Origin of the sequence: Yersinia rohdei ATCC 43380, from assembly GCF_000173775.1 — a bacterium.
In the GTDB taxonomy this organism is placed as follows: Bacteria; Pseudomonadota; Gammaproteobacteria; order Enterobacterales; family Enterobacteriaceae; genus Yersinia; species Yersinia rohdei.
Window position 1 is genome coordinate 1 of record NZ_ACCD01000007.1, and the last position, 115,343, is coordinate 115,343.

Sequence of the window (115,343 nt, forward strand, 5' to 3'; positions counted from 1 at the left end):
TTATGCCTGCTAATTTTAGCAGGCATAATGTTAAGCGTAATTTAGGGGCGTAGCTCAGTTGGTAGAGCACCGGTCTCCAAAACCGGGTGTCGCGAGTTCGAATCTCTCCGCCCCTGCCATATTTAAAACCCTTCGCGAAAGTGAGGGGTTTTTTTATGTCAAAAAAATGAGTTGTATATTTTCTATGCTATTTGCATTCTGCTAATTAAATTTTTTCCTGCCATTTCTCTCCTCAATTCTAGCTCTTATCCCTATTTTCAAATCCAGTTATTGCCATTTACTTTATCGATTCACTCAAAATTTCTTGCTCTATTAATCCCTATCAGCCTGAGTATTTCTTTCAAAAGACTCATAAAACGCAAATGGTAACGTTCCCATTTCATGCTTATTTAGCTGAATTTATGTACAAAATGATTGTTATTCTGTGGTGTGATATTGCTCATTATTACTTTCATAGAATGTACTAAAACTAATGAATATTTTGGCTATCAGGAAGCTCACCTTAAAAAGATCATATTCTTTTGAAATAACATTATCTGCAAATTAGCCGAAATTCAGGGCGGTAAATGACCTGAATGACCATTTGAACTGTTCTCTGGAATGGTAATGAGTCAGCGGCTCGACGATGGCAAGTGAGGAGAGAAATATGTACAGGCGTTTACTGTTAGCAGCAGCTGTAACAGCAGCAATGTGTAGTGCAGTCCAGGCGGCCCCACTAGTCGTGGGTTTTTCTCAAATTGGTTCAGAATCCGGTTGGCGCTCTGCAGAAACCAAGGTAGCTAAACAAGAGGCTGAAAAACGCGGAATAACACTAAAAATCGCGGATGCTCAACAAAAACAAGAAAACCAAATTAAAGCAGTGAGATCGTTTATTGCTCAAGGGGTTGATGCCATTTTTATTGCTCCTGTGGTTGCTACTGGTTGGACGCCAGTTTTACAGGAAGCGAAAGAAGCTAAGATCCCAGTATTCCTGCTAGACCGTATGATTGAGGTTAATGACCCTTCTTTATATACAGCAGCAGTGGCTTCGGACAGCGTATATGAAGGTAAAGTTGCAGGTGAGTGGCTGCTGAAAGATGTGGCAGGCAAGCCTTGTAACGTTGTTGAACTACAAGGTACCGTCGGCTCCAGTGTGGCGATTAACCGTAAAAAAGGTTTCGCTGATGGGATAGCCTCAGCTCCTAATGTAAAAATAATTCGTTCACAATCAGGAGACTTCACACGCAGTAAAGGTAAAGAAGTCATGGAGAGCTTCATTAAAGCGGAGCAGAATGGCAAAAATATCTGTGCGGTATATGCACATAATGATGATATGGCGATCGGCGCAATCCAAGCTATTAAAGAAGCGGGTTTGAAGCCGGGTTCAGAAATCAAAATCGTATCTATCGATGGTGTTCCTGATATTTTCAAAGCAATGAGCAGTGGTGAAGCAAATGCTACTGTTGAATTGACGCCAAATATGGCTGGCCCTGCTTTTGATGCATTAATTGCACTCAAGAAAGATGGCACTCAACCACCTAAATTTATCCAGACAGAATCCCGCTTGCTACAACCGGATACTGCTAAACAGGAATATGAATCCAAGAAGAGTCTTGGTTACTGATTTAACTGGCGGGGCTTGCCCCGCCTGCTTTCGTCACCTGTATTTGGACAATATCTGAGCCGTTTTTGAACATGGGTACATTTGATGGAAACACTGCTAGAAGTCCGTGGTTTGTCAGTAGAATTTCCTGGTGTTAAGGCACTGGATTCTGTGGATTTTTCTCTGCATCGCGGCGAGGTTGTAGCTTTGCTGGGGGAAAATGGCGCAGGAAAATCGACCTTAATCAAAGCATTAACCGGGGTGTATAAGCGGGCCGCCGGTGACGTTTATTTAGATGGGGTGGCGATTTGCCCCATAGATACAGCTGATGCTCAAAAGATGGGTATTGGCACTGTTTATCAAGAAGTGAATTTACTCCCAAATATTTCCATTGCGGCCAATCTCTTTATTGGTCGTGAGCCATTACGTTGGGGATTAATTGATCATCGCACGATGAACCAGCAGGCAGAAAAATTACTTAAAGGTTACGGCTTAGTATTGGATGTTCAGCAGCCTTTGTCTGACGTTTCCATTGCAATACAACAGATTGTTGCGATTGCTCGGGCGGTTGATTTATCTGCGAAAGTATTGATTCTGGATGAGCCGACGGCGAGTTTAGATGCTAAAGAAGTCAGTATGTTGTTGGAAATCCTGCGCCAGTTGCGCGACCAGGGTATTGGTATGATTTTCGTCACCCATTTCCTCGAGCAGGTCTATCAGATTAGTGATCGCATCACAGTTTTACGTAACGGTAAGCTTGTTGGTACGAAAAATACAGTAGATCTCCCGCGTATTGAATTGGTTCAGATGATGCTGGGCCATAGCTTTGATGAACAATTACTAAAACGTGGCAAACATGATATTGCCGCAAGTCATCCACTGGTTGAATTTAAAAACTATGGTCGGCGCGGTGTGATAGATAACTTTGATTTATCTGTGTCTCCTGGCGAAATTGTCGGGCTTGCTGGGCTCTTGGGCTCCGGTCGCACCGAAACCGCACAGTTAATTTTTGGTGTTACTACGCCAGACACGGGTGAAGCCAAAATACAGGGTAAGCCGGTTAAAATCAGCACACCACGTAAAGCATCAAAATACGGGTTTGGCTATTGCCCGGAGGATCGCAAAACTGATGGTATTGTCGGTGCCGCTACAGTCCGAGAAAATATAATTTTGGCTTTACAGGCCCAGCGTGGTTGGCTAAGGCCTATTTCTATGCGCGAGCAGACGCTAATTGCTGAAGATTTCATCCAACAATTAGGTATTCGCACCCCTGGTCCTGAGCAGCAAATTCAGTATCTTTCCGGTGGAAACCAACAAAAAGTGTTATTAGCCCGCTGGTTGGCCACAAAACCTCGATTTTTGATTTTAGATGAGCCGACTCGCGGTATTGATGTAGGGGCTCATGCTGAAATTATTCGGTTAATTGAGAAACTGTGTGACGAAGGGTTAGCGCTATTAATTATCTCTTCCGAATTAGAGGAATTGGCAGGCTATGCCGATCGCGTCATTGTCCTGCGCGATCGTCGGCATATTGCCCAACTCGGCCACGATGAGATTTCTGTTCCTGCCATTATGCAGGCGATCGCGGTGCAATAAGGAGTTACCTATGGGAAACAGGAGCCTGTCAATGACGCAACGGCCGCGCAAAGTTAAATGGGTCTTTCCGAAAGGTGCCACGCAGTTTGGTGCTTTGGCGGTCATTTTATTGATTGATAGTTTGGTCGCCCCGCACTTTTTTTCAATTCATATTCAGGATGGAAGGCTGTTTGGCAGTGTGATTGATATCTTAAACCGAGGCGCACCTGTTGCGTTATTGGCGCTGGGAATGACATTAGTGATAGCGACTGGCGGGATTGATTTATCTGTCGGAGCAGTGATGGCCATTGCTGGCGCTACGGCGGCGACACTGACCAGTGCGGGATATCCTTTGCCGATGGTATTAGCTATTGCGCTTGCTGTTGGAGCATTGTGCGGATTATGGAATGGCTTTTTGGTGGCGGTATTACAAATTCAACCTATTGTGGCCACTTTAATGTTAATGGTCGCCGGGCGAGGAATCGCCCAACTTATTACCGAGGGGCAAATAGTCACATTTGATAGTGGCGGCCTGGCGGAGTTAGGCAGCAGTACGTTGTTGTACATGCCAATGTCAGTGATTATTGCATTGAGCATGCTGATTATTGTGTGGTTGCTGACTCGCAAAACAGCACTAGGGCTATTTATTGAGTCGGTGGGTATCAACTTACGTTCAGCACGTAATGCGGGGGTGAGCACACGTTTGGTGCTGATTTCTGTGTATGTGATTTGTGGTATCTGTGCGGCGGTCGCGGGCATTATCGTGACTGCTGATATACGTGGCGCTGATGCGAATAATGCCGGTTTATGGCTGGAGTTAGATGCAATTCTGGCGGTGGTAATTGGTGGCGCATCCTTAATGGGCGGGCGTTTTAATCTTTTACTTTCGGTCATTGGTGCTTTGATTATTCAGGGAATGAATACTGGGATTTTACTCTCAGGCTATCAGCCAGAATTTAATCTGGTTCTTAAAGCCATCGTGGTGTTAGCCGTGTTGGTGGTGCAGTCACCAATGATTTCATTAAGCCACATCTTCCGGAGGCGAAAATAATGTTAAAGCGCAATATTCCTTTGCTGATTACTATCGCCGTTTTTATCTTGGGATATGCATTTTGTCTTAGTCAATTCCCCAGTTTTTCATCCACCCGAGTATGGTGTGATTTACTGACAGATAATGCCTTTTTGGGCATTGTTGCGGTGGGTATGACTTTTGTCATCTTGTCTGGGGGCATTGATTTATCTGTCGGCTCAGTCATTGCCTTTACTGGTGTGCTGTTGGCGAAGTTAATCGGAACTTATGGTATTCACCCAATGTATGCTTTTGCCATAGTTTTGGTTATGGGGGCGATGTTTGGTGCATTTATGGGATGGATTATTGACTCTTTGAAGCTTCCGGCCTTTATCATCACTCTTGCAGGGATGTTTTTTGTGCGAGGCATGAGTTTTATCGTTTCTGAAGAATCCATTCCAATTAATCACCCGCTTTATGCCACGCTGGCAAATTATGCCTGGAAAGTCCCCGGTGGTGGGCGATTTACACTATTGGCTCTCATTATGCTTTTGGTCGTGGTATTTGGGATTCTGCTGGCTCACCGCACTCGTTTTGGTCATAACGTCTATGCCATCGGAGGTAACAGTGTTTCAGCAGCACTGATGGGGGTTCCCGTCAGACAAACCACGATTAAGGTTTATATGTTATCTAGTACGTTAGCTGCGCTGTCAGGGATAGTTTTCTCTCTCTATACCTCCGCAGGTTATGCGTTGGCAGCCAGCGGTGTCGAGCTAGATGCTATCGCCGCTGTGGTTATTGGCGGCACATTGCTCACCGGCGGTATAGGCACAGTTTTTGGAACCCTGTTTGGCGTGTTGATTCAGGGCTTGATACAGAGTTACATCACTTTTGATGGCTCTCTCAGCTCATGGTGGACCAAGATTGTCATCGGGATCCTGTTGTTTAGCTTTATTGCTATTCAGAAGGCGATGAGTGCTTTTTATTTGAATCGCCGGGCTCGCCCTCAATCACCCCCGCTTAGTCCTGTATAGCGCTTTGGGCGGCGTTATTCATAGGTGTTTTTAATAGTTGTCGAATTAATGTTTGCTGGTCACTGTTATGCAACCAAACTGCATACAGTGGCCGCACGATAGGTGGTATCTCAGCATTAATGACAAGCTGTGGGTATTCTTTTTGCCAATGCTCAGGCAGAAAAGCGCAACCGCCAGTGGTTTCCAGCAATTGCCGGGTTAAATGGGCTGAAGTCGTGGTCAATATCGGCATTTGTTCAGTGTCGAGTAATCTATTTTCTTGCTGATGAGAGTCTGCCCCCCATTCAAGTTTGATATATGGGGCAGCATTTGCATTGTTATGCTTGGTTTCATCTCCAGTTTCTCTCACTTGCTCAAAGGGCACTGCTGAGAATAACCGCAGCGAAAAATGCCCCAGCAGCAGACTGGCTAATTCGTCCATTTTAGGGGCTTCGGTTGTTATCAATAAATCCAGTTGCCGTTCGTGCAACTGCTTCACCAATGATTGCCGTAATGCAATACGCGCCTCAAGGCGCAATGCTGCATGTTGTTTATATAATTGTTGCAACCAAGGGGTGAGATAGGCCTCCCAAAGTGATGCGGTTGCACCAATAGACAATTCGGTGTGTTGTTGCGCATGGACAACTTCTTTTTTGGCGAGCAGCCAGGTACTCATCAGCGTTTCGGCATAAGGTAGCAGTCTTTCACCTGCGGGGGTCAGACGAATATTATTGCGATGACGAGTGAATAAATTTACACCTAATTGATTTTCCAACTGACGGATACGAAAACTTACCGCCGACTGTGTTAAGTACAAAGATTCAGCTGCGCGACCAAAGTGGCGAGTTCTACTGACCTCCAAAAAGGTTTTCAGTAATTCGGTATCCACACCCATCTCCAATTTTTTTTATCGTTAAGATTTAAATGTTTTGTTTTACACGATGTCAAGCCTATCTAATACTCCGCGCCATAAACAGCACGACCATGAGAGAATTAGGAGCGTGTCAGATGGCGGATAGCTTCATCACGACGAATCGTTTTTTTGATAATAAACATTATCCTCGCGGCTTCTCGCGTCACGGCGATTTCACCATTAAAGAGGCGCAATTGCTAGAGCGCCACGGTTATGCTTTCAACGAACTTGACCTCGGAAAGCGCGAACCAGCAACCGAAGAAGAAAAGTTGTTTGTAGCTGCTTGCCGTGGTGAACGTGAGCCAACCAGTATCGAGGAAAAAGTCTGGTCTAAATATGTGACCCGAACTCGTCGACCTAAACGTTTCCACACACTGTCTGGCGGCAAACCGCAGGTGGATGCAGTGGAAGATTATACTGATAACGACGACTAGTCCCCTTTGTCCTCGACGCCGCAGAGAATTTACTGCGACTCTAAAGACTTTAGGTATCAGTATGTTGGTTGAATAAAGGGAGCTTTTGCTCCCTTTATTACATTAGGCTTTTATGCAATTGCAACAGCAGCCTGTCCATACAACGATAGCTCAGTGCCTCTGAAAGATGTTTTTTCTGGATATTCTCTTCTAGTGCGAGGTCGGCAATAGTTCGAGCGACTTTCAAAATATGGTGCCAGGCACGAACTGATAGCCCCAACGTCAACAAAACCTGTTCCAGAAATGCCGCATTTTCTGGTACTAAATAGCAATGTTCGGTTATCTCTTGGCTGTGAAGTTGTGCGTTTATTTTCCCTGCTCTATCCCGCTGCTTTTGCCTTGCCTGTAACACCCGTAGCCTAACAGTTTCACTCGTCTCCCCTTGATGTTTCTGTGTGCTCAGCATGCCTGCGGGTAATAATGGCATTTCTATCGATAAATCAAATCGGTCTAAAAAAGGGCCTGAGAGTTTTGCCAGATAGCGCAGGACTTGCTGTGGCGGCGTGCGGTTATGGATGCCCTGATAATGGCCGCTGGGGCTAGGATTCATTGCGGCGATAAGTTGCACCTTAGCCGGAAAACACACTTTTGCAGTGGCCCGGGAAATAATAATTTCGCCAGATTCTAATGGTTCACGCAATGAATCCAGCACTCGGCGCTCAAACTCTGGTAGCTCATCGAGAAAAAGTACGCCATTGTGCGCCAGGGATATTTCACCAGGACGTGGAATCGACCCTCCGCCGATGAGCGCTGCCATTGATGCGCTGTGATGCGGTGCACGGAAAGCCCGACAGCGCCACTGGTCGGGTAACTTATTACTGTGTAGCAGGCCATTAATCGCCGCCGCCTCAAGGGCTTCTTGGTCAGTGAGTGGCGGGAGTAATCCGGTTAATCGGTTAGCCAGCATTGTTTTACCCGTACCCGGCGGCCCCAGTAATAACAAGTTATGCCCACCGGCTGCGGCTATTTCTAGAGCGCGTTTTGCCTGTGATTGGCCAATAATATCTTGCAGGTCAAGTTTGTTGTCTAAATCTGTATTATATTCAGTGTATTGACCTCTATCGAGCGTGTTTTCACCTTGTAAAAAACCGCAGACGGCCAGCAAGTGATCTGCAACCCAACTATTGCCTTCTGGAATTAATCCAATTTCACTGTTGTTTGCTGTTGGCAAAATTAATTGCCGCTGGGCCTGACTGCTGGCGAGAGCGGCTGGAATTGCGCCGCTAATGCGCCTTAGTGCCCCTGAAAGTGCTAATTCACCCAAGAACTCATAGTGCGCTAATTTATCCGCAGGAATCTGTTCTGACGCGGCCAGTATTGCTAAAGCAATAGGGAGGTCATAACGGCCGCCTTCTTTGGGTAAATCTGCTGGTGCCAGGCTGACAGTGATCCGTTTGGCGGGAAAGGTAAAGCCGCTGTTGATTAATGCGCTGCGGACTCTATCCCGCGCCTCTTTTACCGTGGTTTCCGGTAAACCAACCAAAATAAGCCCCGGTAACCCATTGCTGATATGCACTTCGACGGTCACCGAAGGGGCTTGGATACCTAATGTGGCGCGGGTGTGAATAGTTGCCAGTGACATGATGCTTTCCTTTGCCGTCGTGCGTTCCTGTGTTTGGGCGTCGCAACAGCATGCCTTTAGTTTGATTTTCGTACACAGAAAAAGAGTGAGTTTGCGCAAGCCCGCGAAAAGTATCTCTGTAATGGATGTATGAAAATCTAAAGTTGCGATATGAGGCGCAAAAAAGACCGAAACGGCGATGTGGGTTTTACTGTTTGATAAATAATATATTTATTGTGTTTCGTGTGGGTGCTCACAAAATAATAATTTAAATATATATTGTCAGATAACCAATAACTGTGATAACTCTGTAGGTATTCGTTCGACAGTAACAGATGAACAACCTAATTATGAAAGCGATTGTCCAAGTGATTAACCTAGTCCTAATTAGCGTGGTGGTGATTATTATCCCACCGTGCGGGGCTGCACTTGGACGAATAAAGGCATAAAAATCAAGCCTTAATCTCAAGAAGACCCCCGCACCGAAAGGTTCGGGGGTTTTTTTATTGGTATATAAAAGACGCGAGGAACATAAAATGCACAACAGAATAAAATCCTGTGCGTCCCGCAAAAGGTCGGGGAAATAACTATGAATGGTGCTCAGTGGGTGGTTCAGGCGTTGCGTGCACAGGGGGTTGATACTGTATTCGGCTATCCGGGCGGGGCGATTATGCCAGTCTACGATGCTTTGTATGATGGCGGTGTTGAGCATTTGCTCTGTCGCCATGAGCAAGGCGCCGCGATTGCCGCTATTGGTTATGCACGAGCAACCGGGAAAGTCGGCGTGTGTATTGCTACTTCCGGCCCCGGAGCCACTAATCTGATCACCGGCTTGGCTGATGCGTTGTTAGATTCAGTGCCGGTTATTGCCATCACCGGCCAAGTGGGTTCTGCTTTAATAGGTACCGATGCTTTTCAGGAGATAGACGTGCTGGGCTTGTCATTAGCCTGTACCAAGCACAGTTTCCTGGTGGAGTCATTGGACGCGTTACCGGGCATCATGGCAGAAGCCTTTGCTATTGCCACCAGTGGCCGTCCTGGGCCGGTATTAATTGATATCCCGAAAGATATTCAGTTGGCTGTGGGTGAGTTGACCCCGCACTTGATGCCAGTTGAAGAACATTTGGTTGATTCAGCCGCTGAATTGCAACAAGCCTGGGATATGCTGGCGACGGCGAAGAAACCGATGCTGTATGTCGGTGGTGGTGTTGGCATGGCGCAGGCAGTTCCGGCCTTACGTGAGTTTATCGACGTAACGGGCATCCCGGCGGTTGCTACCTTGAAGGGCTTGGGCGCACCTGATATTGAACACCCTTGTTATCTGGGGATGCTGGGGATGCACGGCACCAAAGCGGCAAATTTTGCCGTGCAGGATTGTGATTTGCTCATCGCCGTGGGGGCGCGTTTTGATGACCGCGTGACCGGGAAACTGAATACATTTGCGGCGAAAGCAAAAGTTATTCATATGGATATCGATCCCGCAGAGCTGGGTAAATTACGCCAGGCGCATGTCGCATTGCAGGGTAATTTGAACGTATTGCTGCCCGCGTTACAGCAGCCGTTAAATATTCAATCGTGGCGTGACGAGGTTATGGCGTTAAAACAACAGCATAGCTGGCGTTATGATCACCCCGGCCAAGCGATTTATGCCCCATTACTGCTTAAGCAAGTTTCTGATCGCAAAGCACCAGAGACCGTGATCACCACGGATGTGGGCCAGCACCAGATGTGGACTGCGCAGCATATGAGCTTCACTCGCCCTGAGAATTTCATCACCTCCAGCGGCTTGGGCACGATGGGTTTTGGTGTCCCTGCGGCTGTGGGCGCACAAATGGCTCGCCCTAATGACATGGTTATCTGTGTGTCTGGCGATGGTTCGTTTATGATGAATGTTCAAGAGTTGGGCACGATAAAGCGCAAACAGTTGCCGCTGAAAATCCTGTTGTTGGATAACCAGCGATTGGGTATGGTGCGACAGTGGCAGCAATTGTTCTTTGATGGACGTTATAGCGAAACCAACCTTTCCGATAACCCCGATTTCATCACTCTGGCCAGTGCTTTTAATATCCCCGGCCAACGTATCACCCGCAAAGATCAAGTCGAAGCCGCTCTGGATGCCATGTTTAACAGCGAAGGCCCTTATCTGCTTCAGGTTTCCATCGACGAACTCGAAAACGTTTGGCCGTTAGTGCCGCCAGGCGCAGGTAATGAAACCATGCTGGAGAAAATCTCATGATGCAACATCAGCTGTCTATCCAAGCCCGCTTCCGCCCTGAGATGTTAGAGCGTGTATTGCGAGTTGTTCGGCACCGCGGCTTCCAAGTTTGTGCTATGAATATGTCGCCAATGATTAATGCCGAGAATATTAATATTGAATTGACCGTTGCCAGCGGGCGACCTGTCGATTTACTGTCTTCTCAGCTAAGTAAGCTTATGGATGTCGCCTGCGTCGAGATCCTACAACCTAATACATTACAGATACGCGCCTGATGCGCCACAAGGAAAGAAAAGAATGACTAAGAAAGCTGATTACATTTGGTTTAACGGCGAAATGGTTCCGTGGGCAGAGGCTAAAGTTCATGTGATGTCTCACGCGTTACACTATGGCACGTCAGTCTTCGAAGGTGTCCGTTGCTACGAATCCCACAAAGGGCCAGTTGTTTTCCGTCACCGCGAACACATGCAGCGCTTGCATGACTCCGCCAAAATTTACCGCATGCCGGTTTCTCAGTCGGTTGACGAGCTGATGGAAGCTTGCCGTGAGACGCTGCGTAAAAACAATCTGACCAGTGCTTATATCCGCCCGTTAGTGTTTATCGGTGATGTTGGCATGGGTGTTAACCCACCAGATGGTTATAAGACCGATGTCATTATTGCGGCCTTCCCGTGGGGCGCTTATCTGGGCGCTGAAGCACTGGAGCAAGGTATTGATGCCATGGTGTCTTCATGGAACCGTGTTGCACCTAACACCATTCCAACCGCCGCGAAAGCGGGAGGTAACTATTTGTCTTCCTTGCTGGTGGGCAGTGAAGCACGCCGCCACGGTTATCAGGAAGGGATTGCTCTGGATGTTCACGGCTATCTATCTGAAGGTGCTGGCGAAAACCTATTTGAAGTGAAAGATGGCATTCTGTTCACTCCGCCTTTCACCTCTTCAGCTCTGCCGGGTATCACCCGTGATGCCATCATTAAACTGGCGAAAGATATGGGTCTGGAAGTTCGTGAGCAAGTCTTGTCACGCGAGTCACTTTATCTGGCGGATGAAGTATTTATGTCCGGTACTGCGGCAGAAATCACCCCGGTGCGCAGTGTGGATGGTATTCAAGTGGGTATTGGTAAACGCGGCCCGATTACTGGAAAAATCCAACAAGCCTTCTTTGGCCTGTTCACCGGCGAAACTGAGGATAAGTGGGGCTGGTTGGATCCAATCAATCAATAATAAATAAAACTGACAGACAGAATCAGCGGGTGGTTCGTTCGCCACCTGCCATACAGAATATATTGGAGTGAAGAAATAATGCCTAAGTACCGTTCCCATACCACCACTCATGGCCGCAATATGGCCGGCGCCCGTGCACTATGGCGCGCTACCGGTATGACCGATGATGACTTCGGCAAACCGATTATTGCGGTAGTTAACTCATTTACCCAGTTTGTACCGGGCCACGTTCATTTGCGCGACTTAGGAAAGCTGGTAGCGGAGCAAATTGAAGCGTCTGGCGGTGTGGCTAAAGAGTTCAACACTATTGCGGTGGATGATGGGATCGCGATGGGCCACGGCGGCATGCTCTATTCATTGCCTTCACGTGAATTGATTGCCGACTCTGTTGAGTACATGGTTAACGCCCACTGCGCGGATGCCATGGTGTGTATTTCTAACTGCGATAAAATTACCCCAGGGATGCTAATGGCGTCTCTGCGCCTGAATATTCCGGTGATTTTTGTGTCTGGCGGCCCGATGGAAGCCGGTAAAACCAAGCTGTCAGATAAAATCATCAAACTGGATCTGGTGGATGCCATGATTCAGGGGGCAAACCCCAATGTCAGTGATGCCGACAGTGAACAAATTGAGCGCTCCGCCTGCCCAACGTGCGGTTCCTGCTCTGGGATGTTTACTGCCAACTCGATGAACTGCTTGAATGAGGCGCTGGGCCTGGCACTGCCGGGTAATGGCTCTCTGCTGGCAACCCATGCGGATCGCAAGCAACTGTTCCTGGATGCCGGTAAGCATATTGTCGAGCTAACCAAACGTTATTATGAACAAGACGATATCAGCGCCTTGCCACGCAACATCGCGAACAAAGCGGCGTTTGAAAATGCCATGACGTTGGATATTGCGATGGGCGGCTCTACCAATACTGTGTTGCATTTGTTGGCCGCGGCGCAGGAAGGGGAAATTGATTTCGATATTAGTGATATCGACCGCTTATCTCGCCAAGTTCCTCATTTGTGTAAAGTTGCGCCGAGCACTCAAAAATACCATATGGAAGATGTGCACCGTGCCGGTGGTGTGGTGGGGATTTTAGGTGAGTTGGATCGCGCCGGTTTACTGAATCGCGAAGTCCGCAACGTATTGGGGCTGGACTTGCCACAAACCTTAGCAGCCTACGACGTGATGCTGACCAGCGACGAAAAGGTCAAAAGCATGTATTCCGCAGGCCCGGCAGGTATCCGTACCACCAAAGCCTTCTCGCAAGATTGTCGTTTCCCATCACTGGATACTGACCGCGAAGAAGGCTGTATCCGCACCCGTGAACATGCTTACAGCCAAGATGGCGGTTTGGCGGTGTTGTACGGCAATATCGCGGCGGACGGATGCATTGTTAAAACTGCCGGTGTAGATAAAGACAACCTTATCTTCCGTGGCCCGGCCAAAGTGTATGAAAGCCAGGATGACGCGGTAGCGGCGATTCTGGGGGGTAAAGTCGTGGCGGGTGATGTGGTTGTTATTCGTTACGAAGGGCCGAAAGGCGGGCCTGGCATGCAAGAAATGCTGTACCCAACCACTTATCTGAAATCTATGGGATTGGGCAAGAGCTGCGCACTGCTGACCGATGGCCGTTTCTCCGGTGGCACATCCGGTTTATCCATTGGCCACGTTTCGCCAGAAGCGGCAAGTGGCGGCCTGATTGGCTTAGTGCAAGATGGTGATTTCATTGATATTGATATTCCAAATCGGGGTATTCAATTGGATGTGAGTGAGTCTGAGCTGGCCGCTCGTCGTGAAACTGAAGAGGCCCGTGGTGATGCCGCATGGTCACCTAAAGCCCGCGAACGTCAGGTTTCTTATGCACTGCGCGCTTATGCCTTGCTGGCAACCAGCGCTGACAAAGGTGCGGTGCGCGACAAAAGTAAGCTGGGAGGCTAATCCCTATGGCGGTATCACAACCCTTATCTGCTGCCCCTTGTGGGGCAGAATATCTGCGGGCGATACTTCGCGCGCCGGTGTATGAAGTGGCGCAAGTCACTCCGCTACAAGTGATGGAAAAAATCTCCTCCCGCTTGGGCAATACCATTTTGGTGAAGCGAGAAGACCGCCAGCCAGTGCACAGTTTTAAACTGCGCGGCGCTTACGCCATGCTGGCTAGCCTGACTGAAGAGCAAAAAGCCTGTGGCGTGATAACCGCTTCGGCGGGTAACCATGCACAAGGTGTGGCGCTCTCAGCCAGCAAGCTTGGGATCAAAGCGCTTATTGTGATGCCAGTGGCAACCGCTGATATCAAAGTGGATGCCGTGCGTGGTTTTGGTGGCGAGGTATTGTTGTTTGGTGCCAATTTCGATGAGGCCAAAACCAAAGCTATCGCGCTTTCCCAGCAGCAGGGTTATACCTTCATTCCGCCGTTTGACCACCCGGCAGTTATCGCCGGGCAAGGGACGCTGGCGATGGAGTTGCTTCAGCAAGATGCCCACCTTGACCGGGTATTTGTGCCGGTTGGCGGTGGCGGGCTGGTGGCGGGAGTGGCTGTGCTTATCAAGCAACTTATGCCGCAGATTAAAGTGATAGGTGTTGAGGCCGAAGATTCCGCCTGCTTACGTGCCGCGCTGGATGCGGGTCAACCGGTTGATCTGGCGCGAGTCGGGCTATTTGCCGAAGGTGTGGCGGTGAAGCGCATTGGTGATGAACCTTTCCGCCTGTGCCAGGAATATCTGGACGAAGTCATTACCGTCGACAGCGATGCCATTTGTGCAGCAGTAAAAGACATTTTTGAAGATGTGCGTGCCATTGCCGAGCCGTCGGGTGCTTTGGCACTGGCGGGCCTGAAAAAATATGTTCAGCAGCATAATATTCAAGGTGAGCGTCTGGCCCATGTGCTCTCCGGCGCTAACGTTAACTTCCACGGCTTGCGTTATGTGTCTGAACGCTGTGAGCTGGGTGAGCAGCGCGAAGCCTTGCTGGCGGTGACCATTCCGGAGCAAAAAGGCAGTTTTCTGCGGTTCTGTGAGCTGCTGGGTGGCCGGTCAGTGACGGAATTTAACTACCGTTATGCTGATGCCGACAACGCCTGCATTTTCGTCGGGGTGCGTTTGACCCGTGGCTATGCTGAGCGGGAAGAGATTTTGTCCGAGTTACGGGCGAAAGATTATCAGGTGGTGGATTTGTCTGATGACGAAATGGCCAAACTGCACGTGCGTTATATGGTCGGAGGGCGGCCTTCCAAGCCATTGCGCGAGCGTTTGTACAGCTTTGAATTCCCGGAATCCCCGGGCGCATTGTTGAAATTCCTGCATACCTTAGGCACGCATTGGAATATTTCGCTCTTCCATTATCGCAGCCACGGCACCGATTTTGGCCGGGTTCTGGCTGGGTTTGAGTTGTCGGCAACTGAACCGCAATTCGAACAGCACCTGACGGCTCTGGGCTATGATTGCCACGATGAAACAGAAAACCCGGCATTTAGATTCTTTTTAGCAGGGTGATTTTGAGGGGCTAGAGCAGCCCCCAAAAGGCTTCAATCAGCGGCTCATTGAGCCGCTTTTTCGGTACACAAACACCCAACTCGAAGGGTTCAACCAGCGAAATATCATCCAACAGTGATATTCGGTTCCGCACCGGTTCCGGGCTGTTATCGACCACCACCGATGGAATCAACGCCACACCACATCCCAGCGCCACCATTGACACAATCGCCTCATGACCAGAAACCGTTGCATATATCAATGGGTTAGAGATGCGCTGGCGGCGGAACCATAAATCAATACGTTTTCGTGATGGGCCGTGCTCCGGCAAAATAAAGGGAATATTGGCCCAATCCGGCAGCTCAACAGAGACTAACTCTCGCACCGCACAGGGGAGCGCCGGGGCAATTAACACCAAGGGGATTTCGCCAATTTGGGTAAAGGCCACACTGGAAGGTAAAACTTCAGGGCGGCCGGCAATGCCCAAATCAGCTTCATTGGATTGCACTTTATCAACCGCATCGGCGGCATCACCGGTGGTGAGCTTGATTTCAACCAGCGGGTGGCGAGCACGGAAGCGATCCAGAATCGGCGGTAAATGGCTGTAAGCGGCGGTGACCGAGCAAAATAGCCGCAGTTCGCCACTCAGTGATGGCCCATGTTGGCCTAGCGCATGACGCAATTGCTGATATTGCAGCAAGGTTTGTTGAGCAAAGGCTTTTAACTGAGTGCCCGCATCGGTCAACTGCACCGTGCGGTTATCCCGTAAAAATAAAGGCTGGCCGATGGTCTCTTCCAGCCGCTGAATCTGGCGCGACAAGGTGGAGGGACTGACATGCATCGCCTTAGCTGTGCGGCCAAAATGGCGGTTTTCAGCCAAATGTAGAAATAACTTCAGGTCGCGTAAATCCATAGCCAATCATCCTCGTCGCTGATGTGAGGTGCACGTTGCAAAAATTGCAATGTCACATTGTTAATATATCAATTTCCGCAATGCATTTCCTGTCATATAGTGAATTCAAGATAATCCTCGGCATCGACCGGGCAGTGAAAATAATCAACACACAGCATTTGTTTGCCGTAACTCGAAAAGTTGCGACACCCACAACACAGAATTAAGCGGAGTAATATCATGGCTAACTATTTCAACACCTTGAACCTGCGTCAGCAGCTGGCACAATTAGGTAAGTGTCGCTTTATGGCACGAGACGAATTCGCCGATGAAGCTGGCTACCTGAAAGGGAAAAAAGTGGTGATTGTCGGCTGTGGCGCACAAGGTCTGAACCAAGGCTTGAATATGCGCGACTCTGGTCTGGACGTGGCTTATGCCCTGCGCAAAGAAGCCATTGCTGAGAAACGTGCTTCATGGCGTAAAGCGACTGAGAACGGTTTTAAAGTTGGCACCTACGAAGAGTTAATCCCACAGGCCGATTTAGTGGTTAACCTGACACCAGACAAACAGCATTCCGCAGTGGTTCAAGCGGTTCAGCCGTTGATGAAAGATGGCGCTGCACTGGGTTATTCTCACGGTTTCAACATTGTTGAAGTTGGCGAGCAAGTGCGTAAAGACATCACCGTGGTGATGGTTGCGCCAAAATGCCCTGGTACTGAAGTTCGCGAAGAATACAAACGTGGTTTTGGTGTGCCGACACTGATCGCGGTTCACCCAGAAAATGACCCTAAAGGCGAAGGCATGGCGATTGCCAAGGCTTGGGCGGCGGCCACGGGCGGCCATCGTGCTGGCGTATTGGAATCTTCGTTTGTTGCTGAAGTAAAATCTGACCTGATGGGCGAGCAAACCATCCTGTGTGGCATGTTGCAGGCCGGTTCACTGTTGTGCTTCGACAAACTGGTTTCTGAAGGCACTGATGCCGCTTATGCAGAAAAACTGGTTCAATTCGGCTGGGAAACCATCACCGAAGCGCTGAAACAAGGCGGGATCACGCTGATGATGGACCGTCTGTCCAACCCAGCTAAACTGCGGGCTTACGCGCTGTCTGAGCAACTGAAAGGCATTATGGCACCCCTGTTCCAAAAGCATATGGACGATATCATTTCCGGTGCGTTCTCTAGTGGGATGATGGCTGACTGGGCTGAAGACGACGTTAAATTGCTGAACTGGCGTGAAGAGACCGGAAAAACAGCATTTGAGAATGCGCCACAATATGAAGGCAAAATCTCTGAGCAAGAATATTTCGACCACGGCGTATTGATGATTGCAATGGTTAAAGCTGGGGTAGAACTGGCATTCGAAACTATGGTTGATTCCGGCATCATTGAAGAATCTGCCTATTACGAATCTCTGCATGAATTACCATTGATTGCCAACACCATTGCCCGTAAGCGCCTGTATGAAATGAACGTGGTTATCTCTGATACTGCGGAATACGGTAACTACCTGTTTGCTAACGCAGCGGTTCCATTGCTGAAAGGTAAGTTTATGGATTCTCTGCAAGCAGGGGATTTGGGCAAGAGCATTGCCGGCACTGCGGTTGATAACGCCCAACTGCGTGATGTAAACGAAGCTATTCGCAATCACCCAATCGAAGCTGTAGGTCATAAATTGCGCGGCTATATGACTGATATGAAACGTATTGCAGTTGCTGGCTAATTCAGCTCGTTAATTCAATATTATGTAATAGGCCTCCCTGCAAAGGGGGGCTTTTTTATTTATAGTTATTGTCGGCATGATTATTCACGCTATTTTATAAAACCGATCTGGAAATGAATCTCGACGGATGATTAACGTAATAAGTAAAATAAAAGTCTGTGGGGGTAAGTAGCCCCAAATAGAATATTGCTCGCTAACATCGGCGGGCTATTTATCCTCCTCAACCAACTTTATTTTAGATTACTATTAAAAGTATTAGCATTTCCTAAATCATCGATTAACACAAAGCTGAGGTTATTGCTGCCCGCAAGTGGTGAGCGATTAAGAGGGAAATCAAGCTTTGAAAAAGGGGCGACCATATTTGGCAGACTTTCTGCTGAACCTAATGTTAGAGAGGCCAATGATGCATAATAAGGTGTCGGATTATCAACCTTAATAACAGCGGAATTACCGCTACGCTCTAAGGTAAAAGTTAATGCCTTACTCAGTGTATTCCCCGGTGCCGGTAAATTCTTCGGTCGGTAAAATACTTTGTATTGCATGCGCAAGCCCAGAGTAACGAAAGATTCGGCCTCGACTTGTGTGGTGGCTTTGGGCGGTATTTCGTACACATTGAGCCAAAATGCCGATTCCCGGTCCACGGGTAATTTACTGGCGCCAGATAAAATCAGCCGCAGGCTGCGTTGTGCCTGTGGTTGTAGCCGAAACAAGGGTGGGAGCACCAAAACCGGGGAAACCGCTTTCTCCGGTGTGGCCATCAAGTCGCCGTCATCTACCCAAACCTGTACTGCCACCGGGTAGCTATTGCTATTGACCAGTTGCAGTGATTCTTCGGTATTGCCGTCACTGAAGATAATTCGGGTCCTTTCCGCGATAACACTTGCCGTAACAGGCCCACTACAGGCCAGCATAAGCAATAAAAGCCCGCTGACAAACCTGCTATTTATCTGTTTTAACAGCATATTATTGGATACGGATAACCACTTGCGCATGCGCATTTACAGCTCCTGCCGTCACAGTTTGCCCGCTGATTTTGCTTAACTCAGCCCGAAAATTCTCAGTGTAGCTGTTTCCCCCGGTCACAGTGCCGGTCATTTGTTGTGCTCCCTGGAAAATGCCATACCAGCCACCGCTATTACCGGTGAGTGTGACGTTTTTTGAGAGTAGGTTAATGGGATTATTATTACGGTAAATACGGATCCCGACGCCGCTTGCTATTCCTGCTGCACCATAATTGTCGGATACCAAATGGCTGATACCACCACTGCCATTCATTAATCCTAATGCTTGGGCTTTTGCTGCATTTGCCGCGGGAACTAAAAAGCCCATCGCCACAGTACCTGAAGTGACGCCAGAATTGATGCCGGTCTGGCACTGGAAATCCACACTAAACTCAGCCGAACTGGAATGACCATTATTAAGTTCTGCTACAGAAATTCTAGGTAATATCACCGTCGGGGTAAAATTGGTTACTGCACATATTGTCGTTCGGCGGAAGGTGACAAAATTATATAACCCAATAGACGCCGGCCAGGAACCATACCAGCCGGGCCAGTTTGTTAGGGAGTCGGAACCTTCTACCGGGCCATTAATACCCGGCCCTTTAAAGGCGATATAGGCGTTCGGTTGGGTATAACCATAGGCATAAGACGCGGCATTGTTAGTGGAAGCACGAGCATAATCAACCCGAAATAGCTCGGTATACAGATTACTGAAATTTTTCGCTTTCACCAGTATCCGCCCGGTGCTGTCAGTATCAAGATCCGTTAAGCGACGGCCTTTCCATTGGCGAGCGTAATACTCGCCAGTAGATAAATTTGTTAGCCTGATGACAACATTGCGGACATAGGTAGCAAAGCCGGAGGGAACATTGCCCGCAATCGCACCATCTTCATTTTTGCCCGCAAAATCATTATCCCCATTCGTGGCATACATTTCGTAGAGCTGATCAACATCGGCAGCGGCGCAGCGAAATAATACCCGCTCAGGGTCATAACCGGTATTTAAGGCAAAAGTGGTAAAGTTCGATGTTGCTGCCGCTAATAAGGTGCCATCCGGTTGAAAATTAGCATTGGTGCTCAGGTCAATAATACCCGGTAAGCCAAGTGAGCCATTATTGTTATCCAGTGAACCTGCCCAAGCACTGGCGGTGCCATCACCGGCACCCAATTGATTTTGGGCCGTAATTTTAGTGCAAGCTGACCAGGCTGAAGAACTGCCGAGCCCGATGACTAACATCATGCCAGTAATAAGACGTAAATGACGGTAACAGGCAGAGGTTGTTGGCCGTGATACTTTGCAAGGTATTATTTGCTCTGTGGGTTTTAACATTATTTTTCTCATAATTGTTAACGGTGGCAACTGCCTGTTATATGGATAATATCTTGCTCAGTATCTTGATTCTCAAAGGTATAAGGTAATTCACATTGCTCACTGCTTTTTTCGCCCCAACGAACATAAAGCGAATCTTTTTTATCTTTCACCCGTGCATAAATTTGATTCCCTTGCCCCACCATACCGACAAGTTCATCTTTACTATTAAAGACATCAGCACCTAGCGGTAATCCCTCACCATCAGGAGTTTGAGTTTGAATTAATACCGCATACCCTGTCAAAGTTTCGAATTTTACTTTTACAGCCGCCCCGGCATAGGGAACTACGCGGCCCTGATTCTCTTTTAACTCAGTATTGCGATTAATTCCTTTGGTATCTAATGCTACGGTATTGTAATTATAAGGTGTTAATGACGGCACCAAAGCAAAGCCGTTATTATCAATTCTTGCCCCTTGAGCATTACGTACTGTCGCGCCTTGTGCGCCATCCGCTTCAATTAAGCCAAAGGTTTCGCCCAAATAAGGCCCAAGTGTGACACCTTTGCTGTGTATTACCGCCGCGCCGCGCATTCCAGCACCATATTGGGTGTAATTACTGCCACGTGAATAACTGCCATTGACGGTGGCGTTAGGGAATTGCTGTTGCACATTCGCTCCCCAACTATTTGAATTGCTGCTTATATTGCTGTCTTCATAACCCGCATTGACGGAATAATTAAAGGAATTCCTTTCACCGGCGGTTCCTGATAAAGATGTCTGATAGCTATTACCACTCTTCGGATTGCGGTTAGCAGACATTGATAAATATTGATTTTTATTGCCAATATTGAGTGGAATAGACAGGGTTATCGTCGCAATATTTTCAGTATTACCATAGCGAGTGGTAGTGGTGGTTTCATTCATATCATCGCTTTCCCAGCCATACAGTGTTGAGGTATAAACACTGCGCTGACGGCTAATCGCCAGGTTATAACTGATATCCCGATAACTATTTGAGTAACCGAGCTGTAACTGTGTATCTCTCTGTGTATCGTTATAATAATCACTGGTTGATGCAGAAGCGAAAAGCTGGCCAAAGTTACCCAGATTCTGATTAATGGTCGTCGTAAATTGGCTGCGTTGCTTATATGTTGATGAATCCCAGGTTCCGCCGTTTTTTTGCATGGAACGCACACCAAATACGTCATTTAAATCGCGATAGCCTTTTGTGGAGTAGCGATATCCGGCCAAGGAGAATGTGGTGCCAGTTTCACTGAAGGTTTGGCTATATGTTGCCTGCATCCGCCAACCATCCTGCGTTTGGTCATCTTCAACTTTCGCATGAGAGTAAGTGGTATTCAGGCCAAAAGCACCTAAAGGCGTACCCACCACGCCCCCGGCAAGTAATGCCGCGTAGTCTTTTGCTAACCGTAGCCCAGTATTACCTGTTAATTGATTGGTTAGGCCGCGCTCGTAGGTAAAATCAGTGAAATAATTATCAATATTGGTGAAATCACGCGACTCACCAGCAACAGCGCTATAACGGCTGACACCCGGGCGCATTGAGTCAGGTACAGCACTGAATGGCACAGTAAATGTCGAGCGGCTACCATTGGCTTCTATAACCTCAACATTGAGGTCACCTTGGCTGGTGGTGCTGTATAAATCGTTAATAACAAATGGGCCGGGCGCGACGTTAGTTTCATAAATCTCACGGCCATTCTGGCTAATAATAACTCGCGCATTAGTGGTGGCAACCCCACGGACTTCAGGTGCAAAGCCGCGCATGGATTCTGGCCACATACGTTGGTCGGTTGCCATTTTCGCGCCACGAAAGGACATAGTGCCAAATAAGGTACTGTCGGTGAAGGTTTCACCCAAGGTTAATTGACTATCCAATTGCGGAATAGGGCGTTGCAGATAACTGCGAATATTATTCCACTGAGTATCACTGCCATTACTGTTACTGGAATAACGCACGTTTGACTGTTGGCGTATTTGCCACAGTCCCAGATTAATGCCACTTTTAAGGCCAAGAAAAGCGTAGTCGGAGGTGCTATTTTGCAACTGAGATGTTGTATCACTGCGATAAAAATTGGAACCGTAATTAATAAACGCGAGCTTTTCACCCTCTTCCCATTCGCTCCGCTCGATATAACCTCTTGGGCGCTTTTGTAATAAGGCTTGTGGAATTGATAATTCTAAACGTAACTTGGCCTGATCAAATTGAAAAGACGCACCTTTTACTCGTTCGGCCAAGGGGGCACATTGCTGCGGGGCTGCCGCCGCAGAGTCTAAGGTGTCGGGTTCTACCTCTGGGGGGTGAGGTTCTTGGGGCGCAGTACTATTTTGATGCGTTAGTTCAATACCTGCCGCCGTTAAAAATTCATCACTCAGGCAGGGATAAACTTCTGATGAGTTAGCATCTTTAATAAATTTTATGGTCGCGCGTTTGAAAGGTTTGTTATTAATTAAGACATCGACAGCATCATAATTACCGGCAGTTATGGCATTCTCTTTATTTAATTGATTCAAGCCCGAAGCGAATTTTGTTCCTAAAAATAGCGACTCATCAAATTCGAGATCTTGCTGTGCCTCTTGGGCAAAAACAGCATCAACATGTAAGATCAAAGTAATACACAGGGTTAATGCTTTTTTGCGGCTAAAAACCTTTTTTTTCAAACAGGCTCGAATCAACACAATAAATATTCCTTTACCGGAAAATTACGACTTAATACGATAACTGCCGGTGTCTTGCCCACCGAAATCATTTACTATCAAGAAATTAACCGTAGCATTGGAAGGAACTGATGAATTTGGGATCACCCACTCAGCCTGAGACATCGGCGGGATCATCTCTGATTTCATTTTAAGTTTTTTACCACTTCCGACAATTTCACCACTGGCAATAGTGGCATAGAAACCCGTAGGATTTTTCCCTGTCACCACCACATCTTTACCTTGTTGGCGAAGACTAAAAGTAAGAGCACTGGGGACTTGGTCAACCCGGCCGGCAATATTATCTGGGCGATAAAATACTTTAACGCGATTGCGCATTAGCACGAGCATTTTATTACTTTTCTCTGCTTTATTGACGGGCGGTACTTGTAAGAAATTTAGATAAAACACAGATTCTTTGTCTGTTGGTAGGCCACTACCGGTATATTTCAGCCGTAATGTTTGACCTGCATGTGCTTCAATACGAAAGAAGGGAGGGGTGACAATAAACGGCGCTTTGCCAGTTTCCGGTGTAGATTGAGCATCACCACTGTCCAGCCAAACTTGAACAGCATTAGCGAAATTATCATTATTGGTTAATTGTACACTATGCTCTTTTTCGCCCGCCGAATATATAATACGGCTGCCGCTCATGACGACACTGGCTTTTGCAAAAGACATACCCATAAGGATTAATAAAGTAATAAACAGATAACGGTAACTATGTATATTAAGCATATGGGAATATCCTCTGAAGGGAGTTAGCCGAATAGTTATATGATGGAAATCACACAAAATTACCCGAATCACTTACCGCTAAGTTCTTCGGGTTCTATTTGCGTGGTATTTACCGGGTGCACGAATTTATTTAAGTAACTATTCTCCGGCAATACTCATATTACAGGTAAGAAACGGCATATTGTACGGAGCCGATCACAGAACCAGGGCCTGCTTGACCAGTTGCATAATACTGAACCGCAAAATCATGCTCGGCTGATGTATCGCCTGCTTTTAATACGATACCATCTTGCGCTACATTGCTATTCAGATTGATACCTGTTGTGGTGGTTGCATCTTTTAATAATTGAAGCTCAACGTTTGTTGCAGTACCGGTATTCCCTAAGTTACCAGAGGTGGTGACTTGGTTAGCAACGAAAACAGTTTTTATATCAATATCAGCAGCACTTGAAGCACAACCGGTTACACCCAGAGTAAAGGTTGTTTTACCTGCTGTTTTACCCGAGGCATCTAAATCGCTGCTTGATACCGTTGGCAATAATACCATTGGGTTGGCATCAACGCCGTTCACAGAAACTGAACAAGTTTGTGCTGTTACTTCCCCTTGGAAAGTAATTGTATTATTACTGGCAGCCATAGCAATTGTTGTGGATGCTGAGAATAATGCGATAGCCAAAGTAATCTTATTCATTTAAAACTCCAATACATTAATTAAATATAGGTTAATGATTCAGCCGTAATAAAATACGAATGAACATTTAACATTAATAAACTTGAAATGGGTTAATGACTATATGTGCGAATGTTATTCGTTTATACTCGTCAGCTTTCCACGGATTGTTTTATTTAAAGTAACTTGATGACTATTATTTCGGTCACGTCCGTTACTTGATGACGAGATAATATAGAAAGCTAATCTAACTGCACATAGGATAAGCAAACCACTTATCGTGGGAAAAATCCTACAACAATTAAAATAGAATGTAATCCATCGTAACCCAATGTATTCAAATGATTTTATTATTAATAAATAAATCGCTATTAAGATCTTTCTTGTTGTTTTTATCGATATGTACATGTTTTAACCTATTTTCATATATTAATATCCTAGAATGCTAATATACTTATCATGAGGATTTATAAGGATAAGTCGGTTTTTTTTGTATGGAAATAACAGGTAAATCAATACGCTTTAATTACCTTAAAGAAGATTATTAAAGGCATATTTATGTTCTGTCCGTTACATGAAGGGATAAATAGAAGGATAGCGGTGGAGTTACTTGCGCCGCCGATAAGGCAGCGCATGACTAACTTAGTTGCGATAGAGCACTTTAATAATATGGTAACCAAATTGGGTTTTGACCGGGCCATAAGGTTGCAGCAGTTCGCAGCTGAATACCGCTTTATCGAAAGCAGGAACCATATCCCCTTTATTGAACTCACCCAGATCGCCGCCGTTACGTTTTGACGGGCAGTTAGAGAATTTTTTCGCTAACTCTTGGAAATTCGCACCGTTATTCAACTGTGCCAGAATATCGTTTGCCTGCTTTTCATCATCAACCAGAATGTGCAGCGCAGAAGCTTTGTTTGCCATAGTAACAATTACCACCAAGTTATTTGGTTTGAACGAAGATTATCTTCAAGAGATTCTTGAAGCGCGCCAGTGTAGCGTATTTTGGTGCTGATGGGGCCTTTATGGCCGGTGTTTTACAAACCAAAAGGCAGCATTTTACAGCTTAAAAGAGGGCGGTATTTTTTTTCGGCGGCTGCTTTCTGCTACAATCCTGTTCCCCTGTTAACCCACAGAGCTGCTGAGTGCCATGCGATTAAATCCCAGCCAACAACAAGCCGTCGAATTTGTCACCGGGCCCTGTCTGGTATTGGCCGGCGCCGGTTCGGGCAAAACCCGGGTCATTACTAACAAGATTGCCCATTTGATCCGCCAATGCGGTTATCAGCCCAAACATATTGCTGCGGTGACCTTCACCAATAAAGCTGCGCGAGAAATGAAAGAACGTGTGGCTCAGACTTTGGGCCGTAAAGAAGCGCGGGGCTTGATGATTGCGACTTTCCATACTTTGGGTCTGGAAATTATCAAAAAAGAATACAAAGCATTGGGGATGAAATCGAATTTCTCACTGTTTGATGCGCAAGACCAGTTGGGTTTATTGAAAGATCTAACTCATAAATGGCTGGAAGATGACAAAACATTACTGCAACAGCTGATCTCGCAGATCTCCAATTGGAAAAATGATCTTCTTGCTCCGGCTGCTGCGGCGGCAATGGCAAGATCCGAGCGAGATAAGTTATTCGTCCATTGCTATGGTTTATATGACGCCCATTTAAAAGCCTGCAATGTGCTGGATTTTGACGACCTTATCTCTTTACCGACACTGTTGCTGCAAAATAACCAGGAAGTGCGCGAGCGCTGGCAAAATCGTCTGCGTTACTTATTAGTAGATGAATATCAGGATACCAATACCAGCCAATATCAAATGGTTAAATTATTGGTGGGCAGTCGGGCGCGTTTTACGGTGGTGGGTGATGATGACCAATCCATCTATTCATGGCGTGGTGCGCGACCACAGAATTTAGTCTTGCTGAATGAAGATTTCCCTCAATTACAGGTGATTAAGTTAGAGCAGAATTACCGCTCTTCTGGCCGGATTCTGAAAGCGGCGAATATTCTTATTGCCAATAATCCCCATGTTTTTGAAAAACGCCTTTTCTCAGAATTGGGATATGGTGATGAGCTAAAAGTCATTACTGCAAATAATGAAGATCATGAGGCAGAGAGAGTTGTCGGTGAGCTTATTGCCCATCACTTTGTGAAAAAGACGCAATACAGCGACTATGCCATTTTATATCGTGGTAACCATCAATCGCGGTTATTTGAAAAGCTGCTGATGCAGAACCGCATCCCTTATCGGATCTCGGGGGGGGATTCGTTTTTCTCTCGTCCAGAGATAAAAGACTTACTGGCTTACCTGCGAGTATTGACCAATCAGGACGATGACAGCGCTTTTTTGCGGATCGTGAATACACCAAAGCGCGAGATAGGGTCGGCCACGATTCAAAAGCTGGGTGAATGGGCGAATGTACGTAATAAAAGTCTGTTTCGTGCCAGTTTTGATTTGGGGCTGGGTGAACATCTCAAAGGCCGTGGTCTGGAGTCATTACAACGTTTTACGCATTGGCTTGATGGTGTTATTCGGCTGGTCGAGCGCGAACCAGTGGCGGCAGTGCGGGATTTGCTCCAGGGTATTGATTATGAGAGCTGGTTATTCGAAACCTCTCCGAGCCCGAAAGCCGCTGAAATGCGGATGAAAAACGTTAATTTATTATTCAGCTGGATGACTGAAATGCTGGAAGGTTCAGAACTGAATGAGCCAATGTCGCTGACGCAAGTTGTCACGCGCTTTACTCTGCGCGACATGATGGAACGTGGAGAAAGTGATGAAGAGCTGGATCAAGTGCAATTGATGACGTTGCATGCTTCCAAAGGGCTGGAATTCCCTTATGTGTTCTTAGTCGGCATGGAAGAAGGTTTACTCCCGCACCAAAGTAGCATTGACGAAGACAATGTGGATGAAGAGCGGCGGCTGGCCTATGTGGGTATTACGCGGGCGCAGCGCGAGTTGTTTTTCACCTTATGCAAAGAGCGTCGGCAATATGGCGAACTGATTCGGCCGGAACCTAGCCGTTTCTTACTGGAGTTGCCGCAGGACGATTTGAAGTGGGAAAATGACCGTAAAGTTGTTAGCCCACAAGAGCGGATGGAAAAGGGGAAAAGTCATCTGGCTAATATTCGTGCCCAATTAGCGAATGCTAAAAAACAGTAGCAAATACCCAAAAACAGTGACGGCGGTTATTTATCATCATAAATTTCCGCCGTTTTTTTATCTATTAATCAGCATCAAGGTGTAACGAGCTTTCCATCAACCTTAACGTTTTTTATGTCACTGAAGTGCCACGGCGTATCCCCGCGCAACTCGGTGAAGATAACTTTATTGAATTCACTGTCACGTAAATCGCTGATAGCAGTTGGTGCGATGTTGTTTAATCGCACATTATTAACATGTACTAAACGGTGCCAGGCCTGATTGGCACTATCCCCTTTGATTTCAATAGCCGCATTTTTCCCCGTGATATTATCCACTGTCACATTTTTTATTGTGAAATCATAGAATTGCGCAGGTATTTTCGCCGGAGGATAATCAATATTGGCATTGCTATCTGCATAATCCAGGGTCATTACCATCATTTGTTTCGCCAGGTCGCGCATCGCATTATTACGGAAGGTCACATTGCGCGCCCCACCGCCAATGGTGCTGGTGCTCTTAGCACGCAAGCCGATGTCGGTCAGATACATGACGTTATTTTCAGCCAGGATATTCTCAATCCAGGCACCGGTATGACTGCCAGTGACCACCGCACCATGCCCCATACGGAAATAGTTGTTAAATAACCATGCGCCTTTCATTGGCTCTTGCTGTTGCGCTTTTTCCCCAGTGCCCGCGGCAAAGTTGATGCAATCATCGCCGGTATCAAAGAAGTTATTAAACACCATCACATTCTGACTATTACCAAATTCAATACCATCGCCGTTGTTTGCATCATAGGTTTGGTGGATGATTCCGTTGGCGACAACATTATGGTTTTCCAGATTCATGATGCCGTGAAAAGCCGGATTACGTACGGTAAAGCCCGCCAGATACAGATTTTCTACTCCACGTAATGTCATCAAGCTGGAGCGGCGTTGACCATAAGCATTTTTTAAGTCCATACCCTCAGAAACAGCCTTCTCAACCTGATTTTTAGCCAGAATGCCATCTTCATGCACTTTGCTATTTTTGCTTGCCACGTACTGCGGTAATGAGCGGCCTAATTCATCTGTAATTTCAGCGCTTTTGGCGCGTAGCCAGCCATTGCCATCAATTATCCCTGAACCGGTAATGCGAATATTACGGAATGTGCCGGGTTGACTGTTTTTGGGGTCGATAGCATTGATAAGTGAGGCTGGGCGCTCAATTGTGGAATAAGGATACAGGCGGTAACCCGCCGGATAATCATCTGGATTTTCCGAACCTAATAATGTTGCGCCGGCTTCCAGGTTGAGGGTCATATCGCTTTTCAGCCAAAGTGCGCCACTTTTGTAGATACCCGCGGGAATATCAACTCGACAGCCAGGTTTACAGCTATCAATGGCCTGCTGTATCGCTTTGGTATTCAATGTCTTACCATCATCTATTGCACCAAAATCACGAATATTCACAAGCTGTGGTTTGGCACTGGTTTTTGCAGTGATGGGTTTACTGGCGGCGGATAAAGTGCCATCAGCATATTGCGCTTTCACCGTGAATTGATAATGAGTGGCGGGTTTAAGGCCTTCGGCCCTAAAGTTTTGCATCACGATTTTATGCTGGAAATTCTCTTTATCATTGGCATAGAAGTGCTCAATATACGGTTTGGCGGGTGAGAATTTATCATTGTTATCACTGGCTTTGCCCAATAATTTTCCAGCCGAAAAAATCTGATAATCAACAATGTTGCGGGTATCTTCTGGTGCTTTCCATACCAGAACAATACTGCTCTCGTCATAGGCGAGTGTGGGAACTTGTAGCTGCTGTGGTGCATCGTGACTGCTTGATTTAGCTGCCATTGCCCAAGGGGCGCAGACCATCAAGCTGGAAATAATCACTAATATACTTGCGGTTTTAGGGCATTGAAGCTGTGCTCGCATTATTGTTCCTCATCAATGAGATTACCCAATTTGGATGCAGCGTTTTTCCCTGGCGGTGGCGTATAGATAAAGCTCAAATAAAGAAACGCTGTTTTATAAAAATACACACATTGTTTCTTTTTTAAGCTAGGCGTGATCACATTATGATAATTTTCTTTATTTTGAAGGGGTAACCGGCGGGGTTAACTGTTTGGGAACAGAGTCGAAAGAAGGTAGGGCGACCATAGCCGCCCGATACTCGGAAAACTTAGTTAAGTTCTTCTAAATACAGTGGCCATTGGACATAACTCTGCCAATGACTTTCTTGTTCTAATGCTTCAGCCCGATAAGGATGCTGTTGCAACCAGCCCTGAGGTAACAGCACATAAAGTTCTTCACCTTTTGCCCGCAGTCTGACCGCAGGTAAAGTGTCATCTCGTCGGCGGCTGGAGAAAATAATGGCCAGACGCAGCAAACGACACAGATGCTGTGCCATATCCACCGGCAAAGCATTTTGCTGATTTAGCAGTGACAGATCGAGAGTATCGCTCTGATTTTGTAATAAAGCAGACAGCAGCAGTTTTTGCGCGGGGGTAAAACCGGGTAGATCCAAATTGCGGATCAGGTAAGCAGCATGTTGGGGAGCACGTTTAAAATCTACACTTAGGCCAATTTCATGAATCAAACAGGCGTTTTGCAGTAACTCGCGACATCGGCTGTCGAGTTGCCACTCTTTTTCTACCTGTAAGAAGAAATTATCAGCCAGTTTGCTGACTCGCTTGGCTTGCTCGGCATCCAGCAAATAACGACGTTGTATATTTCGCACTGTTCGGCTGCGAATATCCTGCTCAACCGGTAAATGCAGCATGCCATAAACCAGCCCTTCGCGCAGTGCGCCGCCCGCCAGAGTCATACTTTCAATTTCTAATTCCTGGAAGATAGCGATTAAAATCGACAGGCCACTGGGGAAAACCAGTGCTCGTTCCAGTGTTAAACCGGGGATTTCCAGCTCTTCCAGCTTGCCGCACTGAATCGCTCTTTGTTTGAGTTGCAGCAATTTAGCTAAGGTGATCAGCTCGTCCATGCCCTGAGCGACCATGATCTCTTGCAGCGCTTGAACAGTGCCTGAGGCACCAACACAAATTTGCCAACCGTGCTCACGAAAACGTTTTGCGACGGGTTTTAGCATCTCATGAGCGGCCATTTCGGCGCGTTCAAAATTGTCTTTTACCAGATTACGGTCACTAAAGTAACGTTCCAGCCAGGTAACGCAACCCATTGATAAACTGACCAGAATATTTGCCTGAGCGCCATTCCCGGTCACGAGTTCTGTGCTGCCGCCGCCAATATCAACCACCAGACGTTGTTCTGGCCCACCGGTGGTGTGTGCCACGCCGTGATAAATCAGGCGAGCTTCCTCTTCACCACTGATGACCTGAATCGGACAGCCCAGGATCTCGGTTGCAGTTTGCAGGAATTCTTCAGCATTGGAGGCCAGACGCAGAGTTGCTGTTGCAACCACACGAATCTGATCCAATGGAATGTCCTGCAAACGCTCTGAAAAAAGCTTCAGACATTGCCAACCACGTTCCATGGCTTCTTGCGATAGATGATTTTGGGCATCCAGACCCGCAGCTAAACGGACTTTCCGCTTGATACGTGCCAGTGTTTGGATACTGCCAGCCACCTCACGCACTACCAACATATGGAAACTGTTGGAGCCAAGATCGATGGCAGCATAAAGTGAGGTGGAACTTAGCATCATTTATCAGCTCGGTCGCTTACGGTTATTCCGTGGAGCACCACTGCGGCGTGGGGCTGAGTTACGGCGTGGGCCATTCCCGGTGCGGGTACGGACCAGACGTTTTGGTGCCGGCAAATCAGTTAATAGCGCATCGCTATTATATTTGCTTACCGGAATGCTATGACCGGTATAGGTCTCAATAGCCGGTAAGTTTAATGCGTATTCTTCACATGCCAGGCTGATGGAATGGCCACTCTCGCCAGCACGGCCTGTACGACCAATGCGGTGAACATAATCTTCACAATCATCGGGTAGGTCATAGTTGAAAACATGGGTTACCAGTGGAATGTGCAAACCACGGGCAGCAACATCGGTAGCAACCAGGATATCTAAATCACCTTTGGTGAAATCTTCCAGGATCCGCAGACGTTTTTTCTGTGCGACATCACCGGTCAGCAGACCAACACGATGACCATCAGCAGCTAAATGGCCCCAGATTTCTTCACAACGATGTTTAGTATTTGCAAAAATGATGCAGCGATCTGGCCATTCTTCTTCAATCAACGTCTGCAGCAGACGCATTTTTTCTTCATTTGACGGATAGAACAGCTCTTCCTGAATGCGGTGGCCGGTTTTTTGTAACGGTTCCACTTCAACATATTCTGCATTGTTCATTTGTTCGAAGGCCAATTCACGTACCCGGTACGAGAGTGTGGCTGAGAACAACATGTTCAAACGCTTCTCAACGGAAGGCATGCGGCGGAATAGCCAGCGGATATCTTTGATAAAGCCTAAATCGTACATCCGATCAGCTTCATCCAATACCACAACCTGAATTGCGCCAAGGTTAATGTAATTTTGTTTTGCGTAGTCGATTAAACGGCCAGTGGTGCCGATCAGAATATCAACGCCACTTTCCAGCACTTTAAGCTGTTTGTCGTAGCCGTCACCACCATAAGCCAAGCCTAATTTCAGCCCGGTTATCTGGGAAAGTGATTCTGCATCGGAATGAATTTGCACTGCTAATTCACGCGTTGGAGCCATAATTAATGCGCGTGGTTGATTAGTCTGGCGACCCTCTTCAGCCGGGTGAGAAAGCAAATAATGGAAAGTAGACGCTAAGAATGCCAGCGTCTTGCCGGTTCCTGTTTGCGCCTGACCCGCTACATCACGCCCGGATAGGGTGAGTGGCAATGCTAACGCCTGAATAGGCGTACAATACTGAAACCCTTTGTTTTCAAGGGCTTCAATAACTAGCGGGTGCAGGGCGAAGTCGGAAAACTTCTGTTCGGTCAAGTGTGTTTTGCTCATAGTGTGGTAGAATATCAGCTAACTATTGCTTTACGAAAGCGTATCCGGTGAAATAAAGTCATCCTATTGTTGGTTAATGCTACACCAACGAGGTAGACACAATCCTTTGGAGTAGAACATGAGCGATAAAATTATTCACCTGAGTGACGACAGCTTCGACACTGACGTGCTGAAAGCCAGCGGCTTGGTTCTGGTAGATTTCTGGGCCGAATGGTGTGGTCCGTGCAAGATGATTGCTCCGATTTTGGATGAAATTGCTGAAGAGTATGAAGGCAGACTTACCATCACTAAATTGAATATTGATGACAACCAGGGCACGGCACCAAAATACGGTATCCGTGGTATCCCTACGCTGTTGTTATTCCGTGACGGTGAAGTAGTGGCCACCAAAGTGGGCGCCTTGTCTAAAGGTCAGCTCAAAGCATTCTTGGATGCAAATCTGTAATTGGCGTTAGCGCCAAAGCTAGGTGTTTAGCGGCTGTTGTGATTTCTCACACTGACCGCTAGACGCCTGCAAAGAAGCGTGTTAAGTTTACTTCACTGCGTATAGAACATTCCTGTGTATTGAGTCCGGGTTTGTAGCATCTAGCTTATTCTTTAGTATCTAAGAAATAGTCTGTAGCATCTAAATAGTTTGAATCTAAAGTTTTACTCTATGTCGAAATAATTTGTGTTGAGAATATGTATGAACTCAATCTCTTTTTGACAGTCTAGTGGTTTTACAAAATCAGTCTAAGGTACCTTCAATCTTTATACCGTTGTGGTGCGCAATCCTAGCGTAAGTCATTGCTTACGTAGTTTGTCCAAGGCCGGTGATTGAATGTCCCATTAAACAGGCACGGATGACGCTGCCATACCATTCACGACCATAGTTCGAGACATACCCCGAGTTTAAGAACCCACCATTATGAATCTTACCGAATTAAAGAACACGCCGGTTTCTGATCTGATAACACTTGGCGAAAATATGGGGCTGGAAAACCTAGCCCGGATGCGTAAACAAGATATTATTTTCTCTATTCTTAAGCAGCATGCGAAAAGTGGAGAAGATATCTTCGGTGACGGTGTGTTGGAGATATTGCAGGATGGATTTGGTTTCCTCCGTTCAGCAGACAGCTCCTACCTCGCCGGCCCCGACGACATCTACGTATCCCCAAGCCAAATTCGCCGTTTCAACCTCCGCACTGGTGATACCGTTGCCGGTAAGATTCGTCCACCTAAAGAAGGTGAGCGTTATTTTGCACTGTTGAAAGTTAACGAAGTTAACTATGACAAGCCGGAAAACGCCCGTAACAAAATCCTGTTCGAAAACTTAACCCCACTACATGCCAACTCCCGTTTGCGCATGGAACGAGGTAATGGTTCGACTGAAGATTTAACCGCTCGCGTACTAGATTTGGCATCGCCAATCGGTCGCGGTCAACGTGGTCTTATTGTGGCTCCGCCAAAAGCGGGTAAAACCATGCTGTTGCAAAATATTGCGACCAGCATTGCTTACAACCACCCTGATTGCGTATTGATGGTATTGCTGATTGACGAGCGCCCGGAAGAAGTGACCGAGATGCAACGTTTGGTTAAAGGCGAAGTTATTGCTTCTACCTTTGACGAACCGGCATCTCGCCACGTTCAAGTTGCTGAAATGGTTATCGAGAAAGCGAAACGTCTGGTTGAACATAAAAAAGACGTTATCATTTTACTTGACTCGATTACTCGTTTGGCCCGCGCCTATAACACCGTGGTACCTGCTTCAGGCAAAGTATTGACCGGTGGTGTAGATGCTAACGCCCTGCATCGTCCTAAACGTTTCTTTGGTGCTGCACGTAATGTTGAAGAGGGCGGTAGCCTGACTATCATTGCCACCGCGTTGGTTGATACCGGTTCTAAAATGGATGAAGTTATCTATGAAGAATTTAAAGGTACCGGCAACATGGAATTGCATCTGTCGCGCAAAATCGCAGAAAAACGTGTGTTCCCAGCGATTGATTTCAATCGTTCTGGGACACGTAAAGAAGAGTTGCTGACGACCACTGAAGAGCTGCAGAAAATGTGGATCTTACGTCGTATCCTTCATCCGATGGGTGAAATCGATGCAATGGAGTTCCTCATCAGCAAGCTGGCAACAGCGAAAACTAACGATCAGTTCTTCGATAATATGAGACGCTCGTAAGTTTCGCCAGCTACGTCAAAACGCCACGCTTAAGTGGCGTTTTTTGCATTTGAAATATAGGATAGCGGGAGTGCTATTCGCCTTGCGAATGAAGAGTTCTGCTCCCATATATTGGGTACTTTTTTTATTAATTCCGCCAGAAAGTTCAAATACGCAGGGAATAACGAGAAAATACCAAAAATAGAGTTGGGAATAACTAGCAAGGCTGTCATCATATTCAGAAATAACTGAAAGCATAGGGAAGGCATGGTATACGCCAAGCCACATGCTAAGCTGTCGTATCTTTTTGCAGAGAGCGGTTAAACGTGAACTTACTCACTATGAGTACTGAAATATTTGTTATTTTCCTATTTTCTCTGGCATTTTTATTTGTTGCTCGCAAAGTTGCCAAGAAAATTGGATTAGTCGATAAACCTAACTACCGTAAACGCCACCAAGGGTTGATCCCATTAGTGGGCGGAATATCCGTGTTTGCGGGTATTTGCTTTACCTTTCTGATTACTAACCAGCAGATCCCCCATGTCAGTTTATATCTCGGCTGCGCCGGTTTATTGGTGTTCGTTGGCGCTTTAGATGATCGCTTCGATATCAGCGTAAAAATCCGTGCTTTTGTTCAGGCGGTGGTTGGTATCGCCATGATGGTCATCGGCGGGCTTTATTTACGCAGCCTGGGGCATATTTTTGGCCCATGGGAAATGATATTAGGGCCGTTCGGTTATGTCGTCACACTGTTTGCAGTGTGGGCGGCAATAAATGCTTTCAATATGGTCGACGGTATTGATGGTTTGCTGGGGGGCTTGTCTTGCGTCACCTTCGGTGCCTTGGGTATTTTATTGCTTCAAAGCGGGCAGACGGCATTAGCATTGTGGTGTTTTGCGATGATCGCCGCCATTTTGCCTTATATCTTGCTGAACCTTGGGTTATTAGGGCGTCGCTATAAAGTCTTTATGGGTGATGCGGGCAGCACCTTGATTGGCTTCACTGCTATTTGGTTGTTGTTGCAAAGCACACAAGGGAATTCCCATCCCATTAATCCGATCACCGCATTATGGATTATTGCCATTCCATTGATGGATATGATTGCCATCATGTATCGGCGTTTACGCAAAGGAATGAGCCCATTCTCCCCTGATCGTCAGCATATCCATCACTTGATTATGCGTGCCGGTTTTACCTCTCGGCAGGCTTTTGTCTTAATTACTCTGGCTGCAGCGCTATTAGCAGCGGTCGGTGTTATCGGCGAGCGGCTGACATTCGTCCCTGAATGGGTCATGTTGGCATTATTCTTGCTTTCATTTCTGTTGTATGACTATTGCATTAAACGGGCATGGCGGGTGGCGCGTTTTATCAAGCGCTTCAAGCGCCGGATGCGCCGCGCATCGCAAAATAAGCATGAATCTTAACCAGAGGCTTTTAGGCAGTGATGAAACCAGAATCGATGTCGACTGATAAAACAAGATCTACCAATAATGAGCCTGCTGTGGATAACGAGTTAGATATTCGCAGCCTGTGTCGCACTCTTTGGCGCGGCAAGGTGTGGATTATCGGGATGGCAATTCTCTTTGCTGCGATAGCGCTGGGCGTTTCCTATATGGTGAAACAACAGTGGAGCGCGACTGCAATTACAGACCGACCAACAGTCAATAATCTGGGCGGTTACTATTCTCAGCAGCAATTTTTGCGCAATCTGGATACTCGCATCAATAGCGGTGTTGCCAGTGAGCAGCCGGGTATCTCCGATGAAGCCTACAGTGAATTTATCACTCAGTTAGCTGCCTACGATACCCGTCGTGATTTTTGGCTACAAAGTGATTATTACAAGCAGCGGCTGGAAGGTGATGCTAAGGCGGATGCCGCATTATTAGATGAGCTGGTGAATAATATTGTTTTCACACCACGTGATGACAAAAAAATTCTGAATGACAGCATTAAATTGACGGCAGAAACGGCCAGTGATTCAAATAAATTACTGCGTGGTTATATTGATTTTGCCAGCCAACGTGCTGTGAGTCATTTAAATGACGAAATCGAAGGGGCCTGGGCTGCTCGGACTCAGTCAATGAAAGCACAGGTTAAACGGCAGGAGGCGGTGGCTCAAGCGGTATACGATCGTGAAGTTACTGCGGTGAAACAAGCATTGAAAGTTGCGAGTCAGCAAGGGATTAATCGTAGCCAAACCGATACCCCGGCTGAGCAACTACCTGATTCTAAAATGTTTATGCTTGGCAAACCTATGCTTGAAGCCCGCTTGGAAACCTTACAGGCTACCGGGCCAAGTTTTGATGTTGATTACGATCAAAATCGCGCAATGTTGGCAACACTGAACGTTGGCCCAACACTGGATAAAGCATTCCAAACCTACCGTTATTTACGTACGCCAGAAGATCCGGTAACCCGTGATAGCCCGCGCCGTGTCTTCCTGCTGATTATGTGGGGTGCCATTGGGGCATTAGTTGGGGCTGGTGTGGTATTGGTTCGTCGCACCGGTGCGCAAGTATAGCTCGCGGTAGAATGGTATTAATCGTTAATGGGCGCATTGTGCGCCCAACTTGCAGGCGTTGTCTGCGGCTAACTGACCTTAAAGAGATTCACTGTGAAAGTGTTGACTGTTTTTGGCACCCGGCCTGAAGCCATTAAAATGGCTCCTCTGGTGCATGCCTTGGCTCAGGATGAAGCCTTTGAGTCAAGAGTCTGTGTAACTGCCCAGCATCGTGAGATGCTGGATCAGGTGCTGCGTTTATTCGAGATTCAACCGGATTATGATTTGAATATCATGAAGCCGGGACAGGGATTAACGGAAATAACCTGCCGCATTTTGGAAGGGTTAAAGCCCGTGCTGGCGGAGTTTAAGCCGGATGTTATTCTGGTGCATGGTGATACGACGACGACGCTGTCGACCAGCCTTGCCGCTTTCTATCATCGTATTCCTGTCGGCCATGTCGAAGCCGGTTTGCGCACTGGGAATCTCTATTCTCCGTGGCCGGAAGAGGCTAACCGCCAACTGACGGGGCACCTGGCTATGTATCATTTTGCGCCGACAGAAAATTCTCGGCAAAATCTGTTACGTGAAATGGTGCCGGATAACCGTATTTTTGTTACGGGCAATACCGTGATTGATGCGCTGTTCTGGGTTCGTGATCGGGTGATGAATAACCCCGAATTGCGTTCAAGTCTGGCGGAACGTTACCCATTCCTCGATACCAATAAGAAGATGATCCTGGTGACAGGCCATCGTCGTGAGAGTTTTGGTGGTGGTTTTGAGCGGATTTGCAGTGCATTAGCTGAAATCGCCCTTAAGCACCCAGAGGTTCAGGTCGTTTACCCGGTGCATCTCAATCCTAATGTCAGCGAGCCGGTTAACCGTATTTTGAAAGGGATTGATAATATCATCCTGATCGACCCGCAAGATTATCTGCCATTTGTTTATCTGATGAATCACGCCTACCTGATTCTGACGGATTCCGGTGGTATTCAGGAAGAAGCGCCTTCATTAGGTAAGCCGGTGTTAGTGATGCGTGATACCACCGAACGTCCAGAAGCGGTTGATTCTGGTACTGTTTTATTGGTGGGTACTGATGTAAATAAAATTGTTGATGCAGTGACCCGCTTACTGACTGATGAAACTGCCTATCATCAAATGACCCGGGCGCATAATCCTTACGGTGACGGGCATGCCTGTCAACGCATCCTTGAAGCTTTAAAGAATCATCAGGTGACGCTATGAGTTTTGAAACTATTTCTGTTATCGGTCTTGGGTATATTGGCTTACCAACCGCTGCGGCTTTCGCCTCGCGCAAGAAGAAAGTGGTCGGTGTGGATGTCAACACTCATGCAGTTGAAACCATTAATCGCGGTGCTATCCATATCGTGGAGCCGGATTTAGATAAAGTGGTGAAGATTGCTGTCGAAGGGGGTTACCTGCGTGCGGTAACTAAACCGCTGGCAGCAGATGCGTTTCTCATTGCCGTCCCGACCCCGTTTAAAGGCGATCATGAGCCGGATATGGTTTTTGTTGAATCCGCCGCCAAATCTATCGCCCCAGTATTGAAAAAAGGTGATTTGGTCATTTTGGAGTCCACTTCTCCAGTGGGTGCCACAGAGCAAATGGCACAATGGCTGGCAGAAACTCGCCCTGATTTGAGCTTCCCGCAACAAGCTGGTGAAGACGCAGATGTGAATATTGCTTACTGCCCAGAGCGAGTGTTGCCGGGTCAGGTCATGGTTGAATTGATTCAAAACGACCGTGTTATTGGTGGTATGACGCCAAAATGTTCTGCTCGTGCCAGTGAACTGTACAAAATTTTCCTGGAAGGCGAGTGTGTGGTGACGAACTCCCGCACTGCCGAAATGTGCAAGTTGACTGAAAACAGCTTCCGTGACGTGAATATTGCCTTTGCCAATGAGCTGTCACTGATTTGTGATGCGCAAGGCATCAATGTGTGGGAGCTGATTAGTCTGGCTAATCGTCATCCTCGAGTGAATATCTTGCAGCCAGGCCCAGGTGTTGGCGGCCACTGTATTGCGGTTGACCCGTGGTTTATCGTCTCTCAGAACCCTGAATTGGCGCGTCTTATCCACACTGCGCGTCTGGTGAATGACGGTAAACCGCTGTGGGTGGTTGACCGTGTTAAAGCCGCTGTTGCTGATTGTCTGGCGGCGACTGACAAACGTGCTTCTGAAGTCAAAATTGCCTGTTTCGGTTTGGCCTTTAAGCCAAACATTGATGACCTGCGCGAAAGCCCGGCCGTTGAAATCGCACATTTGATTGCTGAATGGCATGTTGGTGAAACATTGGTGGTTGAACCTAATGTTGAGCAATTGCCGAAGTCTCTGGCGGGCCACGTTACCCTGAAAGATACCGCCACAGCCTTGCAGCAAGCAGATGTGCTGGTGATGTTGGTTGATCATAGCCAATTCAAAGCCATCAAACCTGAAGATGTGAAGCAACCGTGGATTGTGGACACCAAAGGAGTATGGCGTTGAGACGTATTCTAGTCACAGGTGGGGCCGGATTTATCGGCTCCGCAGTGGTAAGACATATTATCAATAGCACCTCAGATAGCGTGGTGGTGGTTGATAAACTCACCTACGCGGGCAATTTGGAATCACTGGCCGTGGTCGCTCAAAGCGATCGCTATGCTTTTGAACAAGTTGATATCTGCTCTCGTGCAGAGCTGGACCGAGTGTTTGCGCAATATCAACCCGATGTCGTGATGCATCTGGCGGCAGAAAGCCATGTTGACCGCTCAATTGATGGCCCCGCTGCTTTTATCGAAACTAACGTCGTGGGCACTTACCAGATGTTAGAGGCTGCGCGTCATTACTGGCAGCCATTGAGCGCTGAGGCCAAGTTGGCGTTTCGCTTCCACCATATCTCGACGGACGAGGTATATGGTGACCTGCATGGCACGGATGATTTATTCACTGAAACAACGCCTTATGCGCCAAGTAGCCCTTATTCCGCCTCTAAAGCATCCAGTGACCATTTAGTCCGGGCTTGGCTGCGAACTTATGGCTTACCCACCTTGGTGACCAATTGCTCAAATAATTACGGCCCATATCATTTCCCAGAGAAATTGATCCCGCTGGTTATCTTGAATGCATTAGCCGGTAAACCCCTGCCAGTGTATGGCAATGGTGCTCAGGTGCGCGACTGGCTGTTTGTTGAAGACCATGCTCGGGCCTTGTATCAGGTCGTTACCGAAGGTGTCGTGGGCGAAACCTACAATATCGGCGGTCATAATGAGCGCAAGAATATTGAAGTGGTTGAAACCATTTGCAGCTTATTGGATGAACTGGTTCCCGAAAAACCGGCAGGAATTGCTCACTATCGTGACCTGATTACCTATGTGAAAGACCGGCCGGGCCATGATATGCGTTATGCCATTGATGCGGGCAAAATTGAGCGAGAGCTAGGTTGGCGACCACAGGAAACCTTCGAAAGTGGTATCCGCAAAACCGTATTATGGTATTTGAATAACGAATCGTGGTGGCGACGTGTTCAGGATGGTTCCTACGCCGGTGAGCGTTTGGGCTTGAGTGACTGATACTCTTCATCTTTCAAGTTGCAGATGTGCTGGTTGCGCTCGGTCACCCGAATCACTGACTTATGTCAGCTCATCGGGATTTCCTTGCTTGCCGCCTTCCTGCGCCTTGAAAGTTTTGGGTATATTGTTGGCCGGCTTACGATGAGTTCAAAAATCTATTAATCATCGGAATGAGGTTATTGATTGATTTCAATGACGTTTTGTCAGATGGTTTCAGGAGTGAGTATGAAAGGCATAATTCTGGCTGGTGGCTCCGGTACAAGATTGCACCCCATCACCCGTGGCGTCTCTAAGCAACTACTTCCCGTTTATGATAAGCCGATGATTTATTATCCGCTGTCAGTGCTGATGCTGGCGGGTATCCGCGACATTCTGATTATCTCTACTCCGGAAGATTTGCCCTCATTCCAGCGCCTGCTAGGTAATGGCGATGAGTTTGGTATCAAGCTAAGTTATGCCGCGCAACCAAGCCCAGATGGGCTGGCGCAAGCATTTATCATTGGCGAAGAGTTTATTGGTAATGAACCTTGCTGCCTGGTGCTGGGCGATAATATCTATTTCGGTCAGGGCTTTAGCCCGAAACTGAAAGCAGTTGCAGCCCGTGATAAAGGGGCGACCGTTTTCGGCTATCAGGTTATGGATCCAGAACGTTTTGGTGTGGTGGAGTTTGATGACGACTTCCGCGCATTATCCATTGAAGAAAAACCAAGTCAGCCGAAATCCAACTGGGCAGTCACTGGGCTTTATTTCTATGATAATCAAGTTGTTGAATTCGCCAAGCAGGTCAAGCCTTCTGAGCGCGGCGAGCTGGAAATCACCAGTATCAACCAGATGTATCTGGAGCGCGGCGAACTAACTGTTGAATTATTAGGGCGTGGTTTCGCCTGGTTGGACACCGGCACCCATGACAGCCTGATTGAAGCCAGCACCTTTGTTCAAACTGTAGAAAAACGCCAAGGTTTCAAAATCGCCTGTTTGGAAGAAATTTCATGGCGTAATGGCTGGCTGGATGACGATGGTGTCCGACGCGCCGCCACTGCGTTGGCTAAAACGGGTTATGGCAAATATCTGTTGGACTTGCTTCATGCCCGTCCACGCCAGTATTGAGCCGCTGGCCTGGGAAAGTGAATTTTTCCAGCGCCAAAGTGCCAAGCTTCATTTATCCGACTCAGCCCCGCGAGTTAATCCGGCTGAGTTGGATGCTTTTACCCTTACCCAAGCCAAAGTTCCTGCCCATCGCCTTGATCTTATTGACTCTCTCGGCCAACTTGGTTTCAAGCTGGTTGAAGGAGAAGTTGACTTGGCCCTGTCAGTGGCTAGTGCAGTTGGCACAGAAAATGCAACACCGCAGAGTGAGGCTGGAACCTATCAGCATAGGGTAGCAACCCCTGAGGATATCCCACTGTTACGCAGTGTTGCCGCCAAGGCTTTTGCATTAAGCCGCTTTCGTGCTCCGTGGTATGACCCACAGGACAGTGGGCGATTTTATGCACTATGGGCTGAAAAGGCGGTGCTGGGCACCTTCGACCATCAATGTTTGCTGGTGATGGATGCAGCAGGGCAACCGGCAGGGTTTGTCACCTTACGCGATTTGGCCGACGGCAGCGCCCGTATTGGCCTGTTGGCAGTATTCCCTGATGCGCAGGGTAAAGGCCTAGGTTCAGCATTAATGTCGGCGGCAAAGCAGTGGTGCCAGAGTCATGGATTACACCGGTTATGGGTGGCCACACAAATGAGCAATATTGCTGCTTTACGTCTTTATATTCGCAGTGGTGCTTCGATTGAGAGCACCGCGTATTGGTTATGCAGGGGATGAGATGATTCCATTTAACGCTCCACCGGTAGTCGGCACTGAACTGGGTTATATGCAGGATGCAATGAATAGCGGGAAACTGTGTGGCGATGGCGGCTTTACCCATCGTTGCCAACAGTGGATGGAACAGCACTTTAACTGCCCAAAAGTTTTGTTGACGCCCTCTTGTACTGCCTCATTAGAAATGGCTGCGCTGCTGCTGGATATCAAGCCGGGCGATGAAGTTATCATGCCGAGTTTCACTTTTGTTTCGACCGCCAATGCCTTTGTGCTGCGCGGGGCGAAAATGGTGTTTGTGGATATTCGTCCAGACACCATGAATATTGATGAAACCAAGATTGAAGCGGCGATTACCGATAAAACCAAGGTTATTGTGCCAGTCCATTACGCGGGTGTTGCCTGTGAGATGGATACCATTATGGCGCTGGCGAAAAAACATAATTTGTTCGTGGTAGAAGATGCTGCTCAGGGCGTGATGTCGACTTACAAAGGCAAAGCTCTGGGGACTATCGGCCATATTGGTTGCTTCAGTTTCCATGAAACGAAAAACTACACGGCTGGCGGTGAAGGGGGAGCAACACTTATTAATGACCCGTCACTGATTGAACGTGCTGAAATCATTCGTGAAAAAGGGACTAACCGCAGCCAGTTCTTCCGTGGTCAGGTTGATAAATACACTTGGCGCGATATTGGTTCCAGCTATTTGATGTCTGATTTACAAGCCGCATATCTGTGGGGCCAGCTGGAGGCAGCAGAGACAATCAATCAACGCCGTCTGGCGCTGTGGCATAATTACTACAATGCTTTCAAGCCGTTGGCTGATGCTGGGCGCATTGCTCTGCCAGTTATTCCAGCAGATACAGTGCAGAACGCGCATATGTTTTATATCAAACTGCATGATATTGAAGAGCGCTCTGCTTTTATCAGCTACTTGAAAGAGGCTGGCGTCATGTCGGTTTTCCACTATATTCCGCTGCATGCTTGCCCGGCCGGTGAACAATTTGGCCGTATGGATGGTGAAGACCGCTTTACCAGCAAGGAAAGTGAACGTCTGGTTCGTTTGCCTATCTTCTATAACCTGACTGACGCGAATCAGAATACGGTCATTAATACCGTGCTAGGTTTCTTCGCCTGATATGTCTCTGGCAAAAGCATCGATTTGGACTGCTGGCTCTACGCTGATTAAAATCGGCGTAGGGTTGCTAGTGGTTAAACTGCTGGCGGTGACCTTTGGCCCCAGTGGTGTAGGGCAGGCGGGTAACTTCCGCCAGCTAATTACGGTATTAGGCGTGCTCTCTGGCGCAGGTATCTTTAACGGCATTACTAAGTATGTTGCTGAATATCATCAGCAACCTGAGCGCCTGCGTGCAGTATTGGGCACCTCATCAGCGATTGTGCTGGGGTTCTCAACCTTGCTGGCCTTGATTTTCCTGCTGGCGGCCAAGCCGGTCAGTATTGCGCTATTCGGTCATGGTGATTATCAAAATGTGGTGCGGGCCGTTGCCCTTATCCAGATGGGTATTGCTTACGCCAACCTGTTTTTGGCCATCCTCAAAGGCTATCGGGATGCGATGGGCAATGCGCTGGCGGTTATCGGCGGTAGCCTGATTGGTGTGGTGGCTTATTATCTCTGCTTTAGAATTGGTGGTTATCCCGGCGCGTTAGTGGGGCTGGCATTGGTTCCGGCGCTGGCGGTTATTCCTGCGGGTGCGATGCTGATCCGCCGCAAGACTATTCCCTTAAGTTATCTTAAACTTAGCTGGGACAAAGCCTTGGCAAGCCATCTGGGTAAGTTTACCATCATGGCGTTGATTACCTCGGTCACCTTGCCTGTTGCTTATGTGATGATGCGTAACTTGCTGGCTGACCAGTATGGCTGGGATGCGGTAGGAATTTGGCAAGGGGTGAGCAGTATTTCAGATGCTTATCTACAATTTATTACAGCATCATTTACGGTCTATTTGTTACCCACACTGTCGAGACTCAAAGAGAAAGCGGCGATTTCCCGTGAAATTCTGCGCTCATTGAAATTTGTCTTACCGGCAGTGGCGACGGCCAGTCTGATGGTCTGGTTGTTACGTGATTTTGCAATCTGGTTGCTGTTTTCTCACCAGTTTACTGCAATGCGCGACCTCTTCGCCTGGCAGTTGGTGGGCGATGTGTTGAAAGTCGGGTCATATGTATTCGGCTATTTGGTTATCGCCAAAGCTTCTTTGCGCTTTTATATTTTGACGGAAGTCAGTCAGTTCTTACTGTTGACTGGGTTTGCCCATTGGTTAATCCCAATGAATGGCTCTTTGGGTGCAGCACAGGCCTATATGGCGACTTATATCGTCTATTTTGCGCTCTGTAGCTGCGTATTCCTTATATATCGTAGACATTCATCACCGTAAACACTCTTTACAGCAGAAAAAAATGACAACCCTGATTCATGTACTGGGATCTGATATCCCGCACCATAATCTGACTGTGCTGCGCTTCTTTAATGACGTGCTCGCCACCCGTGTGCCCGCAGAGCAGGTGCGCCATTTTATGGTCGCGGCAAAAGAGACGGCCGCTTTTTCCGCATTTCCTCAATTGGATATCGAGACGCACAGCAATAAAAAGACCTTGGCTGAGGCGGTTATTGCTCGCGCGCAAGCTGATCGCAACACGCGATTTTTCTGGCACGGTCAGTTTAATGCCACCTTGTGGTTGGCGCTGCTGAGTGGGAAAATCAAACGGCATCAGGTTTATTGGCATGTTTGGGGCGCTGATTTATATGAAGATGCCAAAAATTGGAAGTTTCGCCTGTTTTATCTCCTGCGCCGCATCGCTCAGGGGCGAGTGGGTCATGTCTTTGCCACTCGCGGTGATTTAATCCATTTCCAACAACGCCATCCTCGCGTGCCGGCATCATTGCTTTATTTTCCGACCCGCATGGATTCGGCACTCACGGGTATCAAGATTGAGAAGCCTTTAGCCGGGCCAATGACGATTTTGGTCGGGAACTCTGGCGACACCACTAACCGCCATATTGAAGCCTTAAAAGCCATTCATCAGCAATTTGGCCCAGATGCCCGAGTTATTCTGCCGATGGGGTATCCGGCGAATAATCAGCTGTATATTGAACAGGTTAGGCAGGCAGGGCTGGCACTGTTTGCTTCAGAAAATCTGCGGATCCTGACAGAACAAATTCCCTTTGACGATTATCTGAATATTCTACGTGAATGTGATTTGGGCTATTTTATTTTCAATCGTCAGCAAGGTATTGGTACTTTGTGCCTCTTAACCCAGTTCGGCGTCCCCTTTGTGTTAAGCCGTAAAAACCCATTCTGGCAAGATTTAGCAGAGCAGCATATCCCCGTGCTTTTCTATGGTGACTCATTAGATGAGCCGCTAATTCGGGAAGCACAACGCCAATTAGCAGGGCTGGATAAGCATAATATTGCTTTCTTTAACCCTAATTATATTGAGGGTTGGCAGCAGGCGCTGGCTCTTGCCGCAGGAGAACAGCTATGACACTGGGGCAATTTGGCGGTCTTTTCTGTGTCTATTTAATGGCAGTTATTTTCATCCTGACATTGACATATCAGGAGTTTCGGCGGGTTCGCTTTAACTTCAATGTGCTGTTTTCAATGCTTTATTTGCTGACATTCTATTTTGGCTTCCCGCTGACGTGCATGTTGGTTTTCCAATTTGGCGTTCAGGTGGTGCCAGTTGAGTATTTGCTGTATGCCATGCTCTCTGCCACGGCATTTTATGGCATTTATTATGTGAGTTATAAAACGCGCTTGCGCAAGCCGCGCAGTCAGCCACGAACACCGCTATTCACCATGAATCGGGTTGAAACCAATCTAACCTGGATGCTACTGGCGCTGGTGGCCATAGGGACGGTCGGCGTCTTCTTTATGCAAAACGGCTTCCTGCTATTTAAGCTGGATTCGTACAGCAAAATCTTCTCCAGTGATGTCTCCGGCGTTGCCCTGAAGCGCTTTTTCTACTTCTTCATCCCGGCGATGCTGGTGGTCTATTTCCTGAAGCAGGATATGCGGGCCTGGTTTTTCTTCCTGGCCAGCACCGTGGCGTTTGGCATTTTAACCTATGTTATCGTCGGCGGAACCCGCGCGAACATTATCATCGCGTTCTCATTATTCTTGTTTATCGGTATTGTCCGTGGATGGATAACGCTGTGGATGTTGGCGGCGGCAGGGGTCTTTGGCATTGTCGGCATGTTCTGGCTGGCCCTGAAACGTTATGGCCTGGATGTTAACGGCGCAGAGGCGTTTTATACCTTCCTTTACCTGACGCGCGACACATTCTCGCCGTGGGAAAATCTGGGATTATTGCTCCAGAATTACGACAAAATAGATTTTCAGGGCTTGGCCCCTATTATCCGTGATTTCTATGTCTTTATTCCAAGTTCCTTGTGGCCTGCTCGCCCCGACTTAGTACTCAATACCGCCAACTACTTTACCTGGGATGTGCTGGATAACCACTCTGGGCTGGCTATCTCTCCAACCCTCATTGGATCGTTGGTGGTGATGGGCGGGGTGCTGTTTATTCCACTGGGTGCCATTGTGGTCGGGTTAATCATCAAATGGTTTGACTGGCTGTATGAGCAAGGTAAAGCGGAAAGTAATCGCTATAAAGCGGCCATTTTACAAAGCTTCTGTTTTGGGGCGGTATTTAACATCATCGTGTTAGCGCGAGAAGGGCTGGATTCTTTTGTCTCGCGAGTGGTGTTTTTCTGCGTGATTTTTGGTGCCTGTCTGGTGCTGGCAAAATTGTTGTATTGGTTGTTCGATACGGCGGGTCTGATAACGCAACGGGTACAGCGTCGTGTTGGTAAGTCTCAGCGTCTATCCTCCCCTCAAACGGGCTGCCAACTGTAAGGATTGTAATGGAACTGAATACGGCTACGCCAAAAGAGACAGCGATTTCTAAAGAGACCAGTATCCCTGGCTATAATATCCGAGGCTTTGAGATCAAAGGCTTTCGTGACATGACCCAGACTCTGGATCATCTCCTGAGCAGTGGCCCGGTGAAGACGGGCACTTTAGTGGCAATGAATGCCGAGAAACTGCTGAAAGCCGAAGACGATGCTGAGCTACGTGAACTGATCTGCGAGGCGGAATATCTGTATGCCGACGGGATAAGCATGGTGCGCGCTATTCGTCGTAAATATCCGCAAGCCAAGCTTTCCAGAGTTGCTGGGGCTGATTTGTGGGAAGCGCTGATGCAACGTGCTGGCCAGCAAGGGACGCCGGTATTTTTAGTTGGCGGAAAACCCGAGGTGCTGGCAGAGACTGAAGCCAAGTTACGTGCCCAATGGAATGTTAACCTGGTGGGCAGTCAGGACGGTTATTTTACTCCCCAGCAGCGTGATGCGCTGTTTGCCAGAATTGCCGCCAGTGGTGCCGCTATCGTTACCGTGGCTATGGGGTCGCCTAAACAGGAAATGTTTATGCGTGATTGCCGTAAAGTCTATCCAAATGCGCTGTATATGGGCGTTGGCGGCACTTACGACGTCTTTACCGGTCATGTTAAACGTGCGCCCAAGATATGGCAGAATCTGGGGCTGGAGTGGCTTTACCGCCTGTTGTCCCAACCCACCCGCATTCGCCGCCAAATCAAGTTGCTGAAGTTTGTTGGCTATTATTACAGTGGGCGTCTGTAATAATCATGCCAGAAGCAGGGTCACTTCGGCCCTGCTGTTATAAAACCCCATTCTTGTATTCCCCCTGTTAATTTAATTGCCTCTTAATTGCGCAATAGCAGTAATTTCTTATTCTTTATTCCATTAAATTTTATCTTCTTGTTTGCTAATTTTCCCCAGATACGGAACGATACGCGCCGGCCGCGGTTTTAACAGCATTAATGGCTTTTGTTACGGCTTGTTTCTCTAATCTTTAGTCTTAGTTCACTAAGGTATCAATCACTAGGTTGAATACCTTAATTTGGCTTTTTTGCATCCGTGGCATTTTATGCCCAAAGAAATTGGCGTAGCAGCCGACACCCTTGCGGCTTCACATGCGCGGGGATATCCATAAAAACAACCGGGGAAGCCGGAGCAGACATACACCAGTAGGTTACCGAGGATATATGGAAGATAACGAAGAGAAAAAAGGATTACACCGGGGGTTGGAAGCCCGGCATATTGAGCTAATTGCATTGGGCGGCACCATCGGCGTCGGGCTGTTTATGGGGTCTGCCAGTACGTTGCATTGGGCGGGGCCTTCAGTATTACTGGCCTACATGATTGCCGGTTTATTTGTCTTCTTCATTATGCGGTCAATGGGCGAAATGCTGTATCTGGAGCCGGTAGCCGGTTCTTTCGCCGTCTATGCCCATAAGTATCTCAGCCCCTATTTTGGCTATCTGACAGCCTGGGGCTATTGGTTTATGTGGATAGCTGTAGGGATCTCTGAAATAACCGCTATCGGCGTGTATGTTCAGTTCTGGTTCCCAGAAATACCACAATGGCTGCCCGCCATTGCAGGGGTGGCAATAGTGGCATTGGCGAATCTGGCGGCGGTCAGATTGTATGGCGAGCTGGAGTTCTGGTTTGCCATGATAAAAGTGACCACCATTATTGTGATGATTCTGGTGGGGTTGGGCGTTATCTTCTTCGGCTTTGGTAATCACGGTCAGGCCATTGGATTGGATAATCTGACCGCTCATGGCGGCTTCTTTGCGGGGGGCTGGAAAGGCTTTCTGTTCGCGCTGTGTATTGTCGTGGCATCTTATCAGGGCGTTGAGTTGGTCGGGATTACAGCGGGTGAGGCGAGAAATCCCCAGGTCACCTTAAAGCGGGCCATCAATAACATTCTATGGCGCATTCTGATTTTTTATGTCGGGGCGATTTTCGTGATTGTCACTATCTTCCCGTGGAACGGTATTGGCACCACTGGCAGCCCATTTGTCATGACCTTTGCTAAAATAGGAATAGTGTCAGCGGCCGGTATTATCAACTTTGTGGTGCTCACTGCCGCGCTGTCGGGATGTAATAGCGGCATGTACAGTGGTGGACGCATGTTGTATGCCTTGGCGAAAAATCGCCAGCTACCGGCTCGACTGACAAAATTGTCTGCAAACGGGGTGCCGGTTTATTGTATTGCGCTAACAATTTTATGCTTGCTGGTGGGCTCGGGGCTTAATTACATCATCCCCAATCCACAGCAAGTCTTTGTTTACGTTTACAGTGCCAGTGTACTACCGGGCATGGTGCCGTGGTTTGTGGTGTTGGTGAGCCAGCTGCGTTTTCGTCAGGTACATAAAGAAGCGCTACAACAGCATCCATTTAAATCCATCATGTTCCCGTATGTAAATTACCTGACTATCGCTTTTCTGATCTGTGTGTTGGTGGGAATGGGCATTAACCCAGATACGCGTTTATCATTATTAGTCGGGACGATTTTCCTTGGATTAGTGACGGCATGCTATTTTGGGCTAGGAATGCATAAAAAATCGTCAGTCGAGACATCACAAAACTAATTGGCGTGGTAGAAAGGCCAGGAAATGAAAGTCGCCAATCCCCCCGCAACTTTAGGCGCAAAGGAATAAACGCCTATAAAACCAGCGAACAAGGTGGGGTAGGGGGGATTAATGGCTGACTTTTGTGGCAGAGTGAGCAAAGCGTAAGCAATCGCATCATTTCTTCTAAAAAAGCACTAGACAGCCAAGCACTAAAGCCGTAGTATCCCCACCCGCAACGGCGCTAAGCGCCCGTAGCTCAGCTGGATAGAGCGCTGCCCTCCGGAGGCAGAGGTCTCAGGTTCGAATCCTGTCGGGCGCACCATTAATTTTGTGTGCAAGAGCAGCGGTGGTAAGATAGCCGCGTAGGACGAAGTAAGCTGTATGAAGTAGAAGTTATGGTGGCTATAGCTCAGTTGGTAGAGCCCTGGATTGTGATTCCAGTTGTCGTGGGTTCGAGCCCCATTAGCCACCCCAAATTTTGTGGAACATGCGATGGTGGCGGAATTGGTAGACGCGCTAGCTTCAGGTGTTAGTGTCCTTACGGACGTGAGGGTTCAAGTCCCTCCCTTCGCACCACACAAAACATGTAGATTTTATTAAGATTTACATGGACATAGGTCGAAAGACCGTGTAGAGTAAGCAGTAAGAAATCGGCGAGTAGCGCAGCTTGGTAGCGCAACTGGTTTGGGACCAGTGGGTCGGAGGTTCGAATCCTCTCTCGCCGACCAATTCAAGAAGAAACCCCGCAATGCGGGGTTTTTTTTCGTCTGTACTATTTGCCCCACCTCGATTCTGGTGATTTATCTTTCTCATTTCCTGCCATGATTAATAGTCACCCGCAGGCGCACTCCTCCTCTCTCTGAAATCTATCTCATCAAATTAGTGTGATGGCATGAGGCCCAGCGCCGAGATTTATCTGCCCCAAAACAATTTAGACTGCTGATCAGGTTGATTGAAGGTGAGCTGTGCTGCATGGAGCCCTATTTATTTAAAATAATAAGCGGCATAAATGTCTGGAGCGCCCATAGGTACAATTACCCGGCTGGCTCGCAACTGAAACTGTCGGTTTGCCATCAACTTCACCACTGTTGGCTTTTTGCGACAAAAGACGAGCGCTTTGTCTCTGGATGGAGACATATAACAATCTGATAAATATAAAGAAAATATAATTTAGATTATAACGTCGTTTTGTAGCGACAGATCACGTGGTGTATCGGGGGCTGAGCTGGGTGGGTAAGGCGCATGAGATGATGGAAGATAATAAAAATAAAACTATTATTTATCAGTCTATTAAAAATTAATTTCCTGGGTTGGTGAATTAATTGACGGTCAGTTGTGCAACCTGGCACGAGAAGTGCAATATCTACCTTGTAGATGCTCATCCCACTTATTATGACAGCCTGGCTTTACTTGCCAACTGAGCTTCATAAACCCAGGGATGATGCAGAGCCAATTTTAGGGTGCCTATTGTCCATGTAAACGATGTTGCATATCTTCATCACATACCGGGCATAACGTTGAGTGAGGCACCGACATTGTTGTCTGTAGACCTGAAAATTTCAGACGCTTGCCCTAATTCGGCAAGCGTTTTTTTTGTCTATCCTTTGTACCTGAAGCTGCTGGGTTGTTGGCGGTACTCACTCACCCGAATCACTTACCTGCGTAAGTTCATCGGGATTTTATTACTTACCGCCTACCTGCAACTCCAATTACCTTAGATATACCATTGAGCTACTAATGGGATCAGAGAGATTCGCCATTCTGCTTAAGGGTTAACAGCAACCCTTCACGGCGAGCCTGTGCTGCATCCTCAGGGCGCTGCAGTTTATCTAAGGCATCAGCCAGCCATGCATAATCATACCCGTCTGGGCGCTGCTCAAGTGCCGCTTTAAAGGCCTCGCTGGCTTTCTCCCATTCACCGTGTTTTAGCATGAGCTGACCCAAAGTGCTATTGAGTAACGGCGTTGCCCCATGCTGTTTGATTTGCTGGCGTAATGATTTCTCCAACGGATCCGGATTACCGGCTTGTAGGCGTGGGATCAGTAGCACCAGTCGCTCATCATATTGGCGTTTCAAACTGTCCAGAATGACCTGCTGGGCGACATCATGATCATTACATTCAATCAGATGCTCCACCAAGGCGACTTGCAGCGGGATCTCGTTACGGACTTTACGGCTTTGATCCTTCCACCAGCGTTTTAGGCCATCACTGCCTTCTTCTGCCATACACTGATTCATGATGCCAATATACGCTTGCTGCTCCAGTGCGGCGATTTCGTCCGACGTATGCAACTGGACTTTGCTCATTGCGGGAAGAATTTCCAACAGCGAGCTGTAAGCCCCTGAGCGCAGGTAAGCCAGTTCAGCCAGACGCAAGACTTCAGGATGGCGTGGTGCTCTATCCAAGAGACGATCGACACCGTGGCGCGCGGCGTGGACGTGCCCTTGGGCCAGTTGAATCCGCACCCGAGTAATATCCACCGGTAATTGATCGGTGTCGGCAACTTCTGCTGCCCGCTCGAGATATTGGTTCGTGCGGAATTCATCCCCACGTTGCTGTGCGGCTTCCGCAGCCAACAGGTAGTTCACCATCGGCTGCTCAGCATGATCAGCATTGCGGGTCAGTAATTTCTCAACTTGTTTGAAATCACCTTCAGCCAGTTTGATCAGTGCCGCCTTGGTTTGTTTACGGGCTCGGGTACGTTTACGGCCCATAAACCAACCACGGGTACGTGCACCAGTGCGGAAAATACGGCGCAGTATCCATTCAACTATCAGGAAAACCACCAATACCAATACCAGCATAATGACCAGGCCGGTCACACTGGTTTCAACATTGTAGTTATCGGTTTGGATCAGCACATAACCTTGATGCCCGGCCAGCATTGGCCCCAGCACGATACCCGCAGTCAAAATGAGGAATAATAATAATACTCGCAACATAGTTATTCCCCCTGAGCAGCAACGGGTGCGGATGCCATTAAGTTACGAACCCGAGTTTGCATCAATTTTTCCAGCATTGGCTGGCTTTTCAATTGATCAGGCACGTCCATTGAGATTGATTGCTGACTCAGGCTTTCCAGTTCATCAAGAAAAGCCTTGGTGCTGGGGTCGTTTACATCAAAATAAGCACGAACCCAGGTGGAGATGGTCTCCAGCGATTCTTTATACACTTCATCTTGATGGCGAGGTACGGCTTGCGCGGCAACCAGCAAACGGGAGCGGATATTTTCGCGCAAATAAACGTCCTGATTTGGTGCCAGCAGGGGTTCAGCGCTGCTATCACGGCGGCGAATAGTAATAAAGTCAGATATAAAACTGTGCCAGCTTTTGGTCAGATTCTGACGCCATTCCGCCAGTGAACTGGATAACTCATCGCTATTGGCATCCATCGGCGAATCATCAATATTGTTATCCGCCAGACGCAGGTTATCCACTTGATTAGACAGCTGATTCAACTTAAGGATAATGCCGTCGAAATCTATCTGGCTGACCGCAGAAAGCGCACTGATATCTTCAGTCAAGGCGCGGCGAACCTCAATAAGGCTGGGGTCATTCATGTCTGCCAGGCTAGCATCAGCACTTTTCAGTAATGTGGCCGCAGTGGTGACATCTTGGTCACTCCACAGCTTGCGCCCCGCCATTTTCACCAGAAAATCAGCTTGTGCCAGCAGCCAGGTTTTGGCGTCGCTCCCAGAAATAGTGGCGACTTTCTCCTGTAGCTCATTGAGCTGGCGAATCAATGAAGTCTGTTGACGATCTGCGGCCTCAAGCGCTTTTCCTTGCTGCTGCAATAATGATTCCAGCTGCTGTTTTTCCTGCGATTGACTCTGTTTAAGCTCTGCCAATTGCTCTTGCAGTGCGAGAGTGGTTGCCTCTTGTTGCTGGGCCTGCTGGTGTCCGTGATAATAAAGCCCGGCACCCAGTGCGATGGCCAGTGCAATAGCAATGGCACCCAGAATTGGGCCGGTTGATTTTTCCCGGCGAACATCTGGTGCTGGCTCTCGGTGCCTCTCAACCGCGGTGGCCGTTTCTTCCACTGGTGCGGATGGGGTATTTTGTTCCGTCATATTGGGCATCCCATAGTCAGGTTTCAGGTTTATTGAAATTCTTGTAGCGCGCGGATCAGCGCGTCATTATCAGCGCTCTCTGCTACCCGGATATCACTCCAGCCCATTTGGGCAGCTAAGGCCGCCAAACGTTCACTTACGACCACCAAGCGGCAGCGCAGTAACCAGGAAGAACGATAGTAATCAGGAACTAAAGTATAGATCTGTTGTAACATTTCGCCGCTGGTCACAACCAGAGTATCCACTCCAGAGCGCTGCCAGTGCGCACTTTGTTCGCTACCATCATAAAAGATGGGACTGCGTTGATAACATTCGCAAAAAGTGACGGTTGCTCCCCGCTCAGCCAGGCTTTCGCCGAGCAGTTCTCGCCCACCATTACCGCGCAATAGCAGCGCTTTTTTACCGGACAAATTTTGCAGGTCAGGTAATGATAACAGCATCTCGCTGGTCTCTCCCGTTGGTGGGAAAGTCACGTGCAAGCGGCTGGCGGTATGTAATGCTAATGCAGTATTACGACCAATAGCATAATAAGATAACTGCGAGGGCCATAACAGGTTATTTCTTTTTAACAGTGGGTTAGCATAGCGCACTGCATTTTGTGACAAGGCAAAAACCAGGTCGCCAGCCTGCATATCTTGTAGCAACTCCGGCAACTTTGGCAGGTCATTACCGGGTGAGAAATCAATCAGGGGCGCATGATAGGCAACCCGGCCCAGCGCACGTAAGCGGCTGATTAACTGCTCCCCGGTAGGGGATGGACGGGTGACCAGAATTGTCATAGCGGTGGGTTATCCAGATAAACTTCAGCCAGTATTTCTCGCGCCCCGCGTGAGAGCAGCTCATCAGCCAGCTCAATCCCCATTTGCTCTGCATCTTCAGCGGGGCCACGGCGTTCACCCCGAATAATCTCACTGCCATCAGGTGCGCCGACCAATGCACGCAGCCACAAGGTATCGCCTTCCAGCTCGGCATAACTGCCAATCGGCACCTGACAGCCGCCTTCCAGGCGAGTATTCATCGCGCGCTCTGCACAAACTCTTAGCTCAGTTTCGCGATGATTCAGCGGCACGAGCAGCTGGCGAGTGAAATCATCATCCAGACGGCATTCAATGCCGACCGCACCTTGGCCAACGGCGGGTAACGATTCTTCTGCCGGCATGGCATAGCGAATACGGCTTTTCAGACCCAGGCGGTTAAGACCGGCGACGGCCAGAATAATCGCGTGGTAATCGCCATTGTCCAGTTTGGCAAGGCGAGTGCCGACATTACCGCGTAAGTCGCGGATAATCAGGTCTGGGCGGCGCTCACGCAGTTGGCATTGGCGGCGCAGACTTGAGGTGCCGACAATGCTACCCGCTGGCAAATCATCCAAATGAGCATAATGGGAAGAGACGAAAGCATCACGGGGGTCGTCACGTTCGCAAATTGTGACCAGACCCAGCCCTTCAGGGAAGGCGATGGGCACATCTTTCATGGAATGCACAGCAATATCGGCCCGACCTTCCAGCAGTGCCAGCTCTAACTCTTTGACGAACAAGCCTTTCCCGCCAACTTTTGCCAGCGGGGTATCCAGAATGATATCCCCACGGGTAACCATAGGCACCAGTTCGACTTGCAAGCCGGGGTGATTGGCTTGCAGTAAATGTTGAACATAATGTGCTTGCCATAAGGCGAGCGGGCTTTGCCGAGTCGCAATTCGAATAATTTTGTTTAACATCGTTTGTTACCGTTTTATATTTTATGGCCCATCCTATCATTTACGGCGGTATCACTGAAAAGCATTTGCCAGTGACCAAAACTGCAACGTCAATGACTTGGTTAGATATAGGCATTATAATTGTTGGGATAGCTTTACTTTCTTTACGGTCAATCAGCAAGGTGTTAGATTGATCACGTTTCCAGCAATAAGTCGTTAAATATTCGTCAAACAAAATGTTTTTTGGTCATTTCAACAAAAAGTACATGATTTGGTGAAGGTCAAATAAACAATAAACGGATCTGGAACACGGGTTTCTTTCTAAGCACCAGAACAATCAGGCGAGACGTCTTGTACCTCTACATCGAGACACTGAAACAGCGACTGGATGCGATCAACCAATTAAGAGTCGATCGCGCCTTGGCGGCCATGGGGCCAGCCTTCCAAAAGGTCTACAGTCAGCTGCCAATCCTATTACATTGTCATCACCCACTGATGCCGGGCTACCTTGATGGTAACGTTCCCCACGGCATTTGCATCTTCACGCCCAATGAAATCCAGCAGGATTATCTGTCTGAGATTGAAGCCAAATGGGGCCAGCCTTTGCAGCAGGATACCGGCGGCGAATTGCCGATTACCGGCGTCTACTCAATGGGAAGCACTTCATCTATTGGGCAGTGCCATACCTCAGATCTGGATATCTGGGTATGTCATCAGGCCTGGCTTGATGCTGAAGAGCGCAATCGCTTGCAACAAAAATGTAGCTTGCTGGAGAAGTGGGCTGCATCAATGGGTGTTGAAGTCAGTTTCTTCCTAATAGATGAAAACCGCTTCCGCCATAATGCCAGTGGCAGTCTGGGCGGTGAAGATTGCGGTTCAACCCAACATATTTTATTACTGGACGAATTTTACCGCAGTGCGGTGCGTCTGGCGGGGAAACGTATTCTGTGGAATATGGTTCCGGTGGAAGAAGAAAATAATTACGATGACTACGTGCTGTCGCTCTACGCGCAGGGCGTCTTAACGCCGAATGAATGGCTGGATCTGGGCGGTTTGAGCACCCTGTCAGCGGAAGAATATTTTGGTGCGAGTTTGTGGCAGTTGTACAAAAGTATCGATTCGCCTTATAAGGCGGTACTGAAAACTGTTCTGCTCGAAGCCTATTCTTGGGAATACCCTAATTCCCAACTGTTAGCGATGGAAATCAAACAGCGCCTGCACGCGGGCGAAATTGTGGCGTTTGGCCTTGATGCTTACTGCATGATGCTTGACCGCGTCACCCGCTATCTCACCCAAATTAATGACACCACCCGGTTAAACTTGGTGCGCCGTTGTTTCTATCTGAAAGTGTGTGAAAAATTATCTCGCACACCGGCAAGTGTGGGTTGGCGGCGTGAAATTCTCAGTCAGTTGGTCAGTGAATGGGGCTGGAGTGACGAGAATCTGGCGGTGTTAGATAACCGCGCTAACTGGAAAATTGAACGGGTGCGTGAAGCACACAATGAATTGTTGGATGCGATGATGCAAAGTTATCGTAACTTGATTCGCTTTGCGCGCCGCAACAACTTGAGTGTCAGTGCCAGCCCGCAAGATATCGGGGTATTAACCCGTAAACTCTATGCCGCTTTTGAAGCATTGCCGGGCAAAGTCACACTGGTTAACCCACAGATTTCACCGGATCTTTCCGAAGAGCACCTGACCTTTATTCAAGTTCCGGCGGGGCGTGCCAATCGCCCTGGTTGGTATTTGTATAATCAGGCGCCGTCGATGGAGGCCATTGTCAGCCATCAGCCGCTGGAATATAACCGTTACCTGAATAAATTGGTGTCCTGGGCTTATTTCAACGGCCTGTTGACCGGCAAGACTCGGCTGCATATTAAAAGTGCTAGTCTGTGTAATACCGTGAAACTGCAAGAGCTGGTGACAGATATTTCGCACCACTTCCCGCTGCGCTTACCCGCGCCGACCCCAAAAGCACTGTACAGCCCCTGTGAAATCCGCCACTTGGCGATTATCGTCAATCTGGAACATGATCCGACCGCAGCTTTCCGCAATCAGGTGGTCCATTTTGATTTCCGTAAACTGGATGTATTCAGTTTTGGCGAGCAGCAGCAGTGCCTGGTTGGCAGCATCGATTTGCTGTACCGCAACTCTTGGAATGAAGTGCGAACCTTGCATTTCAGCGGCGAGCAGGCGGTATTGGAAGCGCTGAAAACAATTTTAGGTAAAATGCATCAGGATGCCGCTCCGCCAGAGTCGGTGGATGTATTTTGTTATAGCCAACATTTACGCGGCTTGATTCGCACCCGTATTCAGCAACTGGTTTCTGAGTGTATTGAACTGCGCTTGTCCAGCACGCGCCAAGAACCGGGCCGTTTCAAAGCCGTGCGTGTTTCTGGGCAGACTTGGGGATTGTTCTTTGAGCGCCTGAGTGTCTCGGTTCAGAAATTGGAAAATGCAGTCGAATTCTACGGCGCGATTTCCAATAACAAACTGCACGGGTTATCGATTCAGGTCGAAACTGATCAAATTCATCTGCCACCCGTGGTAGACGGTTTTGCCAGCGAAGGAATTATTCAATTTTTCTTCGAAGGCACCGCAGATGAAAAAGGCTTTAATATCTATATCTTGGATGAGACAAACCGAGTTGAGGTTTATCATCATTGCGAGGGCAGCAAAGAAGATTTGGTGCGAGATGTCAGCCGTTTCTATTCATCTTCTCACGACCGCTTTACTTACGGCTCCAGCTTTATCAACTTCAACTTGCCGCAATTCTACCAAATTGTGCAGCTAGATGGCCGGACTCAGGTGATTCCTTTCCGCAGTAATACGCTGTCTCACCTGCATATTGTCGATAAAGACGCCAGTGCGCCGGCACAACAATTTCAGTTACATTGATATGTCGACAAAACCTAACCAATAAAAATAGTGTTATTGGTTAGGTTTGATAGGTAATAAATTTCATCTAAATCGTGCTGCATTAATTCTCCATGCTTTAAGATGTGATTTTAAGCATTTTCATTTTGATTATATTGAGAATAAAATATAGTGGCGTCAAGGTGTGTTGCTGAGTCTTTTTCTATAAAAGGTTTCTGTTTGTCAATTATTTCTTTATAAATATCGGTTGTTAATCTTTTTTCTTCAATGGCAGTTAGTACCGAGTTTGAATTTTTCAGCATAAATTCTAAATGTTTTTGATCAACAGGTTCACTTAAGTACATATAATGAGACATACTGGTTAACATTGAAAAAGGTAATTCACCTAAGTGAAGAGAAAAACAATCCCGAATAATTTGGCTGACTCTACCATTAGCATTTGGCAATAAATGCAGATATTGAAAATCTGACGTTAACTTAAATATCCTCGCGATATCACTTTCAGCATGAGCATTGACTAATTCAAATGCAAATTGGCAAATTACGTTTCTTTTGTTCTCAATGGAACGATCCGTCATCCCACGTATCTTTATTAAATAATCATCACAATTGGTATCGATACCTAATTCATGTTTTAATGTATCGAGTGTTAATGTTTGATTCTCTATCTTGTTATCTATGATGTCCTTAACATTAAAAATACGCTTTCTCTCTGTCATAAATGAGCTGTAAGATTCGAAGAATATGGCATATGGGGTGGTTAATAGCTCAATAATTTCCACTATAGTATACGTCACTCTTTTTACTTTATCCTCATCGCGGCTATTTTTGTCATTGTAGATAGCATTTAACCTTGAAAGGCAGTGGGCATATCCTTTTATCATCAGGGCATTATCATCTGCCTCGCTACCATTAAAACCAGTATCTTTCGTGTTGTAGGCAATAACAGGGTTTAGCTGGTGGGCAGCTTCGACGTATAAGTAAGGAAGTAAAATTTGTAATTGTTTATTATCTAGTTTAGATAATCTTGCTTGCACTTTACTTTCTGTATCCAAAGAGGCTCTGAATGCATTTATGGCCTTATTCTCTTGGTGAAGAGTATCATTACTTTTAATCCTCCCTACACACTCTATTATTTTTTCATATTGTTCCTCAGCAGAGAGGGGAAGCCGACGGATATTATCCAGATCTACTCTTGTATCAATAATGTTAGTGTTGTTCCACTGTATGCCCGTTAGCTTTGCGCCGTAAAGAATAGCATGACTCAGATTAGTATTAGTCATATTGGTAGAACGAAGATCAGCATCTGTGAAATCAACATCTGATAAATTAAGATTACTTAGGTCTACACCTTGAAGGTTACATCTATTATAAACTGTCATTCTATCTGAAGTGTTATTATCACATTGCTCTTTTATTATTTCTCTTTTTAATGCTCGAAGCGAATCCCGTTCTACCTCTGTATGACATTTTGATATGTCTTCATTTATTATTTTAATTTTTTCGGCGCCGCTAAGATTATTACTTTGAGTATCATAACAATTTAAAGGCGGGGTTATATAAATTGAAGGATATATCATTTACACTGATTCCTATAAATAATTATATGTAGAGAAGGTAACGAGTTTCCAGAGGCATTATTCCATGGTGATCCTATTCAATATACCGGGTATTAGCCTTATTTAGTTTCGGCAGCAGTAGATAGGCAGGTTATATGTCAGATATTTCCATGCCAGCCGGTGATTGGGCTGGCATGTTTTAGTGTGGTTAGCCGAAATGCACTGCTTCACCCGCTTGGCTGGTGGCGGCTTCGGATAATTGGGTGAAAAATTCTGCGCCACTGCGTGAGCAATACCACAGCCCTTCACGGTAATTAAAGTGGTAACCACCCGCTTTAGTTGCCAACCAAACCTGATGTAATGGTTCTTGGCGATTGATGACAATTTTGCTGCCATTTTCGAAAGTCAGCGTCATCACCCCGCCATTGGTCTCATAATCGATATCGCTATCGCCGCTAAAACCATCCAGTGTCTCTTCAATGTAAAGCATCAATTGGTCGGCTAACTGATGAAACTCGCTGTCGTTCATATTCAATTCCTATTGCTTTTCATGATCCACCTGCGATTATAGAGACCTTGAACGCAAGAATTACAGGCATTAATACAAATATCCGCGTCAAAACGGTTTATTGTTATCAAAACAGGTTACAGGCGTTAAAACAATGACAAAAAAATTATCTTGGCTGCTTACCGCGATGGTGGTGCTCGCGCTTTCAGGTTGTGGTCTGAAAGGCCCATTATATTTCCCACCGGCAGACAAGCCAAAAGTAGAAACGGCCAAGCAAGATAGTGGTAATGTTGAACGTAATCAGCAGAATTCACCGACCCCGAGCATCGCCGGGCCTCAGTGATTATCACATCGTCGCCAGATTGAGTCAGTACCGAGTGTAGCCAGTACCGAAAATTTAGCAGATATATAAACGTCAGCGGAGTATGAAATGCAGTTCTCCAAAATGCACGGTCTTGGCAACGACTTTATGGTTGTCGATGCAGTTACCCAAAATGTTTACTTTTCGCCGGAGTTAATCCGTCGATTAGCAGACCGGCACACTGGCGTGGGCTTTGATCAGATGTTGGTAGTTGAGCCGCCTTATGATCCTGAGCTGGATTTTCACTACCGTATTTTTAATGCCGATGGCAGCGAAGTGGCTCAGTGCGGCAATGGCGCGCGCTGTTTTGCCCGTTTTGTTCGGCTGAAAGGGTTGACCAATAAGCGCGATATCAGTGTGAGCACCCAAACGGGCCGCATGATATTGAGTGTCAATGAAGATGAAACAGTTTGCGTCAATATGGGTGAACCCAATTTTGACCCGCAAGCTGTTCCATTCCGTGCGACCAAGGCCGAGAAAACGTATATTTTCCGTGCGGCGGAACACACGGTGCTCTGCGGTGTTGTGTCGATGGGGAATCCCCATTGTGTGATGCAGGTTGATGATGTCTCCGTCGCCAATGTTGCTTTGCTGGGCCCAGTATTGGAAAGCCATGAGCGCTTCCCTGAGCGGGCTAATATTGGTTTTATGCAGGTGGTCAGCCGTGAACATATCCGCTTGCGGGTGTATGAACGTGGTGCTGGCGAGACTCAGGCCTGTGGCAGTGGGGCTTGTGCCGCCGTTGCGGTTGGGATCCAACAAGAATTATTGGGTGAAGAGGTTCATGTCGAGCTGCCCGGCGGTAGTTTGCATATCAGTTGGAAAGGGCCAGGTCATCCACTCTACATGACCGGGCCTGCCACCCATGTTTACGACGGATTTATTCATTTATGACGGGTGTGACATGAAAAGTTATGAGGGGCAGGCACTGGCCGGTATCGTGCTAGATGACGACGCGGTCATGCAGTATTTATTGCAAAATCCCGACTTCTTTATCCGCAACGCGCGTTTGGTTGAACAAATGCATATTCCCCACCCAGTGAGAGGCACGGTCTCATTGGTTGAGTGGCAACTGGCGCGTCAGCGCAACCAGATAGGCCAGTTGGAAGAAGAAATCACTTTACTGATGGAGCAGGCCGGTCTGAATGAAGTGTTATTCAACCGCTTACTGCAACTGCAAAGTAACCTTGCAGCCGCCACTAGTTTGCAAGATATGCTTAATCGCTTGCAGCGCTGGGCCAGAGATTTTGGCCTGGCCGGTGCCAATATCAGGTTGTTCACTGACCGCTGGCAAATCGGCGCACCTTCTGATTTCACTCATTTAGGCCTGTCCCGCCATGCTTTTGAACCCATGCGTATCCAGCGCTTAGGTAATGAACATCATTATCTGGGCAGCTTAAATGGGCCGGAGCTGTTGCTGTTATTGCCCCAAGCCAAACTGGTGGGGTCTGCGGCGCTGTCATTATTGGGTAAAGATGGCGATTTGGGCGTGCTTATTTTTAGCAGCCGCGACACACAACATTATCAGCAAGGTATGGGGACAGTGATGCTAAATCAGCTCGCCATATTATTGCCAAGTCTGTTGGAGCGCTGGGTCGAGCCGGTATGACCGAATTCAGTGCTTCGCTCTCCCCGCAGGTAGAGGCCTTCCTGCGTTTTCTCAAAGTTGAGCGCCAACTCAGCCCACTCACTATCACCAGCTACCGGCGTCAGTTACAGGCGCTGATGGAGATAGCCGAGCCAATGGGCCTGGTGCACTGGCAAACGCTGGATGCAGCTCAGGTGCGCTCACTGGTTTCTCGCAGTAAACGTGCCGGTTTACACTCATCTAGTCTGGCTTTGCGGCTGTCAGCTTTACGCAGTTTTCTTGACTGGCTGGTAAGTCAGGGCGTATTGAATGCTAACCCGGCCAAGGGGGTCAGTACCCCGCGCTCTGGCCGTCATCTGCCGAAAAATATTGATGTCGATGAAGTCGATAAACTGCTGGATATTGATCTCAATGACCCGCTAGCAGTACGTGACCGGGCCATGCTGGAAGTCATGTATGGCGCGGGTTTGCGTCTATCCGAGTTGGTTGGCATGAACTGCAAACATGTGGATCTGGCCAGCGGCGAGGTCTGGGTGATGGGTAAGGGCAGCAAAGAGCGAAAAGTGCCGATTGGCAAGACGGCGGTCACCTGGTTGGAACATTGGTTGGCGTTGCGTGAGTTGTTTGAACCGCAAGACGATGCCATCTTCTTGGCCAATACCGGTAAGCGAATTTCAGCGCGCAATGTGCAGAAACGCTTTGCGGAGTGGGGGGTAAAACAGGGGGTTAGTAGCCATATTCATCCCCATAAACTGCGCCATTCGTTTGCCACTCACATGTTGGAATCCAGTGGCGACTTGCGCGCAGTACAAGAATTACTGGGCCATGCCAATCTGACCACCACACAAATTTATACTCATCTCGACTTTCAACATCTGGCAACAGTGTATGATGCTGCTCATCCACGGGCCAAACGAGGCAAATCCTGATGCATTTTTATCGTCCACTTGAGCGTATCTCCGCCATTACTTTCGATTTGGATGACACGCTGTATGACAATCGGCCAGTGATAACCCGTACAGAACAAGAGTCTGTGGCATTTTTACAGCAATACCATCCTAATTTGGCTCAGCTACAGGCCGCAGATCTTCATGGTTTTCGCCGTGAATTACTGGAACAAGACCCCGATATTTACCACGACGTCACCCAGTGGCGCTGGCATGCCATTGAACTGGGCCTGATGCGACATGGGCTAAGCAAATCAGAAGCACAATGTGGAGCTGATGCGGCGATGGAAAACTTTGCCGTCTGGCGCAGCCGTATTTATGTGCCGCCCGCCACGCACGACACCCTGAGCGCGCTGGCCGAGCATTATCCGCTGGTGGCTATCACCAATGGCAATGCCGACCCTAAAGCCTGCGGGTTAGACAGCTATTTCCAGTTTGTCTTACGTTCTGGCCCTCATGGTCGTGCCAAACCTTTTCGCGATATGTACCATAAAGCGGCGAACCATCTGGATATCCCGCTCAAACAGATTTTGCATGTCGGTGATGACCTGACCACGGATGTTGCCGGTTCACTGCGTTGTGGGATGCAAGCTTGCTGGATTAATGACCGGCAACAAAGTCTGATGACCGCCCGCGATAGCCGGTTATTGCCACATATTGAGATTTCGCAGTTGGCTTCCCTGACAGCATTGCTATAATCCTCTGCAATAACTCTGTATAAATTCACAGTGGAATGGTGGTAAAATAACCGGATAACCCGGTGATTTAGCTTTTTCCCTAACCCGATGAACGGTGCCTATGGACGTTTCTGATCTGCTCGACAGCCTGAATGAAAAACAACGTGAAGCCGTGGCTGCACCACGCTGCAACCTGTTGGTACTGGCCGGTGCGGGCAGTGGTAAAACCCGGGTATTGGTTCATCGTATCGCCTGGCTACTGTCAGTAGAAAACGCTTCTCCGTATTCAATTATTTCGGTGACGTTTACCAACAAAGCGGCCGCTGAAATGCGCCACCGTATTGAGCACTTGATTGGAACCAGCCAGGGAGGGATGTGGATTGGGACTTTCCACGGGCTAGCGCATAGGTTGTTACGCGCTCACCATATGGATGCCAATCTGCCACAAGATTTCCAAATTCTTGATAGCGACGATCAACTGCGGCTTTTAAAACGCTTGGTTAAGGCCCTGAATTTAGATGAAAAGCAATGGCCGCCGCGCCAGGCCATGTGGTACATCAACAGTAAAAAAGATGAAGGGCTGCGCCCGCAACATATTGAAAGCTATGGTAACCCGGTCGAAGCCACTTGGCTGCGCATCTATCAGGCCTATCAAGAAGCCTGTGATCGCGCGGGGCTGGTAGATTTTGCCGAGCTGTTATTGCGCGCGCACGAACTCTGGTTGAACAAACCGCATATTCTTAATCATTATCGCGAACGTTTTACCAATATTCTGGTGGATGAGTTCCAGGATACCAACAATATTCAATACGCCTGGATCCGCCTGCTGGCAGGTGATCGTGCCAATGTCATGATTGTTGGCGACGACGACCAGTCGATTTATGGCTGGCGCGGGGCGCAGGTAGAAAATATCCAGCGTTTCTTGAAAGACTTTCCCGGCGCTGAAACCATCCGTCTGGAGCAAAATTACCGCTCGACCAGCAATATCCTGACCGCAGCGAATGCGCTGATTGCCCATAATGATGGCCGCATGGGAAAAAACCTGTGGACTGAAGGGGCCGAAGGCGAGCCTATTTCACTGTATTGTGCATTTAATGAATTAGATGAAGCCCGCTTTGTGGTCAGCCGTATTAAAGCCTGGCAAGACAATGGTGGTGCGCTGAATGATTGCGCCATTTTGTATCGCAGCAACGCCCAATCGCGCGTGTTGGAAGAAGCCTTACTACAGACCGCCATGCCGTACCGTATTTATGGTGGTCAGCGCTTCTTCGATCGCCAAGAAATTAAAGATGCATTGGCCTATCTGCGTATGATTTCCAATCGCAATGATGATGCGGCCTTTGAGCGGGTGGTGAATACGCCAACCCGTGGTATTGGCGACCGCACGTTAGATGTGGTGCGCCAGACTGCCCGCGACCGTCAGTTAACCTTGTGGCAATCAACGCGCGCGCTGTTACAGGAAAAAGTGCTGGCGGGCCGCGCCGCTTCGGCACTGCAACGTTTTGTCGAGCTGGTGGACTCACTGGCCCATGAAACCGCAGATATGCCACTGCATATCCAAACTGATCGCGTGATTCGTGACTCTGGTTTGTGGTCAATGTATGAGCAAGAGAAAGGCGAAAAAGGCCAGGCGCGTGTTGAAAACCTTGAAGAACTGGTCAACGCGACCCGCCAATACAGTTATCAGGATGAAGATCAGGATTTGACGCCGCTACAGGCATTTCTTTCTCATGCTGCCTTGGAAGCCGGAGAGGGCCAAGCCGATGCCTATCAGGACGCGGTGCAGCTGATGACGCTCCATTCAGCTAAAGGCTTGGAATTCCCGCAGGTATTTATTGTGGGCATGGAAGAGGGCATGTTCCCTAGCCAGATGTCACTGGATGAAGGCGGGCGTCTGGAAGAAGAGCGGCGGCTGGCCTATGTTGGCGTGACTCGTGCGATGCAAAAACTGACTCTCTGTTATGCCGAAAGCCGCCGTCTGTATGGCAAAGAAGTTAATCACCGGCCATCACGTTTTATTGGCGAGTTGCCGCAGGAATGCGTCGAAGAAGTGCGGTTGCGCGCCACGGTCTCGCGCCCGGTAAATCACCGCAGCATGGGGACGCCGATGAACGAAAATGACAGCGGCTTCTTATTGGGCCAGCGGGTGCGTCATCCTAAATTTGGTGAAGGCACCGTGGTTAATTTGGAAGGAAGTGGCGAACACAGCCGATTGCAGGTGGCCTTCCCCGGTGAGGGGATCAAGTGGCTGGTCGCGGCATATGCCAGACTGGAAGCCGTCTAAATGACACCACAGCAGTGTTAGCTGGCACTCACTTACCCGAATCACCTGACTTTGTCAGCTCACTGGGGCGCGTTCATTCGTGACCTTGCTGTAACGCCAATGACTTTGGGTAAATCCTGTGAACATAATACAGCCGCGGTATTCGCGGCTCTAATCCTGAGCCGCTTGTTTGGCATCGGTTTCAGCTTGCAACAAAATGGCCTTGCCCATCCACTGGGTGACATCCTGAATCCCGGCCTCATCTAAATTCCAGATATCTTTCAATACCATAAAAACTTCTGACCCATAGATTAATGAAAAAGCATGAATGACTCTTTGCAATGCTTCTGGGGATAACTTCTCTTCTAATGGCTCAACAGCGAGTTTTAACAACCGTTTACGGTTGCCGCGCACTAACTTTTCTTCATTATTAGGATGGCTACGATTATCCGCCCATTGCTGCAAAGACAGATGCAATGCCGCTCGCAGCACACCTTCGTGTTGCAACATTCGTGGGTAAGCGAAAGACAGTAATTCGGCAATCCGCTGGCGGGCATCGGGTTGAGTCGGCTGCCATGTCAAGATTGGCCCAAGACTTTCATCGACCATAGCTGCGACTAATGCACTTTGAGTCGGGAAGTAGCGATAAGCCGTGGCACGGGAAAGCTGAGCAGCATTTGCCACTTCGGTTATTGATGGAAATGCGCCTTGCTCATACATCGACATTGCGGTGTCAATGAGTAACCGCCGGGTTCTCGCCCGAATGGTAGTTAACGAAGAGGGGCTTTCCTGTTTATTCTGATTGCTCACGGCCACTCCAGGGCTACAGATGGCATTGTTGTCCACTATAACAAATCAGTTACACAAATCGATATGAAAGCATTTCATCTTCACTATTTTTTGAGACGACAGTCTCATATCTAACTCAAGCGCTTTGCATAAATAATACCACAGTCTCAATATGTTCATATCTTAACCATTCGCGTTTGGTTATTTGGCTATAAAAAATCAATAAAGAGCAGTGAACGGCTTAAATTTTGGTGACATTCCGCATTCATAGAAGGATGTTCAGATGCCTCGTCATATTTATATTGCGACCACGACAGATACCAAAGGCGAAGAGCTGGCGTATGTCAGTGAATTGATTAAAGCAACCGGCCTCACCACGGTCACCGTTGATTTATCGACGAAAGAAGGTAAGCGGACTTGTGGCGCGGATATCTCGGCCGAAACAGTCGCGAGTTATCACCCAGATGGGCGTCAGGCAGTTTTCTGTGGTGACAGAGGGCTGGCGATAAGTGCGATGTCACTGGCTTTCGAACGCTTTATTAGTAGCCATGAAAATGTTGCCGCGTTGCTAGGTTTGGGTGGCTCCGGTGGCACGGCATTGATAACTCCAGCCATGCAAAGTTTACCTATCGGCATTCCTAAACTAATGGTTTCTACTATGGCTTCTGGTGATATTTCCGGTTATATCGGTGCCAGCGATATTGCGATGATGTATTCGGTCACTGATATTGCCGGGCTGAATCGTATTTCTCGCCGTGTGCTCAGTAACGCGGCGCATCAAATTGCCGGTGCCGTGTATTTTGCCAAAATAGAGTCAGCTACAGAGGATAAACCGGCGCTGGGGTTGACCATGTTTGGCGTCACCACCCCCTGTATTCAGGAGGTTAGCGCCGCATTGTCCTCAGAATATGATTGTCTGGTTTTCCACGCCACGGGCAGCGGCGGCAAGGCGATGGAAAAACTGGCCGAAAGCGGCTTGCTCGCAGGGGTGCTTGACTTGACCACCACGGAAGTCTGCGACCTATTATTTGATGGTGTATTAGCCTGCGGCCCTGAACGTTTCGATGCCATAGCGCACACCAATATTCCTTATGTCGGTTCTTGTGGTGCATTGGATATGGTTAATTTTAGTAGCCCAGCCACCATTCCTGCAAAATATGCCGATCGCCTGTTTTATAAACATAACGCGCAGGTCACGCTGATGCGCACCACTGAGCAAGAAAATATTGAGCTGGCGCGCTGGATTGGCGAAAAACTTAATTGTTGCCAGGGCGAAGTGCGCTTCTTAATTCCGAACGGCGGGTTCTCGGCACTGGATGCTCCTGGGCAACCCTTCTGGGACGAAAAGGCATTGAACGCCTTTATTCAGACATTGGAAGAGACGGTCATTCAAACCCCAAAACGCCGCCTGGTGCATTATCCATTCAATATTAACGACCCAAGATTTGCTCAGGCTGCGGTGGAAAATTTTAAAGAAATAGCAAAAAGCCCATCCCACCCTAAATAATTCAAGTTGCAGGAAGGCGGCAACTGAGTCAATCCCCAGGAGCTTACACGAGTCAGTGACTGGGGTGAGCGAAGGCAGCCAACGCACATGCAGTTTGAAGTATGACGGGTTTAGGGCCATTTAATTCGTGGAGAAACACATGCCAAAATTTCAACGTCAGGCCATATTGGCTAAATTTAGAGCAATGATTGCCCGCCGTGAGCCAATTATTGGCGGCGGTGCCGGTACAGGGTTGTCGGCTAAATGTGAAGAAGCTGGTGGCATTGATTTAATCGTTATCTATAACTCAGGCCGCTATCGCATGGCGGGCCGGGGCTCGCTGGCAGGATTGCTGGCCTACGGCAATGCCAATGACATTGTGGTCGATATGGCAAAAGAAGTGTTACCTGTGGTTAAAAATACCCCAGTGTTAGCTGGGGTTAATGGCACCGACCCCTTCTGCCAATTTGACAATTTTTTAGAGAGTTTGAAAGATTTAGGCTTTTCTGGGGTGCAGAATTTCCCGACCGTGGGCTTAATTGACGGTAACTTCCGTGCGAATCTGGAAGAAACAGGCATGGGTTATGGCTTGGAAGTGGACATGATCCGCCTGGCGCATGAAAAAGATTTGCTGACCACACCTTATGTTTTCAGTGCTGAAGACGCCATCGCTATGACCCAAGCAGGGGCGGATATTATTGTCCCTCATATGGGGCTGACGACGGGCGGCAACATTGGCGCGGATACTGCACTGAAGTTGGCGGATTGCGTGCCTTTGATTAATGCATGGGCCGCGGCGGCAAAAAACGTGCGCGAAGATGTGATTGTACTGTGTCACGGCGGGCCAATTTCGACCCCTGAAGACGCGCAATACATTATGGATAATTGCCCACAATGTGATGGTTTTTACGGCGCGAGTTCGATGGAACGGTTACCGACAGAAATTGCACTTACGAACACCACAAAACAATTTAAAAATATAAAGCGTTAATATTTTGCCAATACCAAAGGGAAGCCTGTTTTGTAAATTTCACCCTATTCTGGGTTAAATAAAGAGGCAGGATACACAAAACCGAAGTCGACGCTGACTTCGGTTTTTTTACTGATATTATTTCCGGCAGAGATTACTGCTGGCAGATTTCATTGCTGATAATGCGCCCCAATATCAGCCGTCGCATACCACGCCAATAGATTGCTGACTTCCTCTTCACCCTCGGCAGGTGACCAGCGGGCGAAATATTCAGCAGTAATGGGCTGGTAAGGGCCGTGTTTAACTTCAAAAATAACCGCCCCTTCTTCCAGTGAGAGCACGGCGTGCCACACATTGGCGGGGATTTCCATAATAGCGGTTTCCCGGCCCAACAGCGTGCGGTGGGTGACTTTCCCTGCGTCATCAAACAGCAGCACAATAAAGTTGCCGTGCAATGCAGTCAGTAATTCCCAAGTGTGAGGGTGGCGATGTGGGCGGACATACGTCTCTGGCTCCATTGCTATCGCCAGGCGCTGTATCGGGTCGTCGAGCTGTGGATGGAAGTTAAGATTGGCTCTCTGACGCGGTGACTGCTGCGCTTGCTGGCTCAACTGCATCAGAGTTTGTTGGGTGATTTGCTTCATTCTGGTCAAATATCCTTAAGAGTGGCTGACTGTAATCTCGCGTAAACAGAGTGATGTTATACCCGTCATACTTCAAGCTGCATATGTGTTGGCCGCCTTTCTGCAACTCGAATTATTTAGGGTATATCGCTGCGCGCTGTGGGATAAAAAATCTTGCCACTCAGAACTGAAAATTGTGCTCATGAATTAACACCTTTTAACCGGTTGACAGCCTTTTTCTTCTCGGCGTAACATGCGCGCACTATTCTTAATGAGGACATTCGCCTTGGACACACCCAGTAGATACTGGCTCAATAACCTGTTAATTTGGTGCAACTTCTAAGGCTATCCTCATATTTGCTGATAGCCTTCGTGGTTGTCAGCGACCCCGCTAAACTGTCGCTGTGAGTCAGATCTCCTTATGGTCTGAAACAAACGGTATTTCAATACTCTGCTGTTTCTGTGCTTCAATGCGTTTCCCACTCCATTACCGTAAGGGAGTTTTGGTACATGCTGAGCGCATTTAAATTAAGTAACAATCGCTTATCCCGTTTGGAGCTGGATGAATCAGATGACCTGACAACCTCAATTTGGGTCGATTTAGTCGAGCCAGAAGATGGGGAGCGAGATCGCGTCCAGTCTGAATTAGGGCAAAGCCTGGCGACGCGGCCAGAGTTGGATGACATTGAGGCCTCCGCGCGCTTCTTTGAAGATGAAGATGGCCTGCATATTCACTCCTTCTTTTATTATGAAGATGCTGAAGATCATGCTGGCAACTCCACAGTGGCATTTACTATCCGTGATGGCCGCCTTTATACCTTGCGTGAGCGCGAATTACCGGCATTTCGGTTGTACCGGATGCGTGCACGTAATCAGGTACTGGTGGATGGCAATGCCTATGAATTGCTGCTGGACTTGTTCGAAACCAAAATTGAACAGCTAGCTGATGAAATCGAAAATATTTACAGCGATTTAGAAGCATTAAGCCGCGTTATTATGGAAGGCCAGCAAGGGGATGAATACGATGCTGCGCTGTCTACGCTGGCAGAGCAGGAGGATATTGGCTGGAAAGTCAGATTGTGTCTGATGGATACCCAGCGGGCGCTAAATTTTCTGGTACGTAAAGCTCGGTTGCCCAGCGGTCAGTTGGAACAGGCTCGCGAAGTGCTACGCGATATCGAATCCTTGTTGCCACACAATGAATCCTTGTTCCAGAAAGTTAACTTCCTGATGCAGGCGGCGATGGGTTTTATCAATATCGAACAGAACCGGATTATTAAAATCTTCTCAGTGGTTTCTGTGGTCTTTCTACCACCGACCCTGGTGGCATCCAGCTACGGGATGAACTTTGAGTTTATGCCGGAATTGAATTGGTCATTTGGCTACCCAGCGGCGATCAGTTTGATGATTATTGCCGGTCTGGCCCCCTATTTATATTTTAAACGCAAGAACTGGCTCTAACTTTCGAATATGGCGTTGCAGGGATACCTAGCTACAACGCCATATTATTTTTTATAATCAGATGGTTGGCAAAGTTGATTGAAGGGGAAATGTGCCTAATGGGTCGTAATGGCGAAAGCCGTCGGCGTGCTCATAGGTGCAGACACCGCCGACTGACTCGGAACTGAAAATACAGGTTGGTCATCAACCTCTTATAATGTTTTTAATTATAATGGTTAAGCACGCAGTTTACGTTGGGTATAGAGTGCATCCAGAGTGAACAGCAATAGCGCCGCCCAGATAAAGATGAAGGTCACCATTTTATCGTTACCGATAGTCTCACCGTAAAAAGTGACTGCCAGAATAAACATCAGCGTCGGCCCTAAATACTGGAAGAAACCGAGTGTCGAGAGCCGTAAACGGGTGGCCGCCGCAGTGAAGAACAGCAGCGGAATGGTGGTAATCACCCCTGCCGCGGCTAACAAAGCATTCAGTGAGCCAGTATTAGCACTTAGGTGGCTGGTAGGGCTGTCAGCAATAAAGAACAAATAAACCGCAGCTATCGGTAATAACCACATTGTTTCAACCAACATGCCGGTTTGGGCATCAATTCCCAGCTTTTTACGTATCAGGCCATATAAGGCAAAAGAGATGGCCAGACCCAGGGCGATTATTGGCAGTGAGCCAAACTGCCACAGCTGAATTAACACCCCGGCAAACGCCAAAGATACTGCGACCCATTGCATACGGCGAAAACGCTCGCCAAGAAATAACATGCCAAATAGCACATTGACCAGCGGGTTAATAAAGTAACCCAAACTGGCTTCCAGCATATGGTTGTGATTTACCGCCCAGATAAATAATAGCCAATTACTGGCAATTAATACTGCGGTAACCGCGAGTAATAGCAGGCGTTTGCCATTTCTACAGGCGCTGCGAACTTGTGGCCAATGACGGCTGACAGTAAGCAATATCAGCATAAAGAAAAATGACCAGATAATCCGATGAGTTAAAATTTCATCTGCCGGCACCTGTTGGATTAGCTTGAAATAAGCAGGGGCAAGGCCCCAAATGAAATAGGCAGCCAGAGCAAAGAAAATGCCCTGACGGGTTCGTTGTTTATCCATGGAGTGGCTCAGAACAAGAAAGGAGATGCGGTGAGTGTACTTAACTTCGTGCTACTAATCATCACCGCTTAAGGTCAAATTAACCGACCAGATAGGTTGCCGTTGCGCTGGCGATATGTATTTGCTGGTCATTATGCAGCTCGACCCTGGCAACAGACACTTTATTGCCACTGCGTAAAATACTGCTGCTGGCGATAAAATGCTCACCACGGCCGGGGCGCAAATAATCAACTCTTAGGTCAATAGTGCCCATTTTCGCTAGCTTCATTTGCAGTTGTTCCTGAATCAGCGGCTCATGACGAACCAGGCTGTTACCCACACAAACCAAGCCCGCAGCTACATCCAGCACCGCGGCAATAACCCCACCATGCAAAATTCTTTGCGCGATGTTTCCGACCAATTTGTCATTATTATCGAAAGTAATTTCGGCGTAATCTTGTTCAAAACGAGTGAGTTTTAAACCTAATTCACGATTAAATGGCATGTGATAAACAAAAATCTCGCCGATGAGGTGACGAGCATCTTCCAGTGTTAATGGTGTAACCGACATTGCACTTTATTCTCTTAGTCATGGCCCACAGTGCCAATTACTGTGGGTGTTAGTTAATTAATTGTTTATTTTATGCCCCTATTTTGTTGTTTTCCAGTTGTTAACTCATAAATATAAACAAGACTAATCCCCTATAACATTTGTGTGTAGAATGAGCTGTTTTCATTACAAATAGAAATAATTTACAAAATGACGGGGGAGTTATGGGAAAGTTTTGGCGAATAATAGTGGCATTATTGCTGGTGCCAACGTTGGCGCAAGCAGAAGACGTAAAGGATAAACAGGCTCCTGCGGCACGTGGCAGTATCATCGCGGCCATGTTGGAAGATCACGACAATCCATTCTTGCTTTATCCTTATGAAACCAACTATTTACTGTACACCTATACCAGCGATATCAACAAAGACGCGATTAGCTCTTATGATTGGGCTGAAAATGCTAAAAAAGACGAAGTTAAATTCCAACTGAGTTTAGGCTTCCCAATTTGGCGTGGTATTGCGGGTGAAAATTCATTACTGGGTGCCTCTTATACTCAGCGGTCTTGGTGGCAGGCATCTAATAGTGATGAATCCGCCCCATTCCGTGAAACCAACTACGAACCGCAGATGTTCCTGGCATGGGCAACCGATTATGAGTTTGCTGGCTGGACTTTCCGGGAGGTTGAATTTGGTTTTAACCACCAATCCAATGGTAAAGCTGATCCAACTTCACGTAGTTGGAATCGTGTTTATACCCGTGTAATGGCACAGCGCGGCAATTTGGAAGTTGACCTGAAGCCTTGGTTCCGTCTTCAGGAAAGCGATGCAAAAGATGACAACCCCGATATCACTAAATACATGGGTTATTATCGTCTGAAAGTCGGCTATGCTCTGGGCAACAGTGTGTTCAGCATTGATGGCCGCTATAACTGGAATACCGGCTATGGTGGTGCAGAAATGGGCTGGAGCTATCCAATCACTAAAAATGTGCGTTTCTATACCCAAGTGTTCAGTGGCTATGGTGAGTCAATGATTGACTATAACTTTAGGCAAACACGGGTGGGTATGGGTATCATGTTGAATGATGTCCTTTAACGTCATCCGGCGTTAGAAAAGTTTCAGACACAGGCCGGTTAACCTGCCTGTGCAGATCTAAAAGTTGGGGAAGAGTGTGTCAACCGCAGCAGTGATAAATAGGGAATTATTGGCAGAGCAAGTATTGCGAGATACTTTCGGCTATCAGCAATTCCGGCCCGGACAACAAGAAATTATCAACGCCACCTTATCAGGGCAAGACTGCCTGGTAGTGATGCCAACCGGTGGGGGTAAATCCTTGTGTTATCAGATTCCGGCACTGGTGACGGAGGGCTTAACGCTGGTGGTTTCCCCGTTAATCTCCCTGATGAAAGACCAGGTTGACCAACTGCTGGCCTATGGCGTGGGGGCGGGGTGCTTAAACTCATCGCAAACACGTGAACAGCAATTGGCAGTGATGGACGGTTGTCGCAGTGGTCAAATTAAACTGCTGTATATCGCGCCAGAACGTCTGGTAATGGAGAGCTTTCTTGATCAACTGCATCAGTGGCGTCCGGCTCTGTTGGCGGTGGACGAAGCCCATTGTATTTCCCAATGGGGGCATGATTTCCGCCCGGAATATCGTGCTCTTGGTCAGTTAAAGCAACGTTTCCCCGATTTACCGGTTATTGCTCTGACCGCTACGGCGGATGAAGCGACGCGCGGTGATATTGTGCGTTTGCTCAATTTAGAAAATCCATTGATTCAGGTCAGTAGCTTTGACCGCCCCAATATCCGCTATACCTTGGTCGAGAAGTTCAAACCTCTGGACCAATTATGGCGTTTTGTCCAAGACCAACGCGGTAAAAGTGGCATTATTTATTGTAATAGCCGGGCAAAAGTGGAAGACACTACCGCCCGCTTGCAAAGCCGTGGTTTGAGTGTCGCGGCTTATCATGCCGGGCTGGATAACGAACGCCGGGCGCATGTGCAGGAAGCTTTTCAGCGCGATGACCTACAAGTGGTGGTCGCCACTGTTGCCTTCGGGATGGGGATTAATAAACCGAATGTCCGCTTTGTAGTGCATTTTGATATTCCGCGCACTATCGAATCTTACTATCAGGAAACCGGTCGCGCCGGGCGTGATGGTTTGCCCGCCGAAGCTATGCTGCTGTATGACCCGGCCGACATGGCGTGGTTGCGCCGCTGTCTGGAAGAAAAACCGGCGGGCGCACAACAAGATATCGAGCGGCATAAACTCAATGCGATGGGCGCGTTTGCCGAAGCCCAAACTTGTCGCCGGTTAGTGTTACTCAACTATTTTGGTGAGGGTAAACAGCAATCTTGCGGTAACTGCGATATTTGCCTTGATCCACCCAAGCGCTATGACGGGCTAGCTGATGCACAAAAAGCGCTATCTTGTGTGTATCGGGTTGGGCAGCGTTTTGGTTTGGGGTATATCGTCGAAGTGCTGCGCGGGGCCAATAATCAGCGCATTCGTGAATTTGGTCATGACAAACTATCCGTCTATGGTCTTGGTCGCGAACAAAGTCATGAGCACTGGGTCAGTGTATTGCGCCAGCTGATTCACCTGGGGCTACTGAGCCAAAATATTGCGATGTTCTCTGCCTTACAACTGACAGAAGCCGCCCGCCCGGTATTACGTGCTGAATTGCCATTGCAACTGGCGGTGCCGCGAATTCAGAGCTTGAAAGCCCGCAGCAGTGCCAATCAAAAATCCTATGGCGGCAATTATGACCGCAAGTTATTTGCCAAATTACGCAAATTGCGCAAATCTATCGCTGACGAAGGCAATATCCCGCCTTACGTGGTATTTAACGATACCACTTTGTTAGAGATGGCGGAGCAGATGCCGATTACCGCCAGCGAGCTATTGAGTGTTAATGGTGTTGGGCAGCGGAAGTTGGAGCGTTTTGGCGCACCTTTCATGGCCATGATCCGTGACCATGTAGATAATAACGACGACTAATTCACTCTTTTCCTGCCCCGAGGTTTTGCTCATGTTAATGCTATTTCTGACTGTTGCGCTGGTGCACTTGGTGGCTCTGATGAGCCCGGGGCCTGATTTCTTTTTTGTCTCACAAACTGCCGCCAGCCGTTCGCGCCGCGAGGCCATGATGGGGGTGGTCGGGATTTCGCTGGGCATTGTTATCTGGGCGGGTGTGGCTCTGATGGGGCTGAATCTTCTCTTGCAGAAAATGGCGTGGTTACATCAGATTATTATGGTCGGTGGCGGATTATATCTGTGCTGGATGGGGTGGCAGTTGCTGAAATCCGCTCGGGCGAAACAAGATGTTGCCGCAGGTGAGGTGCAGGTCGTGTTGCCCGCCCGTGGCCGGACTTTCCTGCGCGGTTTTCTAACCAATCTTTCAAACCCTAAAGCTGTTATCTATTTCGGCAGCGTATTTTCACTGTTTGTGGGTGATAGTGTCAGTGCTGGCGCGCGCTGGGGCTTGTTTATCATGATAGTGGCGGAAACATTCGTGTGGTTTAGCGTAGTGGCCTGCATATTTGCTTTACCGGTGATGCGCCGTGGTTATCAGCGCGTATCCAAATGGATTGATGGCTTGGCTGGAGTGTTGTTTACTGGTTTTGGCATTCATTTGATTTTATCCCGCTAGCCGGTATGGCGCTAAACTAATAAATCCACCGGCAGATTTCTCCGGTGGATTCAGCCACATTATACTTTTCTGGCAGTTGCCAGTATTGCCCCAACCAGCATGAATAGACCGCCAAATATTCTGTTCAATAATTTCATTTGTTGCGGTGATTTAATCCAGCCAGCAATTCGTGTGGCAAGGGTGGCATAGCCAATCATCACGATGATATCAACAATGACGCTGGTGCAGCCCAGAATCAAATATTGTGCCACCTGCGGTTGATTTGGCAGCACAAATTGCGGGAATAATGCGGCCAGAAAAACAATGCTTTTCGGGTTGGTCAGGTTAACAAATACCGCCCGTTTAAAGAGTTTCCGCCGTGGCATACTGTTGGCTAATGCATGCAAATCCAGCGCACCGGCGGCGCGCCATTGTTGGATGCCAAGCCAGATTAAATACGCCGCGCCTAGCCATTTTAATATTTCAAATGCCAGCAGCGATTGTGAAATCAGTGCGCCCAGTCCCACACCAACCAGCACAATATGCACGGCTAATCCAAGTTGTAATCCGCAAATTGAGGCCACCACCCCACGGGTGCCGTGACTGATGGCGGTGCTCATGGTGTTAATGGCACCAGAACCAGGGGACAGACTGAGGATAAGTGTTGTCAGCAAATAAGTTAACCACCAGTCTAAGGTCATCGGCAAAGCTCCCGGAATGCGTAAATTTATGCCACAATACTCTATTGCTAATAGTTGTGCTATGGCTCACAAAACGACGATTTGTTCACTAAATAGCGAGCGAGGCTATGCCGTTAGATAATCAAATGAATAGCTGGTTAACCCGTGAAGAGCAGTTTGCTGCTTTTGTTAACGGCCCATTGCTCGATTTCTGGCAGCAGCGCGATGAAGATGAGTTTATGGGGGTTGATAATATTCCCATTCGCTATGTTCGTTTTTGTGCACCACTTCATACTCGTGTTGTGGTCGTGGTGCCCGGTCGTATTGAAAGCTACATTAAATATCCTGAAGTGGCTTACGATCTTTTCCAGCAAGGCTATGATGTCATAGTGCTGGATCATCGTGGTCAGGGGAGATCCGGGCGCATGCTTGCGGATCATCACCGTGGTCATGTGATCAAGTTCGATGATTATATTGAAGATTTTGCGCAGCTCATGGCGCGGGAAATAACCCATAGCCATTATCAACAACGTTTTGCTTTGGCTCATTCTATGGGCGGGGCAATTCTGACGCGTTTTCTGGCAAAAGAGCCGCAGGCATTTGATGCCGTGGCACTTTGTGCCCCCATGTTTGGGATTCATTTGCCGATGCCGGGTTGGTTGGCTCACCGGATTGTTGATTGGGCCGAAGGGCATCAGAAACTGCGGGATTATTATGCCATCGGCACCGGTCAGTGGCGGCCATTGCCGTATCTGGTTAATATGCTGACTCACAGTCGCGAGCGCTATCGCCGCTATTTGCGCCAATATGCGGACACCCCGGACATCCGCGTCGGCGGGCCGACATATCATTGGATCCGTGAAAGTTTGCTGGTGGGTGAGCAAATTATTGCGCAAGCCGATAAAATTACGACACCGGTTTTGTTATTGCAGGCCAGTGAGGATCGGGTGGTACATAACCCGGCCCATAATGCTTTTTCTCAGGCTATGACTCTGGCGGGACACCCTTGTGAAGGGGGCGAACCTAAGGTCATTCAAGGGGCACGCCATGAGATCCTGTTCGAGCGGGACCAGCTGCGTGCCGAGGCGCTAAGCGCCATATTGCGTTTTTTTGCGCAACATCAACCATCAGTCAGCCGCTAGGCTCCGACACCACCAGAGGTTAGAACATACCGTTATGTATCATGTTGTTGCTTCCGATTTAGATGGCACCTTGCTATCACCTGACCATATTCTGACGCCTTACGCCAAAGAAACACTTAAGTTGCTGACGCAGCGTGATGTGCATTTCGTGTTCGCGACCGGGCGTCATCATATCGACGTGGCGCAAATCCGCGATAGCCTGGAGATAAGTGCTTTTATGATTACCTCCAATGGCGCGCGTGTGCACAACACCGCAGGGGAACTGATTTTCAGTCATAACCTTGATGCTGATATTGCCCGCGATTTGTACAATATCGAACACCATAATCCGGATATCCTGACCAACGTCTATTTGAACGATGAATGGTATATGAACCGCGAAAGCCCGGCGCAGAAAGCGTTTTTCCAAGAGTCGGTGTTCAATTATAAAGTGTTCGAACCTGCTTTGCTGCCGACCGATGGCGTATGTAAGGTTTACTTCACTTGTGAAGATCACGACAAGTTATTGATTTTGGAAGAAGCCATCAATGCACGTTGGGGCGATCGGGTTAATGTGAGTTTCTCCTTCCCAACTTGTCTGGAAGTGATGGGCGGCGGGGTCTCCAAGGGGCATGCGCTGGAGCAAGTTGCCAAAATTATTGGTTATTCGCTGAAAGAATGTATCGCTTTTGGTGATGGGATGAATGATTTGGAAATGCTGTCCATGTCAGGTAAAGGTTGCATCATGCGTGATGCCCATCAGCGCCTGAAAGATATGCTACCGAATCTGGAAGTGATTGGCTCGAATGCAGATGATGCTGTACCTCATTATCTGCGGAAAATGTTCTTAGGAACAGACCAGTAATTTATTGTTTTTAATCAATAATAATGGCGCACTTATATCGTGCGCCATTTTTTATTTATTCTGATGCCCCAGACCATCAGCTTACTGATGCTGCCCCTGTTTTTGCAGGAATTGGACACCTTTATCTGGGAAGTCGGTAAATACCCCATCAACCTGTGCTTGATTATAGATAATATCAAACAGCTGATTCACGTCAGTGGCGTATTTAGGCAGCTTGTCAGCACGGATGGTGAATGGATGAACCATCATGTTACTGGCATGAGCTTCTTTCACCATATTGGTCAGCTTGATGTTATCTGGTGTGGAAGTCTCGACCACCAGCATGTGGTAGTCAGGGCCGATACCGTCAGCATATTGCGCGATTTGCTTCATCGCGCCCGGCTTGAACATCCAGTCATAGCTGTAATTCACCCATTTGCCATCAGGTTTTTGTTCGTAGGTTTCGTTCCAATCAGTATAAGCCACCAGTTGAACCAGTTTCAGGTTCATACCCATCTTCGGCTCTAACTCATTTTTAATGCGCTTTAATTCATTCGCATCAAAGCATTGCAGATAAACGTTGTCAGCTTTGGTGGTGTAACCGTACTGCTTGAGCACTTCCAGCACTTTGGTGGAAATATCTTTACCTTCCTGCTGGTGGAACCAAGGGGCTTTGATTTCAGGATAAATACCGACATTTTTACCGGTCGAATGATTCAGCCCCTGAACAAATTCAATCTCTTCCTGGAAAGTGTGCACGCGGAAGTCAGATTTGCCCATTGGGAAGCGGCCCGGATAGCTCTGCACTTTTTTACCGTCTTTACCAATATCAAAGCCTTCGGTAAATTTCAGAGACTTGATTTCCGGCAGAGTAAAATCAATGGCGTAGTAGCGGCCATCTTTACGCGCCCTGTCGGGGAAGCGCTCGGCGACATCTGTCACCCGATCCAGATAATGGTCGTGCAGAACCACCAACTCATTATCTTTGGTCATCACCAAATCTTGTTCAAGATAATCAGCGCCTTGTGCATAAGCCATTGCTTTGGCCGGCAGTGAATGCTCTGGCAAATAGCCACTGGCACCGCGATGCGCGATAACAACTTTGTTAGTTGGCGGTTTAGTCAGTGCGGATTCATTTGTGGCAGATGACTCCGCCGCGTACGCCATACCTGTTACTGAAGATGCCAGAATAATACTCGCCACCAGTGATTTGATGTGGATTTGCATTAATAGTGCTCCATTTATCAGTTTTAGAGTATAAAAAAGGCTGTGACGCTATATATCCATAGATAACGGCACAGCCTATTGCACAACTTAATTCGAGTTTACTTATTTGATATTAAGGTGGATTTCCCCACCTGTAATAGCCACTGTTGTGAGTGTAAATCAACTTACAACTCTTGTTTTCTTGCCATTTCTTCGTGATGTTTTTTCTCGCTGAACATCACCACGATCAATAACAATACGGCCAGAATACTGCCGCCAATCATGACCATAAAGCCACCGTCCCAACCGAAGTAGTCAACGGTGTAACCTACGATGGCACTGGCTGCAACCGAACCGCCCAGATAGCCGAACAAGCCAGTAAAGCCGGCTGCTGTCCCTGCTGCTTTTTTCGGTGCTAATTCAAGAGCATGCAGACCAATTAACATTACCGGGCCGTAAATAAGGAAGCCGATAGTTATCATACAGGCCATATCGATACCCGGATTACCCACTGGGTTTAGCCAGTAAATAATGGTCGCGATAGTCACCAACGTCATAAAGAACACGCCGGTTGCACCACGGTTGCCTTTAAACACTTTGTCAGACATCCAACCGCACAGCAGTGTCCCTGGGATACCCGCGTATTCATACAGGAAATAAGCCCAAGACGATTTATCCAATGCGAAGTGTTTGACTTCTTTCAGGTAGGTCGGTGACCAGTCGAGGATGCCGTAACGCAGCAAATAGACAAACACGTTAGCAACCGCGATATACCACAACAGTTTGTTGGGTAAAATGTATTGCATGAAGATTTGCTTAGCAGTCAGCTCTTCTTCTGCGGCTACCGTATAGTCATCCGGATAGTCATTTTTGTATTCTTCAATGGGTGGTAAACCGACGGATTGCGGGGTGTCGCGCATCAAACCAAAGACAATCAATGCGACTAAAATAGCACCGAACGCGGGCATATATAACGCGGCTTTCCAGTCATTAAACCAAGCCATCCCAAGCAAGAACAGCAGTGGCGGCAAACCCCCGCCGACGTTATGGGCGCAGTTCCAGATAGAAACAATTCCACCACGTTCTTTCTTCGACCACCAGTGCACCATAGTACGGCCACATGGCGGCCACCCCATGCCCTGGAACCAGCCGCATAAGAACAGCAGCACAAACATCACGGCGATACTGGAGGTTGCCCAAGGCACAAAGCCCATAAACAGCATCACAGCCGCGGAGAGTATCAAACCAGCAGAGAGGAAGACCCGTGGGTTGGAGCGGTCAGAAACCGAACCCATGATGAATTTAGAGAAACCATAAGCGATCGAAATACCGGATAGCGCGAAACCCAGATCCCCGCGAGAGAATCCTTGCTCGATCAAATACGGCATGGCCAGAGTAAAGTTTTTACGTACCAGATAGTAGGCGGCATAACCGAAGAAGATACCCATGAAGATTTGCCAGCGTAAGCGGCGGTAAGTCGGGTCAACCTGGTCTGTGGGAAGCCGCGCGATATGTGGCGCGGGCTTAAAAATACTCAACATTGAGTGCCTCCGATGGCTTTTGTTGTTTTGACTCCGGTATAGCCTGGTATCTACCCGGTGGTTATACGACTAGTTGTTGTCGTTTATGTTCCATAACGAACGCTATGCTAGATAAATTCTTGAGTCTTATCTGTGAGTGATGGCGCATTTGTTACAGTTATATGAAAGCGGCGGCAATTTTGAGCGATTGGTTAACATTTTGAAACCTGTAATAAGAAATTCCTTGTGACTTTGATCACAATCATGGTTTTTAAACACCATTTCACTTTCGTTTTTGGTTCGTTTTTGTTCCTTATCAAACAATAGCCATGAAGACTGTGTCTAAATAGACTCATATTTAGCCGACAGGCGGCTGTCTGATAATGTGGGGTCTTTCATGACGAACAGTTCTCCTTACACTGAAACGGATGTCATCATCATTGGTGGTGGAGCGACCGGTGCCGGGATTGCCCGAGACTGCGCCCGCCGTGGTTTGGCTTGTACTTTGCTCGAGAGGCATGACATTGCCACTGGGGCCACGGGTCGCAATCATGGCTTATTACACAGTGGCGCGCGCTATGCCGTGACAGATGGTGAATCCGCCCGTGAATGTATTGAAGAAAACCGCATCCTGAAACGTATTGCTCGCCATTGTATTGAGCAAACGGATGGTTTGTTTATCACCTTACCAGAAGATTCGCTGGAGTATCAGACACAATTTATTGCCCGCTGTCAGGACGCCGGCATTGAAGCTGAAGCTATTGATCCTAAGCTGGCTTTGCGCCTGGAACCCGCCGCTAATCCTTCTTTGATTGCGGCAGTGCGGGTGCCGGATGGCACTGTTGATCCCTTCCGCTTAACTGCGGCGAATATGCTCGATGCCCGTGAGAAAGGCGCAAAAATTCTAACCTATCATGAGGTTATAGGGTTGCTGCGCCAAGGTGACCGCGTGAGTGGTGTCCGTGTTTTCGATCATAAAAATCAACGCCAATATGATATTCATGCGCTGATAGTCGTGAATGCTGCGGGGATCTGGGGGCAACACATTGCCGAATATGCCGACTTGCGGATCCGCATGTTCCCGGCCAAAGGCGCGCTGTTGATCCTTGGGCATAGGATCAACAACATGGTTATCAACCGCTGCCGCAAACCGGCAGACGCCGACATTCTGGTGCCGGGCGATACCATTTCACTGATAGGCACCACCTCCACACACATCGAATATGACCAGATAGACAATATGCTCGTCACCCCGCAAGAGGTGGATACCTTAATTCGTGAAGGGTCAAAACTGTCTCCGCAATTGGCACAAACGCGCATTTTACGTGCTTATGCCGGGGTAAGGCCCTTGGTTGCCAGTGATGATGACCCTTCAGGGCGTAATGTTAGCCGTGGCATCGTCTTGTTGGATCACGCCAGCCGTGATGGGCTGGAGGGCTTTATTACCATTACCGGCGGTAAATTAATGACTTACCGGCTGATGGCCGAATGGGCAACAGATAAAATATGTGAAAAACTGGGGGTGACGACCACTTGCACCACAGCGCAAGAGCCACTACCTGGCTCACAACAATCAACAGAACAGACACTCACTAAAGTGATTTCTTTGCCCGCCAGCATTCGCGGGTCTGCGGTTTATCGCCATGGTGACCGCGCCACACAGTTATTGGCGGGTAATCGTCTGGATAACAGCTTGGTCTGTGAATGCGAAGCGGTCACCGCCGGTGAAGTGCGCTATGCCATTGAATCGCTTTCAGTCAATAACTTGCTGGATTTACGCCGCCGCACCCGTGTCGGCATGGGCACCTGTCAGGGGGAGCTTTGTGCTTGCCGAGCCGCCGGTCTACTCAACCGCTTTAAAGTGACGACCCCGCAACAATCTCGCGCACAACTGGTGCAATTCCTTAATGAGCGCTGGAAAGGCGTGCGTCCAATAGCTTGGGGTGATGCGTTGCGGGAAAGTGAGTTTACTCATTGGGTGTATCAAGGACTTTGTGGGCTGGATGACACGCCATGTGCCGCGAGTGCTCAGGAGAAACACGATGAAATTTGATGTGATCATCATCGGGGGGGGATTAGCAGGGCTGGCCTGTGGGATCCGCCTGGCTGAACAAGGTAAATACTGCGCGATTGTCAGCGCAGGCCAAAATTCGCTGCACTTTTCCTCCGGCTCTTTAGATTTATTGGCAAAATTACCGGATGGCCGAGCTGTCAGCCAACCACTTTCAGCTCTGGAAGCATTAGCAGAATTAGCGCCGGAACACCCTTATAGCAAAATGGGAAAAAGCGGGCAGGTGGGTGAGTTAGCACAACAAGCTGAATCTCTGTTACAGCGCTGCGGCCTGAAATTAGTGGGTAGCGCGACGCAAAATCACTTGCGCCTCACACCTTTGGGGATTTGCCGACCAACCTGGCTTAGCCCAGCAGATATCCCGGTTGCACCTTTAACCGGCCCACTGCCGTGGAAAAAAGTCGCGGTGATTGGCATCGAAGGTTTCCTGGATTTCCAACCGCAAATGGTCGCCAGTGCCTTGCAGGAGCAGGGGGTTGAGGTCACGTCAGATTATCTGCATCTGCCCGCACTGGATACTTTGCGGGATAATCCCAGCGAATTTCGTGCGGTAAATATTGCCCGAGTCTTGGATAAACCAGAAAACCTGCAACCACTGGCAGACGAGTTAATGCGTTTGTCATCTGCTGCGGAAATGATTTTATTACCTGCCTGTATTGGGCTGGATGAATCGACCCCGCTGGAGGCACTGAGAGCTGCAGTAGGCAAGCCGATTCAATTGCTTCCCACACTGCCGCCGTCATTACTTGGCATGCGGCTACATCAGGCCTTACGCCATCGTTTTCAACAACTTGGCGGCATAGTCATGCCGGGTGATGCGGTATTGCGTGCTGAGCTGGTGGGCAACCGGATTACTGGGCTATATAGCCGCAATCATGGTGATATTCCATTGCGTGCTGCCCAGATGGTGCTGGCCAGTGGCAGTTTCTTCAGTAATGGGCTGGTGGCAACCTTTGAACATGTCTACGAGCCGATACTGGATTTAGATATTTTATCACTACCCAATCGCGCCGATTGGAGCCACAGCAATATGTTTGCGCCACAGCCTTATCTGCAATTTGGTGTTAACACCGATAGCCACTTACGGGCGCTGCGTGGCGGCACGGCACTGGATAATCTGTATGTTATTGGCGCAGTACTAGGAGGGTTCGACCCGCTACAACAAGGCTGTGGTGCTGGGGTTTCCCTCACCAGTGCCTTATTCGTGGCCGAGCAAATTGCCCGCGCTATGGAGGTGACATTATGACGTGGTTACCGCAGTCCGAAGACCGGCAGGATACACATTTGGCACGAGATAACAGTTTTGAAAGTTGCATCAAATGCACGGTGTGCACCACTTATTGCCCAGTAGCGAAGGTTAATCCGCTTTATCCTGGGCCAAAACAAGCCGGCCCTGATGGTGAGCGCCTGCGCCTAAAAGATCCCGCACTCTATGACGAGGCCCTAAAATATTGTACTAACTGCAAACGTTGCGAAGTGGCTTGCCCTTCGGATGTTAAAATCGGCGACATCATCCAGCGCGCGAAAGCCAGTTACAGCAGCAATAAACCCAAACTGCGCGATGCTATCCTTAGCCACACTGACCTCATGGGCAGCCTCTCAACCCCATTTGCGCCGGTTATTAATGCGGTCACGGGGTTAAAACCCGTGCGCGCCTTGCTGGATAAAGCGCTGAAAATTGATCATCGCCGCGAATTACCCAAATATTCCTTTGGCACCTTCCGGCGCTGGTATCGCAAACAAGCCGAAAAACAGCAGCAATATCCTGAACAAGTGGCATTCTTTCATGGCTGCTTTGTTAACTACAATCACCCGCAGTTGGGTAAGGATTTAGTCAGCGTATTCAATGCGATGAACATCGGCGTGCAATTACTGAAACGGGAAAAATGCTGCGGTGTGCCGCTGATTGCGAATGGCTTTATCGAGCAGGCGAAAAAACAGGCGCGGGTCAATCTGGAATCCCTGACTGACGCGGTCATTGGCCGGGATATTCCGGTGGTTGCCACCTCCTCGAGCTGTACTTTTACGCTGAGAGATGAATATCCGCATTTATTGGATGTCGATACTGCACCAGTGCGCGACCGGGTAGAGCTGGCAACACGCTATATCTACCGCCTATTGGATCAAGGGCGAGAATTACCCTTAAAACCCCTGTTTTCGGCAAATAACACGCCACTACGCATTGCCTATCACACCCCTTGTCATATGGAGAAAATGGGCTGGACTGCCTATACCTTGGCATTGCTGCAGCGTATTCCTGGTATTGAGCTGGTGGTATTAGATTCTCAATGCTGTGGGATAGCCGGAACCTATGGTTTTAAATCAGAGAATTACACGACAGCCCAAGGGATTGGCGCATCATTATTCCAGCAGATTGAAGCCAGTGGTGTTGATTTGGTGATTACCGACTGCGAAACCTGCAAATGGCAGATTGAAATGTCGACGAGTAAGAAATGCGAGCACCCGATTACGTTGCTGGCTCAAGCACTTACCCTTCGTCCTTGACGCAACAGCGTTATTAGCTGCTTTCACTCACCCGAATCAGTTCATCAGGATGAGTTCATCGGGATGAGCCCATTTACCGCCTGGCTGTAACGCCAAGGATTTTGGATAGGTATTTGTCCTTGGCGCTACAGTGCAGTGGCAGAAGATTATTTCAGCTTTAAGGTGCTGATAATAGATTCTGCTTCTGTCTGTGCTTGTTGCTGATTCTCTGCGGGCAGCGTAATTTGCATAGTAATCAAATGATTATTAACTCTCCCCATCAAAACTGACGAATAAGCTTTGGCACCGCCGCTGGTAATAATGCTATCCAATTGTTGGAAAGGCTGCCCATCGATTTTGATGGCTTTGTTCGTCACCACCTGCAGATTGGCGTCACGGGCGCGCTGCTGTTCAGCCAGGCGCGCGGTCAGCACATCCAAACCTTCATTGGTATCATCGCCTAAAATCACGATAACGGCTTTATCGCCAGTTTTATTGGCAAAAACGTGCATATTGTTAGCTTGACTGCCCATTTTCCCGCTTTGGTCAGATAAATCTGCCGGTAAGACAAAAGCAACATTACCCTCCAACAGACTGACCGGCTGGCCGACATTATTATCGCTGCTACCATCACAGGCACTTAATCCTGCAACCAGCAGGCCGACGGCGAGAAACTTGGTTATTTTATGCATGAGAATCCCTTATTGATGATTAATAGCCTTATCGCACCTTATTCAGACGCCAAAATCAATCTATTGTTCAGCATGACTCACTTGAGTTAGCGCTTGCTGACCGGTTTTTCGGGCAAAATATTTCAATAACACATTGAGCATTACGCCATAAGCAGGCAGGAAGAACAACATGCAAATCAGTAGCTTGAAGGTGTAATCCACCAAAGCTATTTCTACCCAATTGGCCGCCATAAATGGATCTGTACTGCGATAGAAAGCAATAAAGAAGAACGCCAGAGTGTCACTGATATTGCCAAAGAACATGGCTGCTGTGGGGGCTACCCACCAGGCGCTGCGCTGACGCAGGCGGTTAAATACTTGAACATCAAGGATTTGCCCAAGGACATAAGCCATAAAACTGGCCGCGGCTATTCGGGCTACAAATAAATTAAAACTGGTTAATGCCGGGAATCCTTGCCAGCTGCCTTGGTAAAACAGGGCTGAAATAAGATACGAAATTAACAGCGCAGGCACCATGACGGACAAAATAATCCGGCGCGCCAAAGGGGCACCAAAAATCCGCACCGTCAGGTCGGTGGCTAAGAAAATAAACGGAAAGGTAAAAGCGCCCCATGTGGTGTGAAAACCGAAGATAGCAATCGGTAATTGCACCAGATAGTTGCTGGAAGTAATGATGACAATATGGAATAGCGACAGCCATACCAAAGCGGTCATCCGCTGTTGGGCAGTAAACGAAAACATAAATGTGACCTTTTTGGTTATTGGGGTGAGGGAACCCAAACAAAATGTGCCGCAACTTTTGCGACGCGGCGGCATAATACGTGTTTGCGCAACTAATGCAATGGTTAATTTTAACGCAAACGTTAGCGCGGCTTGCACCTGGAAACCGGCAGAGTAAACTATGCCGCTTTATACCCTTCGAACTCATCCAAATCACTTGCTTGAGTCAATTCATCGGAATTTTTTTGCAGGCGGCCTATCAGCAAAACTAATTTCTATGGGTATAGATTGGCATTAACCCGATTACTGATACATAAGAGAACTGCAATGACCGATATTTTTGCCAATCCGGATAAAACCCTTGATGCACTAGGGCTGCGCTGCCCGGAGCCTGTAATGATGGTGCGTAAAACAGTCCGGCAAATGGAAGAGGGCCAAACCCTGTTGATTATTGCAGACGATCCCGCCACCACCCGTGACATCCCCGGTTTCTGCCGCTTTATGGAGCACCAACTACTGGCGCAAGATACCGCACAGACTCCCTATCGGTATCTGGTCAAAAAAGGGGCAAAAGCAAACTAATCTTTTGCTTTCGCCCATGTTTTTAAGCATTTCGCTTACGTAACAGCCTCAATGCATTGGCGGTGACCAGCGCAGTTGCTCCGGAGTCAGCTAATACTGCCAACCACAAACCGGTTAAGCCGAGCAAGGTCGTTACCAGAAAAATCGCTTTTAGCCCCAAGGCGATAGTAATGTTTTGGCGGATATTGGCGTTAGCGGCTCGGGATAACAGAATAATTTCTGCCAACCCGGTAAGCCGATTATGAGTCAGTGCGGCGTCGGCGGTTTCCAAAGCAACATCTGTACCGCTGCCCATGGCAATACCAATGCTGGCGGCCTTCATTGCTGGGGCATCATTAATACCGTCGCCGACCATCACTGTGGGCTGTGTCGCATTTAATGCCATAACGGCCTGTACTTTGTCGGCTGGGAGCAATCCGGCGCGGTAATCAATCCCCAGCTCACCGGCAATTGCCGCTGCCGCTCGTGGATTATCACCGGTTAGCATCACACCTTGAATACCTAAATTTTTCAGTGAATCAATAGCTTGTTTAGCATCGGTGCGCAGGGTATCGCGTAATGCTAATAAACCTATAAGTTTCTCATTTTCCAGCACGGCAACCGCCGTTTTGCCCCCGCTTTCTAACAGATCGAGCTGAGTTTGCCATTCGGGAGTTAGTAATGCCGGTGCTATTTTGCTGGGAGCACTGACACGGATGCTCAATCCGTTGACGACGCCCTCAACACCAACACCGGCCAGGGCCCGGCGCTCATCGGCGAGAGGTAACAGGGCCGTATTTTGTTGCGCGCGCTGAATAATAGCGACGGCTAACGGATGGTGTGACCCAGCCTCGACCGCCGCCGCCAGCGCTAACAAGCGAGTTTCGCTGATGCCGGATGCGGGCAGAATATCGGTAACTTTCGGTTTACCCTCCGTCAGAGTACCGGTTTTGTCGAAGGCGACAGTTTGAATCCGGCCAAGTTGCTCCAGTGCCGCGCCACCCTTAATCAGCGCCCCGCGCCGTGCTGCAGCAGCTAATGCTGAGGTAATCGCCGCCGGTGTGGAAATCACCAATGCGCACGGGCAGCCAATGAGCAGTAACGTCAGACCACGATAAATCCAGGTCTCCCAAGGCTCGGCGAAAACCAATGGCGGAATCAGGATAACCAATGCAGAAAGGAACATAATCGCAGGGGTATAAATTCGACTGAAACGGTCAATAAAACGCTCAATAGGTGCACGGCGTTCTTCTGCTAATTCAATGAGTTGTAGAATTCTGTCAATGGCATTGTTGCCAGGCTCCGAGATAACACGCATTTCGGTGGCGCGATCGACCGATAAACTCCCAGCGGCGACTTTCTCACCTTGCTGGCGCTCAACCGGAATAGATTCACCGGTGAGGGCGCTTTCATCAAAACTGGCAAAAGCGGTTATTAATTCGGCATCTGCGGGCAGGCGAGCTCCCGGTGAAATTTCAATGACATCGCCGGGGCGCAAATTGGCGACAGGAATCAGCCGGCGTTCCCCATCTTTTAATAGCAATGCTTCTTCTGGCACCAGTGCCATGAGTGCGGTGACCCCACGGCGTGCTCGGTTTGCAGCATAGGATTCGAGTAACTCACCGACCATAAATAACAGCAATACCATGGCGGCTTCCGCCGTCGCGCCAATAAACATCGCCCCGATAGCGGCTACGCTCATCAAGGTTTCAATGGCAAAAGGTGTGCCGGAGCGGATGAGCTTCCAGGCTTTGGTGACAATGGGGAAAAGCCCGACAAGGGTGGTGGCGGCAAAAGCAAATTCGCCCAGCTCAGCGCTGAATAACGAGATGCCCCAGCTAATGAGCATTAATGTGGTTAATAATGCGATTGGCAAATATTCACGAAGGCGCGATTCTGGCGACGTGGTTTTGTTCGCAACGGGGGACTGGGTATCCACCAGACTAAATCCGGCTTGTATGACGGCATTCTGGACTTGAGGACGAATATCCGTTTGGGCATCGACCACTAATTTTTCGGTTGCAAAGAGCACTTTTACATTTTCAATTCCGATCAAACCACTGACCGCATTTTCAATTTTGCGGGCACAGCTTGGGCAGTCCATTCCCTTGACCTGCCAGCTAAAGCGCTGACGACCCGTAGCTATCGTTGCTGCAAGTATGTCACTTTCTTCATCGCCCTCATCAGTTTGGCTCTGACTACAGCAACCCCCTTCGTGATGTGAATGCTCACTTACTGAATTTGTGCTGTCATTACTGGTATTTGCGGCTTGCTGGTTACTGCAACCGGTTTGTTTTTGGGTATGAGTATGACCACAGCCACAGTTGCTATGTGTATCAGTTGAATGCCGATGTTCAGAATGTGAATGCATAGTGCCCCCTGGACAAGCTGTAAAAGAGAAACAGGATTTAGCTGTTATGGTTGCACTCTACACCTTGGAGTTAACTCCAGAGTCAAGGGGGGGGATGAGAATAAGTGCTAAATGGGTATTTCGATAAGAAGGGGCATGACTGAGCAGAACGCACTCCGCGCCAGAGATTCCAGCTCCTTCCCTGGAGCTGAGTTTAGTCATTTCTTGTTAAATCATATTGCGCGGTAATGGGTTAATTACAAATACAGTGACCTGACAATCAAGAAATGCCCAACAAAATAGCATCCGGCGACGATGGCATCTGAAGCTCGGAAAGAAAAACGATAGCGATTTAACAGCCAAATACTGTGTGAAATCAACAATAAAAGTGTGCCCACCAGCAATGAGAAGCTCAAGTCTGTACTACGAGCAAAGTATTGTTCACCCGCCATCCATACCATGAGTAATGTCATACCGACGAAAGCCACTACAGGCCAGCGCATTTCTTCAAGCTTGCTCCAGATGGTAGCTAACAACAGCGCGCCAACAGCAATCAAAACCAAAGGCAGTGGCCAGAACAGGGTAAATGTCATCTGGCTGGCAAAGCTGATGGTATACAGTAAATGAGAGAGGAAGAATGCGCCTAGAGCATAAAGTAAGCGCTCACGGGGTAGCATTAATAATGCGTCTGCAACCAGTGTGGCCAGCAGGCCCAATACAATCAGATATCCTGTAGGGCCAAGGATGGGAGCTTGCCATGCAAGTAACAGTAATAATAACAAGGTGACAGGTTTGAATACCCAACGTTGCCAGCGTGGGCCTCGGTAAGTTGCATCGACAAACAACCAACCAGAAAAGAATACAGCAAGGAATGGCCAGCTCATTATTTATCCTTTTTTCTATACAGGCTTAAATGAAAGTGCCTGTGTTGTAATGATAATCTGCAATGCCAATTGCGCTGAGTAAATATTTATTAAGTGTAAGGGATGGAAGCAAAGAGTGATAGCCGCAGCCACACGATTTGCATGATTTGAGTCACTTAATGCGTAGCAGTACGCATAATCAGACTTAGCGGAAGAATCGGCCTGTTGAGGTATTGGCCTTGTTTGACCCACATGTTATGTTAACGCCGATTTCCGCTGGTTAAATCAAGAGATAGAGGCAATAGCGACATGGCCAATGAACAATTGCTTTATCGGATTCAATTTATAAATAACGGTAAGAATTATCAGCTTTATGTCCGTGAGGTTGTCCCAAGCACTTTGTTTGGGTTCATTGAAATTGCTGATTTTGTCTTTGATAGCCATTCAACATTGCTAGTTGATCCTTCAACTGAAAAATTGAAGACAGAATTTTCCGGTGTTAACCGTAGCTATATCCCACTTCATTCAGTGATTCGTATTGATGCGGTAACAGAAAAGGGCAGCGCCCGGATCTCTGAGCTGGGCAGTAACGTAATGAGTTTCCCCTATTTACCGGGCAATAAACCTTAATTATATCTCTTGAGTGAGATTCGTAATCCGTTATGAATAAACTTCCGTTGTTATTTATTGCTGTGGTTGTACTGATTGTTGTACTGGCAACTCGTCAGTATTGGCAAAAAAAACGGCAGGATGCGGAAAATGACCGCTCACCGGTACGCAGCTTACAAGTTGAAGTTATTGATAAACGTGAAGTCTTGGCACCCAATCGTCGCTCACGCCAGCGCGAAGAGATAGTTGCCGAAGACAAGCGCTATGAAGTTTATTTCCGACCATTGCTTGGTGAGGTAGTAGTTAAAAATAGCAGTGAAATCAAAATAATACTGCCAAAGCAGGAATATAATCGTATCGAGCTGGGTACCCAAGGAGCGCTACGCCTACAGGGTACTCGATATATTAGTTTTACCCCAAACTCAGCCACAATAAATCAGTAATTCAGGTGATTAAGAGCCGCTAACACGGCTGTAACGTGAAAGAGAAAGGGGCGCGGGGGGTTATTTTTTAGGTACCGGTGGCTGCTGTTTCTGCCAGGCCAATAATTCGAAAACCCCGAAGACAAAAATCTTAAATTGCTGCAATCCACTGATCGGTTGGTCTTTGGGTTGGGTGGATTTGAGTAATACCAATTGCAACCCATGCATCAAAACCATGAATATCATGGCAACATTAATAAAATATCTTAACGGCGTAGGGAATGGTTGGAACAGGTTCAGTAGTAAGAAAAACCACACCCCTAACATCAATAACCGGCCAAGATTAATCCACATGGTGTTGCTCCTGTTCTTCTGCTGATTCCGTATTTTGGTGAGTTTTTTCGCTGCGAATATAGAGCCGGTAAGCAACCTGTCCGGCGATTTTCTCTCTATGTAACTGCCAACTGGCGGGTACATCAGCGGCGGCGCTTTCTGCCTCAGCTTCAACATAAATCCAGGCTTCAGCTGTTAACCAGTTACATTGCTCCAGCAAATTGATAGTTTCGGCCAATAAACCTTGACGAAAAGGAGGGTCAAGGAAAACCAAATCGAAAGGTTGCCCCGGCTGAGCCAGCCATTGCAAAGAGTTGGTATTCACTACTTGCCCATTCTCGGCATTCAATAACGTTAGATTGCTGCTCAGTTGTTTAGCAACATGCCGATCGGCCTCTAGCAATATTGCTTCACCCGCGTAGCGCGACAGTGCTTCTAGCCCCAATGCACCGCTGCCAGCGAAGCAATCAAGGCATCTGGCACCTTGAATCATAGGCGCTAGCCAGTTAAACAGTGTCTCTCTGACACGATCGGTGGTCGGGCGCAGCCCAGGGCTATCAGGCACGGGTAATTTGCGCCCTCGCCATTTACCACCAATGATCCGGATTTGCCCTGCGGACTGTTGTGGGGCTGGTTTTGCTCTTGCTATAGGTCGCTTCGCCATAGATCACTTTGCTTGAAAATTGGCCAGTAATGCAGCACTGAATAAAAAAGTTAGTCTTATTCTACCTGTCTGTGCAGTGTGGGGGAAACGTTAAACCTTTGTTGATTGAATTCACAATAGAAAGCAGCATCGTGCGCGTGTTGCTGTTAAGGGGAAAGTGTTAGACTTGCGAACTATTATCCTATTTACGCAAACCCAAAGTTATTAGAGTCCAAAAAATGGCAAAAGAAAAAAAACGTGGATTTTTTTCCTGGCTGGGTCTTGGCCGTCAGAATGAAGAACACACAGCAGAGCCATTGGCTACTGAGAAGGAAGATATAACTGAGCCGGTTGTAGAAGCGCCGGTTGTAGAAACGCCAGCTGTAGAAGCGCATGTCGCAGACGAACCTATTGTCAGCGAAAAGCTAGCTGAAAAAGCACCTGAAGAGATTGTCGACGAGCCAAATGTTGGCGAACCTATTGTTGATGAGCAAATTGTTGATGAACAAATCGTCGACGAGCGAATTGTTGATGAACCTGTAGCTGAACATTCTGCGCTGACTCCTGGCGAATGGGATAGTGCTGCTATCAGCGAAGTTGCGGCTGAAACGCTGCCTGAAGTCATGGCAGAGCCATCAGCACAACCTCTTGAAGAAAAAGCTGAATTCTCTAAAGATCCTCAGTATTTGCAACATCATTTCTCACCGCGTCAGGGTGATGACGACAATATTACGTCATGGGATGAAGGCACTGTCAGTGCGCCAGAATTGCCGCTGACTGAAGATAATGTTGTTATTGATACTCCGGCACCAAAGATAACTGTGGTGGAACCAGCGGCCGAGCTTATTGAGCCGCTTGTTGTTGAAACTGAAACTGAAACTGAAGTTGAAGCTGAAACAGACATTGAGATTGAAGCTGAAATTGAAGAAGCTGAAATTGAAGAAGACATTCCAGCCGTTGTTGTTCAGGAACAAGAGCGACCAACTAAAGAGGGTTTTTTTGCACGGTTAAAACGCAGCTTAATCAAAACCAAGCAAAATCTTGGCTCTGGTTTTATGGGGTTGTTCAGTGGCAAGAAAATCGACGACGATCTGTTTGAAGAGCTTGAAGAACAGCTCCTGATCGCCGACGTTGGCGTCGAAACAACTCGCAAAATTATTACTTCTCTGACAGAACACGCCAGCCGTAAACAGCTAAAAGATGCCGAAGCGCTGTATGGCAAACTCAAAGAGGAAATGTCTGAAATTCTGTCTAAAGTAGACAAACCATTGGATGTCAGCGGCAAAAATCCGTATGTCATCTTAATGGTCGGCGTGAATGGTGTCGGTAAAACTACTACTATCGGTAAGCTGGCTCGCCAATTCCAAGCGGAAGGCAAATCCGTGATGCTGGCTGCGGGTGACACTTTCCGTGCCGCTGCGGTAGAACAGCTGCAAGTTTGGGGTGAGCGCAACAAGATTGCCGTGGTCGCGCAGCATACTGGCGCAGATTCAGCCTCGGTAATTTTTGATGCAATTCAAGCAGCTAAAGCCCGTGGCGTAGATGTGTTACTGGCGGATACTGCGGGGCGTCTGCAAAATAAAGCTCACTTGATGGAAGAGTTGAAGAAGATTGTTCGAGTGATGAAAAAGCTGGACGGCGATGCCCCTCATGAGGTTATGCTGACGTTAGATGCCAGTACCGGACAAAACGCGGTGAGTCAGGCGAAACTCTTTAATGAAGCCGTCGGATTGACTGGAATTACCCTGACTAAATTGGATGGTACCGCCAAAGGTGGGGTAATTTTTGCCATTGCAGACCAGTTCGGTATCCCAATCCGTTATATCGGTGTTGGGGAAGGTATAGAAGATTTACGGCCATTTAAGGCTGACGATTTTATTGAGGCTCTTTTTGCCCGAGAGGATTAATACGGATGATTCGCTTTGAACAGGTCAGTAAAGCTTATCTGGGCGGACGACAGGCGCTGCAAGGGGTAGATTTTCATCTGCGCCCGGCAGAAATGGCGTTTCTGACCGGCCATTCTGGTGCAGGGAAAAGTACTCTGCTGAAACTGATTTGTGGTATCGAGCGACCGAGTGCTGGCCATATTTGGTTTGGTGGTCACGATATCAGCCGCTTGAAAAACCGCGAAGTGCCGTTCTTGCGCCGCCAGATCGGGATGATCTTCCAGGATCACCATCTGCTGCTAGATAGAACAGTCTATGACAATGTTGCCATGCCATTGATTATCGCCGGTGCCAGTACCGAAGATATTCGCCGCAGAGTATCGGCAGCGCTGGATAAAGTGGGTCTGTTGGATAAGGCGAAGAATTTTCCTATTCAACTCTCCGGCGGTGAGCAACAACGTGTCGGCATTGCCCGGGCAGTGGTGAACAAGCCCGCGGTACTGCTGGCGGATGAACCTACCGGTAACCTCGACGATGCATTATCCGAAGGTATTTTGCGGTTGTTTGAAGAATTTAACCGTGTGGGTGTTACGGTCTTGATGGCAACCCACGATACGTCGTTGATTGCTCGGCGGCGCTACCCAATCCTGACACTGAGTCAGGGGCGGATGTCAGGAGCGCATCATGGCGAATAACGCACAGAAAGCAAAAACCAAGGCGCTGAAAGGTGGCTGGCGTGAGCAGTGGCGCTATTCATGGGTCAATGCGATCGCCGATATGATGCGTCAACCACTGGCGACATTGCTAACAGTGATGGTTATTGCCATTTCACTGACGCTGCCAAGTGTGTGTTATATCGTATGGAAAAACGTTAGTCAGGCAGCGGATCAATGGTATCCAACGCCGCAATTGACGGTTTACCTGGATAAAGCTCTGGATGATAACGCGGCTGAAAATGTCGTGACCACGCTGAAAGCTGAAGCAGGGGTTGAGAAGGTTAACTACCTGTCGCGGGAAGAAGCGATGGGCGAGTTCCGCAACTGGTCTGGGTTTGGTGGCGCGCTGGATATGCTGGAAGAAAATCCGCTGCCAGCGGTTGCTATCATCACACCTAAGTTAGATTTCCAAAGTTCAGGGACGCTGGATACTCTGCGCGACCGCGTTAGTAAAGTTGAGGGCGTCGCTGAAGTTCGCATGGATGACAGTTGGTTCGCTCGTCTGGCAGCCTTGACTGGGTTGGTTGGGCAAGTCGCGGCAATGATTGGTGTTTTGATGGTGGTCGCGGTGTTCCTGGTGATTGGGAACAGTGTGCGTTTGAGTATCTTTAGTCGTCGCGACACAATCAATGTAATGAAATTGATTGGGGCAACAGATGGATTTATTCTGCGGCCTTTCTTGAACGGTGGCGCCATGTTGGGCTTTTGTGGCGCGGTATTATCGCTGATTCTGTCCGAAGCACTGGTATGGAAGCTGGGATCGGTTGTTACACAGGTGGCCACGGTCTTCGGCACCAGCTTTACTTTGCATGGTTTAAGCTGGGATGAGTGCCTGTTGTTGGTATTGATTTCTGCCATTATTGGCTGGGTTGCCGCCTGGCTGGCGACGGTTCAACATTTACGCCGATTTACACCGCAGTAAAAAATGTTTGTTATACTCTTTCCCTGCAGTGTTCAGTTAAGGCGGGGAAAGGGTGGCTGTTCGAGCGTTAACGTCATTAATATTCCCAGGCCGCATACTGTAGGTTATTTGCAAAGATCGACAGTTGAAACTGTGATCCGGTTTGAACTTTTATGGCAATAACCAGTCGAAGAACACAGTGAAATGATAAGGTGCCCAGCGCTTGAATCTGTATTAGCAGGTGCTAAAATATTGGCGCTGAGATAAAACCGCACTAAACATGCAATGAGAGGGTTTTGAATGACCAAAGAAATGCAAACTTTAGCCTTAGTACCCCAAGGTAGTCTGGAAGCCTATATTCGGGCTGCCAATGCCTATCCAATGCTGACTGCAGAGGAAGAGCGGGAGCTGGCTGAACGGCTGCATTACCAGGGCGATCTGGGAGCGGCTAAACAGCTTATCCTGTCTCACCTGCGCTTTGTCGCTCATGTTGCCCGTAACTATTCTGGGTATGGTTTGCCGCAGGCTGACCTTATCCAAGAAGGTAATATTGGCTTGATGAAAGCGGTTCGCCGTTTTAACCCTGAAGTTGGGGTACGTCTGGTGTCCTTCGCTGTACACTGGATCAAAGCAGAAATTCACGAGTATGTTCTGCGCAACTGGCGGATTGTTAAAGTCGCGACCACGAAAGCTCAGCGTAAGTTATTCTTTAATCTGCGTAAAACCAAGCAGCGTCTGGGCTGGTTTAACCAAGATGAAGTCGAGCTGGTTGCCAAAGAACTGGGTGTGACCAGTAAAGATGTTCGTGAGATGGAATCACGTATGTCCGCTCAGGATATGACTTTCGACCCATCTCCAGATGACGAAGCACGTGACGGCCAATCTATGGCCCCAGTCCTGTATTTGCAGGATAAAACCTCTGATTTTGCTGATAGCATTGAAGAGGATAACTGGGATGACCATGCCGCAGACAAATTGTCTTATGCGCTGGAAGGATTGGACGAGCGGAGTCAGCATATTATTCGGGCCCGTTGGCTGGACGATGACAACAAGTCTACGTTACAGGAATTGGCCGATCAGTACGGCGTATCTGCTGAACGTGTGCGTCAGCTTGAAAAGAACGCCATGAAAAAATTACGTATGGCGATTGAAGCCTAATACAGCAGTACCGATGCTGTAATACGATAAAAGGGCGATATTGATATCGCCCTTTTGCTTTTCTACCTCTTCATAACCGTCAATTGATTCAGTAGAACTTGCTACCGCTGCCAGCCCTGCGTATTGCGGGTAAAGCCACTGGCGTGCATAAAACCATCCATTCCTGTGTGGTTTTCCGCGGTCACTTGCTCATCACTGAGATACCAATGCTGAATTGCAGGTAACTGGCGCAGTGTTTCTTCAAGCAGATATAACCCTACCCCACGGCGACGCGTGACTTCCCTGACACATAAATCTTGCAGCTCGGCCTGTTGGCCATCCACCTCGACTTTAACTGCACCTAACAGACGCTCATTAAAACGTGCGGCGAAGAGCGGCTTGCCAGCATTAATCCACGTCTGCCAGACGCTTGGCTGTTCTTCAGGCCAAATTTTGGCTAAATCGATAAGATCCTGATGAGTAAGGGTTGTTAATCGTTCAATAGTCAGTTTCATCGGCGTTAGACCACAAAGATATAAAGGTTATGGGGCTGTGGTTTATTGTACTAGATCACAGGTCAGAGAGTTGTGTAAGTTTTTCTGTACGTTCACGGGGGAAAATGTTTTTTCGATACTGCATTTTCCGAGTTTTAGCCGAGTAAATGATCACACAACCAGCACAACTCACTATCATTTGTGTAAAACCCATTCAATTTAATCCTAATTTTATGCTGTTTACACCGCTTGTTTCTGCTTGTCTCAGTTGATTTACAGCATAAAACTCCTGTTTAATAACATGAAAAATAAAGTCTTATTTAAAAAAAACAGGATTTTTGAGACTAAATCATTATTACTTATGAATAAAACGTTACAACACGATAAAAAACGTTAAGACAACACAACAAGCACGTTCACAATGACAGATGGGGAATTCGCGGATGAAATTAACAAAAGGTAAAGTGTTGCTGGCTGGGTGTATAGCAATGGCGATGAGTCATTCTGTGCTGGCGAAAGACATTAAAGTTGCCATTGTTGGCGCAATGTCTGGCCCGGTTGCCCAATACGGTGACATGGAATTTACCGGTGCGCGTCAGGCTATTGCTGATATCAATGCCAAAGGTGGAATTAAAGGCGATAAACTGGTCGGCGTGGAATACGATGATGCCTGTGACCCGAAACAAGCCGTGGCTGTTGCTAACAAAGTCATTAACGATGGAATTCGTTATGTTATCGGCCATCTGTGCTCTTCCTCAACTCAGCCTGCTTCAGATATTTATGAAGATGAAGGCGTGATTATGATCACCCCAGCTGCGACAAACGCGGATCTGACCACTCGTGGTTATAAAATGATTATGCGCACCACCGGGCTGGATTCTGATCAAGGCCCTACAGCGGCCAAATATATCCTTGAGAACATCAAACCTAAACGTATTGCAGTCGTGCATGACAAGCAGCAATACGGTGAAGGATTGGCGCGTTCTGTACGTGACAGCCTGAAAAAACAAGGCACCGATGTCGTGCTGTTTGAAGGTGTGACTGCGGGCGATAAAGATTTCTCTACATTGGTTGCCCGTCTGAAGAAAGAAAACGTCGATTTTGTCTATTTCGGCGGTTACTACCCAGAGATGGGGCAAATGCTACGTCAGGCTAAGCAAGCAGGGCTTACCGCTCGCTTTATGGGCCCAGAGGGCGTTGGTAACTCCTCACTGTCTAACATCGCTGGTGATGCTTCTGAAGGCATGCTGGTGACATTGCCGAAACGCTATGACCAGGTTCCCGCTAACCAACCTATCGTTGAAGCACTGAAGGCGAAGAAACTGGACCCAACTGGCCCGTTTGTCTGGACGACCTATGCTGCACTGCAATCATTGACCACCGCTATGGAACGTAGTGGCAGCCAGGAACCCGCTGATTTGGTGAAAGACCTGAAAACCGGTCAGCCGGTTGAAACAGTGATGGGGCCATTGAGCTGGGATGATAAAGGCGATCTTAAAGGGTTTGAATTCGGTATTTTTGAATGGCATGCGGATGGTTCTTCCACCGCAGTCAAATAACAATCATATTAGAATCATAAAGTTGTAGGGTTGCTCTCGTAGTAATCCGGCCCCTTTTACCAACTGCATCCCCCCAGATTCCGGGGGGATTTTTCCTCTCTGCACACAGTAGATTAGGTACAGTTGGCTAGGGCAGCCAGGCAAGTGAATCAAAGGGTTAGGGTATGTCAGAGCAGTTTCTTTATTTTCTGCAGCAGATGTTCAACGGTGTCACGTTGGGCAGCACTTATGCGCTGATCGCCATTGGTTATACCATGGTGTACGGCATTATCGGCATGATCAACTTTGCCCACGGCGAAGTGTATATGATAGGCAGCTACGTCTCATTTATCGTGATCGCCGCATTGATGATGATGGGGATAGACGCCAGCTGGTTATTGATCGGCTCCGCTTTTCTCGTCTCGATTGTGATTGCCAGTGCTTATGGCTGGAGCATTGAACGGGTGGCCTATAAGCCGGTTCGCAGCTCTAAGCGATTGATTGCATTGATTTCTGCGATCGGGATGTCTATTTTTCTGCAAAACTATGTCAGTTTGACCCAAGGTTCACGGGATTTGGCATTACCCAGTCTGGTGACAGGGCAGTGGACACTGGGAGAGGCCAATGGCTTCGCCGCGACCATCAGCACCATGCAGCTGACTATTTGGATAGTCACCTTCCTGGCCATGCTGGCACTGACAATATTTATCCGCTATTCCCGCATGGGGCGCGCATGTCGAGCCTGTGCTGAAGATTTAAAAATGGCCAGCTTGCTGGGCATTAATACCGACCGGGTTATCTCACTGACTTTTGTTATCGGTGCATTGATGGCTGCGGTTGCCGGGGTCTTACTGGGCCAGTTTTATGGCGTGATTAACCCATACATCGGCTTTATGGCCGGGATGAAAGCCTTCACCGCAGCAGTATTAGGTGGCATTGGCAGCATTCCGGGGGCCATGATTGGTGGCTTGATTCTGGGTATCGCTGAAGCATTAACCTCCGCTTACCTTAGTACTGAATACAAAGATGCGGTTTCATTCGCTCTGCTGATTGTTGTGTTGCTAGTGATGCCTACTGGGATCTTAGGCCGTCCGGAGGTTGAAAAAGTATGAAAAAACTCAACTTCCTCAATGCCATTATCTCCAGCTTTGTGTTGCTCGTCCTCGCCTCTTTTATTATGGGGTTGCAGTTGCAGTTAGAGGGCACAAAACTCATTGTGCAAGGGGCATCAGAAGTGCGCTGGTTGTGGATTGGCGCGGCTTGTATCGTGGTTTTTTTCTTCCAATTGGTGCGCCCATTCATCCAGCAAGGTATCAAAAAAGTCTCTGGCCCTGCATGGGTATTACCCAGCTTTGATGGCACCACGCCACGCCAGAAAATCTTGGCTGCCGCAATTATTGTTGCTGCTATAGCTTGGCCATTTTTGGTTTCTCGCGGTTCAGTCGATATCGCAACACTGACACTGATTTACGTCATGTTGGGCCTGGGGCTGAATGTCGTGGTCGGGTTATCCGGTTTATTGGTGCTCGGTTATGGTGGATTTTATGCCATTGGTGCCTATACCTATGCTCTGCTAAATCACTATTACGGCTTGGGATTCTGGGAAAGTTTGCCTCTGGCGGGAATAGTCGCGGCATTGTCGGGCTTCTTGCTGGGCTTCCCGGTCTTACGTCTACGGGGCGATTATTTGGCGATCGTGACGTTGGGCTTTGGTGAAATTGTGCGTATTTTGCTGCTCAATAATACCGAAATCACTGGCGGCCCAAATGGTATTAGCCAAATTCCTAAGCCAACATTGTTTGGTCTGGAATTCAGCCGCTCGGCGAAAGACGGTGGTTGGGATACTTTCCACAATTTCTTTGGCCTGACTTATGACCCCGGTGACCGCATCATTTTCCTGTATATGGTGGCGCTGCTATTAGTCATTCTGACACTGTTTGTGATTAATCGGTTATTGCGTATGCCGCTAGGACGAGCATGGGAAGCCCTGCGCGAAGATGAAATCGCCTGTCGTTCATTGGGCCTCAGCCCAACCAAAATCAAGCTGACGGCGTTTACTATCAGTGCCGCTTTTGCCGGTTTTGCAGGAACGCTGTTTGCTGCTCGGCAGGGCTTTGTCAGCCCAGAGTCCTTCACCTTTGCTGAATCGGCTTTCGTACTGGCGATTGTGGTACTAGGGGGCATGGGTTCTCAGTTTGCAGTTATTCTGGCTGCGGTGTTGCTGGTGGTTTCGCGTGAATTAATGCGAGATCTCAATGCTTACAGTATGTTGCTGCTGGGCGCATTGATGGTATTGATGATGATTTGGCGTCCACAAGGGCTATTGCCAATGAAACGGCCACAACTGAAATTGAAAGTTGCAGATATCAACGCTAAGCAGGGGGAACAAGCATGAGTACGCAACCTTTGTTAGCTGTTGAAGGGCTGTCGATGCGTTTTGGTGGATTACTGGCGGTGAACAATGTCGGCCTGACCCTCAATCCAGGGGAGATTGTTTCGCTGATTGGCCCTAATGGGGCGGGTAAAACCACAATATTTAACTGCCTAACCGGTTTTTATCGCCCGACAGGCGGCACTATTAAGTTACGTGATCGTCATCTTGAAGGGTTACCCGGCCAGATGATTGCCCGCATGGGCGTGATTCGTACTTTTCAACATGTGCGTTTGTTCCGTGAAATGACGGTGGTGGAAAATCTACTGGTGGCACAGCATCAGCATCTAAAAAGTGGTGTTTTTGCCGGTTTGCTGAAAACGCCCGCTTTTCGGCGTGCAGAGGCCGATGCACTAGAACGTGCTGCCACTTGGTTAGAACGTATTGGGTTATTGGATTTAGCCAATCGTCAGGCTGGGAATCTGGCTTATGGCCAGCAACGGCGTTTAGAAATTGCGCGCTGTATGGTGACCCGACCTGAGCTACTGATGTTAGATGAGCCGGCAGCAGGTCTGAACCCGAAAGAAACCGATGAGCTCAATCAGTTGATTATGGAATTACGCGACCAACATCAAGTTTCGGTATTGTTAATTGAGCATGACATGAAACTGGTGATGGGGATTTCTGATCGTATTTATGTGGTGAATCAGGGGACGCCATTGGCGCATGGCACACCAGCAGAAATTCGTAATAATCCTGATGTGATCCGCGCCTATTTGGGCGAATAATACGTGGGCGAGGCATAAAAATAACATGTTGTCATTTAACCAAGTTTCAGCCCATTACGGCAAAATTCAAGCACTACACCAGGTGAGCCTGCATATCCAGCAAGGTGAAATTGTTACACTGATTGGCGCTAATGGTGCGGGTAAAACCACCCTGTTGGGTACCTTGTGTGGTGAACCCCGAGCAACCGAAGGCAGCATTGTTTTTGGTGAGCAAGAGATTACGCACTGGCAGACCGCGCGCATTATGCGTGAGGCGATTGCGATTGTGCCGGAAGGACGCCGGGTATTTTCTCGCATGACTGTTGAAGAGAATCTCGCAATGGGCGGATTCTTTGCTGATCGTGTGCAATATCAAGAACGTATTGAGCGAGTTTATGACTTGTTTCCCCGGCTGTTCGAGCGGCGTGCTCAACGAGCTGGCACCATGTCTGGCGGTGAGCAACAGATGTTGGCAATAGGCCGCGCATTGATGAGCCAGCCTAAATTACTGTTGTTAGATGAGCCATCACTGGGATTGGCTCCCATTATTATTCTGCAAATATTTGATACTATTCAACAACTAAGAGAGGAAGGAATGACTATCTTCCTCGTCGAGCAAAATGCTAATCAGGCACTCAAATTGGCAGATCGTGGCTATGTATTGGAAAATGGCCGTATTGTTTTAGAAGATACCGGGGCCGCCTTGCTGGCGAATGAGGCAGTGCGTTCAGCTTATTTGGGCGGTTAAGTATTTTTCGTCGCGAGTATTTTTTAAGGCCCCAACTGCGGGCCTTATTCTACTATTCAATCGAATTTATGCCTGTGGGGTGATAGTAAAATTCAGTGTGTCGCTGTAGCTGCCTTTATCTGTGGTGCTGGTTCGATAAAGGCGTATTCTGGGTGACCAACACATTTGCTCTTCGCCAAGAAAATTATCTGTTTTAAGCTGAATAAACTTTCGCTCTTTTGGTAATGAAAAACTATCTTGGGTATTTTCATTATTATGAAGCCTAACTTTATAGTTAATCAGGTTATGCCCCTGCTTTTCTTTTAGCTGAAAAAACCGGTTACTTGCTAATCCATTTATATTGCTGGCGCTGATCATATAGCGGTTATTTTGTACTCCCATAGCGCGGTAACCGATACAAAAACGAATTGCCGGTGTATTTCTCCCCATTAAAGCACGCAAGCCCTGAGTCTCCGTCGAATTATTGAGTAAGTGATCTAAATCGATATTTTTTAGCTGCCATGTTGTAGAAGTTAAACGAAATTTAGGTTCTACAATGAGAGACTGTGGTGCAATATTAGCTTGAGGATCAAAGGGGTTACATTGATTACCTGTAGAGTTAAAAGAAACACCTTTTGATGAAATTAGCGAATATTGCTGTTTACCTGAAATGAGTTCACCACCAACGCTGGCACCGATTCTGATATTTTTCAGCACATTTGCGTTAACAGTGAATGATATATAGTACTGTGTTCTGCTTAACTCTGGCGTCTTGCTAGTGAATTTAATTTCTTGAATGTTATTACTTGAATTATTATGGCTCAGACCATTAACATAAATATCATGAATGTCTTTAATGTTGATGTTTAAATTTTTCGTGCCATCTACATTGTAAAAATAAAGAGATAGTATGGCCTTATGTGAGCTTAATGATGTATTTTTCAGTCCTTCATCAGGAATGTTTATCAATTTCCCCCATTGTATTCGATGTCCTCCTCCAGCCAGACCAAATAGACCATCAACCAGGTTTACCTGAAAAGAAACTTTTATGCTGTTATCATCTAATAGTTGTACTGCACAGTTGGAATAGTTTTGAACATAATTGTTATAATAATGGATGTTTGCGATAGCTACAGGTTGCAGCATTAATAACAGCAGACCCATTAATAGTTGTTTATATTTAAGATTCACTTAGTGTCTCTCCATGACTGTCAGCTATTTGTTTCAAATATTAATGTCAGTTGTCCGTGATACTTTCCCGCGCTGCCCCTCCCGCTGGGAGCTAATGCTGAAATATGTAATATATAGTCAGTACTGGTCAGGTTAGTTGCACTTTTACCCACTGTAAATATTTCCGGGATAGCAGATAATTGTCGTAAATTGGTGCGATTTTCTCCCCAATATACTTGAGCAGGTGAAAATGTTATTTCCGGCATTCCTGAATTATTAGTCTGGCGAGTCAGTATTAGTGGGTTTTTAACTGAGATGCGAAATCCTGTGTGTTGACGTAACGTTATTATCACAGGAACTTCCGATTGATAAATCGCAGTATTATCTGGGCTATTATTCAAGTTTATATTAGTGTACCAGCCCCCCTGCGGTTTCTCGATTTCAATTCTGGGCAATGTGGTGACTTCTAGTTTTATATCAATATTTCCTAGTGGAACTGGAATGCCAGTTGAATTTACCTGCCACGGAATGAATAAAGATATGATCGCTATTTTTATTATGTTCATAACGCTCCTTAATTTTTAACCCGCAGAACACTGCAAACTGAATGGTTCGTCCTCAACCATTCCCTGTAGATTGCCGACGGGCAGTTGCCGATATTTTTCGGGATAGAGATTAAAATCCTCTATTTCTCCCTGCTGGGTCTTCAACTGTTGCCAATGCAAACGCGTATTTCCAGTGTTTTGTAATTCTAAATTCCCATCAATACACCGGTGTATCCATTGGTGATGTAATAGAGCGGGTAAATGCCTGATTAGCCCCATATAGCTTAGTTTTACATCCACTACGGCACCATGACCTCCGCTGACGTGTAGGTTTTTTTCAGGAATCACTGATAGCCGATAAACTTGTTCTTTATTAGGTTGTTGCAGCGCTTTAAGTAATACTCTTCCGCTCTGCTTTGGGCCAAGAGTCAGTTTGGAGGGTACGGCAAATAATGAAGGCTGCGGCTGCTCTCCAACAGAAATTAATGATTCTTGATCCGCTGGTACACCAGGGTTCTTAATCTGATACAGCTGGATCGTGATGTATTCGGTCACCGAGCCGTGATTGATGACATTGACCACCTCGTTGGTTTGTTGTATTTCCAGCACATGTGGTTGAATATCAATCGTCGAAAAAACATTTAGTGGCAGTAAGCTAACTGCAACGAAGAGTAAAGTTTTCATTGTCAGCCTGCCCGCTAAGTTGTTTGACAGATAAAGTGATGGGGGTGCCCGGGTACACATTTAGGCTGTCTGCCAGTGTAGTGTTTTCGGATGACTTTAATTGTGCAAATTTACTGTGAACACTCCCTGTCGCGCTGAGTATTAGGCCTGCAGGAATGCATTGATGTTGCCAATGGCGATTCTGGGCTGCAAGCTGAGGAACATGGTGGATAAGCACGCCATAACCAATACTTATGGTCATTGGTGCATGGATTTTACTTTTATCCCCATCGCCGACCGCTTTAATATTAACTATGGGGTCAATATATAAACGGTAAAGCGTTTCCTGCTGTGGGGATTTCAGTGGGAGTAACTTAATATCCCGTTTTTGTTTTGGCCCTAAGGTAATCTTATTTGGATTAAAAATCATTTCAGGTTGAGCAATATCGCTAATTAGCGTTTTCTTTTCTGGGCTCACCCCTGGGTTATCTACTCGTTGTAGCGAAATATTTAAATAAAGCGGCTTATTACCACTGTTATAGACTTGAATGGTGCGATGTTGATCCAAACCTTCAACTGTAGTCCGGGTAGGGATTGCTAGTAATTGCCCATAAACAGTGGTGGTGGACGCCAGCATTAACGCAATAATTGAAAGTAATTGATTATATTTCATGATTATTTCCGGCAGTATTAATTGATATTACAAAGGTAAATATGGTCACGAGGCTGACTCATATCGCAGTGATATTGGGCCGAGCCATTCTTGACGGTGATCTTTTTCAGTATGACTCCAGAATTAATAGTAAATAATCCATTCGGGTGAATGGTGTCGCCGGTTTCATTAACGACGCCACTAACCGGTTGCCCTTTAGGATCTTTCAGAAAACCGCTATAAAGCATGTCGAGGGTAATATTTGCTTTACTAACAAATACTTGCCCTGGGTGTGCGCGAGCAATATTGACCGGAAGTTGAATATTCATATCCATATCACCGCGGTCATGATGTGTACGAATAAAGAAACGGTCTTGGTAGCGCGGAACCGGTATGGCATAGAGACCTCCACCGGTTATCGGATTCCCTTCGGCGTGAAAACTATATGGCACATCCGACAAATTTGGTGTTTTTATCAGTAATGCAGCACCGCTGTAACTACTGCGCCCCAGTGCCACCCCTTGTGGGCTGACGGCGAGCATGCCGCTATAGCTGATACCCCCATTGGCTATCTTATTATCGATACCCATTCGGGCAGAAATATCACCACGGCTGCCACTGCGTTGGGCAAAAGTGCCGATACCATGAAATTTTCCGCTAGTGCTGCCATTGATGCCCAAAGCGCTGGTGCCATGATTATCGATAAACTCTTTTTGATAACTGGCGCTGGTGCTTAACTGCTGCTGGGCATAAGCACTATTAATGCTGGCGCTGCTTTGGCGGAATGACACTGTGGTATTAAGAAATATCCCGTAGTTATTTTGGCTGCGCCATTGCCCACCTTTTTGTACGCCAAGAGACAGGTTTAGGCCAAATTGTGGTCGCCGCCAGTCCCAACTGCTTTGAAGACGATGCTGTTGGTTATGGCTATATTGATTGAATTGATAACTGAGATGAGTCGGCCCGAACCGGCGGCTGTAAGATGCCGAAGTACTGCCAGCGTTTGGTGCGTAAATTGAAATATTGGGCGACTGATAACGCGCGACAGAAAAATGCCCTACGGCAGAATTTCCGCCATTTAAACGCAGAAAGCCGCCACTGCGTTTTTCCCCTGACATGAGGCTTAGGGTTGGTGTGATATTAAGATTAGATATACCCAGCGGGCGCGATATATTTCCTTCTGCTGCCCAGTTGTTGGCGTCGTCTTTAAGGAACGTGATATTGGTTTGGACGCTTTGTATTTCCATACTGCGGCCAAATTGTGCCAGATGACGAGCTGATTTTTTGCCGCTGGCTGTACCTTTGCCCATCGTCAGGAACCAACCATTAATGGACTGAGTACTTAAATTGCTGATGGTTTGGCTTTCCTGACTCACTACACGGCCAGTGTTATCCACCAGACGAATATCAACATTGTAATAGCCGCCAGGGAGTTGGTTGTAATCAATTTCATTGCGGCCAAGTTGTGCGGGAATGCGGCGGATAAGTTGGTTATCCCGATAGATTTCATAATCACCATCAACAGTGGCATATAGCACTAAACTGCCCGCTGAGGATTTATCCAGCGCTAAATAACTTTGGCTACCTAAAGTAATGAATTGGTCTAGAGCGGGGTTAATAAGGGTATGGATGCTGCCCGCACTACTATCCAGATTATTTTGTCTGCCAGCCCGCAAATAGAGTGCTTGAAAGTTCTTTTGTAGATACCAGCTATCAATGCCCGCTTGAGTTTGTTGTTGGTATGGCAATTGATTTGCAAGCTGATACGTGTTCTTTGAACGAGTCGTGCTATAAAACCACTGTACAAAACCATAAGATTGCAGAGGTAGTCCTAGATAGTCGTTCCCACGGGCAGATATGGCACGGTAGTTTTTTGCTGTCATGCGTAGGTCAAAAGATTGGTTGTGTACCAATCCCCATGTGGTAGCTGGCATCAGATAGCGATTATTATTATTGGTGATGCTGATAACCTGATTTATTTTATCTACAGTAATGCTATGACCAGATAGAATATAGTCACAGCCATTTTTGCATTGCACATAAGGAATTTTTGGTAGTATCTGTTCCAATAATAGAACTGACTGCTCATCAACATTGTTATTACGGTATAGTTGTTTATCGAAAGTCAGTTGTTGTTCAGTGTAAATTATTGGCCCAGGTAATGTATTTCCATCGAGTATACCTAATAACTCCATAGTGCCATTTTCTTCAATAGCTGAAAATCCTTCGGGGACTAAGTGTTCAATAGTTATATCTTTTGCATATATTGAGTTAAATGTTGAGAGTAGCAAGGGGAATAATGTAATTATATTAATTTTTATGGTGTTTTTCATTGGATTCCATTCCACTATTAATTATTTTTTATAGAAATAGATTTCCTCAGACGAATATATTTTACGAATTGATGGTTTCCATTAAACCATGATGTTATATATTTAGGTCAAAGGACAATGCAGCCAGGAATTTTGTCCTGACCGCATAGGTTAATTCAACTGATATATACTATGTCGGTATGTAATTAAACTTCATCTTCGATAGCTAGTTGAAGCGTCCCTGTGTAGGTTTCGCCGGATAAGGCTTCTGCGGGTTTTTTCGCTTTTATGGTTAATGCACCATTTATCTCATTGCTAGCGTCTAAGGCAAAAGTTTTCCCTGCCTCATTTAAATCTATTCGCCCTAAACGTACGACAACATCATCAAATGTTTTTATTTCGCCACTGGCATCGCCTTCCAGAACTAGCGGTGATCTGAGTTTAATATTGACTTTAGCCCCCGTATTACTTGCTATAGTTACATTCTCGGCATATTCATACATTCCATTGTTATCAGTATAGTTATATTCTAGCGAGATATTATTAAGAGCATCACCATTACTTTTTTTCATAGTGATTGCACCATTTACTTCTGCTGTAACTGATATGTCTTTATTGACCGGTTGTGCGGAAACAACGGTGCTACAGGCTAATGCTGCTACGGTCATAATAGATAATAGAGTCTTTTTCATCTTAGATACCTAGTCGTCCTTTGTATGAAATACTATTCTAAATTAATAGGGTTTATTTACTCTGGTAGTACTTGTGGATTATATAATAACGATAACGAGGGTGTTAACATGGTCGTATAAATGCTATCCACAAGGCGAGGAAACAGTAACATGTCAGATAGAGGTGGTTCAATAATGATTCAACCCAATTAAGGAAAGGAAATAACTTAAAATTAGTAACCGAATAAATATCTGGTTGATATTTTAATTTTTATTATATCTCTGGCTAATGCTTATTTTAATTATCAATAAATTTGTCTGAAATACTTATTATATTCGTTGCACGCTGTGTTGTGAAAATCTATTTTTATTTCTTTGTCATGTTTCTGTCATGTGAAGGTTATATTTCTGTCATGAAAGGGTGTCATGTTTGCTTGCGAACAAAAAATGATTCATTTCGCTCACTGTAAGAGTTAATTGAGGTGAGCTAGACAGATTTATTCAGGGGCCAGATATGTTTAACAACACTATTCGTAAAACGTCGATTTGTCTCGCGCTGACCTTGGCCTTTAGCGCCAATGCCATGGCGGTAACTGAAATTCCTTTCTGGCATTCAATGGAAGGTGAATTAGGTAAAGAGGTCGATTCACTAGCGGATCGTTTTAATCAATCTCATACTGATTATAAGATTGTGCCGGTCTATAAAGGTAACTACGAACAAAGTCTGGCGGCAGGTATTGCTGCCTTCCGCTCAGGGAAAGCCCCGGCTATTTTGCAAGTATATGAAGTGGGTACCGCGACCATGATGGCCAGTAAGGCTATCAAGCCGGTATTCCAGGTATTTAAAGATGCCAATATTAATTTTGATGAATCGGTCTTTGTGCCGACAGTGGCGGGATATTATACGGATGCCAAAACAGGCCACTTATTATCTCAGCCATTTAACAGTTCTACCCCGGTGCTGTATTACAATAAAGATGCTTTCAAGAAAGCGGGCTTAAACCCCGATCAGCCGCCTAAAACCTGGCAAGAATTGGCTGAAGATACTGCTAAATTACGGGCTGCGGGCTCAAGTTGTGGCTATGCCAGCGGCTGGCAGGGCTGGATCCAAATTGAAAACTTCAGTGCTTGGCATGGTCAGCCAATCGCTAGCAATAATAATGGTTTTGATGGCACAGAGGCGGTGTTGGAATTCAATAAACCATTGCAAGTGAAGCATATTCAATTGCTGTCTGATATGAACAAGAAAGGTGATTTCACCTATTTTGGCCGCAAAGATGAATCAACTGCCAAGTTCTATAATGGTGACTGCGCTATTACCACTGCCTCTTCTGGTTCCCTCGCCGATATTCGCCATTACGCCAAGTTTAATTATGGTGTCGGCATGATGCCTTATGATGCTGATGCTAAAAATGCACCACAAAACGCCATTATTGGTGGGGCCAGCCTGTGGGTGATGGACGGTAAAGATAAAGATACTTATAAGGGCGTGGCGGAATTCCTACAATATTTGGCCCAGCCGGAAATTGCCGCAGAATGGCACCAAAAAACCGGTTACCTGCCCATCACCACTGCCGCTTATGAGCTGACCAAGCAGCAAGGTTTCTATGAGAAAAACCCAGGTGCTGATGTGGCGACCCGCCAAATGCTGAATAAGCCGCCATTGCCTTATACCAAGGGTTTACGTCTGGGGAATATGCCACAGATTCGTACTGTGGTAGACGAAGAGCTGGAAGGGGTGTGGACGGGTAAGAAAACCCCTCAAGAAGCGCTAGATTCAGCTGTGACGCGGGGTGACGTGCTGCTACGTCGCTTCGAACAGGCCAACAAATAACGTTATTTGGCTATCTTAGGTGCCGGTTTGGCATGGCGGTTCGCGCCACCAAACTGGCAGTATCTGTCATGCCAAAGAGTTTTGTGCTTCGATAAGCGGTTAATTTTATGTCATCTTCCCGTCCCGGTTTTTCCTGTAGTTGGTTGCCTTACTTGCTGGTTTTACCCCAACTTGCCATTACGGCTGTTTTCTTTCTCTGGCCTGCTGCTGAAGCGCTGTGGTATTCGGTGCAAATGCTGGACCCCTTCGGCCTCTCCAGCAAATTTGTTGGGCTGAGTAACTTTATTCAGCTCTTTCAGGATGAATATTATTTAGCATCATTTTACACCACGTTGATTTTCAGCTCTTTGGTGGCGGGGATCGGTTTGGTTGTGTCGTTATTTCTGGCGGCGATGGTGGATTACGTTTTGCGTGGCAGTCGTCTCTATCAAACATTAATGATTTTACCTTATGCCGTGGCTCCTGCGGTGGCGGCGGTGTTATGGATATTCTTATTCAGCCCGGGGCTGGGGTTAATAACCCATTTTCTTGCCACCCTGGGTTACAACTGGAACCACGCCCAGAACAGCGGGCAGGCGATGTTTCTGGTGGTGTTGGCTTCGGTATGGAAGCAAATCAGTTATAACTTCTTATTTTTCTTCGCTGCACTGCAATCCATCCCACGTTCCTTGGTGGAGGCCGCCGCTATTGATGGTGCCGGGCCGGTCCGCCGCTTCTTCAATTTGGCTTTGCCACTGATTTCGCCAGTGAGTTTCTTCCTGCTGGTGGTGAATTTGGTTTATGCCTTTTTCGATACTTTCCCAGTCATTGATGCAGCGACAGGGGGGGGCCCGATGCAGTCCACGACCACGCTGATTTATAAAATTTACCGTGAAGGTTTTGCCGGGCTGGATTTATCCAGTTCCGCGGCCCAGTCGGTGGTGTTGATGTTGCTGGTGATTGGCTTGACGGTTATCCAGTTCCGCTTTGTTGAGCGTAAGGTTCGTTACCAATGATTGAGAATCGTCGAGGGCTGGATATTTTTTGCCATGTGATGCTGATTATCGGCGTGCTGCTGATTCTGTTTCCGCTGTATGTGGCTTTTGTTGCGGCGTCACTGGATGACACCCAGGTTTTTCAAGTGCCGATGACCTTAATCCCGGGCTCTCATTTATGGCACAACATCAGCCAAATCTGGCACGCCGGAGTGGGCAATAACAGCGCACCTTTCGGGCTGATGCTGTTTAACAGTTTTGTGATGGCACTGGCGATCACCGTCGGCAAAATCACGGTTTCGATGTTGTCGGCCTATGCCATTGTTTACTTCCGCTTCCCGCTGAGGAATCTGTTTTTCTGGTTGATTTTCCTTACGTTGATGTTGCCAGTAGAAGTCAGAATTTTCCCTACTATTCAGGTGATTGCGAACCTTAATATGCTAGATAGCTATACCGGCTTGACCCTGCCGCTGATGGCGTCAGCTACCGCGACTTTCTTATTCCGCCAGTTCTTTATGACTCTGCCGGATGAGTTATTAGAAGCCGCGCGTATTGATGGTGCCGGTGCCATGCGTTTTTTCTGGGATATCGTCTTGCCGCTCTCAAAAACCAATTTGGCCGCCCTGTTTGTTATCACGTTTATCTATGGCTGGAACCAATATCTCTGGCCAATCCTGATAACCAGTGATGCATCTATGGGAACGGCGGTGGCGGGAATAAGAAGCATGATTTCTAGCTCTGGCGCACCAACTCAATGGAATCAGGTGATGGCGGCGATGATCCTAACGTTAATTCCACCGGTTGCGGTGGTTCTTTTGATGCAGCGGTGGTTTGTCCGCGGCCTGGTAGACAGTGAGAAGTAATCTTATATGGCATGTTTAAAGCTTCAGGCAGTAACCAAATCCTATGACGGCATTACGCCGGTGATTAAACAGATTGATTTAGATGTTGCCGACGGTGAATTCATCGTGATGGTGGGCCCGTCCGGTTGTGGTAAATCAACACTGCTGCGTATGGTTGCGGGGTTAGAGCGCACCTCCAGTGGGGATATTTATATTGATAATCAGCGGGTAACTGATTTAGAACCCAAAGACCGTGGCATTGCGATGGTTTTTCAAAATTATGCGCTCTATCCCCATATGAGTGTGTTTGACAACATGGCTTATGGTCTGAAAATTCGTGGTTTTGGCAAAGAACACATCCGCCAGCGTGTTGATGAAGCAGCCCGAATTTTGGAGCTGCAACCGCTGCTCAAACGTAAGCCGCGCGAGTTATCTGGCGGCCAGCGCCAGCGGGTGGCTATGGGCCGAGCCATTGTACGCGAACCCGCAGTATTCCTGTTTGATGAGCCACTTTCCAATCTGGATGCCAAACTTCGGGTGCAAATGCGCCTTGAATTGCAACAACTGCATCGGCGGCTGAAAACCACCAGTTTATATGTGACTCATGATCAAGTTGAGGCCATGACCCTCGCCCAGCGGGTGATTGTGATGAATAAAGGTGTGGCGGAGCAAATTGGCACGCCAAGTGAAGTTTACCAAAGGCCGGCTACGGTATTTGTCGCCAGTTTTATTGGCTCACCGGCGATGAATTTGTTCGCCGGTACTCTGAGCTCGGATGGGCGCACCTTTATTTTATCTGACGGTATGGTACTGGCGTTGGAGGTTCCTCGACCACAATGGGCCTCGCGGCGCTTGACCCTGGGTATCCGCCCGGAGCATATTCAGCAAACAACTTCAGCGCTGGGGGTGCCAATGACGTTATTAACCCTGGAGTTATTAGGGGCGGATAATCTGGCTCATGGGCAGTGGGGCGGGCAGAGTGTTATTGTCCGGTTATCTCATGAAGAAATGCCGGTGGCGGGAACTGAGCTGCATCTATCATTGCCATCAGCGGCGCTGCACTTTTTTGATTCAGAAAGCGGATTACGGATGGAATCATGAGTAAAAACTGGCCTTATCCGGCAATTGTTGCCCATCGTGGTGGCGGTTCACTCGCACCGGAAAATACATTGGCGGCTATTGATGTTGGCGCACATCACGGGCATAAAATGATTGA

Annotated in this window: 101 protein-coding genes and 5 tRNA genes (1 of these 106 running past the window's edge); 68 read left to right on the forward strand and 38 right to left on the reverse strand. The window is 47.7% G+C overall.

All coding sequences use genetic code 11. The annotated features are described in order from the left end of the window. The first annotated feature begins 43 nt into the window (after positions 1-43). The 5 genes from YROHD0001_RS11140 to yjfF all read left to right on the forward strand — a co-directional run bounded on the left by YROHD0001_RS11140 (position 44) and on the right by yjfF (position 5,200). Positions 44-119, forward strand: a tRNA-Trp gene (locus YROHD0001_RS11140). Positions 120-646: 527 nt separating this feature from the next. Next, the gene (ytfQ, locus tag YROHD0001_RS11135) at positions 647-1,603 is read left to right on the forward strand and encodes a galactofuranose ABC transporter, galactofuranose-binding protein YtfQ (protein WP_032816588.1); all 957 of its coding nucleotides are present in this window, start codon (positions 647-649) and stop codon (positions 1,601-1,603) included. A gap of 84 nt (positions 1,604-1,687) precedes the next feature. Beyond that, on the forward strand, positions 1,688-3,178 hold the full coding sequence (gene ytfR, locus YROHD0001_RS11130) for a galactofuranose ABC transporter, ATP-binding protein YtfR (RefSeq protein ID WP_004714214.1): 1,491 nt from the start codon (positions 1,688-1,690) through the stop codon (positions 3,176-3,178). 10 nt (positions 3,179-3,188) lie between these two features. Beyond that, a complete protein-coding gene (gene ytfT / locus YROHD0001_RS11125; RefSeq protein WP_072087020.1) occupies positions 3,189-4,208 on the forward strand; it encodes a galactofuranose ABC transporter, ATP-binding protein YtfT in 1,020 nt (339 codons plus the stop codon). Then, entirely contained in the window at positions 4,208-5,200 is a 993-nt protein-coding gene (gene yjfF, locus YROHD0001_RS0117700) for a galactofuranose ABC transporter, permease protein YjfF (protein WP_032816590.1), read from the forward strand. Before ytfT ends, yjfF begins: the two co-directional genes overlap by 1 nt. Here yjfF and hdfR read toward each other — a convergent pair. After that, a complete protein-coding gene (hdfR, locus tag YROHD0001_RS0117705) occupies positions 5,187-6,068 on the reverse strand; it encodes an HTH-type transcriptional regulator HdfR (RefSeq protein ID WP_032816592.1) in 882 nt (293 codons plus the stop codon). The two genes, yjfF and hdfR, sit on opposite strands and share 14 nt — an antisense overlap. Before the next feature lie 119 nt (positions 6,069-6,187). Here hdfR and YROHD0001_RS11120 point away from each other — a divergent pair, with 119 nt between their 5' ends. Next, on the forward strand, positions 6,188-6,526 hold the full coding sequence (locus YROHD0001_RS11120) for a MaoP family protein (protein WP_004714216.1): 339 nt from the start codon (positions 6,188-6,190) through the stop codon (positions 6,524-6,526). A 97-nt stretch (positions 6,527-6,623) separates the two neighbouring features. On the opposite strand, the gene YROHD0001_RS11115 is transcribed toward YROHD0001_RS11120, so the two are convergent. Next, a complete protein-coding gene (locus tag YROHD0001_RS11115) occupies positions 6,624-8,147 on the reverse strand; it encodes a YifB family Mg chelatase-like AAA ATPase (RefSeq protein WP_004714217.1) in 1,524 nt (507 codons plus the stop codon). 329 nt (positions 8,148-8,476) lie between these two features. On the opposite strand from YROHD0001_RS11115, the gene ilvL reads away from it, so the two are divergent. The 6 genes from ilvL (at position 8,477) to ilvA (ending at position 15,044) form a co-directional block, all read left to right on the forward strand. Next, positions 8,477-8,575, forward strand: coding sequence for an ilv operon leader peptide (gene ilvL, locus YROHD0001_RS19620; RefSeq protein ID WP_071817873.1), 99 nt, complete (start codon positions 8,477-8,479; stop codon positions 8,573-8,575). A gap of 140 nt (positions 8,576-8,715) precedes the next feature. Next, on the forward strand, positions 8,716-10,362 hold the full coding sequence (gene ilvG, locus YROHD0001_RS11110; protein WP_004714218.1) for an acetolactate synthase 2 catalytic subunit: 1,647 nt from the start codon (positions 8,716-8,718) through the stop codon (positions 10,360-10,362). Beyond that, a complete protein-coding gene (ilvM, locus tag YROHD0001_RS0117710; protein ID WP_025379943.1) occupies positions 10,359-10,616 on the forward strand; it encodes an acetolactate synthase 2 small subunit in 258 nt (85 codons plus the stop codon). The genes ilvG and ilvM overlap by 4 nt, the downstream gene beginning before the upstream one ends. A 22-nt stretch (positions 10,617-10,638) precedes the next feature. Continuing rightward, positions 10,639-11,565, forward strand: a complete 927-nt coding sequence (locus tag YROHD0001_RS11105) for a branched-chain amino acid transaminase (RefSeq protein WP_004714220.1) — start codon at positions 10,639-10,641, stop codon at positions 11,563-11,565. 78 nt (positions 11,566-11,643) lie between these two features. After that, entirely contained in the window at positions 11,644-13,494 is a 1,851-nt protein-coding gene (gene ilvD, locus YROHD0001_RS11100; protein WP_004714221.1) for a dihydroxy-acid dehydratase, read from the forward strand. 5 nt (positions 13,495-13,499) lie between these two features. Further along, positions 13,500-15,044: a threonine ammonia-lyase, biosynthetic gene (ilvA, locus tag YROHD0001_RS11095; protein ID WP_004714222.1), complete on the forward strand. Its 1,545-nt coding sequence runs from the start codon at positions 13,500-13,502 to the stop codon at positions 15,042-15,044. Between the two features lie 10 nt (positions 15,045-15,054). On the opposite strand, the gene ilvY is transcribed toward ilvA, so the two are convergent. Next, positions 15,055-15,936 (reverse strand): HTH-type transcriptional activator IlvY, encoded by an 882-nt coding sequence (gene ilvY, locus YROHD0001_RS11090; protein WP_004714223.1) that lies wholly within the window; start codon positions 15,934-15,936, stop codon positions 15,055-15,057. A 219-nt stretch (positions 15,937-16,155) separates the two neighbouring features. Between ilvY and ilvC the strand changes: the two genes are divergently transcribed. Further along, positions 16,156-17,634: a ketol-acid reductoisomerase gene (gene ilvC, locus YROHD0001_RS11085; RefSeq protein WP_004714224.1), complete on the forward strand. Its 1,479-nt coding sequence runs from the start codon at positions 16,156-16,158 to the stop codon at positions 17,632-17,634. A 230-nt stretch (positions 17,635-17,864) separates the two neighbouring features. On the opposite strand, the gene YROHD0001_RS11080 is transcribed toward ilvC, so the two are convergent. The 6 genes from YROHD0001_RS11080 to ppiC form a co-directional block, all read right to left on the reverse strand. After that, a complete protein-coding gene (locus YROHD0001_RS11080) occupies positions 17,865-18,632 on the reverse strand; it encodes a fimbrial biogenesis chaperone (protein ID WP_032816594.1) in 768 nt (255 codons plus the stop codon). Beyond that, positions 18,598-19,875, reverse strand: coding sequence for a fimbrial usher protein StbD (stbD, locus tag YROHD0001_RS11075; RefSeq protein ID WP_186373498.1), 1,278 nt, complete (start codon positions 19,873-19,875; stop codon positions 18,598-18,600). The genes YROHD0001_RS11080 and stbD overlap by 35 nt, the downstream gene beginning before the upstream one ends. Before the next feature lie 107 nt (positions 19,876-19,982). Next, on the reverse strand, positions 19,983-22,646 hold the full coding sequence (locus YROHD0001_RS11070) for a fimbria/pilus outer membrane usher protein (RefSeq protein ID WP_004714227.1): 2,664 nt from the start codon (positions 22,644-22,646) through the stop codon (positions 19,983-19,985). A gap of 24 nt (positions 22,647-22,670) precedes the next feature. Beyond that, complete coding sequence (locus tag YROHD0001_RS11065) at positions 22,671-23,402, reverse strand: fimbrial biogenesis chaperone (protein ID WP_032816598.1); 732 nt, start codon at positions 23,400-23,402, stop codon at positions 22,671-22,673. Positions 23,403-23,562: 160 nt separating this feature from the next. Continuing rightward, the gene (locus YROHD0001_RS11060; protein WP_004714229.1) at positions 23,563-24,093 is read right to left on the reverse strand and encodes a fimbrial protein; all 531 of its coding nucleotides are present in this window, start codon (positions 24,091-24,093) and stop codon (positions 23,563-23,565) included. Positions 24,094-24,714: 621 nt separating this feature from the next. Then, positions 24,715-24,996, reverse strand: coding sequence for a peptidylprolyl isomerase PpiC (gene ppiC / locus YROHD0001_RS11055; protein ID WP_004704164.1), 282 nt, complete (start codon positions 24,994-24,996; stop codon positions 24,715-24,717). 226 nt (positions 24,997-25,222) lie between these two features. On the opposite strand from ppiC, the gene rep reads away from it, so the two are divergent. Continuing rightward, positions 25,223-27,244 (forward strand): DNA helicase Rep, encoded by a 2,022-nt coding sequence (gene rep / locus YROHD0001_RS11050; RefSeq protein ID WP_004714231.1) that lies wholly within the window; start codon positions 25,223-25,225, stop codon positions 27,242-27,244. A gap of 74 nt (positions 27,245-27,318) precedes the next feature. Here the strand turns inward: rep and YROHD0001_RS11045 are convergent, their stop codons facing one another. From YROHD0001_RS11045 to rhlB, 3 genes are all read right to left on the reverse strand, one after another. Next, positions 27,319-29,145, reverse strand: a complete 1,827-nt coding sequence (locus tag YROHD0001_RS11045; protein ID WP_032816601.1) for a glycosyl hydrolase family 28 protein — start codon at positions 29,143-29,145, stop codon at positions 27,319-27,321. Between the two features lie 247 nt (positions 29,146-29,392). Then, positions 29,393-30,886: an exopolyphosphatase gene (ppx, locus tag YROHD0001_RS11040; protein WP_032816656.1), complete on the reverse strand. Its 1,494-nt coding sequence runs from the start codon at positions 30,884-30,886 to the stop codon at positions 29,393-29,395. Between the two features lie 6 nt (positions 30,887-30,892). Continuing rightward, positions 30,893-32,179 carry an ATP-dependent RNA helicase RhlB gene (rhlB, locus tag YROHD0001_RS11035; protein WP_004714234.1) on the reverse strand — a complete coding sequence of 429 codons (1,287 nt, stop codon included), beginning with the start codon at positions 32,177-32,179 and terminating at the stop codon, positions 30,893-30,895. Between the two features lie 118 nt (positions 32,180-32,297). Between rhlB and trxA the strand changes: the two genes are divergently transcribed. From trxA to YROHD0001_RS10940, 19 genes are all read left to right on the forward strand, one after another. Next, positions 32,298-32,624: a thioredoxin TrxA gene (gene trxA / locus YROHD0001_RS11030; protein ID WP_004714235.1), complete on the forward strand. Its 327-nt coding sequence runs from the start codon at positions 32,298-32,300 to the stop codon at positions 32,622-32,624. Between the two features lie 462 nt (positions 32,625-33,086). Further along, a complete protein-coding gene (gene rho / locus YROHD0001_RS11025; protein ID WP_004704159.1) occupies positions 33,087-34,346 on the forward strand; it encodes a transcription termination factor Rho in 1,260 nt (419 codons plus the stop codon). Positions 34,347-34,651: 305 nt separating this feature from the next. After that, positions 34,652-35,749, forward strand: a complete 1,098-nt coding sequence (wecA, locus tag YROHD0001_RS11020; protein ID WP_004714236.1) for a UDP-N-acetylglucosamine--undecaprenyl-phosphate N-acetylglucosaminephosphotransferase — start codon at positions 34,652-34,654, stop codon at positions 35,747-35,749. A 20-nt stretch (positions 35,750-35,769) separates the two neighbouring features. Further along, positions 35,770-36,846, forward strand: coding sequence for an ECA polysaccharide chain length modulation protein (gene wzzE, locus YROHD0001_RS11015; protein WP_032816604.1), 1,077 nt, complete (start codon positions 35,770-35,772; stop codon positions 36,844-36,846). Between the two features lie 93 nt (positions 36,847-36,939). Next, positions 36,940-38,070: a non-hydrolyzing UDP-N-acetylglucosamine 2-epimerase gene (wecB, locus tag YROHD0001_RS11010; protein WP_004714238.1), complete on the forward strand. Its 1,131-nt coding sequence runs from the start codon at positions 36,940-36,942 to the stop codon at positions 38,068-38,070. Continuing rightward, on the forward strand, positions 38,067-39,329 hold the full coding sequence (gene wecC / locus YROHD0001_RS11005) for a UDP-N-acetyl-D-mannosamine dehydrogenase (protein ID WP_032816607.1): 1,263 nt from the start codon (positions 38,067-38,069) through the stop codon (positions 39,327-39,329). The genes wecB and wecC overlap by 4 nt, the downstream gene beginning before the upstream one ends. Further along, positions 39,320-40,393, forward strand: a complete 1,074-nt coding sequence (gene rffG, locus YROHD0001_RS11000; protein ID WP_186373496.1) for a dTDP-glucose 4,6-dehydratase — start codon at positions 39,320-39,322, stop codon at positions 40,391-40,393. Before wecC ends, rffG begins: the two co-directional genes overlap by 10 nt. Positions 40,394-40,618: 225 nt before the next feature. Beyond that, entirely contained in the window at positions 40,619-41,500 is an 882-nt protein-coding gene (gene rfbA / locus YROHD0001_RS10995) for a glucose-1-phosphate thymidylyltransferase RfbA (protein ID WP_004714242.1), read from the forward strand. Continuing rightward, positions 41,478-42,209: a dTDP-4-amino-4,6-dideoxy-D-galactose acyltransferase gene (gene rffC / locus YROHD0001_RS10990; RefSeq protein WP_032816608.1), complete on the forward strand. Its 732-nt coding sequence runs from the start codon at positions 41,478-41,480 to the stop codon at positions 42,207-42,209. The genes rfbA and rffC overlap by 23 nt, the downstream gene beginning before the upstream one ends. 1 nt (position 42,210) lies before the next feature. After that, positions 42,211-43,341, forward strand: a complete 1,131-nt coding sequence (gene rffA / locus YROHD0001_RS10985; protein WP_004714244.1) for a dTDP-4-amino-4,6-dideoxygalactose transaminase — start codon at positions 42,211-42,213, stop codon at positions 43,339-43,341. Position 43,342: 1 nt separating this feature from the next. Then, a complete protein-coding gene (gene wzxE, locus YROHD0001_RS10980; protein ID WP_004714245.1) occupies positions 43,343-44,599 on the forward strand; it encodes a lipid III flippase WzxE in 1,257 nt (418 codons plus the stop codon). Between the two features lie 22 nt (positions 44,600-44,621). After that, a complete protein-coding gene (locus tag YROHD0001_RS10975) occupies positions 44,622-45,707 on the forward strand; it encodes a TDP-N-acetylfucosamine:lipid II N-acetylfucosaminyltransferase (RefSeq protein WP_004714246.1) in 1,086 nt (361 codons plus the stop codon). After that, the gene (wzyE, locus tag YROHD0001_RS10970; protein ID WP_032816610.1) at positions 45,704-47,080 is read left to right on the forward strand and encodes an ECA oligosaccharide polymerase; all 1,377 of its coding nucleotides are present in this window, start codon (positions 45,704-45,706) and stop codon (positions 47,078-47,080) included. The genes YROHD0001_RS10975 and wzyE overlap by 4 nt, the downstream gene beginning before the upstream one ends. An 8-nt stretch (positions 47,081-47,088) precedes the next feature. Next, complete coding sequence (gene wecG, locus YROHD0001_RS10965) at positions 47,089-47,865, forward strand: lipopolysaccharide N-acetylmannosaminouronosyltransferase (protein WP_004714248.1); 777 nt, start codon at positions 47,089-47,091, stop codon at positions 47,863-47,865. Positions 47,866-48,290: 425 nt separating this feature from the next. Next, positions 48,291-49,682, forward strand: a complete 1,392-nt coding sequence (gene thrP, locus YROHD0001_RS10960; protein WP_004714249.1) for a bifunctional threonine/serine APC transporter ThrP — start codon at positions 48,291-48,293, stop codon at positions 49,680-49,682. 227 nt (positions 49,683-49,909) lie between these two features. Beyond that, positions 49,910-49,986: transfer RNA gene (locus YROHD0001_RS10955), tRNA-Arg, on the forward strand. A 76-nt stretch (positions 49,987-50,062) separates the two neighbouring features. Continuing rightward, a tRNA-His gene (locus YROHD0001_RS10950) sits at positions 50,063-50,138 on the forward strand. A gap of 15 nt (positions 50,139-50,153) precedes the next feature. Further along, positions 50,154-50,240: transfer RNA gene (locus YROHD0001_RS10945), tRNA-Leu, on the forward strand. A gap of 75 nt (positions 50,241-50,315) precedes the next feature. Then, positions 50,316-50,392 (forward strand) — tRNA-Pro (locus tag YROHD0001_RS10940). Positions 50,393-51,407: 1,015 nt separating this feature from the next. Here the strand turns inward: YROHD0001_RS10940 and hemY are convergent. Genes hemY through hemC form a run of 4 tightly spaced genes read right to left on the reverse strand, consistent with a single transcriptional unit; the run spans position 51,408 to position 55,451 of the window. Next, positions 51,408-52,607 carry a protoheme IX biogenesis protein HemY gene (gene hemY, locus YROHD0001_RS10935; protein WP_004714252.1) on the reverse strand — a complete coding sequence of 400 codons (1,200 nt, stop codon included), beginning with the start codon at positions 52,605-52,607 and terminating at the stop codon, positions 51,408-51,410. Between the two features lie 2 nt (positions 52,608-52,609). Further along, on the reverse strand, positions 52,610-53,734 hold the full coding sequence (gene hemX / locus YROHD0001_RS10930; RefSeq protein WP_032816613.1) for a uroporphyrinogen-III C-methyltransferase: 1,125 nt from the start codon (positions 53,732-53,734) through the stop codon (positions 52,610-52,612). 29 nt (positions 53,735-53,763) lie between these two features. Continuing rightward, on the reverse strand, positions 53,764-54,513 hold the full coding sequence (hemD, locus tag YROHD0001_RS10925; RefSeq protein WP_032816614.1) for a uroporphyrinogen-III synthase: 750 nt from the start codon (positions 54,511-54,513) through the stop codon (positions 53,764-53,766). Further along, positions 54,510-55,451, reverse strand: a complete 942-nt coding sequence (hemC, locus tag YROHD0001_RS10920; RefSeq protein WP_004714255.1) for a hydroxymethylbilane synthase — start codon at positions 55,449-55,451, stop codon at positions 54,510-54,512. The genes hemD and hemC overlap by 4 nt, the downstream gene beginning before the upstream one ends. Before the next feature lie 330 nt (positions 55,452-55,781). Between hemC and YROHD0001_RS10915 the strand changes: the two genes are divergently transcribed. Then, positions 55,782-58,328, forward strand: coding sequence for a class I adenylate cyclase (locus YROHD0001_RS10915; protein WP_004714257.1), 2,547 nt, complete (start codon positions 55,782-55,784; stop codon positions 58,326-58,328). Positions 58,329-58,438: 110 nt separating this feature from the next. Here the strand turns inward: YROHD0001_RS10915 and YROHD0001_RS10910 are convergent, their stop codons facing one another. Together YROHD0001_RS10910 and cyaY are read right to left on the reverse strand one after the other, a co-directional pair. Next, on the reverse strand, positions 58,439-59,887 hold the full coding sequence (locus tag YROHD0001_RS10910) for a pentapeptide repeat-containing protein (protein ID WP_004714258.1): 1,449 nt from the start codon (positions 59,885-59,887) through the stop codon (positions 58,439-58,441). A 187-nt stretch (positions 59,888-60,074) separates the two neighbouring features. Beyond that, positions 60,075-60,395 (reverse strand): iron donor protein CyaY, encoded by a 321-nt coding sequence (gene cyaY / locus YROHD0001_RS10905; protein WP_004714259.1) that lies wholly within the window; start codon positions 60,393-60,395, stop codon positions 60,075-60,077. A gap of 133 nt (positions 60,396-60,528) precedes the next feature. Here cyaY and lptM point away from each other — a divergent pair, with 133 nt between their 5' ends. The 6 genes from lptM (at position 60,529) to uvrD (ending at position 66,231) form a co-directional block, all read left to right on the forward strand. After that, complete coding sequence (gene lptM / locus YROHD0001_RS10900) at positions 60,529-60,717, forward strand: LPS translocon maturation chaperone LptM (RefSeq protein ID WP_004714260.1); 189 nt, start codon at positions 60,529-60,531, stop codon at positions 60,715-60,717. Positions 60,718-60,804: 87 nt separating this feature from the next. Then, a complete protein-coding gene (gene dapF / locus YROHD0001_RS10895; protein WP_032816617.1) occupies positions 60,805-61,629 on the forward strand; it encodes a diaminopimelate epimerase in 825 nt (274 codons plus the stop codon). Between the two features lie 10 nt (positions 61,630-61,639). Beyond that, complete coding sequence (locus YROHD0001_RS10890; protein ID WP_004714262.1) at positions 61,640-62,344, forward strand: DUF484 domain-containing protein; 705 nt, start codon at positions 61,640-61,642, stop codon at positions 62,342-62,344. Beyond that, complete coding sequence (gene xerC / locus YROHD0001_RS10885; protein ID WP_032816619.1) at positions 62,341-63,252, forward strand: tyrosine recombinase XerC; 912 nt, start codon at positions 62,341-62,343, stop codon at positions 63,250-63,252. The genes YROHD0001_RS10890 and xerC overlap by 4 nt, the downstream gene beginning before the upstream one ends. Further along, positions 63,252-63,968 carry a 5-amino-6-(5-phospho-D-ribitylamino)uracil phosphatase YigB gene (gene yigB / locus YROHD0001_RS0117720; protein WP_032816620.1) on the forward strand — a complete coding sequence of 239 codons (717 nt, stop codon included), beginning with the start codon at positions 63,252-63,254 and terminating at the stop codon, positions 63,966-63,968. Before xerC ends, yigB begins: the two co-directional genes overlap by 1 nt. Positions 63,969-64,068: 100 nt before the next feature. Further along, positions 64,069-66,231, forward strand: a complete 2,163-nt coding sequence (gene uvrD, locus YROHD0001_RS10880; protein ID WP_004714264.1) for a DNA helicase II — start codon at positions 64,069-64,071, stop codon at positions 66,229-66,231. 150 nt (positions 66,232-66,381) lie between these two features. On the opposite strand, the gene YROHD0001_RS10875 is transcribed toward uvrD, so the two are convergent. Next, complete coding sequence (locus YROHD0001_RS10875; RefSeq protein ID WP_032816621.1) at positions 66,382-67,020, reverse strand: TetR/AcrR family transcriptional regulator; 639 nt, start codon at positions 67,018-67,020, stop codon at positions 66,382-66,384. Positions 67,021-67,282: 262 nt separating this feature from the next. Between YROHD0001_RS10875 and YROHD0001_RS10870 the strand changes: the two genes are divergently transcribed. After that, complete coding sequence (locus YROHD0001_RS10870; RefSeq protein ID WP_004714266.1) at positions 67,283-68,506, forward strand: Tm-1-like ATP-binding domain-containing protein; 1,224 nt, start codon at positions 67,283-67,285, stop codon at positions 68,504-68,506. Positions 68,507-68,645: 139 nt separating this feature from the next. Further along, a complete protein-coding gene (locus YROHD0001_RS10865; RefSeq protein WP_032816622.1) occupies positions 68,646-69,476 on the forward strand; it encodes a phosphoenolpyruvate hydrolase family protein in 831 nt (276 codons plus the stop codon). A 149-nt stretch (positions 69,477-69,625) separates the two neighbouring features. Here the strand turns inward: YROHD0001_RS10865 and YROHD0001_RS10860 are convergent, their stop codons facing one another. After that, entirely contained in the window at positions 69,626-70,099 is a 474-nt protein-coding gene (locus YROHD0001_RS10860; RefSeq protein ID WP_004714268.1) for a WbuC family cupin fold metalloprotein, read from the reverse strand. Positions 70,100-70,588: 489 nt separating this feature from the next. On the opposite strand from YROHD0001_RS10860, the gene corA reads away from it, so the two are divergent. Next, a complete protein-coding gene (gene corA, locus YROHD0001_RS10855) occupies positions 70,589-71,539 on the forward strand; it encodes a magnesium/cobalt transporter CorA (RefSeq protein ID WP_004714269.1) in 951 nt (316 codons plus the stop codon). A gap of 215 nt (positions 71,540-71,754) precedes the next feature. Here corA and rarD read toward each other — a convergent pair whose 3' ends face one another. Together rarD and YROHD0001_RS10845 are read right to left on the reverse strand one after the other, a co-directional pair. Next, on the reverse strand, positions 71,755-72,645 hold the full coding sequence (gene rarD / locus YROHD0001_RS10850) for an EamA family transporter RarD (protein WP_004714270.1): 891 nt from the start codon (positions 72,643-72,645) through the stop codon (positions 71,755-71,757). Positions 72,646-72,724: 79 nt separating this feature from the next. After that, a complete protein-coding gene (locus tag YROHD0001_RS10845) occupies positions 72,725-73,195 on the reverse strand; it encodes a thioesterase family protein (protein WP_004714271.1) in 471 nt (156 codons plus the stop codon). A 203-nt stretch (positions 73,196-73,398) separates the two neighbouring features. Here YROHD0001_RS10845 and pldA point away from each other — a divergent pair, with 203 nt between their 5' ends. From pldA to rhtC, 3 genes are all read left to right on the forward strand, one after another. Beyond that, the gene (pldA, locus tag YROHD0001_RS10840; RefSeq protein ID WP_004714272.1) at positions 73,399-74,268 is read left to right on the forward strand and encodes a phospholipase A; all 870 of its coding nucleotides are present in this window, start codon (positions 73,399-73,401) and stop codon (positions 74,266-74,268) included. A 76-nt stretch (positions 74,269-74,344) separates the two neighbouring features. Continuing rightward, positions 74,345-76,177, forward strand: a complete 1,833-nt coding sequence (gene recQ / locus YROHD0001_RS10835) for an ATP-dependent DNA helicase RecQ (protein WP_004714273.1) — start codon at positions 74,345-74,347, stop codon at positions 76,175-76,177. Between the two features lie 31 nt (positions 76,178-76,208). Next, a complete protein-coding gene (gene rhtC / locus YROHD0001_RS10830; RefSeq protein WP_004714274.1) occupies positions 76,209-76,829 on the forward strand; it encodes a threonine export protein RhtC in 621 nt (206 codons plus the stop codon). 59 nt (positions 76,830-76,888) lie between these two features. Here the strand turns inward: rhtC and rhtB are convergent, their stop codons facing one another. Further along, on the reverse strand, positions 76,889-77,509 hold the full coding sequence (gene rhtB / locus YROHD0001_RS10825; RefSeq protein ID WP_004714275.1) for a homoserine/homoserine lactone efflux protein: 621 nt from the start codon (positions 77,507-77,509) through the stop codon (positions 76,889-76,891). A gap of 107 nt (positions 77,510-77,616) precedes the next feature. Here rhtB and pldB point away from each other — a divergent pair, with 107 nt between their 5' ends. Further along, positions 77,617-78,630 carry a lysophospholipase L2 gene (pldB, locus tag YROHD0001_RS10820; protein WP_004714276.1) on the forward strand — a complete coding sequence of 338 codons (1,014 nt, stop codon included), beginning with the start codon at positions 77,617-77,619 and terminating at the stop codon, positions 78,628-78,630. 34 nt (positions 78,631-78,664) lie between these two features. After that, complete coding sequence (gene yigL / locus YROHD0001_RS10815; RefSeq protein ID WP_004714277.1) at positions 78,665-79,474, forward strand: sugar/pyridoxal phosphate phosphatase YigL; 810 nt, start codon at positions 78,665-78,667, stop codon at positions 79,472-79,474. An 81-nt stretch (positions 79,475-79,555) separates the two neighbouring features. On the opposite strand, the gene glpQ is transcribed toward yigL, so the two are convergent. Further along, positions 79,556-80,680 carry a glycerophosphodiester phosphodiesterase gene (gene glpQ, locus YROHD0001_RS10810; RefSeq protein WP_004714278.1) on the reverse strand — a complete coding sequence of 375 codons (1,125 nt, stop codon included), beginning with the start codon at positions 80,678-80,680 and terminating at the stop codon, positions 79,556-79,558. A gap of 164 nt (positions 80,681-80,844) precedes the next feature. Continuing rightward, positions 80,845-82,200, reverse strand: a complete 1,356-nt coding sequence (glpT, locus tag YROHD0001_RS10805) for a glycerol-3-phosphate transporter (protein ID WP_004714279.1) — start codon at positions 82,198-82,200, stop codon at positions 80,845-80,847. A 376-nt stretch (positions 82,201-82,576) separates the two neighbouring features. On the opposite strand from glpT, the gene glpA reads away from it, so the two are divergent. From glpA to glpC, 3 genes are read left to right on the forward strand one after another with little or no spacing between them, the layout of a single operon-like run. Next, positions 82,577-84,232 carry an anaerobic glycerol-3-phosphate dehydrogenase subunit A gene (gene glpA, locus YROHD0001_RS10800; protein ID WP_004714280.1) on the forward strand — a complete coding sequence of 552 codons (1,656 nt, stop codon included), beginning with the start codon at positions 82,577-82,579 and terminating at the stop codon, positions 84,230-84,232. Continuing rightward, the gene (glpB, locus tag YROHD0001_RS10795) at positions 84,222-85,496 is read left to right on the forward strand and encodes a glycerol-3-phosphate dehydrogenase subunit GlpB (RefSeq protein ID WP_032816623.1); all 1,275 of its coding nucleotides are present in this window, start codon (positions 84,222-84,224) and stop codon (positions 85,494-85,496) included. The genes glpA and glpB overlap by 11 nt, the downstream gene beginning before the upstream one ends. Beyond that, a complete protein-coding gene (gene glpC / locus YROHD0001_RS10790; RefSeq protein WP_032816624.1) occupies positions 85,493-86,755 on the forward strand; it encodes an anaerobic glycerol-3-phosphate dehydrogenase subunit GlpC in 1,263 nt (420 codons plus the stop codon). The genes glpB and glpC overlap by 4 nt, the downstream gene beginning before the upstream one ends. Before the next feature lie 146 nt (positions 86,756-86,901). On the opposite strand, the gene YROHD0001_RS10785 is transcribed toward glpC, so the two are convergent. Then, positions 86,902-87,426 carry a DcrB family lipoprotein gene (locus YROHD0001_RS10785; protein ID WP_004714283.1) on the reverse strand — a complete coding sequence of 175 codons (525 nt, stop codon included), beginning with the start codon at positions 87,424-87,426 and terminating at the stop codon, positions 86,902-86,904. Between the two features lie 60 nt (positions 87,427-87,486). Further along, complete coding sequence (locus tag YROHD0001_RS10780) at positions 87,487-88,167, reverse strand: 7-cyano-7-deazaguanine/7-aminomethyl-7-deazaguanine transporter (RefSeq protein WP_004714284.1); 681 nt, start codon at positions 88,165-88,167, stop codon at positions 87,487-87,489. Positions 88,168-88,473: 306 nt separating this feature from the next. Here YROHD0001_RS10780 and tusA point away from each other — a divergent pair, with 306 nt between their 5' ends. Further along, positions 88,474-88,728 carry a sulfurtransferase TusA gene (gene tusA, locus YROHD0001_RS10775; protein ID WP_004714285.1) on the forward strand — a complete coding sequence of 85 codons (255 nt, stop codon included), beginning with the start codon at positions 88,474-88,476 and terminating at the stop codon, positions 88,726-88,728. A gap of 22 nt (positions 88,729-88,750) precedes the next feature. On the opposite strand, the gene YROHD0001_RS10770 is transcribed toward tusA, so the two are convergent. Next, entirely contained in the window at positions 88,751-91,078 is a 2,328-nt protein-coding gene (locus YROHD0001_RS10770) for a zinc/cadmium/mercury/lead-transporting ATPase (protein ID WP_004714286.1), read from the reverse strand. A 236-nt stretch (positions 91,079-91,314) separates the two neighbouring features. Further along, complete coding sequence (locus YROHD0001_RS10765) at positions 91,315-91,941, reverse strand: lysoplasmalogenase (protein WP_004714287.1); 627 nt, start codon at positions 91,939-91,941, stop codon at positions 91,315-91,317. A gap of 288 nt (positions 91,942-92,229) precedes the next feature. Here YROHD0001_RS10765 and YROHD0001_RS10760 point away from each other — a divergent pair, with 288 nt between their 5' ends. After that, complete coding sequence (locus tag YROHD0001_RS10760; protein WP_004714288.1) at positions 92,230-92,550, forward strand: DUF1820 family protein; 321 nt, start codon at positions 92,230-92,232, stop codon at positions 92,548-92,550. A gap of 32 nt (positions 92,551-92,582) precedes the next feature. After that, positions 92,583-92,972: a DUF2500 domain-containing protein gene (locus YROHD0001_RS10755; protein ID WP_004714289.1), complete on the forward strand. Its 390-nt coding sequence runs from the start codon at positions 92,583-92,585 to the stop codon at positions 92,970-92,972. 60 nt (positions 92,973-93,032) lie between these two features. On the opposite strand, the gene YROHD0001_RS10750 is transcribed toward YROHD0001_RS10755, so the two are convergent. Together YROHD0001_RS10750 and rsmD are read right to left on the reverse strand one after the other, a co-directional pair. Then, complete coding sequence (locus tag YROHD0001_RS10750) at positions 93,033-93,305, reverse strand: DUF1145 family protein (RefSeq protein ID WP_032816626.1); 273 nt, start codon at positions 93,303-93,305, stop codon at positions 93,033-93,035. After that, entirely contained in the window at positions 93,295-93,948 is a 654-nt protein-coding gene (gene rsmD / locus YROHD0001_RS10745) for a 16S rRNA (guanine(966)-N(2))-methyltransferase (protein ID WP_004714291.1), read from the reverse strand. Before rsmD ends, YROHD0001_RS10750 begins: the two co-directional genes overlap by 11 nt. A 218-nt stretch (positions 93,949-94,166) precedes the next feature. Between rsmD and ftsY the strand changes: the two genes are divergently transcribed. The 4 genes from ftsY to rpoH all read left to right on the forward strand — a co-directional run bounded on the left by ftsY (position 94,167) and on the right by rpoH (position 98,588). Then, positions 94,167-95,834, forward strand: a complete 1,668-nt coding sequence (gene ftsY / locus YROHD0001_RS10740) for a signal recognition particle-docking protein FtsY (protein WP_004714292.1) — start codon at positions 94,167-94,169, stop codon at positions 95,832-95,834. 5 nt (positions 95,835-95,839) lie between these two features. Next, a complete protein-coding gene (gene ftsE, locus YROHD0001_RS10735; RefSeq protein WP_004391337.1) occupies positions 95,840-96,508 on the forward strand; it encodes a cell division ATP-binding protein FtsE in 669 nt (222 codons plus the stop codon). Then, positions 96,498-97,451 (forward strand): permease-like cell division protein FtsX, encoded by a 954-nt coding sequence (gene ftsX, locus YROHD0001_RS10730; protein WP_032816628.1) that lies wholly within the window; start codon positions 96,498-96,500, stop codon positions 97,449-97,451. Before ftsE ends, ftsX begins: the two co-directional genes overlap by 11 nt. 279 nt (positions 97,452-97,730) lie before the next feature. After that, the gene (gene rpoH, locus YROHD0001_RS10725; RefSeq protein WP_004714294.1) at positions 97,731-98,588 is read left to right on the forward strand and encodes an RNA polymerase sigma factor RpoH; all 858 of its coding nucleotides are present in this window, start codon (positions 97,731-97,733) and stop codon (positions 98,586-98,588) included. 101 nt (positions 98,589-98,689) lie between these two features. Here rpoH and panM read toward each other — a convergent pair whose 3' ends face one another. After that, positions 98,690-99,082, reverse strand: coding sequence for an aspartate 1-decarboxylase autocleavage activator PanM (gene panM, locus YROHD0001_RS10720; RefSeq protein ID WP_004714295.1), 393 nt, complete (start codon positions 99,080-99,082; stop codon positions 98,690-98,692). 422 nt (positions 99,083-99,504) lie between these two features. Here panM and YROHD0001_RS10715 point away from each other — a divergent pair, with 422 nt between their 5' ends. From YROHD0001_RS10715 to livF, 5 genes are all read left to right on the forward strand, one after another. Beyond that, positions 99,505-100,620 carry a branched-chain amino acid ABC transporter substrate-binding protein gene (locus YROHD0001_RS10715; protein ID WP_004714297.1) on the forward strand — a complete coding sequence of 372 codons (1,116 nt, stop codon included), beginning with the start codon at positions 99,505-99,507 and terminating at the stop codon, positions 100,618-100,620. A 164-nt stretch (positions 100,621-100,784) separates the two neighbouring features. After that, positions 100,785-101,711, forward strand: a complete 927-nt coding sequence (gene livH / locus YROHD0001_RS10710) for a high-affinity branched-chain amino acid ABC transporter permease LivH (protein ID WP_004714298.1) — start codon at positions 100,785-100,787, stop codon at positions 101,709-101,711. Then, complete coding sequence (locus YROHD0001_RS10705) at positions 101,708-102,994, forward strand: high-affinity branched-chain amino acid ABC transporter permease LivM (protein WP_032816629.1); 1,287 nt, start codon at positions 101,708-101,710, stop codon at positions 102,992-102,994. Before livH ends, YROHD0001_RS10705 begins: the two co-directional genes overlap by 4 nt. Continuing rightward, entirely contained in the window at positions 102,991-103,758 is a 768-nt protein-coding gene (gene livG / locus YROHD0001_RS10700; protein ID WP_032816632.1) for a high-affinity branched-chain amino acid ABC transporter ATP-binding protein LivG, read from the forward strand. Before YROHD0001_RS10705 ends, livG begins: the two co-directional genes overlap by 4 nt. A 25-nt stretch (positions 103,759-103,783) precedes the next feature. Continuing rightward, a complete protein-coding gene (gene livF / locus YROHD0001_RS10695) occupies positions 103,784-104,485 on the forward strand; it encodes a high-affinity branched-chain amino acid ABC transporter ATP-binding protein LivF (RefSeq protein WP_004714301.1) in 702 nt (233 codons plus the stop codon). A gap of 66 nt (positions 104,486-104,551) precedes the next feature. Here livF and YROHD0001_RS10690 read toward each other — a convergent pair whose 3' ends face one another. The 6 genes from YROHD0001_RS10690 to YROHD0001_RS10670 all read right to left on the reverse strand — a co-directional run bounded on the left by YROHD0001_RS10690 (position 104,552) and on the right by YROHD0001_RS10670 (position 110,498). Further along, positions 104,552-105,655, reverse strand: a complete 1,104-nt coding sequence (locus YROHD0001_RS10690; protein ID WP_004714302.1) for a hypothetical protein — start codon at positions 105,653-105,655, stop codon at positions 104,552-104,554. A gap of 20 nt (positions 105,656-105,675) precedes the next feature. Beyond that, positions 105,676-106,200 carry a hypothetical protein gene (locus YROHD0001_RS0117725; RefSeq protein ID WP_032816635.1) on the reverse strand — a complete coding sequence of 175 codons (525 nt, stop codon included), beginning with the start codon at positions 106,198-106,200 and terminating at the stop codon, positions 105,676-105,678. Between the two features lie 15 nt (positions 106,201-106,215). Continuing rightward, positions 106,216-106,863, reverse strand: coding sequence for a hypothetical protein (locus YROHD0001_RS10685; protein WP_032816637.1), 648 nt, complete (start codon positions 106,861-106,863; stop codon positions 106,216-106,218). After that, on the reverse strand, positions 106,835-107,515 hold the full coding sequence (locus YROHD0001_RS10680) for a fimbrial biogenesis chaperone (RefSeq protein ID WP_004714305.1): 681 nt from the start codon (positions 107,513-107,515) through the stop codon (positions 106,835-106,837). The genes YROHD0001_RS10685 and YROHD0001_RS10680 overlap by 29 nt, the downstream gene beginning before the upstream one ends. A gap of 17 nt (positions 107,516-107,532) precedes the next feature. After that, the gene (locus YROHD0001_RS10675; protein WP_081452046.1) at positions 107,533-109,827 is read right to left on the reverse strand and encodes a TcfC E-set like domain-containing protein; all 2,295 of its coding nucleotides are present in this window, start codon (positions 109,825-109,827) and stop codon (positions 107,533-107,535) included. Between the two features lie 185 nt (positions 109,828-110,012). Further along, positions 110,013-110,498 carry a CS1 type fimbrial major subunit gene (locus YROHD0001_RS10670; protein ID WP_032816639.1) on the reverse strand — a complete coding sequence of 162 codons (486 nt, stop codon included), beginning with the start codon at positions 110,496-110,498 and terminating at the stop codon, positions 110,013-110,015. Between the two features lie 493 nt (positions 110,499-110,991). On the opposite strand from YROHD0001_RS10670, the gene ugpB reads away from it, so the two are divergent. From ugpB to ugpQ, 5 genes are all read left to right on the forward strand, one after another. After that, positions 110,992-112,311, forward strand: coding sequence for a sn-glycerol-3-phosphate ABC transporter substrate-binding protein UgpB (gene ugpB, locus YROHD0001_RS10665; RefSeq protein WP_004714308.1), 1,320 nt, complete (start codon positions 110,992-110,994; stop codon positions 112,309-112,311). Positions 112,312-112,418: 107 nt separating this feature from the next. Further along, complete coding sequence (ugpA, locus tag YROHD0001_RS10660; RefSeq protein ID WP_004714309.1) at positions 112,419-113,306, forward strand: sn-glycerol-3-phosphate ABC transporter permease UgpA; 888 nt, start codon at positions 112,419-112,421, stop codon at positions 113,304-113,306. Further along, positions 113,303-114,148, forward strand: coding sequence for a sn-glycerol-3-phosphate ABC transporter permease UgpE (gene ugpE, locus YROHD0001_RS10655; RefSeq protein WP_032816640.1), 846 nt, complete (start codon positions 113,303-113,305; stop codon positions 114,146-114,148). The genes ugpA and ugpE overlap by 4 nt, the downstream gene beginning before the upstream one ends. 6 nt (positions 114,149-114,154) lie before the next feature. Continuing rightward, entirely contained in the window at positions 114,155-115,228 is a 1,074-nt protein-coding gene (locus YROHD0001_RS10650; protein ID WP_004714311.1) for a sn-glycerol-3-phosphate import ATP-binding protein UgpC, read from the forward strand. Further along, positions 115,225-115,343, forward strand: the 5' end (the start) of a protein-coding gene (gene ugpQ, locus YROHD0001_RS10645) for a glycerophosphodiester phosphodiesterase (RefSeq protein WP_032816642.1). 634 nt of this gene lie beyond the right edge of the window; only the first 119 of its 753 coding nucleotides appear in the window; its start codon is at positions 115,225-115,227; its stop codon lies off the right edge, out of view. Before YROHD0001_RS10650 ends, ugpQ begins: the two co-directional genes overlap by 4 nt.

What these genes read in the sequence shown, in the direction of transcription:
- ytfQ (WP_032816588.1), top strand. Translation starts at nt 647, where the DNA reads ATGTACAGGCGTTTACTGTTAGCAGCAGCTGTAACAGCAGCAATGTGT.
- ytfR (WP_004714214.1), top strand. Translation starts at nt 1,688, where the DNA reads ATGGAAACACTGCTAGAAGTCCGTGGTTTGTCAGTAGAATTTCCTGGT.
- ytfT (WP_072087020.1), top strand. Translation starts at nt 3,189, where the DNA reads ATGGGAAACAGGAGCCTGTCAATGACGCAACGGCCGCGCAAAGTTAAA.
- yjfF (WP_032816590.1), top strand. Translation starts at nt 4,208, where the DNA reads ATGTTAAAGCGCAATATTCCTTTGCTGATTACTATCGCCGTTTTTATC.
- YROHD0001_RS11120 (WP_004714216.1), top strand. Translation starts at nt 6,188, where the DNA reads ATGGCGGATAGCTTCATCACGACGAATCGTTTTTTTGATAATAAACAT.
- YROHD0001_RS11115 (WP_004714217.1), bottom strand. Translation starts at nt 8,147, where the DNA reads ATGTCACTGGCAACTATTCACACCCGCGCCACATTAGGTATCCAAGCC.
- ilvL (WP_071817873.1), top strand. Translation starts at nt 8,477, where the DNA reads ATGAAAGCGATTGTCCAAGTGATTAACCTAGTCCTAATTAGCGTGGTG.
- ilvG (WP_004714218.1), top strand. Translation starts at nt 8,716, where the DNA reads ATGAATGGTGCTCAGTGGGTGGTTCAGGCGTTGCGTGCACAGGGGGTT.
- ilvM (WP_025379943.1), top strand. Translation starts at nt 10,359, where the DNA reads ATGATGCAACATCAGCTGTCTATCCAAGCCCGCTTCCGCCCTGAGATG.
- YROHD0001_RS11105 (WP_004714220.1), top strand. Translation starts at nt 10,639, where the DNA reads ATGACTAAGAAAGCTGATTACATTTGGTTTAACGGCGAAATGGTTCCG.
- ilvD (WP_004714221.1), top strand. Translation starts at nt 11,644, where the DNA reads ATGCCTAAGTACCGTTCCCATACCACCACTCATGGCCGCAATATGGCC.
- ilvA (WP_004714222.1), top strand. Translation starts at nt 13,500, where the DNA reads ATGGCGGTATCACAACCCTTATCTGCTGCCCCTTGTGGGGCAGAATAT.
- ilvY (WP_004714223.1), bottom strand. Translation starts at nt 15,936, where the DNA reads ATGGATTTACGCGACCTGAAGTTATTTCTACATTTGGCTGAAAACCGC.
- ilvC (WP_004714224.1), top strand. Translation starts at nt 16,156, where the DNA reads ATGGCTAACTATTTCAACACCTTGAACCTGCGTCAGCAGCTGGCACAA.
- YROHD0001_RS11080 (WP_032816594.1), bottom strand. Translation starts at nt 18,632, where the DNA reads ATGCGCATGCGCAAGTGGTTATCCGTATCCAATAATATGCTGTTAAAA.
- stbD (WP_186373498.1), bottom strand. Translation starts at nt 19,875, where the DNA reads ATGATGTTAGTCATCGGGCTCGGCAGTTCTTCAGCCTGGTCAGCTTGC.
- YROHD0001_RS11065 (WP_032816598.1), bottom strand. Translation starts at nt 23,402, where the DNA reads ATGCTTAATATACATAGTTACCGTTATCTGTTTATTACTTTATTAATC.
- YROHD0001_RS11060 (WP_004714229.1), bottom strand. Translation starts at nt 24,093, where the DNA reads ATGAATAAGATTACTTTGGCTATCGCATTATTCTCAGCATCCACAACA.
- ppiC (WP_004704164.1), bottom strand. Translation starts at nt 24,996, where the DNA reads ATGGCAAACAAAGCTTCTGCGCTGCACATTCTGGTTGATGATGAAAAG.
- rep (WP_004714231.1), top strand. Translation starts at nt 25,223, where the DNA reads ATGCGATTAAATCCCAGCCAACAACAAGCCGTCGAATTTGTCACCGGG.
- YROHD0001_RS11045 (WP_032816601.1), bottom strand. Translation starts at nt 29,145, where the DNA reads ATGCGAGCACAGCTTCAATGCCCTAAAACCGCAAGTATATTAGTGATT.
- ppx (WP_032816656.1), bottom strand. Translation starts at nt 30,886, where the DNA reads ATGCTAAGTTCCACCTCACTTTATGCTGCCATCGATCTTGGCTCCAAC.
- rhlB (WP_004714234.1), bottom strand. Translation starts at nt 32,179, where the DNA reads ATGAGCAAAACACACTTGACCGAACAGAAGTTTTCCGACTTCGCCCTG.
- trxA (WP_004714235.1), top strand. Translation starts at nt 32,298, where the DNA reads ATGAGCGATAAAATTATTCACCTGAGTGACGACAGCTTCGACACTGAC.
- rho (WP_004704159.1), top strand. Translation starts at nt 33,087, where the DNA reads ATGAATCTTACCGAATTAAAGAACACGCCGGTTTCTGATCTGATAACA.
- wzzE (WP_032816604.1), top strand. Translation starts at nt 35,770, where the DNA reads ATGAAACCAGAATCGATGTCGACTGATAAAACAAGATCTACCAATAAT.
- wecC (WP_032816607.1), top strand. Translation starts at nt 38,067, where the DNA reads ATGAGTTTTGAAACTATTTCTGTTATCGGTCTTGGGTATATTGGCTTA.
- rffG (WP_186373496.1), top strand. Translation starts at nt 39,320, where the DNA reads ATGGCGTTGAGACGTATTCTAGTCACAGGTGGGGCCGGATTTATCGGC.
- rfbA (WP_004714242.1), top strand. Translation starts at nt 40,619, where the DNA reads ATGAAAGGCATAATTCTGGCTGGTGGCTCCGGTACAAGATTGCACCCC.
- rffC (WP_032816608.1), top strand. Translation starts at nt 41,478, where the DNA reads ATGCCCGTCCACGCCAGTATTGAGCCGCTGGCCTGGGAAAGTGAATTT.
- rffA (WP_004714244.1), top strand. Translation starts at nt 42,211, where the DNA reads ATGATTCCATTTAACGCTCCACCGGTAGTCGGCACTGAACTGGGTTAT.
- wzxE (WP_004714245.1), top strand. Translation starts at nt 43,343, where the DNA reads ATGTCTCTGGCAAAAGCATCGATTTGGACTGCTGGCTCTACGCTGATT.
- YROHD0001_RS10975 (WP_004714246.1), top strand. Translation starts at nt 44,622, where the DNA reads ATGACAACCCTGATTCATGTACTGGGATCTGATATCCCGCACCATAAT.
- wzyE (WP_032816610.1), top strand. Translation starts at nt 45,704, where the DNA reads ATGACACTGGGGCAATTTGGCGGTCTTTTCTGTGTCTATTTAATGGCA.
- wecG (WP_004714248.1), top strand. Translation starts at nt 47,089, where the DNA reads ATGGAACTGAATACGGCTACGCCAAAAGAGACAGCGATTTCTAAAGAG.
- thrP (WP_004714249.1), top strand. Translation starts at nt 48,291, where the DNA reads ATGGAAGATAACGAAGAGAAAAAAGGATTACACCGGGGGTTGGAAGCC.
- hemY (WP_004714252.1), bottom strand. Translation starts at nt 52,607, where the DNA reads ATGTTGCGAGTATTATTATTATTCCTCATTTTGACTGCGGGTATCGTG.
- hemX (WP_032816613.1), bottom strand. Translation starts at nt 53,734, where the DNA reads ATGACGGAACAAAATACCCCATCCGCACCAGTGGAAGAAACGGCCACC.
- hemD (WP_032816614.1), bottom strand. Translation starts at nt 54,513, where the DNA reads ATGACAATTCTGGTCACCCGTCCATCCCCTACCGGGGAGCAGTTAATC.
- hemC (WP_004714255.1), bottom strand. Translation starts at nt 55,451, where the DNA reads ATGTTAAACAAAATTATTCGAATTGCGACTCGGCAAAGCCCGCTCGCC.
- YROHD0001_RS10910 (WP_004714258.1), bottom strand. Translation starts at nt 59,887, where the DNA reads ATGATATATCCTTCAATTTATATAACCCCGCCTTTAAATTGTTATGAT.
- cyaY (WP_004714259.1), bottom strand. Translation starts at nt 60,395, where the DNA reads ATGAACGACAGCGAGTTTCATCAGTTAGCCGACCAATTGATGCTTTAC.
- lptM (WP_004714260.1), top strand. Translation starts at nt 60,529, where the DNA reads ATGACAAAAAAATTATCTTGGCTGCTTACCGCGATGGTGGTGCTCGCG.
- dapF (WP_032816617.1), top strand. Translation starts at nt 60,805, where the DNA reads ATGCAGTTCTCCAAAATGCACGGTCTTGGCAACGACTTTATGGTTGTC.
- YROHD0001_RS10890 (WP_004714262.1), top strand. Translation starts at nt 61,640, where the DNA reads ATGAAAAGTTATGAGGGGCAGGCACTGGCCGGTATCGTGCTAGATGAC.
- xerC (WP_032816619.1), top strand. Translation starts at nt 62,341, where the DNA reads ATGACCGAATTCAGTGCTTCGCTCTCCCCGCAGGTAGAGGCCTTCCTG.
- yigB (WP_032816620.1), top strand. Translation starts at nt 63,252, where the DNA reads ATGCATTTTTATCGTCCACTTGAGCGTATCTCCGCCATTACTTTCGAT.
- uvrD (WP_004714264.1), top strand. Translation starts at nt 64,069, where the DNA reads ATGGACGTTTCTGATCTGCTCGACAGCCTGAATGAAAAACAACGTGAA.
- YROHD0001_RS10870 (WP_004714266.1), top strand. Translation starts at nt 67,283, where the DNA reads ATGCCTCGTCATATTTATATTGCGACCACGACAGATACCAAAGGCGAA.
- YROHD0001_RS10865 (WP_032816622.1), top strand. Translation starts at nt 68,646, where the DNA reads ATGCCAAAATTTCAACGTCAGGCCATATTGGCTAAATTTAGAGCAATG.
- YROHD0001_RS10860 (WP_004714268.1), bottom strand. Translation starts at nt 70,099, where the DNA reads ATGAAGCAAATCACCCAACAAACTCTGATGCAGTTGAGCCAGCAAGCG.
- corA (WP_004714269.1), top strand. Translation starts at nt 70,589, where the DNA reads ATGCTGAGCGCATTTAAATTAAGTAACAATCGCTTATCCCGTTTGGAG.
- rarD (WP_004714270.1), bottom strand. Translation starts at nt 72,645, where the DNA reads ATGGATAAACAACGAACCCGTCAGGGCATTTTCTTTGCTCTGGCTGCC.
- YROHD0001_RS10845 (WP_004714271.1), bottom strand. Translation starts at nt 73,195, where the DNA reads ATGTCGGTTACACCATTAACACTGGAAGATGCTCGTCACCTCATCGGC.
- pldA (WP_004714272.1), top strand. Translation starts at nt 73,399, where the DNA reads ATGGGAAAGTTTTGGCGAATAATAGTGGCATTATTGCTGGTGCCAACG.
- rhtC (WP_004714274.1), top strand. Translation starts at nt 76,209, where the DNA reads ATGTTAATGCTATTTCTGACTGTTGCGCTGGTGCACTTGGTGGCTCTG.
- rhtB (WP_004714275.1), bottom strand. Translation starts at nt 77,509, where the DNA reads ATGACCTTAGACTGGTGGTTAACTTATTTGCTGACAACACTTATCCTC.
- pldB (WP_004714276.1), top strand. Translation starts at nt 77,617, where the DNA reads ATGCCGTTAGATAATCAAATGAATAGCTGGTTAACCCGTGAAGAGCAG.
- yigL (WP_004714277.1), top strand. Translation starts at nt 78,665, where the DNA reads ATGTATCATGTTGTTGCTTCCGATTTAGATGGCACCTTGCTATCACCT.
- glpQ (WP_004714278.1), bottom strand. Translation starts at nt 80,680, where the DNA reads ATGCAAATCCACATCAAATCACTGGTGGCGAGTATTATTCTGGCATCT.
- glpT (WP_004714279.1), bottom strand. Translation starts at nt 82,200, where the DNA reads ATGTTGAGTATTTTTAAGCCCGCGCCACATATCGCGCGGCTTCCCACA.
- glpA (WP_004714280.1), top strand. Translation starts at nt 82,577, where the DNA reads ATGACGAACAGTTCTCCTTACACTGAAACGGATGTCATCATCATTGGT.
- glpB (WP_032816623.1), top strand. Translation starts at nt 84,222, where the DNA reads ATGAAATTTGATGTGATCATCATCGGGGGGGGATTAGCAGGGCTGGCC.
- glpC (WP_032816624.1), top strand. Translation starts at nt 85,493, where the DNA reads ATGACGTGGTTACCGCAGTCCGAAGACCGGCAGGATACACATTTGGCA.
- YROHD0001_RS10785 (WP_004714283.1), bottom strand. Translation starts at nt 87,426, where the DNA reads ATGCATAAAATAACCAAGTTTCTCGCCGTCGGCCTGCTGGTTGCAGGA.
- YROHD0001_RS10780 (WP_004714284.1), bottom strand. Translation starts at nt 88,167, where the DNA reads ATGTTTTCGTTTACTGCCCAACAGCGGATGACCGCTTTGGTATGGCTG.
- tusA (WP_004714285.1), top strand. Translation starts at nt 88,474, where the DNA reads ATGACCGATATTTTTGCCAATCCGGATAAAACCCTTGATGCACTAGGG.
- YROHD0001_RS10770 (WP_004714286.1), bottom strand. Translation starts at nt 91,078, where the DNA reads ATGCATTCACATTCTGAACATCGGCATTCAACTGATACACATAGCAAC.
- YROHD0001_RS10765 (WP_004714287.1), bottom strand. Translation starts at nt 91,941, where the DNA reads ATGAGCTGGCCATTCCTTGCTGTATTCTTTTCTGGTTGGTTGTTTGTC.
- YROHD0001_RS10760 (WP_004714288.1), top strand. Translation starts at nt 92,230, where the DNA reads ATGGCCAATGAACAATTGCTTTATCGGATTCAATTTATAAATAACGGT.
- YROHD0001_RS10755 (WP_004714289.1), top strand. Translation starts at nt 92,583, where the DNA reads ATGAATAAACTTCCGTTGTTATTTATTGCTGTGGTTGTACTGATTGTT.
- YROHD0001_RS10750 (WP_032816626.1), bottom strand. Translation starts at nt 93,305, where the DNA reads ATGTGGATTAATCTTGGCCGGTTATTGATGTTAGGGGTGTGGTTTTTC.
- rsmD (WP_004714291.1), bottom strand. Translation starts at nt 93,948, where the DNA reads ATGGCGAAGCGACCTATAGCAAGAGCAAAACCAGCCCCACAACAGTCC.
- ftsY (WP_004714292.1), top strand. Translation starts at nt 94,167, where the DNA reads ATGGCAAAAGAAAAAAAACGTGGATTTTTTTCCTGGCTGGGTCTTGGC.
- ftsE (WP_004391337.1), top strand. Translation starts at nt 95,840, where the DNA reads ATGATTCGCTTTGAACAGGTCAGTAAAGCTTATCTGGGCGGACGACAG.
- ftsX (WP_032816628.1), top strand. Translation starts at nt 96,498, where the DNA reads ATGGCGAATAACGCACAGAAAGCAAAAACCAAGGCGCTGAAAGGTGGC.
- rpoH (WP_004714294.1), top strand. Translation starts at nt 97,731, where the DNA reads ATGACCAAAGAAATGCAAACTTTAGCCTTAGTACCCCAAGGTAGTCTG.
- panM (WP_004714295.1), bottom strand. Translation starts at nt 99,082, where the DNA reads ATGAAACTGACTATTGAACGATTAACAACCCTTACTCATCAGGATCTT.
- YROHD0001_RS10715 (WP_004714297.1), top strand. Translation starts at nt 99,505, where the DNA reads ATGAAATTAACAAAAGGTAAAGTGTTGCTGGCTGGGTGTATAGCAATG.
- livH (WP_004714298.1), top strand. Translation starts at nt 100,785, where the DNA reads ATGTCAGAGCAGTTTCTTTATTTTCTGCAGCAGATGTTCAACGGTGTC.
- YROHD0001_RS10705 (WP_032816629.1), top strand. Translation starts at nt 101,708, where the DNA reads ATGAAAAAACTCAACTTCCTCAATGCCATTATCTCCAGCTTTGTGTTG.
- livG (WP_032816632.1), top strand. Translation starts at nt 102,991, where the DNA reads ATGAGTACGCAACCTTTGTTAGCTGTTGAAGGGCTGTCGATGCGTTTT.
- livF (WP_004714301.1), top strand. Translation starts at nt 103,784, where the DNA reads ATGTTGTCATTTAACCAAGTTTCAGCCCATTACGGCAAAATTCAAGCA.
- YROHD0001_RS0117725 (WP_032816635.1), bottom strand. Translation starts at nt 106,200, where the DNA reads ATGAACATAATAAAAATAGCGATCATATCTTTATTCATTCCGTGGCAG.
- YROHD0001_RS10685 (WP_032816637.1), bottom strand. Translation starts at nt 106,863, where the DNA reads ATGAAAACTTTACTCTTCGTTGCAGTTAGCTTACTGCCACTAAATGTT.
- YROHD0001_RS10680 (WP_004714305.1), bottom strand. Translation starts at nt 107,515, where the DNA reads ATGAAATATAATCAATTACTTTCAATTATTGCGTTAATGCTGGCGTCC.
- YROHD0001_RS10675 (WP_081452046.1), bottom strand. Translation starts at nt 109,827, where the DNA reads ATGAAAAACACCATAAAAATTAATATAATTACATTATTCCCCTTGCTA.
- YROHD0001_RS10670 (WP_032816639.1), bottom strand. Translation starts at nt 110,498, where the DNA reads ATGAAAAAGACTCTATTATCTATTATGACCGTAGCAGCATTAGCCTGT.
- ugpB (WP_004714308.1), top strand. Translation starts at nt 110,992, where the DNA reads ATGTTTAACAACACTATTCGTAAAACGTCGATTTGTCTCGCGCTGACC.
- ugpA (WP_004714309.1), top strand. Translation starts at nt 112,419, where the DNA reads ATGTCATCTTCCCGTCCCGGTTTTTCCTGTAGTTGGTTGCCTTACTTG.
- ugpE (WP_032816640.1), top strand. Translation starts at nt 113,303, where the DNA reads ATGATTGAGAATCGTCGAGGGCTGGATATTTTTTGCCATGTGATGCTG.
- YROHD0001_RS10650 (WP_004714311.1), top strand. Translation starts at nt 114,155, where the DNA reads ATGGCATGTTTAAAGCTTCAGGCAGTAACCAAATCCTATGACGGCATT.